The following is a 113926-nucleotide window of genomic DNA, read 5'->3' as shown; positions in this document are numbered from 1 at the left end:
CCGGTTGGAGCGAGCACCGAGGACTGCGCGTTGCGGATGCCGTGCTCGTGGCCGAGTTCGTGCGCCTCGTTCCACGCCTGCTGGGCGGCCGCGAGCAGATCGGCCGGCACCTTGTCCGCGTCGATGTCGTGGGCGGCATCGCGATGCTTGCCGATTACCCGCAGGGTGCCCTCGCGATCGTCGGCGAAGCCCTCGAACGGACCCTGCACGGCCGCGAGCTCGGCGCTCGTGCGGTAGGCGTGCCCGGTCATCAGCGCGGTGACCGCGCCCGCCCAAGCGCGGCCCTCCTCGGAGTCGTAGGGGATGCCCTGGCTCATGAGCAGCCCGCCGAGGTTCGCGTAGCCGAGGCCGAGCTGGCGGAAGCGGTGCGCGTTCTCCTCGATCTTCTCGGTCGGGTAGCTCGAGTTCCCGACAATGATCTCCTGCGCGGTGAACACGATCTCGACGGCGCGCTTGAACGCGTCAACGTCGAACGTCCCGTCGACCTCGAACTTGCGGAGGTTTAGACTCGCGAGGTTGCACGCCGAGTTGTCGAGGTGCATGTACTCGGAGCAATTGCGGACCGCGACACCATCAACGACGTAGCTGTGGTTGCGCGGCTCGGTGAGGTTGTAGGTCAGCTCCACACCATCGTGGGTGCGATCTTCGAGCCGCACCGTGCGGTCCGTGTCGTAGCGGCTGTAGGCCTCGACCACGTCGACTAGCCGCGCGTGCTTGCCCGGGAGGTCGAACCCGATCCCCCGCGCGTAGGCCTCTAGGGAGCGCCCGCTGATCCGCAGCTGGTAGGCCTGCTTGCTCGCGTAGATCGCCTCTGTCCCGTCCCGACGGACGTACGAAAGGCCCGACTGCTCCTCAGCACCCCTCGTCGCGTAGATGCGGCTCGATATCCCGTGGGCGGTGAGCAGCACCTGCACGTCGCGGAGAAGCTCGGGCGAGCTGGAGCCGAGGCTCACGTAGCGGTCGCCCTTCGTCTTCACGTCGACCACCGTTCCGTCCGCGTCGAACAGCCCACGCAAGAAGGCGGCCTGCGCATCCTCCGGCGCCTCGAAGACCGCCCATGGAACCCGCTTGTCCGCCGCGTGCGCGTCCGAGACGCCGAGCGCCTCGAAGAACTTCCGCAGCGGCCGGCGGGTCAACCGCAGTTGCTGCGTGCCGTTTTCCTGCATCGACGGAGTCGGGTGCTGGTCACCGTTCAGCCATGCGAGGAGTTCACGGTGGCGCGGGAGGTGATGCGTCTGCTCCTCCTCCCCGCCGTAGATCGTGGAGAGACAGTTCCCCGACACAGAGCCGTCGCCGGTGTGCCACCCGAGGTAGTGCGCGAGCTCGTCGCTCCACTTCTCGGGCAGGCGAAGCTCCTTCGCTCGATCTCCCTTCTCGCGGTAGGCCGCGAGGTCGGTCCGCACCGGCAGCGCTTGATCAGCCTGGGAAGCGGGGGTGGCGACATCGAGTGCGAGCACCCGGTCCTCAGGCGTCAGATCCTCGGCCGCCACGTAGCCGCGGTTCGTGGTCCAGATGCTGTGGTTCGGCGTGCAGCGGAGCTCCTGTCCGTTCGAGAATCGCAGCCGCACGATCGGGTTGCGGCCGGTGACCATGAACGCCTCGGGCGAGGTCAGCTCGACGCGGGTCGAGGGGGCCTCCGCATTCGTGGCATCGTGGGTGTACACCCCGAAGGTCTCACCCTGCTGCACCCGACGCGTCAGTTCTTCGAAGCGAACGAGGCCCTTATCGGTGTGCACGCGTGCCGAGCCGGGGAAGCAAGGGTTCGAGCCGTTGATCCGCCCCGCGTTCGGCGTGGTGTGCCAGTCGTTGATCGTGGTGTCGTACTGCACCCCTGGGTCTGCACACTCCCAGGCCGCCTGCGCGATCTGGTTGAGTAGGTCGCGCGCGCCGACGCGCTCGACCGCCTCCCGGCCGGTCACGGTCTTGAGCTCGAAGTCTCGGTTCTCCACCGCGGCCTGCATGAACTCGTCGGTGACGCGCACCGAGTTGTTCGCGTTCTGGTACTGGATGCTGCCGGTGTCCGCGCCGTCGAAGCCCATGTCGAAGCCGGCGGCGGCGAGGGCGGCAGCCTTCTGCTCCTCGTTGCGCTTGCACCAGATGAACTCCTCGACGTCGGGGTGGTCGACGTCGAGGATCACCATCTTCGCTGCGCGACGGGTCTTGCCGCCAGACTTGATCGTCCCGGCCGAAGCGTCGGCGCCGCGCATGAACGACACGGGCCCGCTCGCCTCGCCGCCGCCGCGCAGCTTCTCCTTGCTCGACCGGATCTTCGAGAGGTTCACCCCGCTGCCGGAACCACCCTTGAAGATGACGCCTTCCTCGTAGTACCAGTTGAGGATCGACGTCATCGTGTCCTCGACCGAGAGGATGAAGCACGCCGAGCACTGCGGCTTGTCCTCGGTGCCGCAGTTGAACCACACCGGGCTGTTGAACGCCGCCTTCTGGGTCACGAGCAGGTGCTTGAGCTCGTGGTTGAAGACCTCGGCCGAGCTCTCGTCCGCGAAGTAGCCGCCCTCGAGCCCCCACCGCGTGATGGTGTCGGCGACCCGGTCGATCATGTGCTTGACGCTGCGCTCGCGTTCCGGCGTGCCGAGGTGCCCCCGAAAGTACTTCTGGGCCACGATCGTGGTCGCGTTCATCGACCAGCTCGTCGGGAACTCCACGCCGCGCTGCTCGAACGCGACCTCGCCGGACTTCCAATCGCTGATGACGGCGTCGCGCAGCTCCCACTCGAGCTCGTCGTAGGGCTGGACGTCGTCGCGGGTGAAGAAGCGGCGGATGCGCAGCCCCGCGTCGTCCTCGGCGGTGCCGACCGCGGTGAGCGCCTCGTCGGTGGTCTGCATGTATGGCTCCTGGCTCGACGGCGAGGTCGGTTGGTGTCGTGCCCGGCTGGGTGTGTGGTGGCAAGCCCCCGAACCCCTGCACCACGAATCTCAGCCTTGTAATTCAGGACCCGTAACTCTGCTACAACGAGCTCGTCGGGTCAAGGACCGAATCCACGTCAGCCCCTAGATACGGAGGCCCCATGCACGTGGAGATACAATATGTTGTGGGCCCTGGGTGGCCGGGGAAGCGCACCGGCCGGTCGGACGCGTGACTGTACCGACGGAATCCGCCCGTTGGCACCGAATCGCCCGTCCACGGCTGTGGACGTACTTCAGGTTTTCCACAGATCCTGGGGACAAGCCTGGGGACCCACGGCGGACAGGACAGGTCGCGGTGTGGATCGCCCGCCCCTCGGTGGGGACACAACCGCAAGGTCTTGGGGAGCACGCGCTCGACCGTCCAGCGAGAATGCACAGGGACCGACCGACGAGGAGGGAGCGAGCGCGTGCGCTGCCCGTACTGCGCGACCGACGACGACCGCGTGATCGATTCGCGAGCGGCGGGCGAAGCGATCCGCCGCCGCCGAGCCTGCAACTCCTGCGGGCAACGGTTCAGCACGTACGAGCGCGTGGAGCAGACCCCTCTGCGGGTACGCAAGCGCTCCGGCGACGTCGAGGCATTCGACCGGGACAAGGTGGCGAAAGGCATCGCCCGCGCGACCACGAACCTGCCGCTCGAGCCCGGAGCCGTGCGACGCGCGGTCGCCCGGGTCGAGGGACGGCTACGCGACTCGGGGAGGCGGGAGGTCACGTCCGACGTCGTGGGCGGCGAGGTGCTCGCCGCCCTGCGCGAGCTCCACGACGTCGCGTACATGCGCTTCGCGAGCGTGTACAAGAGCTTCACCAGCCCCGAGGACTTCCATCGCGAACTGGCGAGCCTGTCCACCGACGACGAGCCGCCCGAGCCCGCCTCGACGCCATAGCCCGGTCCCCGCCGGCGCTGCTGACCGCACCTCCGGGGGATCGCGACCCATGCCCTGGCTCAGCCCTCGCCGGCTCCCGGCGGGACCCGCAGCGGCTGCCCGGCGCGAACCTCGGTCGGCTCGACCTCATTGTGCGCGGCGACCTCGCCCGCCCAGGCCTGCGGGTCGACCTCCGCTGGCGCGAGCTCCCACAGCGTCTCACCCTCACCGACGACCACGATCCCACCGTCGACCTCGCTCGCTCGCACACCCGCCGGGGCATCCGAGGGCGCTGGGGCGGCCTGCGCTTCAGCGAGCGCGGCCGGTGCCGCTCCCCCCTCGTCCCCCGCGGCGAACAGGCCCGCCCCCGTCCACCCAACGAGGCCGAGCATCCCCAGCGCCACGACCACCCCGATCCGACGACGAGCCAGCACCCGTCGCCCCATCGGGGTGGCGGCACGGTGCGGCGGGCCCCCACGCGCCGCCACACCGGCCGCCTCCTGTCCTGATCCGAACCCCTGTTCGATCACCATGTGGCCATGGTGCACGAACGTGCGTTCGATGTCAACAGGCGAGTCGAACAGATGTTTGTAATTCGCCTGGATGGTTGCTACCGTTCACGCCATCAAGAGGTCGTCATCCCACGATCCTTGTCGACGGACTCCGCAGCCCGAGAGGGCTCAGCCAGAAGGAGGGGCCGTGTCCACACCCACCGAACCTGCCGACGAGGTCCACTCCGGGGGGCTCACGCCACGTCAGCACGCGATCCTCACGTACATCCGCGACGCCGTGCGAGATCGCGGGTTTCCGCCGAGCGTGCGCGAAATCGGCGAGGCCGTCGGCCTGAGCTCGACCTCGAGCGTGCACAACCAGCTCGCGCAGTTGCAGCAGGCCGGCTACCTGCGCCGCGACCAGTCCCGCCCGCGGGCGATCGAGGTGCTCCCCCCGCCCGGGGAGGCCGCAGCAGAAGCCGCGCACGCCGAGGGCGCTCAGGCTGCCGAACTCGCCGGCGTCCGCCGGATCCCGTTGGTGGGCGAGATCGCTGCAGGCGCGCCGATCATCGCCGATGAGCACATCGAGCAGCAGGTCACGCTGCCCGAGGACCTCGTCGGCGAAGGCACGCTCTTCATGCTCCGCGTTCGAGGCGAGTCGATGGTGGACGACGGGATCCTGCCCGACGACCTGGTGGTGGTTCGCCAGCAGCCCACCGTGGAGCAGGGGGAGATGTGCGCGGCGCTGATCGACGGTGAGGCGACTGTGAAGCGGTTCCGGCGCGGCCGGGACGGCAGGCTGTGGCTCGACCCGTCGAACGAAGCCTTCGAGCCGATCCCGCTTGACCCGCAAGCGGACAACCAGATCCTCGGGCGCGTCGTCGCGGTCCTGCGTACCGTCTGACCGCCGGTGCCTGCCTGACGGTCGGCCCTGACGTCACCACGACTCCGGACATCGGTGATCCGGACAAGGTCCGAAGGTGTGGCGACCCGCCTGATCCGGGCACCTTCGTCACGCCGGCGTTCTTCGCGACGTTCCGCGTAGTCCCTGACTCGCGCCGGCTGCAGGAGGGTCAGCGATGACCATTGGCGGCAGTATCGGCCTGATCGTGCTCGGCGCGATCCTCGCGTTCGCCATCACGGCGGACATCCCTGGCGTGAACCTCGTCGCCGTGGGCTACATCCTCATCGTCGGCGGCGGCGCCGGGCTCGTGGCGGGGCTGTTCATGCGCAACCGCCGCCGGGTCGTCCGCGAACCCGGGCGGCAGACGGTGATCGAGGAGAGCGACGGGCCCTGAAGTCCTCCGGCGGTTTCCCGACGTCACAGGGGGTCGTCACTCCCCCCGCTCACCGGCCCAGGGATCGGCGAACGCGTATGGCCACAGCGCATCGGCGGTGACGCGGTCCGCATCGACCACCAGGTAGGTCCCTTCCGGGCGGTGCTCCTCCTTGCGCACCTCCCCCTCGCGGTGCGCTTGCGCCACGAGCTGCCCCTCGGCGTAAGGCACGAGGGCCTCGACCTCGCGGCGGGGCGTGGGCAACGCGGCGGCGACACGACCGAGCAGACGCTCGACGTTCTGCCCGGTCGCCGCCGACACGGCCACCGCATCGGGGAAGTCCCGGTGCAGTTCGCGCCGTTCCTCGGCGTCCAGCGCATCCACCTTGTTGAGGGCGAGGAGCGTGGGCATGTCCTGCGCGCCGATCTCCTCCAGCACCTCGTCGACGGCGGCGATCTGCACCTGGGCCTCCGGGTGGGACGCATCGACGACGTGGACCACCAGGTCCGCACGCAGCGTCTCCTCGAGGGTCGACTTGAACGCCTCGATGAGCTGCGTGGGCAACTTTCGGACGAACCCGACAGTGTCGGTCGCCACGACCTCCCGTCCGTCAGACAACGACACGCGACGCACGGTCGTGTCGAGGGTCGCGAACAGTTGATCGGCCACGTGCAGCTCGGCGCCCGACAGCGCGCGCAGCAACGTCGACTTGCCGGCGTTCGTGTAACCGACGAGGGCCACGACCGGGACCTGCTGGCGCTCGCGCTCAGCGCCCTTGAGGCGTCGGGTTCGCTCGAAGTCCTCGAGGTCACGCCGTAGTTTCGCGATCCGACGGTTCAGCTTCCGGCGGTCGACCTCCAGCTGCGTCTCACCCGGCCCCCGAGTGCCGATCCCGCCGCCGAGGCGCGACAGCGCGTGTCCCCAGCCGCGGAGCCGCGGCAGCAGATAGCTCAGCTGCGCGAGCTCGACCTGCGCCTTGCCCTCCCGGCTCGCGGCGTGCTGCGCGAAGATGTCGAGGATCACGATCGTGCGGTCGAGGACCTTGACGCCGAGTCGTTCCTCGAGGTTGCGCTGCTGCGCGGGCGACAGCTCGTCGTCGAAGACCACCGCGTCGGCGTCCGTCTCCGCCGCCAGCTCGCGAAGCTCCTCGATCTTGCCGCGGCCGATGAACGTGCCGCCGTCGGGATGGTCGCGGCGCTGCACGAGTCGCTCGGCCGCCTCGCCACCCGCGGTGTCGAGCAGCAACGCCAACTCGTCGAGCGCGCCGTCGACGTCGGCACGGTTCTGCTCCGGTGTCTGCACCGCAACGAGCACCGCGCGGTCGACCCGCCGGATGATCGCGACGCCCTCCTGGGGCGCATCGTCGCGCACACGCTGGGCCGCCGCGCGCCGCCGATCGGCGCGACGCAGTGGCGCCTGGGGCTCCTCGGTGCGGGTGGATCGCTTGTCGGTCACATCACTCCTGTCGTCGTCGGTTCGTCGGTCGGCGGCGCGTCCCCCGAAGGAGCCGGATCCCCCGTCGATTCGGCCTCGCCGGCACGCGCCTGCCCCCACCACGCCGGGTCGAGCTGGCCCGAGGCCACCTCCACCGCGGGCCCGGTGACCCACAGGGTGGGATCGTCGAGCCTCACGTCGAGCGTGCCGCCCGGCAGCGTCACGGTGACCTCGCGACCGACCAGCCCTCGCTGGTGCGCGGCCACGGCCATCGCGGAGGCCCCGGTGCCCGAGGCCAGGGTCTCGCCCACGCCTCGCTCCCAGATGCGCCCCGCGATGCGACCTCCCCCGAGCGGTGCGATGACCTCCACGTTCGTTCCCTGTCCGAAGTCGGTGTGGGTCTCGATCGCCGGGCCGAGCCGCGCGAGCGGGACGATGTCGACGTCCTCGACGACGAGCACCGCGTGCGGGTTGCCCATGGAGACCGTGACCGCTGAGAAGCGCGTCCCGCCGACGGTCAGCGGGTGGTCGTCGGCCAGCACCTCGGGCGCACCCATGTCGACGCGGAGCCGGTCGACCCGCCCGTCGGGATGACGGGAGACGACCGCGACCTCCTTCGTGCCGGCCCGGCTGCCGACCCTCACCCGGTCGAGGCCCGGCGCGCGGTCCACCACGTACTTCGCGACGCAGCGCACGCCGTTGCCGCACATCTCGGCCACGGAGCCGTCGGCGTTGCGGTAGTCCATGAACACGTCGGCCGACGGGTCCCCCGGCGACTCCTCCCCCGGCGCGAGCCGGATCGCCCCGTCGCCCCCCAACCCGAGGTGCCGGTCACACAACGCCCGCGTGAGGGCGGCCGTGAGCGCAAGCTCTCCCTGGGGGTCGGGCAGCAGCACGAAGTCGTTGCCGGTCCCGTGCGCCTTGACGAAGGCGAGGGCTGCGGATCCCGGCACTGGGGCGGTCATCGGTTCGGTAGTCGCTCCTTCGCGGCTCCGACGAGGGCTGCCGCGACGCGGTCGGATCTCCACTGTACCCGCGGGTCCGCGCGAAACCATCGTTGCTGGCGCGCGGCGAACCGCCGCGTCCGGACGCGGACGCGCTCGGCGGCCTCCTCGAGGCTCGCCTGCCCGGCCAGGTAGTCGAACACCTCGGCATAGCCGATCGCCTGGCGAGCGGTGCGCGACAGCGAGCGGCCGGCGAGCGCACGGCACTCCTCCACCAGCCCACCGGCCAGCATCCGTGCCACGCGTCGTTCGATGCGCTCGGCCAAGGTCGCGCGATCCATGTCGATTCCGACGACGTGAAGGTCGGACCGCGGCTCGTGGGGCAGGTCCCACGCGGTGCGGAACGCGCTGAACGGCCGTCCCGTGAGGCGGATCACCTCGAGCGCCCGCACGGTGCGGCGAAGGTTGCCGGGCTCGATGCGCGCGGCCGCCGCGGGGTCGAGGCGCGCGAGCTGCTCGTGGGCACCCTCGGGATCCGTCGCGTGCCGCGCGACGAGCGCGTCCCGCACGTCCGGGTCGGTTGGGGGGAACTCGAGCGGATCCACCACCGCCCGGAAGTAGAGCCCGGAGCCCCCGACGAGCAGCGGCAGGGCCCCACGTGCGCGAACCTCCGCGATCCGCTGGCGCGCCTGCCCCTGGAACCACTGGACGGTGCAGTCCTCCTCCGGCGCGAGCACGTCGACCATGTGGTGGGCGACTTCCGCGCGCGCCTCGGCCGGGGACTTCGCCGTGCCCACGTCCATCCCCCGGTAGACGGTGAAAGCGTCGACCGCGACGATCTCGACCGGGATCCCGGTGCGGTCGAGTTCGCGCGCCGCCGACAGCGCCGCCTCGGACTTGCCCGCGGCGGTCGGTCCGACGAGCGCGAGCATGACCGTCAGCCGACCGCGATCGCGTAGCCGAGGCCGCGCGGCGCCGCGTGACGCCGCAGGGACAACGACCGCCCGCTCGCGCCTGCGGCCGCGGCGGCCACCAGGGTCGAGGCCCATCCACGCGCCGCCACACGGCCGGCCTCCTGCGGGCCCAGCCGTGCGAGCCCGTCGATGTCGAAGTCGGCGAGCGCCGAGACGAGGCGGTCCTCCCACTCCTTCGCACCCTCGATCACGTGCCGCGGGGCGCGCTCGTCGAGGCCGGCGCTGCCTTCCCCCGCGGCCACGAGCCCGACTCGCCGGCCGAGATCCTCGGCCGCGGCGGCGAGCTCGGTGCCCACCTTCCGCAGCTCCGCGGCCTCGGCGGTCGAGTCGACCGCGACGGGCACGACGGGCCGCGCCGGCCGCAGCCGCAGCGCGAGCACCGCGAGATCCACCGGCAGCGGGCCCCGCAGACGCGGCAGCTCCGTCGCGGCCGCGATCGTCGCGACGGCGCGGGCGGGCACCGGAAGATCGCTCCCCACATCGGGCAGCCCGAGCGACCCCAGCCCCGCCCGCGCCGTCTGGTGCACCCCCGCCGGGAAGGGCGCGGTCGCGGCCAGCGGCGAGTCGGGCGCGGGCGTCGTGGCCGCCGGATCGGGTGCAGCCGCGACGAGCACGACGAGCTCCGCGTGCACCAGCTCCGCGAGGGCGCCGTCAGCCGCCTCCCCCACGGCGTCCATGCCCTCGGGTCGGACCGGGCTCACGCCCTCGACCAGCACCGGGGCGCTGGGCACGAGCGCGACGCCGACGAGCTCCCCCGAGCCCGAGCCGTCAGTCGCCCCGGTCGTCACCGCAGCGCGGTCGTCATGGGTCGCGGTCCGCCCACGGGCGCATCGCACGCCGCGTCGACGACCTCGCCGAGCAGATAGTTCGCACGGGCGGAATCGAGGCGCGCGGGGACGAGCTGGCCGGCGGCGAGCCCGGCGAGACCGCCCCCGTCCGGGCCGGGTACGTGCACGAGCCGGTTCGTGCGCGTGCGGCCCGAGAGCTTGGTGGGGTCCTTCTTGCTGGGCCCTTCGAGGAGCAACTCCTGGACCGTGCCGACCTGGCGCTCGTTCGCTTGCTCGCTCAAGTCCCGCGTGAGCCCCGCGAGCCGCTGATACCGCGCGTTGACTACGTCGGCGGGCAGGTGACCGTCCATCTCGGCCGCCGCGGTCCCCTGCCGGGGCGAGTACTCGAAGGTGAACGCGGCGTCGAAGGCCGCCTGCTCGACCACGGCGAGCGTGGACTCGAAGTCCTCCTCGGTCTCACCGGGGAAGCCGACGATGATGTCGGTCGAGATCGCCACACCGGGAATGGTCTCCCGAGCCTCGGCGACGAGGTCGAGGAAGCGCTGCGCCCGGTAGCTGCGCTGCATCCGCTTGAGGATGCGGTCGCTGCCCGACTGCAGCGGCAGGTGCAACTGCTCGCAGACGTTGTCGATGTCGCGCATCGCGGCGAACACGTCGCTTGTGAAGTCCTTGGGGTGCGGGCTCGTGAAGCGCACCCGCTCGAGGCCGTCGACCTCCCCGAGCGCGTACAAGAGCTCCGCGAACATCGTGCGGTTGCGTGGCCCGTCGCCGGGATCGGCGAACACGAGGTCGCGGCCGTAGGAGTTCACGTTCTGCCCGAGCAGGCTCACCTCCCGGACGCCGTCGGCGACGAGTTCCCGCACCTCGCTCACGATCTCGCCCAGCTTGCGGGACTTCTCCGGGCCCCGGAGCATCGGCACGATGCAGAACGTGCAGGTGTTGTTGCAGCCGATCGAGATCGAGACCCACGCGTGGTGCTCGACCTCGCGCCGAGCCGGCAGCGCGGACGGGAACATCTCGGTGTGCTCGAGGATCTCCACGACCGGCAGGTGGGTGGAGTCCGCCTGGCTGAGCAACTCCGGAAGACGTCCCATGTTGTGGGTGCCGTAGACCACGTCGACCCACGGAGCCTTCTCCGCGACCGCGTCCTGGTCCTTCTGCGCCAGACAGCCCCCGACGACGACGGTCTTCTCCGGGTCCGCCTGCTTGAGCGGCTTCACCTGCGACAGCTGGCCGTACAGCTTGTTGTCCGCGTTCTCGCGGACCGCACAGGTGTTGAAGAGCACAAGGTCCGCGGCGTCCATGTCCGCCGCGGGCCGGTAGCCCATCGTCTCGAGCACGCCGGCCGCGCGCTCGGAGTCGTGCTCGTTCATCTGGCACCCGAAGGTGCGGATGAAGTAGGTGGGAGCGCTCATTGGCCGGAGGATAGCGACGGCAGCCGGCTGCGCCCACGCCGCATTGTGGGATGGCGACGGCAGCCGGCTGCGCCCACGCCGCATCGTGGGATGGCGAACGGCAGCCGCTGGTCTCCCACGCCCCGTGGTGCGGCGCGACGGAGGGAACTACGATAGTATAACGAGCGTTCGATTTAAATTTTGGAGTTGGCTGCCATGGACGTGCTCGACCTCCTGCGGGACTGGGCCGCACAGGGCGCGCTGGGTTACCTGGCCGTCCTGATCGGGGCAGCCGTGCCGTGGGTCGAGCTTCTGGTTGTCGTGCCTCCCGCGATCCTGCTCGATCTCGACCCGACGCTCGTGGCGATCGTGGCGTTCGTCGGGAACTTCCTCCCGGTTCTCGGGCTGGTGGCGGGCTGGTCGGTGATCCTGCGCCGGCGGGAGGCGCGGGGTAAGGCGGCCCCGGGCAGCGCCGAGTCGGGCCGGTACGCCCGCGGCCGCCGCGTCGCCCGGCGTTACGGGGTTCCGGGGCTGGCACTGCTGGGACCCCTGCTCACGGGCATCCATCTCGCCGCGTTGATCGCCCTCGGGCTCGGCGCGTCGCGTCGGGAGGTCGTGATCTGGACGGCGGGGAGCCTGGCGCTCTGGGCAGCCGGCACTGCCTTGGCGACCGTGGGTGGCATGACGGCCGTAGGGGGTTAACCGTGCCGAAGATCGTCGACCACGAGGAGTACCGCGCCGAACTGCTCGCGGGCTCCGCGGAGCTGTTCGCGGATCGAGGGTTCGACGGGCTCACCACCCGGGAGGTCGCGGACGCGCTGGGCGTGTCGACCGGGACGATCTATCACTACTTCAGCGGCAAGCGGGACCTGTTCCTGCGGGTCGTGGAGCACATGACCGAACGGCTGACCGTCGTGCTCACAGCCGACCTCGAACAGGCCGAGGGGCCGGTGGCGCGGTTCGACGCACTGCTCGCCAACGCGGCGGCCCACGAGGACTGGCTCGCCCGCTACAACCGCATCTGCCTCGACCACCTGCGGGAGCGCAGCGACGACGGCACCGAGGTCATGGTCGCGACGATGGATCGCGCGGTATCGCAGCTTGCCGATGCGCTCGACCTCGCCTCGGGCGAAGCTCGTTTCCTCGTGATCACGGTCTTCGGGATCATCACCCAGCGAGATCTCGACGGGGGCGCGACCAGCTTCGATGAACAGGCTGCCCAGCTTCGCCGCTGGCTGACCGCTACCAACCACTGACCCCTGGCCGCTGCGGGCCATCGACCGGAGCCCGCCGGTCGAGGGCCGACCGTGATCACAGGTCACTCCACCCGCCGGGCGCGGATCTCGTGCACCTCCAAGCCGAGGTCGGAGTAGGACTGTAGCCCCCGCACCACGCCGGAGTGATCGCCGATCACGCCGGGCTCGCCGTCCTCGTACTCCCAGTACGCGTCCCACTCCTGGAGCACTCCGACCGTCAGGTCTGCAACGTCGTTGTAGGCGTGCGTCAGCTCACCGTCGGGCCACGGTCCGTCCTCGGCCTCCACCGGACCGTCCACGGACCCGTCCCCCCAGTCGACGCTGACCTCGCGCGGAACGGGGGTGACGTGGAAGGTGCCCAGCAACTCGCCGAACGAGATGGCCTCGTAATCCACCTCGATGCCCGTCTCCAAGTAGGCGGGCAGGCCGGTCACCGCCATTCCCGGCTCGATGTTCGGATCGGGCTCGGGCATGGGCACCGAGCCCGCCAACTCGGCGAAGTGCGCCTCCAGTTCCGCTGTCACCTGTTCGTGCTCACAACGCCCATCCACCATGTCCGGCCACCAGCTGTCCCCGGCATCCTCGCGATCGAGGGACTCCTCCTCGATCTCGTCAACGGAGCTCGTCCCGCCGAACTCCTCCCGCGCGCCTTCGAAAACGTGCACGACCACGTCCCAGCAGAGTTCCTCGCCCCCGTCGTCGTCCGTGTCTTCCGCCTGGACGATGAACTCGAGTCCGACATCCTCCGGATCGGGAAGCCCTTCGTCGATGACCTCCTCGATCTCCGCACCTTCGTGCTCTGCTTCGACGTGGCCATGAACCTGAGATTGGTCGTCTCCCCGTTCCACATGCGGGTCGGCATCGCTTTGAGCACCCACGACTGCCGAAGGGAAGGTCACCAGCAATACACCGAACGTCAACAGGAGTGACCCTACGCGCCGTACGGCAAGGATCGTCACCGCAGAACCTCCTCCTCGCATGGAGCGCGAAGATCCTGCTCCTCGACTGGTTCAGCGTCCACCGTCACGGTCGCGTCCCACTGAACCCAAGGCGTCGGATTATATTGCGAGCTAACGCGCCCTGGGTCGCGCGGAACGAGCGTGGTGTAGACGGGCCGCTGAACTCCACTGTAACCGTCAGCAAAGAAAGGACTTTCATCAATGATGAACTCAACGTGGACGCAATCAGGCCAATAGTCCTCGATCGCCCTATCGATTCCGATTACATCTGCCGGTCTGGGCTCATCTGAGAGTCCCCTTTCCTCTCGTTCCGCGAAATCGACAGGGCCAAGCAGGGCCTCCCTGCGGCGACTAGCCTCTTCTTCTGTGTACATCCAGTCCAGGTACTTTGTGTTCTCCTCGGTCCACTCGCCATCCTCGAGCACTCGGTTGAGGCTCTCGGAGTCGATTTCCTCCAGCTTCTGGTAGGACTCCACAAGGTGGTCCTCATCGAACTCGTCGGGGCGGGCGAACTCCCCCGTGGTGAGTTCCTCGTCATCGGCGGGGTCCGCCTCGTCATCCGCGGCGTTGTCCTCCGCCTCCTCATCGGAGTCGTTGGGGTCCTCTGGGGAGGGGTCGGTCGTATCCTCCTCCGCGGAGGTCGGGGCGGGATCAGCGTCCCCCTCGCTATCCGGAGGCTCCGCACTCTCCACCTCGGGCTCGTCGGACGTGCAGGAAGCCGCCACCATCAGCAACGCCCCGAACAGGGCCATCAAGAACGTTCGCCCAGGCATAGCTGTCCAACCCTTGCGAGCACATTCCGCTGATCTGAGGGCGTTGGAAGCTACCGGCGCTTCGGGGGGATCGCAATGCCTTCTGTGCGGGCGGTGGACAGACCCTGGAGGCTCAAGGTCAGCGGGGGGTCGGTGCCCGCGTGAAGGCGCTCCTGGCTCTGGTCGCGGGGTGGAACGGAACCACCGGCGAAGTCAAGGGCGACTGCCCTACTTGGCGGTCCCGCGCACGCGGAACTCGCGGATCACCGTCACGTTGATCTGCCCCGGGTAGCGCGCCTCGGCCTCGAGCTTGCGGGTGATCTCGGAGGTCAACGACCTCGCCTGCGTATCATCGATCGCGTCCGGCGCGACCATGACACGCACCTCACGGCCCGACTGGAGCGCATGGACCTCGCGGACACCATCGAACGACTGGCAGATGTCCTCGATCGAGTTGAGCCGACTGACGTACTGCTCCCACGCCTGGCGACGAGCCCCCGGCCGGGCAGCGGACGCGGCGTCAGCGGCCTGCACGAGGGCGGCCTCGACGGTCTGGGGCTCGACCTCGTCGTGGTGGGCCGCGATCGCGTGACAGACCGGCTCGGACTCACCCACGCGCCTCGAGAGCTCAGCACCGACGGCCGCATGGCTTCCCTCGACCTTGTGCGTGAGGGCCTTGCCGATGTCGTGCAATAGGGCCGCGCGCCGCGCGACGGTGCCGTCCCGACCGAGCTCCTCGGCCATCACTCCCGCGATCAGCGCGCACTCGATGCTGTGCAGGCGCACGTTCTGCCCGTAGCTGCTGCGGAACTCCAACTCGCCGAGGAGCCGAACGAGTTCGTCCGGCACGTCATCCTCGACCCGCGCCTCCCTGATCGCCTCCTCGCCCGCGGCGAGCACGAACTTCTGCACGTCGTCCGCCGCCTTCTCGAAGGCGTTCTCGATGCTCGCGGGCTGGATGCGCCCATCCTCCACCAACGCCTCGAGCGTCCGCCGCGCGATCTCGCGGCGCACCCCGTCGAAGCTCGACAGCGTCACGACCCCCGGGCTGTCGTCGACGATCACGTCGACGCCGGTCACCTGCTGGAACGCGCGAATGTTGCGACCATCCCGCCCGATGATCCGACCCTTCATGTCCTCGTCGGGCAGGCTGACCGTGCTCGTCGCCACCGCAGCGGTCGACGACGAGGCCACGCGCTGCACGGCGGTCGCGAGGATCTCCTGCCCGCGTCGACCCGCCTCCTGGCGGGTGCGTTGCTCCACGTCACGGACGAGCTCCCGCGCATCGGCACGGGCTTGTGCCTCGACCTCCTCGATGAGGTCCTGGCGCGCCTCGTCAGCGGTGTAGTCGGCGAGCTCCTCGAGCCGCTTTCGCACGGTGACCCGCTCGTCCTCGAGGTCGGCCTGAGCCGCCGCGAGGGTCCGCTCGCGTTCGAGCAGATTGGCCTCCCGGAGCTCGAGGGTCGAGGCCTTCGTCTCGAGGGTCTCCTCGCGTTGGAGCAAGCGCTGCTCTCGCTGGTCGAGGCCCCCGTGCTCACGGGCTTTACGACGGCGCGCCAACGCGCGATCGACCGTCAGCACGACGATCGCCGTGGCCAGCGCGACGACCGTGGCCAATGCCCACGCCGTCGCGGTGGCCTCCATGCGCGCCTCCTTCATTCGGCGCGTGCGCATGTGCGCCCGAGCCCACTCGCGCTGACCGGCGGGGGTTGAATGCCTCGGCCGCGCCGCGAGCCCGGAACTCTGCGGCAAACGCGCTGGTCATGGGCAGGATACGGCGGCCGAGATGAAAGCGTCAACGGCGCAGAACGAGAACTCGGCGGAACGAAAAATCCTATCTCAATCGTACGATCGAATTCGTCACCGGCATTGCAACCGGCACGTGGGCGGGATGCTGTGCAGATACGGGCATGCGTCCGCCCAGATGGGTCCCGGCACCGATCCGCCCGGACGAGACCTCACTGGGCGCGGCTGGCCAGATCGCGTGCAACCGTGCGCACCGGCTGCGCGTCCCGCTCGACCCGGGCGAGCAGCAGCGCCCCCTCAAGCGAGGCGACGACGGTGGTGCGTCATACTCGCCGGCTCGGGCGACCGGTCGACAGCGGCTCGGGCAGTAGCTCGACGGGGGTGACGATGACGGACGCGTCGGTGGTGCCCACACCGCACCCGATCAAGGCGGCAGACGGGCGCGAGCTCGCCGCCCACACCTACCCAGGCGAGGGCGACGACGTCGTGGTCATCGCCGGTGCGACGGGGGTCCCCCAGCGCTTCTATCGCGACTTCGCGCTGGCGATCGTCGAGCGCGGAGCGACGACGATCACGTTCGACTACCGCGGGACGGGCGCGTCGCGCAACGGACCTCCACGGTCGGAGCGGGCGACGATGCGCGACTGGGGGCAGCTCGACATCGAGGGGGTACTGCGCCACGCCAGCGAGCACACGGACGGCCGCGTGCTCTGGGTGGGACAGAGCGCCGGCGCCGCGTTCCTGCCGCTCGCGGACTCGCGGAGGCTGCCCGCGCGCATCCTCACCGTCTCCGCCATGTCCGGCTACTGGGGCGACATGGCGAAGGGGCAGCGCTGGCGGCTCGCGCTCGGCTGGTACACCTACTTCCCGCTGGTGGCGGCGCTCTGCGGCTACGCGCCCTCATGGGCGTGGGGCGGCGACGATCTGCCCCGTGGTGTGCTCGCCGAGTGGGGCCGCTGGTGCCGCGATCCCGACTTCATCTTCGGCGACGCGACCCTCGACACGAGCGGATTCGCCGAGATCACGGCGCCGGTGCTCGCCGTCCGTGCCGCCGACGACGGCTGGGCGACACCAGCGACGCATGCGGCACTGCACGATCGACTCATCGCCGCAACCGTCGAGACCCGGGTCGTGGAGCCCGACGAGGTCGACGCGGACCGGATCGGCCACATCCACCTGCTGCACCGCTCGGTCGGGAGGCCGGTCTGGCCCGAGCTCCTCGACTGGCTGCTGGCGGCGTGACCGGCCCACCTCATGGCCCTGCCTGCACCGGCCGACACGCAGGCAGACGCGCCTTGCCGTCGCTCGCCCGGCCTCTGCTCAGTCCCAGTCCCGGTCCAGGCCACTGACTCGGATGGCGACCCGCTGCGCCAGCGCGGGCGGGTACCCGCGCCGCTGCAGGAACCCCGCGAGTCGGCGCGCGGCTCGGTCGGGCTCGATCCGAGCCTCGAAGCGCGCAGCACGCTCGCGCGCGAGATCCTCGGCCACGGATTCCTCGTCCCGATCCTCCAGCGTCGCGAGGGCCTCGTCGACGAGATGGTCGGGCACGCGGCGGCGCAGCAACTCCTGACGCAGCCGCAAGGCGCCGTACCCGCGGCCCTGGCCGCGGTCCCGGACCCAGGCCCGCGCGAAGGCACGGTCATCGGTCGCGCCGAGCGAACGGGCCTGGGCCAGGGCCTCCTGGACGACTTCCGATGCGACGCCGCGTTCCGCGAGCTTGTCCCGCAGCTCGGCCTCCGTCTGGGGTCGCTGGCGTGTGCTGCGGAGCACGAATGCCACGGCGTCCCCGACCTGGTCGGGCGCGGTACCGGTCTCGGGGGTCGAGCCCGAGGCCACGTCGGGTCGAGAGGCGGTGGTCGGGTCGTTCACTGCCGGGTCTACTCGTTGATGAGCGATGGGCTGCCGTCCGCGTCGACCTCGGCGTCGCCGGGTGGATCTGCCTTCTGGGTCCTGCTGGCCTTCGTGCCCTTGCCCCCCTTGGGGCCCTTGGTGGATCCCTCGGCTTGCGAATCGCCCCCGGCCGTACCGCTCTCGGTGGACTCAGCGGACTCGACGCCACCAGCGGATCCCTCGACGTCGCCGCTCGCCTCACCCCCGGTCACGTCGGTGGGCACGAGCCCGAGATGTTCGGTGACCTTCTTGGTGATCTCGGCTGCGACGTCGGTGTGCTCCTTCAGGAACTTGCGGGCGTTCTCGCGGCCCTGCCCGAGTTGCTCGCCGTCGTAGGTGTACCAGGCGCCCGCCTTCTTGATGATCCCGTTGTCGACCCCCACGTCGATGATGGCGCCCTCCTTGGAGATCCCCTCACCGAAGAGGATGTCGAACTCGGCCTGGCGGAACGGCGCGGAGACCTTGTTCTTCGCGACCTTGACGCGGATGCGGTTGCCCACGAAGTCGTTGCCGTCCTTCAACGACTCGATGCGCCGGACGTCGAGCCGCACCGAGGAATAGAACTTGAGCGCACGGCCGCCCGGGGTCGTCTCGGGACTCCCGAACATGACCCCCACCTTCTCGCGGATCTGGTTGATGAAGACCGCGGCGGTGCTCGACTTCTGCAGCGTGCCGGCGAGCTTGCGCAAGGCCTGGCTCATGAGACGGGCCTGCAACCCGACGTGGCTGTCGCCCATCTCACCCTCGATCTCGGCACGAGGGGTGAGAGCGGCGACCGAGTCGACGACGACGACGTCGACCGCCCCCGAGCGGACGAGCATGTCCGCGATCTCGAGGGCCTGCTCCCCGGTGTCCGGCTGGCTCACCAGCAGAGCCTCCACGTCGACCCCGAGTGCTCGGGCGTACTTGGGATCGAGCGCGTGCTCGGCGTCGATGAAGGCGGCGATCCCGCCGGCCTGCTGCGCCTCGGCCACGATGTGCAGCGCGACGGTGGTCTTCCCGCTGCTCTCGGGTCCGTAGATCTCCGTGACGCGGCCTCGCGGGATTCCGCCGATGCCGAGCGCGAGATCGAGGCTCAGCGCGCCCGTGGGGATGGAGGCCACCTGGACCTTGGCTTCCTCGCCCATGCGCATGATCGCGCCCTTGCCGTACTGCTTTTCGATCTGGCCGATGGCCATATCGAGGGCTTTGTCGCGCTCCACGCTCGCTCCTTCTGGGTGATGGGTTGCGGCGCGGGGAAGCAGTCGCCGACTCGCTCACAAGCTGTGCGCCACACGGTACCTAGGAGGTACGACAATCCCGCGGATCCGGGTGCCGCCCCTGTGGATCCGAAGTGTAGCGAATACGTGTTCGACATCGATGGCAGGGCCCGCTCGCGGCTCGACCCGCCCCGCCACCGTCAGGCGGGACCGGCCAGCGGGGACCGCGATCGAGTCACGTAGCGACCCCCGCCTCGACCGCGCTCGGAGCGCACCACGTGCACGGCCTCCAGCGTCCAGCGGGTCGTCGGTCCCGCGAACCCGTCGGTGATCCCGGACGGCAGCCGACCGCGCCGGGGCGGGCGGGCAACGGTCAGGTGCGCATGAAAGGGCTTGTCGTCGAAGCCCACCCCACGGGCCGTCAATCGGGAGCGCACGTCGGCGGCGAGCGCATCCAGCTCCGACGAGGCCACGATCCCGGCCCACAGCACGCCCCGACCGAAACGCCCGAGCGAGCCGTCCAACGCCACGGTCATCGGTGGGTGCACCCCCGCGGCCTCCTCGACCGCGAGATCGGCGGCCGCCGCGGTGTCGGGATCGACCTCGCCGAGGAACGCGAGCGTGAGGTGCCATCGTTCGCGGGCGATCCAGGTCAGTCGGGAGTGCTCGCGGCGCAGGGGCGCGAGCGCCTCGTCCAGGTCCCGGGCGGCCTCCTCCCCCACGAGCACGCCGACGAACAGTCGCTCGGTCCCACCCCGCTCGGCCCCGGCCCGCTCGGCCCCACCCCGCTCGGCCCCGGCCCGCTCGGCGCCTGGCGACCGGCCCGCGTCGGCGGCGCGCGCATCCCCCGCGCTCATCCGCGAACCCGCACCCGTCTCGTCGGTCATCCTGGATAGGTGGTCGATTCCGCCGTTCCGGACCCCGACGGCCCCGCGGGCGCCGGACCCGAGCCCTCATCGGGCATCGCCTCGGCGAGCCGGCGACGGACGTAGTCGAGCGCCGCGCTGGTCGCGAAGTCGAGGATGGTGTCACGTCCGCCGGCGGGCAGCCGGACGGTGCGGCTGCGCTGCTGCGCGTCGAGTCCGGAGGGGTCGGGCAGCACGACCGCGAGGTGCACCGTCCCGACCTCCGCCCCCTGCTGGGGCTCCGGCCCGGCGACACCGACGAGGCCGAGGCCGACGTCGGTCTCGAGCCGGTCCCGTGCTCCGGCCGCGAGCGCGATCGCCGCCTCCTGGCTCGCGGGGCCGTGCCGGTCGAGCAGGTCACGCGACACCCCGAGGAGCGACGGCTTCGCGTCCGTGGCATACGCGGTCACGCCGCCGCGGAACCACTGACTCGCGCCGGGGACGTGCACCAGCCGGCCGCCGACGCTGCCACCCGTGAGCGACTCGCCCACCGCCAGCGTCCAGCCGAGGTGGCCGAGCTGACGCGCGATCGCGTGCTCGGCGCCCTCGTCGTCGAGGCCGGCGAAGCCCGCTCCCAGACGGTCGACGAGCTCGTCCACAACCGGGTCGATGAGGGCGAGGGCCTGCTCGCGAGTCTCCGCCCGTCCGGTCACGCGCACGCGCGTCTCGCCCTTGGAGGCCAGGAACGCGATCGTGGGGTTGCCCTGGGCGTCCAGACGGTCGACCAGATCCGCGCAGCGCTCGGCGACCTGGGACTCGCCCATCCCGGCGGTGCGGACGAGTCGGCTCACCGTGGCCCACGCACCCGTCTGGGCCGCCAACGTGGGAACGAGCTCGCGCTCGACGAGCGTGCGCATCTCCCACGGGACCCCCGGCAGGCACCAGATCGTGGCACCGGAGCACTCGACCGCGAACCCGGCCGCGGTGCCGGCCGGCGCGAGGATCCGGCTCCCACTGGGAAGATCGGCCTGGCGGAGGTTGTTCTCGGTCATCTCCCGTCCGCGGTCCGCGAAGTATCGCTCCAGGTAGGAGACGAGCTGCTCGTCCCGCTCGAGCGGCACCCCGGCGAGCTCGGCGACGATGTCACGCGTCCGATCGTCCTGCGTCGGCCCGAGGCCACCGGTCACCACGACGACCTCGGCGCGCCCGCAGGACTCCACGAGCACCGCCCGCAGGCGCTCGTCGTTGTCGCCCACGGTCACGTGCCGGTGGACGTTGACGCCGATCTCGTTGAGCCGGGCGCTGATCCAGGCCGAGTTCGTGTCGACCCCGTCGCCGAGCAGGAGCTCGCTGCCGACCGCGACGATCTCGGCGCGCATGGTCCCCGCCCCGCCGCTCAGGCGCTCACCTCGCAGTCCGCGAGATCGGTCGAGCACGTCACGTCGATCGGCATCCCGGGCTCGCCGACCTCCCCCAGGTCCTCGCCGTTGAGCTCCAGTTGGACCGCGCCGGGGTTGCCGATGCGCATGACGACCTCGTCGCCGCGGTAGGTCTCGGAGAAGCCCTCGGACAGGGTGCCCTCCTCGACGTTCTCGCCGTCCACGACGATGCGCACCCAGGACTGCCCGCCGTTGATGGCGAACCCGAGCACGATCTCCTCGGAGGGGCCGGGCTCGTCGTCCTCCTCCTCCTCCTCCTCGTCGTCGTTCCCCTCCTCGTTCTCCTCGTCATCGCCGTCTTCGTCGTCGTTCGCCTGGTCCTCGTCCTCGTCGTCGTCCTCGTCCTCGTCGTCGTCCTCGTCCTCGTCGTTCCCCTCGTCCTCGCCGTTGCCGGCGACCGCGTCCTCGTCGTCCTCGACCGGGTCGGGCACGGGAGCGTCGGCGGTTTCCTCGTCATCGGGCGCGAAGAGGCTGATCAGCGCCAGACCGCCGACGAGGAGGATCGCGACGGCCACGACGAGTGCCGCCAGGGGACGACGAGCCTGCGGAGGCGACTCGACCGGCTCGTGGCTCAGTTCCTCGATCGGCGCCGGCGCGGCGTACTGCTGCCGGTAGGCCTCGACGAGGGGCTGGGGGTCGATGCCGAGGAACCGGGCATAGCTGCGGAGGAACCCCTTGACGTAGACCTCACCGCCGAGGTTGTCGAACTCCTCGCGTTCGAGTGCGCTGAGATGGGTCTCCCGGATGCGGGTCTCGGCCGCAGCGTCCGCGAGCGTGACTCCGGACCGCTCACGGGCGCTGCGCAACGTCTCGCCGATGCCCGACTCCATCGGGACACCCTTCCTACGGTCATGCGACGTCGGTTCGCGTCACCACACCCGCGAACGGGCGCGCGATCCGCCTCAAGTATAGGTCGTGCAGCGTCGACCCCAACCAGAGCGGACAAGCACACCCTAGGTCCGTCGCGCAGAGACCGTGCACCCAGCGCACGGCATCGGGTGGCGCCAGGGTCCTCCGGTACGATCCGACCGGGAAGCTCCCCCGCCTCGGGGCCCCCGCAGCCGGTAGCCCGGACCATCTGCGGACTAGTCACTTCGAGTCAAACGCGACGTGAGCCTGGAGCATCTGGGGTAACATGCCGATCACTCCCAGTAACCAGTCCCAACGCCGATAACGACCCCGAGGTGCCGCCATGCGAGGGACTCACGCCCCATCCACCGGTCGGAGGGTGCTCGCCGGCCTCGTCGCCCTCGCTGCGCTGATCGCGCTGACCCTTCCGGTCGGCGCCCCGGCGCACGCGGGCGGAGCAGGACCCCACGACGCCGGCGCGACCGAATGGATCGTGCCCGCGAGCGCGGACCTTCCTGGCGATGCCGAGGTCGTGACCCCGCTCCTCGTCGCCGACGCGCTCCTGATCCGCAGTTCCGAGCGCCCCGAGGGTGGCGTGGCCGCCGACACACCCCTGTCGTGGCAGACCGCGGACGATCCCTCGGGCGGCGAGTACGTCGCCCCCGACAGTGACGAGACGAGCTCCAGCGAGGGCGCGACCACGCACACCACCGGTCTGGAAGGCCCTCACGAGGCCCTCGAGACCATCGGGGCGACCGAAGCCTGGGACACGCAGACCGGCGGGGACGGGCTGGTGGCCCTGATCGACACCGGCGTGGCCGACATCGAGGCCCTGGAGGGATCGATCGCGGGCGAGGTCGATTTCACCGACAGCGGCGGCGGCGACGGCTACGGGCACGGCACCTTCATGGCGTCGCTCATCGCGGCGAGCGGGAACTCGATGCCCGGCATCGCGCCGGACACGGGGATCCTGTCCCTGAAGGTCGGCGACCAGGATGGCGACACCGACCTCGGAACGGTCCTCGCCGCCCTCGAGTGGTTGCACGGCCCCGGCCGTGACCTGGGGATCCGCGTGGGATCGCTGGCCCTCGGCGTGGACCCGGACAACGCCGCCGGGCAGCTGCTCGACATCGCGACCCAGCGCCTCGGCGCCAACGGGGTCCTGCTCGTCACGGCGTCGGGGAACGACGGCCCGGACAATCTCTCCTCGCCGGCGACGAGCCCCGGCACGCTCGCGGTCGGCGCCTCCGACGGGGAGGAGTTCTCCGGGAGCGGACACAACCGCGTGGGAGACGAGGCCCCCCGGATCTACGCCCCCGGCGTCGAGGTGATCAGCCATCACGACCCGGAGTCGATCCTCGGCGTGAACGCGCGGAATCAGGCGGAGGAGGAAGACAACGACGGCGGCATCGCGCGCCTGGAGCAAGGGCTGCTGCGAGGCAGCGGCACCTCGATCTCGACCGCGCTGGTCGCCGGGACCGCGGCCCTCGCCTCCGCGGAGAACCCCGGGCTCGACGGGCTGGAGCTCACCGAGGCGCTGCTGGACGGCAGCAACGAGAGCGACGGGCAGCGGATCGTCGACGCCCCCGGGGTCCTCGCCGCCGTCGACGGCATCGAGGGCGAGCGCCCCGAGGAGCTGCAGGAGCCGCTGCCCGGACCCCCGAACCTCCCGGACCCGCCCGGGCCACCGGACCTTCCGGGGCCGCCCGATCGGCCCGGCCCGCCCGGGCAGCAGGGCGACCACGGGCACGGCAACGCCGCCGGGCACAACGGGGTCGACCATGCCCGCGACCGGGCCGACCAAGCCCGCACGGACGGTCAGGACCGCGCCGACCAGGCCCGCGAGCAGGCCAGGGACCGCGCCAACGAGGCGCGCGACCGTGCCGACGAGGCCCGCGACCAGGCCCGGGGCCGGGCCGGCGAGGTCCGCGACCGCGCGGTCCGCCGGGCCCTGGGGCTCCTGCCGATGCCGGCGACCGCCCAGTGGGAACCCGCCGAGTGGAGCGACGGAGGCTGGAAGGCCGACGGTTGGGCCGCGGCGCGCTGGGACGACCCCCCCGAGTGGCGGCACCCCGCCGTGACCTGGGACATCCTGAGCTGGCGAGCCGAGGACTGGCAGGGCGGCGTCTGGACCGCGGCCGACTGGCACGCGAGCGTCTGGACCGCCGACGACTGGGCGCAGCTGCGCTACAGCGACGCCTGGGACATCCTCAGCTGGCGCGGCGACGACTGGGACATCCTCAGCTGGCGCAGTGAGGACTGGGACATCCTCAGCTGGAGGGAACTCGAGACCGAGATCCTGAGCTGGCGGAGCGACGATTGGGATATCCTGAGCTGGCGCGCCGATTCCTGGAACCTCATCGTCGACGAGTGAGCATGGCGTGACCGGCATCCGTGAGGCGCTCCGGGAGCTACCACGCTCAGCGCAGCGCCTCATCTGGCTGGTCACCGCCGCCGCGGTCGCGCTCTGCGCGGCCGCGATCGCCCTGGCCCCGGCCGCGATGTCGCCGGTACCGGTCGTGGCCATCGCGGCCTCGATGGTCCTGGGCGAGCGGTTCGGTCTCGACATCGACAGTCGCAACGACAACACGATCCGCTTCGCGCTCGCGGACACCGCGGTGTTCGCGGCACTCGCGTTCACCGCCCCGGGCAACGTGGCGCTGGGCGCGCTCCTCGGCATCCTCATCGCCCAGCTCCTCGAGCGGACGGAGCCGATCAAGGTCCTGTTCAACTGCGCGCAGTACACCGTCTGCGCGAGCCTGGCCGCGATCACGCTGTTCTCGATCGCCGACGACCCGCTGCGGCTCGACTCGCGAACGGTCCTCGGCTTCGCGCTGGCGGTGGCCCTGTTCATCGTCGCGAACAGCGTCCTCATCGCGCTGATCACGGGGTTCGTGACCCAGCGCAACCCGCTCCGTCTCGCGCAGCAGCTCGCACCCACCAGCGCGCTCGTCCCGGCCTGCAACGGGGCGTTCGCCGTCCTCGTCCTGGTGCTCTGGGTCAACGCGCCGTTCGCGCTCGCCGCGATGGCCGCGCCGCTCATCCTCCTCCACCTGGCCAGCCGAGCGCAGACCTCCGAGCAACGGCTGCGGAACCGATCTGATCTCCTCGTCGAGGTGGAACGCAATCTCGCCGAGGCTCGCGACCCGGTCGAGGTGAGCCGCCTCATCAGCGAGGGGGTGCGCACGACGCTCGGCCTGTCGGCGGCGCTGTGGCACGACGGTCGCTGGCGGGCCGGCGCACCGGAGGGCAGTGGCTCGTGCCCTGTCGACGGGGAGGCCGATCCCCAGCGGGGCACGCTGGCGGACTTCGGCCTCCTCGGCGAGGAGCGCGCCCTCGCGGTGCCCTTCGGTCCCGGCGTGCTCGTCGCGTGGGGCGAAGGCGCGGCCACCGCTGACGAGCTGCTGCCCTGGCTGGAGCGGTTCGCCCGCTCGGCACGCGTGCACCTGGACCGCGCCGCGGCCTCGATGGCGCTCGAGCAGGAACGCGCGACCCTCGAGGCGGTCGTTGGCGGGACCGCCGACGGGATCCTCGTGCTCGACGACGACGGGATCGTCCGGCTGTGGAACGACGCGATGGCGAGCCTCACGGGGACCACCGACGGCCGGCACCAACAGGTCCACGACGTCCTGGGGCCCGGCCCCTGGCAGGATCCGGGAGTGCACGACGTCATCCGCCCCAACACCAACACCGACGACGGGCGGATCTGGCGTGTCGCGATCGCGAGCGTCGACGACGCCGGGCTCGGCCGATTGTCGGTCGCGGTCGTGCACGACGTGACCGAGGAGCGCCGCGTCGCTCAGGCCAAGGACGACATGCTCGCGATCGTCAGCCACGAGCTGCGCACCCCGCTGACGCCCATCAAGGCGAGCGCGCAGCTCCTCTCCCAACGCGCCGACCGCCTGGACCAGCACCAGCGGCAGCGGCTGCTCGACCAGATCGAGAACCGCGCCGATCACCTGGGGCGCCTCGTCGAGGACCTCATCCTCGTTGCGCAACTCTCCTCGCAGGGCAGCGACCCACCGCGGGTCGTGCCGGCGACGGCCGACCTCGTGCAGGTCGTGCGCGGGGAGGTCGACCGGGCCCAGGAGTCGCTCCCCGAGCACGTCGTCGCGTACGAGGGACCGGAGTCCCTCCTCGGCACGACCGACGCGCTCCGACTGCAGCAGGTCCTCGCCAACCTGCTCGACAACGCGGGCAAGTTCAGCCCCACCGGGGGGACGATCTCCGTGCACGTGATCGAACGCGACGAGCACGTGGAGATCCGCGTGATCGACGAGGGCCCGGGAGTGCCGCTCGAGGACCGCGATCGCGTGTTCGAGCGGTTCGAGCGCCTCGAGGACCCGCTGCGGATGCGCACCAGCGGTGCCGGTCTCGGCCTCTTCATCGTGCGCGCGCTGGTGCGAGCGCTGGGCGGCGAGGTCACGATCGATGACGGCCCCACCGCAGGCACGGCCGCGACCGTGCAGCTCCCCCTCCTCGGGGTCACCACCGGACCGGTCGTCGTGGAGCCGCCCCCGCGCATCGCTCGACGCAGCGAGCAACACGACCGACGCTGAGACGACGTGCGAGGCTGGCGTCCCCGCTGCGCCGCGCGAGCGACGCGGCGTACCGCGTGACGTCGCCATCGTCCGGAGGACACGCGTGAGCACCCCCGACCCTCAGGCCGACCCCCAGACCCGTCCCCCGACCGCCACCGGACCTCTTGCCGGGCTGCGGATCCTCGAGCTCGCGGGCATCGGACCCGGGCCGTTCGCCGCGATGGTGCTCGCGGACGCCGGGGCGGAGGTGATCCGCATCGATCGTCCCGGGGAACCCCGGCCCGGGGCGAACAGCGACCCGCTCCTGCGCAGCCGGAGGTCGATCGCGATCGACCTCAAGGCGCCGGGGGCCGCCGAGCTGGTCGCGCGCCTCGCCACCCGCGCCGACGCCCTTATCGAGGGGTTCCGACCGGGTGTCGCCGAACGGCTGGGCGTCGGGCCCCGCGACCTGCATCCGGCGAACCCGGCGCTCGTCTACGGACGGATCACGGGATGGGGACAGACAGGCCCACGCGCGTCCCGGGCGGGTCACGATCTCGACTACATCGCGCTGGCCGGTGCCCTGCACCCCATCGGACCGCCGGACCACCCCCCTCCCCCGCCGCTGAACTACGTCGGGGACTTCGGCGGGGGCGGGTTCCTGCTGGCCTTCGGCGTGCTCGCCGCGATCCTCCGCGCCCGGGCGAGCGGGGAGGGCGAGGTCGTCGACGCGGCGATGATCGACGGGGCGGCCGCGCAGACGGCGATGCTGCACGGCATGCGCGCCGCCGGACTGTGGAGCGACCAGCGGGAGGCCAACCTCCTGGACGGTGCCGCCCCCTTCTACCGGACCTACGAGACCGCGGACGGGGAGTACATCGCCGTGGGCGCCCTGGAGCCACCGTTCTACGCGGAGCTGCTCGAGGCCCTCGATCTGGACCCGGAGCGTTGGCCCCAGCACGACCTCGCCCACTGGCCCGGGCAGCGACGCGAACTCGCGGAGATCTTCGGCAGCCGCACGCGCGCCCACTGGGAAGCCGTGTTCGCGGACCGGGACGCCTGCGTCGCCCCGGTGCTCGCTCCGGGCGAGGCTCCCGAGCACCCCCACCACCGGGAACGGCGGACCTTCGTCGACGTGGGCGGCGTCACCCAGCCCGCGCCCGCCCCGCGGTTCGCGGGCGCGGGCGAGGCGATCCCGGTACCGCCGAAGGTGCCCGGTGCCGACACCTTCGAGGTGCTGGCCGATGCCGGTCTCGGGACCGTCGAGCTCACCCGGCTTCACCACGCGGGGGTCGTCTGGACGCCGGACGAGGGGTGACCGCGCGCGTCACCACGCTCCTGCCCGGAGGTACAGGGGCGGCTGACCCCAGAGGTCGTTTCGAGCGACCCCAGCGGGCAATCGAGTGGCTCCCCGAGCGGGAGCCTTTTCGTGAGACACCACCCCCGTGTAAATCGCTGCGCGCGTTCGCAGCACGACCGCCCCGACGGGCGACCAACCCCCTGGCGTGCCCGGGCCCCTGTCGTCCCCTTGGCGGTCGCCGTCCTGGCAGTCGGGCTGCTGGCCTCGGCCGCGCAGTGGCACACGACCGCCGCCGATGCACACGAGGAGTCGGGCTTCGCCCACGGGGAGGCGCGCTCCAACGTCGAGGCCGCGCTGGAGCCACCCTCGTCGACGATGCGCGACCTCCCGGCACGGTCCCCCACGACAGCCGATGCCCACATCACCGCGGCGAACGACCCGGAGGTGCGAGAGGAGGAGGAGGAGGAGGAGGAACCGGAGCCCGCCGAGGACCCCGGTACCCCCGTCTCCAGCCCGCCGATCGACAACCTCGATCCCGACGAGCTCGTACGGGAGGCCGCCGCTCAGGCCGCGGAGCGCCGCGAGCCCGACGAGGACGATCCGCTCGAGGCAGCGCTCGCCGAGCGGGGTCGGGTGGTCGACGCGATCGAGACCGCCGCGGAGGCCCAGTCGACCGAGCCCGAGCTCGCGCTCGCGCTGGCCTGGCACGAGTCACGCTTCGATCCGCGCGCCGTCTCGCACGCGGGGGCGGTCGGCGTCCTGCAGGTCAAGCCCCGGACAGCGCAGGCGATGGCGGAGCACCTCGACGAGCCGCTCGATCCCACGGTCCCGATCGACAACGCCCACGCGGGGCTGGCGTTCCTGCAGAAGATGATCGACGACAAGGGCGGTCTGGCCGACGCCCTCGTCGCCTACAACCAGGGACCGGCGGCGCTGCGCGAGCACGGCGCCTACCCGCAGGCGGAGCAGTTCTCCACCGACGTCCGGGCGAGCCGCGATCAGCTGCGGGAGGTCGACTGGTGACGGACCCGGCCCGACCGACCGGCGCTAGCGTGCGACGTCGCGCAGCAGCGCGATGAGCCGGTGCGCGGCATCCGGTCGGGCCAGCGCGGCGCTGCAGGCCGCCATCTGGGTCCGGGTCTCCTCGTCCCCGAGGAGGTCGAGGATGACCCCCCCGAGCATGCCCGCCTGAGCCGCGTCGTTGCCGACCTTCACCGCCGCACCGTGCTCGACGAGGAAGTCCGCGTTCGCCTCCTGGTCGCTGAAGGGCCCGGGGACGACGATGGCCGGCAGTCCGACCGCGGGCAGCTCGGCCAGGGTGGACGCGCCGGCGCGGGACACGCACAGGTCGGCGGCCACCAGGGCATCGACGAGCTGATCCCCGAGGAACGCGTGCAGGTGGTACCGCTGCCCCAGTTCCTCGGGGAGCTCCGCGCTGCGCTTGGCGAGCTCCTCGTGGTCGAGTTGGCCGGCCACGTGGATGAACTGGCACCGCTCGAGGATGTCGGGCAGCACCCCGGTGACCCCGTAGTTGAGGGTGCGCGCCCCGAGGCTCCCCCCGTACAGCAGCAGAACCGGCAGGTCCCCGTGCAGCCCCAGACGGGCGCGGGCCTCCTCACGGCTCGTTCCGAGCAACGCCGGCCGGACCGGGTACCCCGTCACCGTCGCCTTGCGCGCGGGCAGGAACCGGGTGGCGTCCTCGAACGAGGCGGCGATACGGGTCGCGAACCGACTCTGCAGGCGCACCGCGACCCCGGGCACCACGTCCGGGAGGAAGACGACGACGGGCCGGAAGAGCAGCCGACCGGCGATCGCGACCGGCACGCTCGCGTACCCGCCGGTGGTGAGCACCGCGTCGGGCCGCTGCCGCACCACCACGGCCAGGGCGACCACCACCCCGACGAGCAGCTTCGCGATGCCTGCCGCGGTGACCAGCGGCGACTTCCCCCGCAGCGCGCCGGCGGGCACCGCGCGGTAGGGCAGCCCACGACCCGCGATGATGTCGCGCTCCATGCCACCGGGCGTCCCGACCCACACCACATCCGGTAACGGACCAGCGCTCGCCTCGTCCGCCTCCTCCCACGCCGACAGCATCGCGAGCGCGGGATAGACGTGCCCGGCGGTGCCGCCGCCGGACACGAGCAGCTTCATCGGCCCCTCGGATCGTGGCCGACGCCTCCGCCTCACGCGTCGCCCCCCGTCCATCCACGCGAGGAGGCACCGCCCGGCTCGTCCTGCGCATCGGGCGGGTCGGTCGGATGGCGGCCCTCGTGGGCTCCGTCCGCCGATTCCGCACCCGTCTGGTCGGCGTCGCCGGCGCCATCGACCGGCTCGGAGGTGGAGGCCGCGCTCCCGGCGTCGCGGGACTCGGAGCCGCGCCCCTCGAGCTCGTCGACGGTCATGAGCACCTCGCGGGCCTTCGAGCCCTTGGAGGGGCCCACGACCCCGAGCTCCTCGAGCTCGTCCATGATCCGGCCGGCCCGCGCGAACCCAACCTTGAGCTTGCGCTGCAGCATCGACGTCGAGCCGAGCCCCGAGCGCACGACGAGCTCCATCGCCTTGCGGGTGAGGTCGTTGTCGCTGGCCTCCCCCTCGGTGAGGTCGGCCATCTCGGCGTCCTCGCCGGTGCGGATGATGCCCTCGACGTGCTGGGGACGGTGCTGGTCGGCGCAGGCGTGCACGACCTCCTCGATCTCGGGCTCGCTCACGAACGCGCCCTGGATGCGGTGCGGCTTCGACGCGTTCGCGGGCTTGAAGAGCATGTCGCCGTGCCCGACCAGCTTCTCGGCCCCCGCCTGGTCGAGGATCGTGCGGCTGTCGGCCTGCGTCGCCATCGCGAGCGCCGCGCGGGACGGGACGTTCGCCTTGATGAGCCCAGTGATGACGTCGACCGACGGGCGCTGCGTCGCGATCACGAGGTGGATGCCCACCGCGCGCGCCTTCTGGGCGAGGCGCACGATGTGGCTCTCGACGTCTCGGGGCGCGACCATCATGAGGTCGGCGAGCTCGTCGATCACGAACAGCAGGTAGGGCATCGGCTCCCAGGCGCTGCCCTCGCCGGCGGCCGCCGAGGCGCCGGCGGCCGCGTCGGGATTGCCGGCTTCCGCCGCGCCCTCCGGATCGGGGGTGCCGGCGCCCCACACCCCACCGTCGGCGCGGTCGCGCTCGCGGGCCCGACCCGACGGCTCGCGCACCGTGCCGTCGCGCACCGCGCGGTTGTACTGGTCGATGTTGCGGTAGCCGAGGAGCGCGAGCCGCTCGTAGCGGCGCTCCATCTCGTCCACGGTCCAGCCGAGCGCCTCGGTCGCGCGCTTGGGGTCGGTGACCACGGGGGTGAGCAGGTGCGGTGCGCCCTCGTAGTGGTTGAGCTCGACCTGCTTGGGGTCCACGAGGATCATGCGCGCCTCGGTGGGGGCGGCGCGCATGAGCACGCTCGTGACGATCCCGTTCATCGTCACCGACTTCCCCGAGCCGGTGGCCCCGGCGATCAGGATGTGGGGCATCTGCGCGAGGTTGACGAGCACCGGGTTGCCGGCGATGTCGACGCCGAACCCGACCGACAGCGGGTGGTGCTGGGCCTCGGCCTCGGGACTACGCAACACGTCGCCCAGGGTGATCAGGCCCCGCTCGCGGTTGGGCACCTCGATCCCGATCGCGCTCTTGCCGGGGATGGGCGCGACGATGCGGATCTCGGGGGTCGCCAGTGCGTAGGCGATGTCGTCGGCGAGCTTGGTCACCGCGCCCACGCGCACGCCCTCGCCGAGCTCGAGCTCGAACCGGGTGATCGTCGGGCCGCTCGAGATGCGCGCGACGTGGGCGGTGACCTTGAACTGCGCGAGGGTGTTCTCGAGGGCGGCCGTCATCTCGTCACGCTCACGCTTGCCGCCGCTCGCGGCCCGACCGGTGCGCAACCGGGCGAGGTCCGGCAGACGATAGTCCGCGGCTTCCGGTGGGGGCCCGATCCGCGTCGCGAGCCCGGAATCGGCCTCTCCACTCGCCGCGGCCCCGTCGGGCTTCTTATCGGGTTCGTGGAGAGCCAACTCGCTCTGCAGCAGCTTCGTGTCGGAGGCGGGTTCGTCCTCCGGGTCGGCGGAGGTCGGCCGACCGGCCTCGCGCGGGGCGGTCTCGGCCTCAGCGGCCTCGGCGACCTCGGGAGTGGCGGTCTCCTCGTCGGGATCGTCCACCTCCGCCTGCGCGTCCAGCAGCGGCGGCCCGGAGCGCCGACGCAGCCGGTCACGCCACGTCCTGCCTCGAGCGGGATCGGCATCGACCCGTGTCGTGGCGGCCTCGTCCCCTGTCTCGCTCCCGTCGCCCTCGGGCACGTCGGCGCCATCGGCGTGCAACGCCTCCCGCTCGCGGCGCTCCGCGCGGCGGGCGCGGCGCTCGGCGATCCACGCGCCGGCGTTGCGGACCAGCCGGCGGGGGGGCGTGGCGGTCGTGATGAGCAGCCCGAGCACCGTGATCGGCAGCAGCAGCACGACCGTGCCTCCGGTCGCGGCGACACGTGAGAGGGGGACCGCAACGGTCGCCCCGAGCCAACCCGCCGCGGCGTGCAGCTCGCGGGTCGGGGCGTCCCAGACGGGAGCGCCCTGCGCCAGGTGCCACAGGCCACTCACGCCCAGGGTGACCAGCGAGAGCCCGATCACGATCCGCGGGGTTCCCGGCCGCGGGTCGCGCAGCAGCGCGAGGCCCCCCGCGGCGAGCGCGACGGGCGCGGCGAAGCCGAGCACACCGAACAGACCGCGGAACAGCAGGTCGAGGAAGTCCCCCACCACGCCCGCGGCCTGGGCGTAGATCCCCAGCGCGCTCAGGGCCGCGAGCACGAGCAGCGCGATCGCCCACGCGTCACGCAGGTAGTCACGAGCCCGTGCGGGCTCCTGCCCCTCATCGGGAGCCTCGGGCCGACGGGCGGCGGTCTGCGCGTCCGAGGCGTCGCCCCGCCCCTTCGCCTGCTTCTTGCTGCCGCCCTTGGCGCCGGCCGCGGGGCCACCGGTGCCCTGCTTGCCGGTCGACCGCTTGTCGGTGGAGCGCTTGCCGGTGGTGCTCCCGTCCCCAGCCGAGCGCGCACGCCCGCCCGCACCCGCGCGGTCGCGCGTGCGGGCCTCCTGGCGGCGCTTGCGCTCGCTCGTGGTGGCCATCTCGTCTCCTAACCGGCAGGACCGGGGTCGGGGAGGACGGGGACCGGGACGGACAGGACCGGCGCGGGGCCGGCACATGGCTCGGGCGTCAGACCTCGACGATCTCGGCGTGGATGACCGGGCGCCGCCCGACCTCGTCGCGCCAGAAGCGCGCCAACGTCTGGACCGCCAAGCGCCGGAGCTGGGCCGGGTCACCCGCGTGGTCGGCTCGCTCGAGTTCCTCGCCGACCTGGCGCGAGGCCTTCTCGAGCAGGGTGGACTGCTCGGGCTCGTAGATGATGCCCGTCTGCGTGACGGCGGGCTCGCCGACGATCTGCGACTGCTCGTCGACGACGACGACCGCGACGCACACGCCCTCGCTCGACAGCTGCTCGCGGTGGCGGAGCACGGCGTTGCCGACGTCGCCGACACCGAGACCGTCCACGAACACTCGTCCGGCGCGGAACGGTTCGCCGCGCCGCAACCGACCGTCCTCGAGCACGATCCGCTCGCCGTCGCTCACGACGAAGACCTGGTCGTCCGGGGTCCCGCACTCCCGCGCGATCTCGGCGTGGCGCACGAGGTGGCGGTACTCCCCGTGGACCGGCACGAAGCCGTCGGCGCGAACGACGTTGTGGAAGAACTTCAGCTCGTCCCCCGCCGCGTGCCCGGAGACGTGCACCGGGGCGATGCCCTTGTGCACGACCTGGGCGCCCTGCCGGAACAGGCCGTTGATGGACTTGTAGATCGCGCTCTCGTTGCCGGGGATCACGCTCGACGCCATCACGACCGTGTCGCCGACCTCGAGTTGCACCTGCTTGTGGCGTCCGGCGGCCATGAGCGACAGCGCCGCGAACGGCTCCCCCTGGCTGCCGGTGCAGATGATCGCGACCTCGTCACGCGGGCGCTCGGGAACGGCCGCCATGTCGATGATCTGGTCGTCGTCGTAGTTCAGGTAGCCGAGCTCCCGGGCGATCGGCATGTTGCGCACCATCGAGCGGCCGACGAAGCAGACCTTGCGGCCGGCGTCGGTGGCTGCGTCGATCGCCTGCTGCACCCGATGCACGTGGCTCGCGAACGTCGTGCAGATGATCCGGCCGGTGGCCTGGGCGAAGACCTGGTGCATGGTCGCGCCGACGCTGCGCTCGCTCGGCACGAAACCCGGGCTGTCCGCGTTCGTGGAGTCGGCGAGCAGCAGGGAGACCCCCTCGTCGCCGATCGCGGCCAGATGCGGGATGTCGGTGGTGCGCCCGTCGATCGGCGTCTGGTCGAGCTTGAAGTCCCCCGAGTGCAGGATCGTCCCGTGTGGCGTGTGCACCGCGGTCGCGAGCCCGTCGGGGATCGAGTGGCTCACACCGACGAACTCGAGGTCGAACGGGCCGGAGTCGATGCGGTCGCCCGGCTCGACCTCTCGCAGATCCGCACGCACGTCGGGGTGCTCGGTCAGTTTCGCCTCGATCAGCCCCAGGGTGAGGCGCGTCCCGTAGACCGGCAGGTCGGGGAAGTCGCGCAGGAAGAACGGCAGCGCGCCCATGTGGTCCTCGTGGCCGTGGGTGATCACGGCCGCGTGGACGTCGTCGGACCGTTTGATGAGCTCCGACCAGTCCGGGAGGATGAGATCGACCCCGAAGTGCTCCGCATCGGGGAAGATCAACCCGACGTCGATCAGCAGGATCTTGCCGTCGACCTCGACGGCGGCCATGTTCGCGCCGATCTCGCCGAGACCCCCGTAGAAGCTGACGGTGACGGGCGGTGACTCGGTAGCCATCAGTGGTGCACCTGTACGTCGAGAGCGTCGAGCGCCGTGGCGACCTGCGCCGCGACCGTAGCGTCCGCGTCGGCGAGCGGGCCGCGCACGGGTCCGCTCGGCAGGCCGAGATGTCGCAGGGCCGCCTTCAGCGGCACCGGGTTCGAGTCCGCGAACAAGGCCGTGTACAGCTCGAGCAGCCGGTGATGGACCGCCCGGGCCGCCGCGGGATCGGTCGGGAAGTGCTCGATCATCGCCGCGAGATCGCGTCCGACCACGTGGCCGGCCACCGAGACGACGCCGACGCCGCCCGCGGCGAGCACCGTGAGCAGGCTGTGATCGTCGCCGGCGTAGACGACGAAGCGCTCGGGGGTGTCGCGGACCAGCCGGGCGGTCTTCACGGGATTGCCGACCGCGTCCTTCACCCCGACCACGTTCGGGCACCGTTCGGCGACCGCGCGGATGGTGTCGACGGACAGCTCGACGGCGGTCCGTCCCGGGATGTCGTAGAGCAGCACCGGCAGGTCGGTCGCGCACGCGGCACGGTCGAAGTGTTCGGCGAGCCCGCGCTGCGAGGGCTTGTTGTAGTACGGGCTCACGAGCAGCACGCCGTCCACGCCGAGCTCGGTGGCCTCGCGAACGAGCGTCTCGGTCGCCGCACTGTCGTTCTTGCCGCAGCCGGCGATGACCTGCGCCCGGTCGCCCACCACGTCGATCACGGCGCGGAAGAGGTCGAGCGTCTCGCTGTGGGTGAGGGTGGGTGACTCGCCCGTGGTGCCGGCGACGACGAGCCCGTCGGCACCCTGTTCGTCGACCAGGTAGGCCGCGAGTCGTCGTGCGCCATCGAGGTCGAGGGCGCCATCGGCCGCGAACGGGGTCGCCATCGCGGTGATGAGGCGACCCAGCGGAGGATCGGAGCTGGAGTCAAGTGAGGACATCGCCATCCGAGTCTACCGACCCGCGAGCAGCAGGCCGGTCAGGCGGGCCCGAAACCGTGGGCGCTCGCACCGCCCCGTCGGTCTCCGCGCGGCTCCCGGCCTCCTCACGGCTCTGCGCGGCCTGCGGAGCCAGACGAAAGGCCACGAGGAAGCGCGCACCCCCGTCCTTGGGGCGTTGGTGACGGACCTCGGCGCCCAGCTCCTCGCACAGCTCGCGCACCAGCGAGAGGCCGATCTTGCCGTCCCCCGCGGCCGCGAACGGGTCGACGTCGTCCCCCACCCCGGGGCCGTCGTCGGTGACCGCGAGCACGCAGCGCCAGGTCCGGACGCGTGCGGCGACGTGCACTCGCGTGCCGGCCGACGTGTGGTCGGCGACGTTCTCGAGGAGGTTGAAGACGATCCGCCGGGCGCCTCGCGCGTCACCGATGACCTTCGTCGGGGGCACGTCCACGGTGACGCGGTGCTCGTGGAGCCGCTCCGCCAGCGCGTCGAGACAGTCCGCGACGACGCGATCGAGCGCGATCGGCTCGGGACGCGAGTCCCGCAGGCGGTCGAGCTCCGCCGCATCGGCGACCTCCTCGACGCCCGCCCCCACCTCGGCGAGCCCGACCCGCAGTCGTGCGGCTAGCTGGGTGCGCTCGTCCTCGTCGACCGGGGCGGTGAGCTGATCCGCGAGCTGCTCCAGGCGACCGACGCGTGCGTACACGTCCTCGGCGGCCATCCCGACGTAGCGGCGACGGCGGCGTCCCTGCGCCCGCCAGTCGTCGGCCTCGGCGCCCGCGATCACGATCAGCTCGTGCAACCGCCCGCCGTACGTGGCGGCGAGGTAGCCGACGCTCACGAGCCCGGCGCAGCTCGCGACGAGGATCGGCCAGCGCGCCCCGAGGTCGGGGCGGTGGAAGAACGCCGGGGTCACGCCGACCTGCTCGAGGCCCAGCAGGCCGAACCCCAGGGCCACTGCCAGCGTGGTGAACCCCACCGCCGACAGGGGGCCCAGCAGCAGCCCGGCGCTCACGATCACGATCGCCTGGAGCATCACGAGTCCGGAGCCCGTGCCCCCGAAGAACGCGACCGCCCCGGCCAACACGAGCGCGTCGGCGACGAGCGAGGTGGCGAGCAGCGAGCGTGGATACCGCAGCGAACGCGCGAAGTACACGGCCGTGACGATCGCGAGGATCGGGACCCCCAGCGCCAACGGCCACACCGCCGTGCCGTAGAGCGTCCACAACACCGCGACCGCGACGATCCAGGCCGCGCCGCCGACGGCACGCACGTACCCGAAGCGGCGCAGCAGCACGTCGTCGGGCGCCCGCAGGCGCCAGTCGGTCGGCCGGGCCGCCCAGCCCGACGTCGCGGCCATTCGCATCCTCGCTCGCTCGCACGGCCGCGGCCCGTCCGTGAGCCGCTGTGGTGATGGTAACCGTGCGCCGGCGGGACCACGCGATGACCCCCGCCCGGCCCTGTGGCGACCGATCCGCCGAGCCACGGGGAGAAGACGCCGGGTCCGGCCCACCCGGCGGGCTAACGGGCGCCGAACCGAGGCGGGGCTCGGTGGCTTTGGCGCGTCGCTTCGGCGGCGGCCTCGGCGCGGCTGCGCAACCCGAGCTTCCGCAGGACGCGGGCAACGTGCTGTTCAGCGGTCCGCCGGCTGATGTAGAGCCGTTCAGCAATGTCAGGGTTGGACAGCCCCTCGCCGAGCAGCGTGAACACCTCCTGCTCGCGGTGGGTGAGGATCTCGAGGCTCCGCGGCCCGCGGCGCGCGACCGCGACGCCCAGCTCCCGCAGCAGGTCGGAAGCGGCGGCGGCGTCGCGGCTTGCGCCGACGCCCTCGAGGACATCGAGCGCGGTGCGGGCCTCGTCGGCGGCCAACTCGGGCAAGTGCGAGCGCAGCAGTGAGGCCAACCGCAGACGGGTACGGGCAGCCTCCACGGGCATGCCGAGCCGGCCGAAGGTCGCGAGCGCCTCCTCGAGGTGGCGACGGGCCTCTTCCGGCGAGACCTCCGCGAGCGCCTGCCCTTGCAGCCTCGCGCCGCGGGCGACGGCGAGATCGCAGCCGAGGGAGGCACCGCGCTCGGCGAGGGCGCGGCCACGGTCCTGCGCCTCGTCGACCCTCCCCCCGACCCGGGCGGCCTCGCCCAACAACTCGAGGAACCCCAGCGCCTCGAGGGAGTCGCCGACCTCGCCCACGCAGCGGCGCAGGAGCGCCTCGGCGGTGCTGGCCCGCCCGTGGGCGAGGTGAAGGCCGGCGAGCACCGGGACGGCGGCGGACTGGTCCTCGAGGCCCTCGACGAGCCGCCCGGCCTCCTCGAGACGGCCCTGCGCCAGCCGCAGCTCGGCGAGGGTCGCGAGCCCCTCCGCCCGCAGCGCCGGCAGGGCGCCCTCGGACGCGCGCAGGACAGTGTGCAACTCCTCCTCGGCCCGATCCCAGTCGCCGGTGGCGAAGAGCACCGCCGCGTAGAGGACACGGCACTGGACGTAGAGGAACGGGCACCCGTACCGGCGAGTGAAACGGTCGGTGGCCCGGACCCACTGCACCGCGCGTTCGAACTCGGCGCAGGTCGTGCACGCGATGATCGTCGTGCAACTGGTGAACACGACCGTGTCGCGGTGACGGCCCTCGCCGGCGAGCGCCCCGGCCATGGCCTCGTCGAGGTAGCCCACCCCCTCGGTCACGCGCCCCTGGCCGACGAGGGCTCCGCCGACCCCCGCCAGCGCGCACAGCTCCATGTCGGCGTCGGCCCGTGCCCGTGCGAGCTCGTGGGCCTCGCGAGCGAGCGCCTCGCCCTCGGCCGCGTCGGCGTCGTAGGCCTCCATCAGCCGCACCCAGCCGTGCCACTCCTCGAGGCCGTGCTCGTCGACCAAGCGGCGCGCCCGCGCCAGCCAGCCCCGAGCCGCCGCGGGGTTGCCGAGGGTGGCGAGGTGGTTCTTGCACAGCCACAGCGCGACGTCCACCGCCCGCTCCGGGTTCCCCTCGTGGCGGAAGGCCACGTAGCCTCGCTCTCGATAGGCCATCCCCTCGTGGTTCTCGCCCAACCACCACAGCGCCTCGCCGTAGCCCGCCAGCGCCTCCGGGGTCTCGGCCCGCTCCAGCGCAGCCCCGAACGCGTCAACGGCCGCAGTCCAGTCCCCCGCCGCGAGCGCACGCTCGCCCCGGGCGACCGCGGTGTCCGCCTCCCCCGACATGGCTTGATTCTACGAGGAACCGCCGGCATGGAGATTGCGTACCGGGATCCGTGACCTCACGGACGTCTCCGAGCGCGGACCTCGCGCACCATGCGTTCGGTCGCTGACCGCGACGGACCGACCCGGAGAGGAGCGATCCGCCATGGGCGAGGCACCGACGTTCGATCCAGTGAGCTTCAAGGACGGCATCCGACAGGAGTGGCGCGACGCGGCACCCGGCTGGCGCGACTGGCTCGGGACGATGGAGACCGACGACGGCAGCGGCGCGCTCAGCCGCCTGCTCGTGGACCACGCCCGCCTCGAGCCCGGCGCGACGGTGCTCGACCTCGGCGCGGGCTACGGCGAGCCCGGACTGACCGCGGCACCTGCGGTGGCCCCCGGTGGCCGGATCCTGCTGCAGGACATCGCCGGCGACATGCTGGCCACCGCGCGGGAGCGGGCCGCGCAGGCCGACCTCGGCGACGTCGCCGTCCAGTTCTTCCAGGGTGACGCCGAGGAGCTCGAGCTCGGCGCCGCCAGCGTCGACGCGATCCTCAGCCGCTCGGCGATCCAATACCTCGTCGAGCCGGCCGGGACGCTGGCAAGGCTGCGTCGCTACTGCACGCCGGGAGCGCGGCTGTCGGCCAGTGTGTGGGGGCCGCCGGATCGCGTCGGCTTTGCCGCCTGCCTGCCGGTGATCCTCGACGTGCTCGACCTCGAGCCGCCGCCACGGGGCCGCCCCGGGCCCTTCGCGCTCGGCGACCCGCAGCGACTGGCGTCAGTGGCCGCCGACGCCGGCTTCGCCGAGATCGAGACCGGGACCGTCGTCGCCGTGTGGGAGTTCGCCACCCGGGAGGCGTGCACGCGGTTCATCCGCGACGTGGCACCACCGGTCACCGCGCTCGTCGACGATCAGCCGTCCGACGTGCAGGAGCAGGTGTGGCGGCGGGTGACCGAGGAGGCCTGGGAGCCGTTCGTCGCCGCCGACGGCCGCATCCACCTGCCCAACGAGGCGCTCTGGATCGCCGCCACGAACCCGCGCTGACCCCCACGGGGACGTCAGGGCTCGCCGATGTCCTCGTGCCAGACGTCGGGCCGTTCGTCGATGAACCGAGCCATCAACGCCCGGCACTCCTCGTCATCGACGACGACGACCTCGACCCCCCGTGCGCGCAGCAGGTCCTCGGCGCCGAGGAACGTGCGGTGCTCGCCCACCACGACCCGCGGGATGCCGTACAACAACATCGCGCCCGCGCACATATCACACGGCGAGAGGGTCGTGTACATCGTCGCCCGACGATACGCGTCCGCGCGCAGCCGCCCGGCTCGCTCGAGCGCATCGGTCTCGCCGTGGCGGATCACGCTGCCCTCCTGCACCCGCCGGTTCCGGCCGGAGCCGGCGACTCGCCCGTCGACGGCGAGCACCGCCCCGATCGGCACGCCACCCTCGTCGTGGCCCTTGCGCGCCTCGGCGAGTGCGACGGCGAGCAGCGAGTGGTCGGCTTCGGTGGCCTCGCCCCGGTCGTGCGTCCCCGTCACGACTCACCCTCCTCCGACGAGCCCGTCACCTGATGGGTCTGCGGTGCCCCAAGTGCCCGGAACGCCGCGGACGCGACCGGTACACCGACCGCGGCGACGACGATGCCGAACAGCGGCGGAATGCCGACATCGAGCGTGTTGCCGAGCCACGCCGCGCCGGTGCCCGCGAGATAGGCGATCAGGCCGTCCCACCGGATCATGCGGAAGGCCGTGTCGGCGATGTCGGGCAGCCTGCCCCGCGCGTTGAACAGGAAGTCGCCGATGATGACGCCACCCAGCGGAGGGATGAACACCCCGAGCAGGATGAGGAAGTCCTCGAGGCGGTCCCAGATACCGGTGAGCGCGAGAACGAGCGCGATCGCGACCCCGATGATCACGAAGGGCCGTTTCGAGCGCACCCCGAACGCTTCCGCACCGGCCACCCCGAACGCGTACGCCGCGTTGTCGTTCGTGGTCCACAGATTCATCGCGAGCAGGGCCACCGCGGCCCCGACGAGGCCGAGTTGCAGCAGGACGTCGACGAAGTCGGGCTCCCCGAACGCGATCGCCCCGACCGCCCCGAAGAACAGCATGAGCAGGTTCGCCGCGAAGAACGCGGCCACCGCGGCGGTGAAGCCGTGCCACGGCGCCCGCGCGAAGCGGCTCCAGTTCGGCGTGTTCGTGCCCCCCGAAGCGAACGTGCCCACGACGATCGTCAGCGCGGTGCCGAGCGTCATGGTCTCGACGGGTTCGACGGCGGCGAGCCCCTCCCAGCCACCGGCCTCGCCGAGGGCCTCGGCGAGCACCCAGAACGCGAGGATGAACATCAACGGCACGCTGATCGCCGAGATGAGCTGGATGCCCTTGTAGCCGAAGTAAGCGGAGAGCCCCATCAACGCCGCACCGATGATCATCATCAGCCAGTCGAGCTCGGGGATCCCGAACGCCTCGGCGGTGATCAGGCCGAAGAAGGCGACCGTGATGGCGAACCATCCGACCTGCGTGCCGCCGAGCATTAGGTCGCCCCACTTGGCTCCGACCCTTCCGAGGGCATGACGACACAGCAGCACGGCAGTCAGACCGGACTTCGCGCCGATCCAGGCCAGCACCGCGACGTAGCCGCCGAGGATGACGCTCCCGAGCAACACGACGCCGAGGAAATCGCCCAGCGTGAACGCGGCCCCGACCTGCGCCCCGGCCAGCATGGTCGGGGTGAAGAACGTGAACCCGAGCAGCACGACGAGCAGCGACAGGAAACCCCGGCGGGCGCTACCGGGCACCTCGGTCAACGGATAGTCGGGGTCGACGACCCCTTTGCTTCGGATGTCCTGGTGGGCTTCGTCCGCCATCCCCCATCCTCCCGTCGAGTGTCGTGGACCACGACGACGGCACCGATCGCGATCGGCCGTGGGGGTCCCGACCGCGATCGGCCGTGGGGACCGTCGTCGCAGTGCCCCGTCAGCGTCAATGTCGCGACCCCTCGAGGAAAGGGGCAAATCGTCGTTTCATAGGCGTTAACCGTTGACAGTTCGAACGGTCTCGGGTGTGCTCGGCGCGTGCTCACGCTCGAGGAGTTCCTCGCTCGCCCCCCGATCCGCCGCTCCGCCCCCGAGGTCGTCGCGGGCCGCGTGGCCGACGCCGGGCCGGTCGAATGGATCCACACCTCGGAGATCGCCGACATCGGTCCGCTGCTGCAGGGGGCGAGGTCCTGCTCACCACGGGTCTCGGCCTGCGCGGGTCGGACGCGGCCGGCCTACGCCGCTACGCGCACGAGATCGTCGACCACGGCGGGGTGGCGCTGTGCATCGAGCTCGGACGCACGTTCCGTCGCATCCCCGACGAGCTGATCGAGGTCGCCGACGCCCGGGGGCTCGTGGTCGTCGCGCTGCACCGGGTCGTGCCGTTCGTCGACGTGACCCGCGACGTGCACGCGCGGATCGTGGACCGGCGCGTCGCCTCGCTGCACCGCCGCGAGCACTACGCGGCCCGACTCGACGACGTCCTCCTCAACGGACGGGGGCCCGCGGCGGTCGTGCGCGAAGTGGCCGCCCTCGCGGAGACGAACGCGTGGTTCATCGGCGTCGACGGGCGCGTCGTGACCGGCACGAGCGACGCACCACAGGGAGGCCGTGCGGAGCGCGCGGTGCTCGTACAGGGCACACCGGTCGGCAGCCTGACCGTGGCCAGCCCGCCGACTCCGGAGGTGACCGACCTGCTGGAGCGTGGCGCGACAGCGCTCGGCATCGCGCTGACCCGCACGGGCGAGGCACCGATGGGCGGGAACGACGCGGCGCGCGCCGCACTCGCCGACCTCGTCCGCGGCTTCGCGAGTGGGGCGGGCGAGACCGCCGCCCGGCTCTCGCTCCTCGGCGCACCCACCCGGCCGGTGCGCGCCTACTTTGGAATCGCGCTCGTGGTGACCGCGCCCGAGCGCGCCGAGGCCGCCGAGCGAGCGCTCCGCGACCTCGCTCGCGAGGCGTTCCCCTGGAGCGTGACCGGCACGGTGGACCAGTTGCTCTGCGGAGTCGTCGGGGTGACCGACCCGACACCGGACCGATTGCGCAAACGCCTCGAGGACCTCCTCGCCGCGTTGCCCGAGCGTGCGGACCCGACGGGACGGCACGGGGACCCCCTGATGCGCGCGCTCTCGGTGGGCCCGGGCGTGGGTGATCTCGATGCCGCGGACACCACCCTCGGCGAGGCCGTGGAGATCGCCGGCTTGGCCGCCCACCTGTCGCTGGGCGAGCGGATCGTGCTCGCCGAGGACGCCGCGCTCGTCCGGTTGCTGGTTCGCTTCGCCGAGGACCCGGCCCTCGAGGACTTCGTCGACGCGCGCATCGGCGCGCTGCTGGACCACGACGCCGCGCGTGGCTCGAGGGACCTCGAGACGCTGGAGGCCTACGTCGAGACGCGCGGCTCCAAGACGGCCACCGCGCAGCGGCTGGGGGTCCGACGCCAGACCGTGTACCAGCGCCTCGAGCGCATCGAGCAACTGCTCGGCGGCAGCCTCGACGAACCGAACCGATGGCTCGCGGTCTCCCTGGCGCTGCTCGCGCGGGCGGTGCGGACGGCCGGCCCCGTGCGGGGCGCGGCTGCTCCCCCCGGGTCGCCGCGCGCGAGGTGACGCGCGATCGCGCTCACGTCGCCCTGGCGCTGGCGCCCGTCCGCTCCCGCGTCAGCGCGCGACGAGGGTCAACGCCCCGGTGCCGTAGTCGCCGACGGTCACGCGGTAGTCGACCCGACCGGCGGGGTGCAGCACGACCTGAGCGATGTCACCGGGCACCTCACCGGGCACGGGCAGCAGCTCGCGCAGCACGACGTGCGGGGTGGAGGGGCTGTTGAGCAGCTTCGCGAGGACGTTGACCACCTCGTGGAAGAACTCGTGCAACTCCTCGTCGAGTTCGGCGGCGGAGGCGATCCGCGCGGCCTCACGCGCCTCGGCGACCGGCACCATGCCGATCGCGGCGCCGGCGCCGGCCGCGAAGGGCAACGAAGCCACGGCGACGGCCGCCGCCCCGCCCTGGTCGAACCGGTACGCCGCCAGCAACGACGGCACCTCGGACAGCTCGAAGGCCGCGCCCTCGTCGACCCGCACGGGCTGGCCGAGCAGATCACCTAGAAGATCGCGCACCGAGGCGCGCGGTGGCAGGGGCACCGTGGTGCCCCGCTGAGCGAGCATGGCCATCGCCGACACCGGGGATCCGATCCCCGACGCTACGCGGCGGCGAGTGCGCTCTCGAGCGCCTCGGCGGTGAAGGGCTTGCTCACGAGGAAGCCGGCTCCCGCGCTGATCGCCCGGTCGTACATCTCCGGCGTCGACTCGCTCGTGACGAACCCGAACGTCTTGGGGGCGGCGCCCCGCTCCTTGAGGACCTCGAGCAGTTCGATCCCGGTCATCTCCGGCATGTTCCAGTCCGAGAGCACGATGTCCGGCTGCTCGGACTCCACGACGTCGAGCGCCTCGCGGCCGTTCGTGGCCTCGACGAGGGCCGCGCCCCCGTAAGCCTGGGTCGACTGCAGCGCGCGCTGCACGATCTTGCGCATCGCCTTGCTGTCGTCGACGATCAGAATCTTCATCGCGTTCCTCCGTGAGCACTCTTCGACGTGGCCCTGACGACGTTTCGTCGCCAGTCGACCGTCGGACACGCTGCTGAAGCTGCGTGGGCATGACCCCTGACCCGGTCCACCGCTAGTCCGCGACGGCGACGTTCACGACGCACAGCCCGGCGCTTCCCGTCAGGCACACGCGCTCGAGCTCGTGGGTGCCCGGCTGCGTGACCCGGTAGCCGATCCCCTCGGTGACCGTGGGCAGCGACAGGTCGCACCCCGGGCCGAGCAGGCTCTTCACGTTCCCCCCACCACGTTCGTGAGCTCGCCGATCCCGTCGTGCAGGTCCTCATCGGTGACGTCCTCGGGCAGCTCCTGCAGCATGAGGCCCGTGGCCTGCAGCGCGAGAGCGCGGTCGAGCGTGATGACGACCGCGGCCTGCCAGGCCCCGGTGATGTGGACACCACCGGCCACGACAGGGGCCGAGGCGGAGTGCTCGCTCGCGTCAGGGGCGACCTCGAGACCGAGGCCCAGCGACCCTTGGAACACCTCGTGCATGATCTCGCGTAGATCGAGTACCGTCACTGTCACTTCGTGCACCCCTGTCCGGTTCCGGTGGCGCTCTTCAGCTGGTAGCAGATCGTCTGGCCGTGCTGGACCCGGTCGAAGGCGGGGTCGACGTTGAGGGTCGTCTCGGGCGCGCCCAGGAACAGGAACCCGTCGGGCTGCAGGGTCTGCCGGCAACGCGCGAGGATCTCCCGCTTGGTCCCGTGGTCGAAGTAGATGAGGACGTTGCGAAGGAGCAGCACGTCCACCGGCGGCATCCTCGGCCAGGGTTGGATGAGGTTGACGGCGCGGAACTCCACCATGCGACGGATCTCGTCGGAGATCTGCCATTCCGCGCCCTCGCGCTGGAAGTACTTCGCCAGGTAGCGCGCCGGCAGGCCCCGGTTCACCTCGAGCTGCGAGAACCGCCCGGCGGCAGCGCGGCCGAGCATCTCCGCGCTGATGTCGCTCGCCACGATCCGCACGTTCCAGCTGGCGAGCTGCGGGAACTTCTCGCGCAGCAGCATCGCCACGCTGTAGGGCTCCTGGCCGCTGGAGCACGCCGCGGACCAGAACACGAGCTGCCGGCGCGCCGCGCGACGCTGCATGAGCTCGGGGATGACGCGCTCCTCGAGGCTCGTGAACGGATGCACGTCGCGGAAGAACGACGTCTCGTTGGTGGTCATCGCCTCGACGACCTCGTCGCGCAGGCGCGGAGAGCCGCGGCGCAGCTGCTGGACGAGGCGGTCGATCGTCTGCAGGCCGTGTCGACGGGCCACCGGGGCGAGGCGGGACTCCACGAGGTAGCTCTTGCCGGGTTCGACGACGATGGCGGCCTCGTCGCGGACCAGTGTGCGTACGTAGTCGAAGTCAGCCGGTGCGAGGCTCATCGTGCCGCCTCGGCGGCCGCGCGACCGGCACCGGCGCGAACCCGACGCACGACGGAGTCGACGAGTCCGGTCACTGGCAGTTGCTCCTCGGCGAGCCCGGCCTGGGTGACCGCCCCCGGCATCCCCCACACCACGCTCGACGCCTTGTCCTGCGCGAGGACGCTGCCGCCGGCCTCGACGATGCGTTCCGATCCGCGCAGGCCGTCCTGTCCCATGCCCGTCAGGACGAGCCCGAGGACCCGGCCGTCACAGGCCTCCACGGCGCTGCGGAACAGGACGTCTGCCGACGGGCGGCAGGAGTTCTCCGGCGGCCCGATGTTGATGCCGAGCCGCAGCCCACCGGCGTCCCGGCGCACGAGCAGGTGACGGTCGCCCGGGGCGATCCACACCTGGCCGCCTTGCACGGGCGCGCCGTCGCTCCCCTCCGCCACCGTGAGGGGCGAGCGGGCGTCGAGGCGCTGCGCGAGCAGTTGGGTGAACACCGGCGGCATGTGCTGGACGATCACCATCGGGACGCCCAGGTCGCCGGGCAGGTGGGGCACGAACTCGGCCAGCACGTTCGGACCCCCCGTCGACACACCGACGACGATCAGGTCGATCCGTCCGCTGCCGCTCCGGGACGCGGCCGGCCGTGCCCGCGCCGCCGGGCTCAGACGTGTCGGTGGCGCGGGGCGGACGTCGTCCGCCCCGGTGAGGGCCCGGACCTTGGGGATCAACTCGGCCTTGACCGCCGCGATCGCCTGGCTGACCCCGCCGACGTTCGCGGGCTTGGTGACGTAGTCGTTCGCTCCCCGCATGAGCGCGTCGAGCGTCACCCGCGCGCCCCGATCCGTGAGCGTCGAGAACATCACCACCGGAAGCTCGGGATGCGACTCACGCAACGCCGAGAGCGCCTCCAGGCCGTTCATGTCGGGCATCTCGACGTCGAGGGTCACCAGGTCGGGCGCGAGCTGGTCGACCTTCGCCAGCGCGATGCGACCGTTCGGTGCCGTGCCGCACACCTCCAGGCCGTCGTCAGCGGCGATCACTTCGGTGACCAGCTTGCGTACGACGACCGAGTCGTCGACGACCAGGACCCGTTTCCGCGCCATCAAGAAGCCTCCCCCACGACGCCGAGCAGCGCGAGCTTGTCGGCGATCACGTCCTTCGTGAACGGTTTCATCGCGTACTCGTCCGCCCCCGCGTCGAGCGCCTCGACCAGACGCTCGACCTCGGCCTCGGTGGTCACCATCAGGATCCGACAGTGCTCATGGGCGGTGTCGGCGCGGAGCTCGCGCACGAGTTCGAGACCGTCCATCCGCGGCATGTTCCAATCGACGAGCGCGACCTCGGGCGCCCCGTCGCGGGCGACGTCCTCCATCGCCTCCACCCCGTCGCTCGCCTCGCGCACCGTGAACCCGAGATCGTCGAGCATCCTCGCGAGGATCCGACGGGTGGTGCGCGAGTCGTCGACCACCAACGCGCGCCGGCTGCCGTGCGCGCTCATGAGCGCGCGGGCTCCGGCAGCGACACCGCCCGATCGGTGGCGAGCACGAGTAGCAGATGCCCGTCCAGCTTGTGACAACCCTGGATCAGGTCCCTCGCGACGCCGTCGAGCGTCTCGGGCGGCGTCTCGAAGCTGTCCGCCTCCACGTCGACCACCTCGCCGATGGAGTCGACCAGCAGCGACAGTGGCCCGTCGTCGGTCATCACGACGACGTTCATCGGCCACTGGCCCTCGGGACGTGGCGGCAGCTGCAGCCGTGCGCGCAGGTCCAGTGCGGTGACGATCTGCCCCCGAAGGTTGATGAGCCCCCGCACCACCTCCGAGGAGAGCGGGACCCGGCTCATGTCCTGGTAGCGGATCACCTCCTGGACGCGCTCGACCTCTATCCCGAAGGTGAAACCGTCCAACCGAAACGTGCAGTACTGGGTCACCATCGCCTCCTGTCCCTTCTTCAGGTCGATTCCCGGGGCCGCCGCGGCCATCTCAGACCGCCACGGGGGATCGGTCGTCGAGCGCCCCCGAGCTCGCGACGAGGGAGCCGATGTCGACGACATCGGTGACTCGGTCGTGGATGACGGTCGTGCCCAGGAGCGCGCCGTGCTCGCGCCCGCCGTCGATGTCGACGCGCTGGTCGGCGATGTCGAGGATCTGCCCGACGAGCAGTCCCACGCTGCGGCCACCGCGCGTGTGCACCACGACGTTGAGCGGGCCGTCACCGGCGGATTCGAAGCCGTAGCCGAGCAGCTCGCCGAGGCGGAGCAGCGGCATGATCTCGCCGCGGTACTGCACGACCTCCTGGTGGCCGCTGCGTTCGATCGCGTCGGCGGTGAACTCCTCGAGCCGATTGACCTCGGACAACGGCACCGCCGCCCGACGGTCGTCGCCGAGGGCGACGAGCAGCAGGGTCTGGCTCCCGGCTTCGACGGCCGCGACATCGTCGAGGTCCCGCAGCAACCCACGCTCGCGCGCCTCGCTCACGACCTGGCTGCGATGAGCGAGGCCGAGCACGTCGAGGATCAGCGCGACCTTGCCGTCGCCCATGATCGTCGCGCCGGCGAAGAGCGGGATCTGCTTGAGCTGCTGGCCGAGGGGCTTGACGACGATCTCCTCGGTGTCGCTGATCTCGTCGACGACCAGCCCGAACTCCGTGTCGTCGGCCTGCAGCACGACGATGTTCAGCACCTCGTCGTCGCGGTGGGCGCTGGGGTCCTTGTCGCCGAGTTGCTCGTCGAGGTGCACGATCGGCAGGAGTCGGCCGCGCAGCCGGTGGACCGGGGCGCCGTGGATGTACTCGATGCCCTGGCGAGCCGCCTCCCCTTCGAGCCGCACGAGCTCGAGCAGGCTGATCTGCGGGATCGCGAACCGGTCGCCCGCCGCGCCGATCACCAGCGCGGGGATGATCGCGAGGGTCAGGGGGATCTTGACCTTGAAGGTCGTGCCCTCCCCCAGCTCGCTCGCGATGTCGACGGTCCCGCCGATCTTCTCGATGTTGCTCTTCACGACGTCCATCCCGACGCCGCGGCCGGAGACGTTCGTGACCTGCTCGGCGGTCGAGAAGCCGGGGTGGAAGACGAGCGCGACGGCCTCACGCTCGCTCATCCCCGAGGCCTGGTCACGCGTGATGATGCCCTTGTCGACGGCCTTGTTCGCGATCTTCTCGGGATCGATGCCCCCGCCGTCGTCGGAGATCTCGATGTTGACCTGCCCGCCCTCGTGGAAGGCGCGCAGGTGCAAACGACCCTCGGCGGGCTTGCCGGCCCGCTCACGATCCTCCGGCGTCTCGATGCCGTGGTCGACCGAGTTGCGGACCAGGTGGGTGAGCGGGTCCTTGATCGCCTCGATGATCGTCTTGTCGAGCTCGGTCTCCTTGCCCTCCATCTCGACACGCACCTGCTTGCCGCACTCGAGGGCGAGGTCGCGGACGACTCGGGGGAAGCGGTTCCAGACGTTGCCGATCGGCTGCATCCGGGTCTTCATGACCCCTTCCTGCAACTCGGTCGTCACGAGGTTCAGCCGCTGGCTCGCCCCGGTGAGGTCACCCTCCTGGCCGTCGCCGGCGAGCTGCACGATCTGGTTGCGCGCGAGCACCAGCTCCCCGACGAGGTTCATGAGGTCGTCGAGCAGGCTCACGTCGACGCGGATCGAGCTGTCGGCCACCGAGCCGCCGCGCTGTTCGAGCACCTCCGGCGCCTCGGACGTCTCGCTGGTCTCGGTGGCCGAGGGTGCGAGGTCAACGGAGGCCTCGTCGTGGGCCTCCGCGGACCGGTCGGCGACGGGGGCTGCCGGTGCGGGCTCGAGGCCCTCGACGACCCCCCGGTCGCCGGCCTGCAGCGCGACGAGGACATTGACGAGCTCGACGTAGTCGTCGTTGCCTTCGGCGCCGCTGCGTTCGATCTCCCCCAGCAGCTCCCGGATCGCATCGACGGTGCGCAGGAGCGCCGTGGCGATCTCCTCGTCGACGGCCATCTCGCCGTCGCGGAGCTTGCCGAGAAGGTTCTCACCCGAGTGAGCGACCGACTCGAGGATCGCGAACCCGAGGAACCCGCACGTGCCCTTGATCGTGTGCAGGTCCCGGAAGATCCGTTCCAGTGCCTGGGCGTCGGCGGGGTCGTTCTCGAGCGCCAGAAGGTCCCGGTCCAGCCGGTCGAGGCTCTCGTGGCTCTCCACGAGGAACTCACCGACGACTTCGTCGATCTCGCTCATCACATCGCTCCGTCAACGAGGGGCGCTCAGGTCTGACGGGTTCGATTTCGATCCCCCGCCTCGGAGTGCTCCGTCGGCGGAACGGCCCGCCGGTTCAGTGGTCGGACGGAACCGATGCGGATCAGCGGCCGCGGCCGGACACGGCGGTCTCGGCATCCGCGTCCCCGCCACGGGCGGCTGACCCCTCCTCGGTCGACCCTGCCCCCTCGCGGTCGCCCCGGCTTCGACGCGCGGCCCTCCCGGCCCGACGCGACGGGTCGGCGGGCCGACCGTCCTGGGCGGACGGGCCGCGGGCGGGGGCAGTGGTGGTGTGGCCGTTCGCCTCGACCCGCCCGGCGAGGCCGCGAACGACGGCCCCGACGAGCCGCCCCACCAGGACCACCGCGACGAGCGTGGCCAGCCCCCGAATCGCGGCCGTGGGCGGCGAGATGCCACCCGTGATCAGCAGCCACGCGGTGGGCGCGAGCCCGATGAGCCCGAGCGCCCCGATCATTCGGCGGAGGGGACCCACGTCCATCAGCGACCCTCACCGGTCGCCTCGACCGCCGCGACCGTGGGCTGGTCGATCGGCTCGGCGGCGGCCGGGCCGGCATCGGCGGTCTCGCCGGTCCCGGTCTCGGCGAGCTCACGGATCGTGAACGCGACGTCGATGGCCGACGCGCGGCGTGGCGCCTTCGTCCGATCCCGGCAGTAGCCCAGGACGAGCCCGTGCTCGGCAGCGAGCTCCAGGGCGATCGGCAGGTCCTCCGGGCGCGACCAGCTGACGGCGAGCGGTTCGTCGAGGAGGAGGGGCTCCCACTGGTCGGGACGCCCTCCCACCACGAGATGCAGCCAGCGCCGGCCGCGGTACCAGGCCAGCCATCCCCGCTCCCGCGCGCCACCGGCCGTGGCGAACGAGCCGTCGGGGGCCGGTCCGGGCGACTTCACGAGCGGCAATCCCAGGGCGGGGGCGAGGTCGCCGGCGCGGGGCCCCACGAGCGCGACCTCACCACGGGGCAGCGGGCGGCACAACGTCGAGACCGCCGCGGCGACGGCCTGGAAGTTGCCCAGATCGTCGGTGGGGTCCACGAGCGGCTCGAGAAGGCGCGTCGGCAACCCGAGCCCGGCCAGGTGCTCGGCGTCCCAGCGGACCCGCCGCTCCGGGCCAGCAACCGCCGGAGGCTCCCACGATGGGGGCGGCACCTCGGTGCCGCGCCGTGCGGCGCGAGCCGGGCGGCTCGGCGCGACTCCCTCGGTCTGCAAGGCTCCACCGCTCGTGGCGGTGGGCTTGGCCGGCTCGACCGGCTCGGCAGGCTCGGCGGGCTCGGCGGGCTCGGCGGGCTCGGCGGGCTTGGCCGGCTCGACCGGCTCGGCGGGGCTGCGCACCTGCTCGGTGTCCGAGAGCTCCTCGGGCCCGCCTTGCCCGGTATCGGTCGGGTGCTGCGCAGCAGGCTCGAGAGCCTCGCGGAGCCCGCACGTCGGCGCCTGCATCGGTTCCGACCGCAACCGCGGGCCAGCCCCGCGTTCGCTGTGCGACCCGGTCGTCAAGGCCTCGGCGCCGCGGAGCGCCTGCGCGGGTACCGGATCGGCCGCCTCGACACCAAGGGGCGCCTGTACGGATGCTGGGTCCGCCGCCTCCGGCTGGAGAGCCTCGGCGAGGGTCGTCTCGGACGCCACGCTCGCAACGTGCTCCGGTGGCGAGTCCGGTGTCCCGGCGGCCGCGTAGGAGGCCGCATAGGCCGCGCGACCGTGCTGCGAGCGCAGACTGCCCGCGGCCCCTCCGTCGGAAGCGGCCTCGGCGGGGCCATCGGTCTCGTCTCCACCGGTGTCGGGAGCCTCCGCCGGCGACGCCGCGGCAAGGGGCGACTCGCTGGTCCCCTCCGACGCCACCTCCTCGTCCGACGCCACCTCCTCCTCGGGTGCGCCATCGAGCTCCCGCTGCAGCGCGCTCGCGAAGAAGCGCTCGCGCTCGCCCTCGTGCTCGCTCAACTCGGACAGCAGGCGCTGGACCGCCGGGTTGTGTCGGGCGCCGTCGCTGGGCGACCAATCTCCCGACTCCTCGCGCGGCGATGTGGGCGCAGCGGCGGCCGACGCGTCGGGCTGTCCAGCGCCGGTCGCCTCCCCCTCGGCGGGCGTCGGCGCACCGTCGTGCGGCGTCCCCGAAGGCTGCTGCCGCTGCACGCGCAACTGCACGAGCTCCCGTGCGAAGAAGCCGGCGATGCCCCCGCGGAGCACCTTGCTCGCACCCACGATGTCGGCGTCGGGACCGAAGCGCTGGGCCACCGCCTCGAGCGCCTCCTGAGGGGTCCGTCCCTCGACCGTGACCAGGTCGGGGACGGGATTGGGCTCACGACGACGGGACATGGGCATCTCCGATCACACCGATTTGAGTGAGCTCGAACGACGAGGGCAGCTCGGGGTACGCGAGGACGGGCAGATCGACGCCGCCGGCGGCGAGCGTGCGACGGAGCGGACCCCGGATCCCCTGGGAGCAGACGATCGCGACGGGGCGGTCCTCGTGCTCCGCGGCGCCCTGGGCGTGCCGGGCGCCCTCGAGCAGCGCCTGCTGGCGCTGCGGGTCGACCGCCAGATGGGCGGTGCCGTCGACCTCCCGGACCTGCTCGTGCAGCGCCGCCTCGAATCCGGGATCCAGGGTCGCGACCGCGAGCCGCCGGTCGGGCGCGACGCGCGCGGCCACCTGCGCCCCGATGGCGGTCCGCGCCGCGCCGACGAGCTGCTCGACCGACTGGGTCTCCCGACCCTTCGTGCTGACGGCCTCGACGATCCGAGCGATGTCCCGAACCGGGATCCGCTCGGCGAGCAGGCCACGCAGCACCGCGTGCAGCTGGGCGTAGGTGAGTTGGTCGGTCCCGACCTCGCCGGCCAGGAGGGGCTCGTCGCTGCGCAGGCTCTCGATGAGCATCTGCACCTGCTGGCGGCTCAGCAGGTCCGCGGCGCTGGCGCGCACCACCTCGGCCAAGTGGGTGACGAGCACCGCCGACCGGTCGACGACGGTCGCGCCGGTCGCCGACGCCGAGGACCGAGCCCCCGAGGGGATCCAGTAGGCCTGCAGACCGAAGACGGGCTCGGTGGTCTCCTCCCCCGAGAGGCTGCGCAGCTCGGTGCCGTCGCCCGCCGGCAGCGCCAGCGCCCGGTCCTGCGGGGCGGTGCCGCGTGCGACCTCCACGCCGTGCAGGTGGATCGAGTAGGTGGATTGGGGCAGCGACACGTCGTCGCGGGTGCGCACGAACGGCATCACCACACCGAGCTCCATCGCGATCTGCTGCCGGAGGCTGCGCACGCGCTCGAGCAGGTCGCCGCCTCGGTCTGCGTCGATGAGGTCGAGGATGTCGTAGGACAGGTGCAACTCGAGCGGCTCGACGCGCATCCGCCCGATCAACGCCTCGGGGTCGTCGGAGTCCCCCTCGACCTTGGCTTGACCCGAGGAGCCCTTCGACTCCCCGGACGACGCGTCGTCGGCGCCCTCCGCCGAACCGTCTCGTGCCCGCGTGGACAACAGGTAGAGCCCACCCGCGATCGCGAAGAACGGGACCAGCGGGAGACCGGGCAGCATCCCGATGAGGGCGACGGCGGCCGCGCCGATACGCAGCGCGCGGCGGTTGCCGAACACCTGGATGCCGAGCGCCGGCCCCAGGTCGTCGCCCCGGCGGATGCGGGTGACGAGCAGCCCGGTGGCCAGCGACATGAGCAGCGCCGGGATCTGGCTGACGAGGCCGTCACCCACGGTGAGCAGGCTGTAGGTGCTGATCGCCTCCTCGAAGCCCATGCCCATCTGGGCCATGCCGATCGCGAAGCCACCGACCAGGTTGATCGCGACGATCACGATGCCCGCGATCGCGTCGCCCTTGACGAACTTGCTCGCACCGTCCATCGCGCCGAAGAAGTCGGCCTCCTGGCTGATGCGCTCGCGGCGGGATTGCGCCTCCTTCTCGTCGATCAGGCCGGCCGACAGGTCGGCGTCGATCGCCATCTGCTTCCCGGGCATCGCGTCGAGGGTGAACCGCGCCGCCACCTCGGCCACGCGGCCGGCACCCGACGTGATCACGACGAACTGCACGATGACGATGATCAGGAACACCACGAGCCCGACGATCACCGAGCCGCCCACCACGAACGAGCCGAACGTGTCCACGACCTGACCCGCGTACCCGTCCAGCAGGATCAGCCGCGTCGTCGAGACGTTCAACGCGAGCCTGATCAGCGTCGCCATGAGCAAGAGCGACGGGAAGACGCTGAAGTCGAGGCTGTCGCGCAGCGTGATGACCGCGAGGATCACGAGGATCCCCAACGTCAGGTTGGCCGCGAGCAGCACGTCGATGCCGACCGCGGGGATCGGCACCACCATCATCAGCACGGCGGCGATGACGACGAGCGGCACCAGCGCCCGGGCGAGCTTCGGGCCGGCCGAGAGGCCTCCCGCCGGATCCTTCACGGAGTTGCTCATCGGCCGGCCCCCGCGGTCGCGCGACGCCCCGTGCGCCGGTAGGCGAGTGCCAGCACGACCGCGACCGCTTCGTAGAGCGCGGCGGGGACGAGCTGACCCACCTTGCACTTGCGGTACAGCGTCTGCGCGAGCGGTTTGTCCTCGGTCACGGTCACCCCGTGGCGGTAGGCGATGGTTCGGATCTTCTCGGCGAGGTGGTCGGCACCCTTCGCGACGACCCGCGGCGCCGCCTCGTCGGGCGAGTAGCGCAGGGCGACGGCGAGGTGCGTGGGGTTGGTGACGACGACGTCGGCCTTCGGCACGTCAGCGAGCATCCGGTTGCGCGACAGCTCGCGCATGCGCTGGCGACGCGACTGCTTGATCTGCGGGTCACCCTCGGTCTGCTTGTGCTCCTGCTTGATCTCGTGCTTCGACATCTTGAGCTTCTTCTCGGTCGTGTGGCGCTGCCAGAGGTAGTCGGCGAGCGCCACGACCACCGCGAGCGCGAACGCGCGCATCAGCAGCGTCCACGCCTCGTCCGACAGGGCGCTGAGGCCGCTGCCGAGGCCGCGGCCCTGCCCCATGGACTCGGTCCAGGCCGTCAGCGGCCCGGCGGCGAGCGCGAACAGCAAGCCGAGCTTCGTGGTCGCCCGGATCAGTTCCCAACCCGCGCGCTTGGGCTTGAGCTTCTCGAGCCCCTTGCGCGGGTCGAGCTTGTCGAGCTTCGGTTTCGCGGCCTTCGGGGTGATGCGGAACCCGACCTGGCTCGCACCCGCGAGGACGCCGAAGAACGCCGCGATCCCCGCGATCGGCAGGATCGCGGTGGTCGCGATGCGCCAGAAGAAGTCGAGGATCTGACCGCTCGGGAGCTCGGTGCCGTCGGTGGAGATCCAGAGGGCCGCGGACGTCTCACGCAGCGTCTCGAACGCGCCGGGCACGATCATGACCACGGCCAGCACGGCCGCGAGCAGGCTGGTGGCGGCGCCGACCTCCTGGCTGCGCGCGACCTGCCCCTCCTCGCGCGCCTTGTTGCGTCGGCGCGGAGTGGGCTTCTCGGTCTTCTCGCCCTGCTCCTGCTTGGCCACGGATCACTCCACCGGTCCGGAGGCAGCGTCGGGGTCGCCGACGATGCACGGCCGGTCCGTGGCCGCTACCGCCCCGATCCATGGGGCGTCTTGTTGGGTGTCGGCCGCAGAGGGACACGCTTGAGTGGACTGCTAGAGGCGATCGCCTTCGGCGATCCGCGCAACACGGCCGCCCTGCTAGAGGCGATCGCCTTCGGCGATCGGCGCAACACGGCCGCCCTGCTAGAGGCGATCGCCTTCGGCGATCGGCGCAACACGGCCGCCTTGAAGCGGCCCATTCACGGCATGAAGGCGCGGATGCCGACCTCGAAGAGCTCCTCCATCCGGTCCATGACGCCGCCCATCACCTCGGGGAACAGCATGATCGAGGTCGACACCAGCACCAACGCGACCAGCAGCTTGGCGGGGAGGCCGAGCAGGAAGACATTGGTCTGCGGGCTGAAGCGCGAGGCGAGCCCCATCGTGATCTCGACCAGGAACAGCGCGGCCGCCACCGGCAGGATGAGCTCAGCCGCACCGAGCATCATCGCTTCCAGCGTCTGCACCGCGGTCTCGGTGATGAGGCCCGCATTCAGCGAGATCTCGCCGTGCACCGGGATCACTTCGAACGTGAAGCCGAGACCGCGCACCAGGAGTTCGAGACCGCCCGCCACCGCGAACAGCGCGATCGCCGTCATGTTGAACAACCGCGTGTACATGCCGGCGCGCTCCTCCATCGCCTGGTCGAAGAGCACGGCGGCGAACAGGCCGGACAGGACGTCGAGGAACGCGGCGCTCGTGAAGAAGATCTGGAAGATGATGCTCGTGAGCCATCCCAGCGCGACCCCGATGCCGGCGTTGACGACCGCCGCACCGAAGAGCCCGACGAGGCTGAGCGCCCCCTCGTAGGGCTCGGCCAGCAACAGGCCCACCGCGAGTCCCATGGCCATGCGGCCGGAGATCGGCATGAGCATGCCCATGGGCATCGAGACCAGCGCGAATGCGGTGACCCGCGTCATCGCGAGTACGAGACCCGCCGACTGGGCGGGGTCGAGCGCGATCTGCAGGGTCTCCATCGAGGACGCTGTCCGCGACTAAGTCAACGACGGGATGTCGGTCCAGAGCTGGGTCACCCAGTTGACCAATTCGCGGATCATCCACGAGCCCAACAGCACGATCACCAGCGCCACGCCGATGAGCTTGGGCACGAAGGTGAGCGTCATCTCCTGGATCTGTGTGACCGTCTGGATGAGCGAGACGACCACGCCCACGCCGAGCGCGACCGCCAGCAGCGGCCCGGCCAGCACCAGCCCGATGCGCAGCGCACCGGTCACGATCTCGAGCACCTGCGCGTCGGTCATCGGGCATCTCCCCCCACGGCTTCGTCGAACATCGGACACACGTCCCCGGTGGGTCGCCAAACGCTCATGTCACGACCCCGTTGACGGAGTTGACGAGCGACCCGACCAACAGCACCCAGCCGTCGACGAGGATGAAGAGCAGCAGCTTGATGGGCAGCGAGATGAACACCGGCGGCAGCATGACCATGCCGAGGGACATCAGGGTCGCGGCGACCACCAGGTCGATGATCAGGAACGGCACGAAGATCACGAACCCGATGATGAAGGCGGTGCGCAGCTCGCTGACCACGAAGGCCGGCACGATCGTCGTCGGGCCGAGTTCCTCGGGCGAGTCCGGCGGCTCCTCACCGGAGAGCTCGACGAACAGCTCCAGATCGGACTCCTCGACCTGGTCGAGCATGAAGCCGCGCAACGGCTCGAAACCCGCCTCGAAGGCCTCCTGCTGTCCCATCTCACCCTCGAGGAGCGGCTGGATCGCCTCCTCGTTGATCTCGGTGAAGATCGGCCCCATCACGAACAACGACAGGAACAGGGCGAGCCCGACCAGCACCTGCGCGGGCGGCACCGTCTGCACGGCGAGCGCCTGCTTCGTCAGCCCCAACACGATGATGAAGCGCGTAAACGTCGTCATGAGGAGCAGCAGCCCCGGCGCGACCGACCCGAGAGTCAGCAGCAGGATGATGACGACCGTGCGGCTCAGCGCGGGATCCTCGGACTCGACCCCGAAGATGATGTCGGGAACGTCGGGCACGACGGCTTCGTCCAGGTCGGTGTCCGGCGGCTCCTCGTCCGGGGTGGTCGGGATCGGCGGCTCGGACGGCTCCGGTTGCTCGGGCTGCGGCTGCGCGAAACCGGGGGCGGCCAGCACCGCGACCAGGCCGGCCGCGATCAGCACGACGAGGGCCAGGCGCCACAGGGCCCGGCCGGCACCCGGGGGGGTGCGCGCAGCTACGGGCTCAGGGACGACTCGCACGGATCGGCCTCTCCACGTGGGTGCGGACCGTCATCGCCCGCAACCGGTCGACGAGCCCTTGCGGCTCACCGTCCGTGCGGGAGATCGGCGTTCCAGCGCCCATCCGTGGGCGATCCGATCCGAGGTGACCCGCGAGCAGGTCACCAAGGGGTTGGCGGCGCGTCGCGCCGTCGGGGCGACCCGCGTCCTGCGGGTCGAGGGTCGGGTCAAGAGGGGGGTGGCTTCCGGCCACCCGGGAGTCCGGGGCGCCCGAGGTCGACATCGGGGAACCGTGCGCACCGAGCAGTGTCGAGAGGTCGTCGGCGGTCGCTCCGGGTGCTGCGAGCACCGCCGGGGAGTCCGGTGCCTTCGGCGCCTCCTGCGCCGCTGCATCAACGGTCTCCTGGCCCTCCAGCTCGGCGAGCAGCGACACCCCGTGCTCGCTGGCGCCGACGAGGAACCGACGAGAGCCGAGCTCGACCACGGCGACGCTCGCACCCCGCGTGAGCCCAGTGCGCGCGAGCACCTTGATGCCCGCGCCCGCCTGCACGGCTCCCCGTCGCGCCCACCGACGCAGCAGCAGCAGCGCACCGACGATCAACGCGAGCGACGGCAGCAGTCGGCTCGCGACCTCGACCGCCTCGGTCATTGAGGGCCGCCCCCGACCAGCTCGGTGATGCGCACGCCGAGCTCGTCGTCGACGACGACGACGTCTCCACGCGCGACGACGCTGCCGTTGACGAGCACGTCCACGGGCGCTCCCGCGGCACGGTCCAGCTCGAGGACGCTGCCCTCGCTGAGCTGCAGCAGATCGCGCACGCGCATGCGAACACGACCGAGCTCCACGGTCACCTCGAGGTTCACGTCCGCGAGCATGGCGGTGTCGCGACGCTGACCGGCATTCGTGCCAGCCCCGAGGTCGGGATACTCGGCCGGGGCCACGTCCGTCTGCTCCGCACTCATGCTTGCTCCTGCTCGTCGTCGCTGCGGTCGGTGCGTCGCTCGCGGCGAGCGCGCCGGCGGGCACGCGCGGCCTCGCGGTCCTCATCGCTCCCGGACCCGTCGGCGGCCTCGTCCCGTTCCGTGCCCGCCGATCCACGGCGGCGCGCGGGGCGCTCGCCGGTCTCGGTCGAGCCATCCCCGTTGCGCCGCGCCGCCTCCAGCGGCGCGCCGTCGGGCCCCGATCCGGTCGACGCGGTCTCGTCCGTGCCCTGTCCGTGGGTCTCGCGCATCCCTGGCTTGGCACCAGCCGCGTCACGATCGGCAGCGGCACCCATCGCCGGGTCGGAGGCGCCGGCATTCAGCGCCAGCTGCTCGCCGGACAAGGGCATGCGCGGCGGGGTCCATTCGCTGACCTGAAACGCGAGCCGACGCCCGCGCTTGCCGAGGTGGCCGAGCAGGACCTCGGCATCACCGGCGAGGCCTCGCGCCGGCTGCCCCAACCGATGGTCGAGGCGCAGGACGTCCCCCACGGCGAGCCGTTCGAGGTCGCCCGCGGGCACCATCGAGTCGGTGAGGCGCACCGACAGGTCGACATCGACGTCGTCGAGCCGCCCGAGCAGCAACGCACGGCTCGCGGCGGGATCGGACTCGAACGCGCCCGGTCCCCCCATCGTCTGGCGTGAGAGCTCCTCGAGGATCGGCTTCAGCGTGAGCGCCGGATAGCACACCGAGAGCAGGCCCTCGGTGTCGATCCCCTGGGAGATGGACACGCGGAACGAGAGGACGAACACCATGTCGCTGGGCGCGGCGATCTGCACGTGCTGGGGGTTGTAGTCCAGCGAGAACAGCTCGGCCGAGTCGGTCACCTCCGACAGGGCGACCGTCAACGCGGACGTCGCTCCGTCGAGCAGGTCGCGCACGAGCGCGCCCTCGAGGTCGGTCGGCCGACGCTGCAACTCCGTGCGCCCGTCGGACAATGCACCCTGGCCACCGAGGAGCCGGTCGACCATCATCAGCGCGAGCTGGGTGTTGACCTCCAGGAGCGCCCCGCCCGGCAGCGGCGGCAGGCCCACCGCCCCCAGCACGTTCGGGTACGGCATCGAGCGGATGTAGTCGTCGTAGGGCACCTGGTCCACGGCCAGCGGGTCGACCGACACGATCGCGCGCAGCGCGCTGCCCCACGCGGTGGCGAGCCGTCGCGTGAACAGCTCGTGAGCCACCTCGAGGCTGCGGGCGTCCTCACGGCTGATGAGGCTCGGCCGCCGAAAATCGTAGGGGGCGACCCCTTCGGGCTCGGCCTGCTCGGACGCGCGGGAGGCGTCCCCGAGATCTGCCAGCACGACCTGCGGACCTCCGGTCGGTTAGATGAAAGCGTGCGTTCCACACCTCCTTCTCGACCGGAGGTCGCCGAGCTATAGCAACTCGGACCTACTGAATGATCAGCTCGGTCAACGCGACCCGAACGACCTCCCCCTCGTCGTAGATCTCGTGGGCCCGGTCGGTGAGACGGTCCCGCAGCTGCGCGACCCCCTCCTCGCTGGTCAGCTCCTCGGGGGTCATCGCGGCGAGCTCGTCGAGCGCGGCGTCCTGCATCAGCGGGAACCGTCCCTCGACCTCGGCCGCCTCGCGCCCCTCCTCGAGCACGAGGGCGATGCCCACCCGCGCGAACCGCAGGTCCCCGCCGGCGAGGTTCGCGGTCATCTCGGCGACCTCGACGACCTCGCCCTCCTCGGGCTCCTCGGACTCCTCGGACTCCTCCGCCGCGGCCTCGTCATCGCCCGAACGCAGCACGGTCCAGTAGGCCGCAGCGCCGGTCACCGCGAGCACCAGCAACACGACGAGCACGATCCGCAGGATCCGTCTCGCTCGGCTCGGTCCACCCTGCTCCGGCCCCTCGTCGGGCTCCTGCGCCTGCTGTTGGCGCATCTCCTGGACCGTCCTGGCCATTGTCGTCTCCCCCTCCTTGGTGTCGTCCCACCGCCGCCGACCCTGGCAGCGGCCCGGGCCCTCGGGCCCGTTAGTCCGCGCTCTGCGCGACGACGAGAATGTCGACGCGGCGGTTCAGTGCCTGGTTCTCCTCGCTGTCGTTCGGCACGCGCGGCCGGTGCTCGCCGTAACCGGCGGCCCCGAGTCGCTCCTCGCCGATCTCGTAGTCCTCGAAGAGGACCGAGAGCACCGCGACCGCACGGTCGGTCGAGAGGTTCCAGTTCGAGTAGTCCGTGCGCGCGATCAGCTGATCGTCGGTGTGTCCTTCGACGAGCACGTCGTTCGGGGCGCCCTCCAGCGGCGTGGCGATCGCGTCGATCACCTCGAGACCCTCGTCCTTGATGTCGGTGGACAGGACGTCGAAGAGCACGTCGTCGGCCGAGATGGACATGACGAGCCCCCGTTCGGTGAGCCGGAAGTCCGCGACGTCCGGGTACCCGGCCTCGGCGAGCGACTCCTCGACGATCTGCCGGACCTCGCGCAGCTGATCGAGATCGCGGTCCACCTCGGCCTGGCTGGCGGCCTGTTCGGCGTCGATCTCGTCGACGCCCTCGTCCTCGTTCTCCTCGCCGCCCTCGAGGTCCTCCTCCTCGTCCTCGTCGGCGTCCCCCTCGGAGGGGTCGACCGGGAGGTTCTCGGTGATGCGGATCGCCTCCTCCAGCGGGTCGCTGGGCGCATCGACGTCGCCGACGATCGAGTCGCCCGCGTCGAGGACCCCCTCGCTGGTGGCGGGATTGCCGAAGGGCACCTCCAGGCCGCGGATGAACGCTTCGAACTCGATGACGTCGATCTCGCTCATCGCGTAGAGGATCACGAAGAAGGCGAGCAGCAGCGTCATCGCGTCCGCGTAGGTCTGCAGCCAGCGGTTGCCGTCCCCGACCCGCTGGCGCCGCTGCCTCGGGGTCGTCCGAGGAGACATCAGGCGGCCTCCTCCGCCGCGGCAGTGCGCGCCGGCCGGTTCGCGCGCTCCTGGTAGCCGATCCGCCGCTCGGGCGGCAGGTAGGTCTCGAGGCGCTCGACGAGCAACCGCGGACTGATGCCCCCTTGCAGCGCGATGATGCCGTCCAGGGCGGCCTCGCGGGTGCGGATCTCCGCTTCGCTGAGCCGCTGCAGCCGGGTCGCGAACGGGATGAACACGACGTTGGCGAGCATCACGCCGTAGAGGGTGGTGAGCAGCGCGAGGGCCATGCCCACCCCGAGCTGCTCGGGGTTCGTGAGGTTCTGGAGCATGTTGATCAGGCCGATGACCGTGCCGACCATCCCGAACGTCGGCGCGTAGCCACCGAGCGCCTGGAAGAAGCCGATGTTCGCCGTGTGCCGTTGCTCGACCGCCGAGATGTCGATCTCCACCATCTCGCGGACGGCCTCGGCGTCGAGCCCGTCCACGACCAGCTGCAGCGCTTGCCGGATGCTGGGGTCCTCGACCTCGTCGAGGCGGGCCTCCAGGGCGAGCATCCCCTCGCGCCGCGCGACGTCGGCCATCGCCGCCAGCTGTGTGACGGTCGCGTCGAGGTCGGAGGGCTGCTGCTTGAGTCCCGACTTCATGATCGTCGGGATCTTGCGGAGCTCGGTCGGACGGTAGGCCATCACGCCAGCGCCCAGCGTGGCGAAGAACACCAGCACGAAGCTCGACATCGACAGCAGCACCGACAGCGCGTTGCCGTCGATCACCATGGCGATCCCGATCGCGACGAAGATCAGCGCGATACCGCCGATGAAGAGAGCCATTGCGCTACGCCTCGTCGCCCGTAAGCACGGTCAGATTGCGGGTCGTGCGAGCAGCAGGGGTCCCGCGGTGCTCGTCAGCGGCCCGCAGCACGGCGGCGCGGAACGCGATGACGGCCTCGACGACCTCATCGGGGGTCTCGCGGACGTGTGCCGAGCGGCCGTCGACGAGCCGGACGATCGTGTCCGGCGCGGACTCGACCATTGCGATCAGATCCGCGTTGATGACGAAGGGCTCGCCCTTCAGGCGATGCACGACGATCACGCGGCACCTCCCTGTGCGCGCTGGGACATTCCCTGTCACGGTCCGTGTCGGCGATGGCGACTGTGAGTTAACGATCGGAGGTCTCACGGGCCTTGCCAGCGGCGCTCGCATGAGCGCGTCCCCCGCCCGGAGGACGGGGGACGCGCGCGCCGGACCGCGGTCGGGCTCCGCCCGGAGTCAGCGCTTGAGGTTCACGAGCTCCTGGAGCAGCTCGTCGCTGGTGGTGATGGTCCGCGAGTTCGCCTGGAACCCGCGCTGGGCGGTGATGAGCTTGGTGAACTCGTCGGCGAGGTCGACGTTGCCCATCTCGAGCACCCCGCCCTCGAGCGCTCCGCGGCCGTCCTCGCCCGGAGCGCCGACCGCCATGTCGCCCTCGGCGCCGGTCGGGCGGAACAGCGAGCCCCCGTCGCGCTCGAGCCCCCCGGGGTTGGTGAAGTCCGCGGTGGCGATGGTGCCGATGATCTCCTCGTCCCCGTCGCCGTCGCGACCCGAGATGACCCCGTTGCGCTGCACGGAGACGTCCCGCAGCTCACTGAGGGTATCCGGGTCGATCGTGATGGCTTCCAGGTCTTCGCCGTCGATGTCGCCCTCGCCGCTGGCCCCCATGACGGTGTTGCCGTTGCGGTCGACGAGGTTGCCGGCCCCGTCGAAGTCGAAGATGCCGGCGCGGGTGTACGCCTCGCCCTCGTCGGTGTCGACGACGAAGAAGCCCTCGCCGTCGATCGCGACGTCGGTGGCCCGGCCGGTCATCTCGAACGAGCCCTGCCCGAAGTTCGTGTCGACCGACGCCAGGTTCGCCCCGAGGCCGATCTGCAGCGGGTTCACCCCGCCCTCTCCGCCGCCGTCGAGCTCCTCGCCCGTGGTCGCGCCGCGCTGGGTCTGGTACAGGGCATCCTGGAACGTCGCGCGCTCGGACTTGAACCCGTGCGTGTTGACGTTCGAGATGTTGTTGCCGACGACGTCCATCATCTCCTGGTGACTGCGCAGGCCGCTGACGCCGGCGAACATCGAGCGAAGCATGGTGCTCCCTTTCCTTTGAGCCTTCTGGGCAGGTGGTCGGGTGGATCCGGTGGGTCAGGTCGTGCAGGTCGGTCGGGTCGAGCGGGTCGTGGGTGGGGCGGCTCACGCGTCGAGCGGCTCGTCGGCCTCGTCGGACTCGTCGGACTCGACGACGTCATCGCCCTCGGGGTCCGCGACGTCATCGCCCTCCTCGGGCTCCTCGGGCGGCTCCGCCGGCGGCGGCGTCGCGTCGACCGCTCGGACCTCCATCACGTACTGCAACGGCACTTCGCCGTCGGCCATCCGCAGCATCGGTCCCTGATCGGTGTAACGGACGGCTTCGACCATCCCGGTGACCGTCCCCTCGCCCGGGATCTCGGCGGTCACGTCGTGGCCGATCATGTCGTTGGCCATCTGCGTCTGGCCCATGCCCAGCAACTGCTGCTGGGACTCGGTCACCTTCTGCAGCGCCTCGACCTGCGTGAACATCGCGGTCTGCTGGAGCATCTGGGTGTGGTCGGCGGGCTCCATCGGGTCCTGGTAGCGCATCTGCGCGACGAGGAGCTGCAGGAATGCCTCGTCGTCGAGATCGCCCAGCGAGTTGGAGGAGGCGTTCTGGCCCGCTCCACCCGGCCCGGCGGCACCTCCCGCGGTGATTCCGGCGGCCGCGCCTCCGGTGGGGTCGATTGGCATGAGCATGCTCCTCGTGTTCGTGTGGTCGGTCTGGTTGATTCGGGTCGGTGAAGCGCGTTAGAGGCGCACGCCGGTCGGTTGGGTGCGCCATTGCCCAGCGGTCCGTGCCGGCCTGTTCGCCGGCCGGCGGTCGTCCCGGGCGTCCTCGGGATCACGGGGATCGGCCCCGTCGCCGTCCCGCGCGCCGGCCCGGCCCCCGGAGCCGTCGAGGTCACCGCTGTCGAGGTCGAGCCCTCGCGCCGCCAACGCCTCCTGCAGCTGCCGCCACCAGAGGTCACTGGCCGTCTGGCCTTCGCCGATCACGGCAACCCGGACGGCGTTCTCGCCCCGCATCGAGACGGTCAGGCGCATGTCGCCGACCTCGACGGTCATCCGACGAGGGGGGCCGCGATCCTCGAGCTGCTCGGCGATCTCCGCGACCCTGGCCGCGAGGCTGCTGGGTTCGGCCCGTGCGGCGGAGCTCGCCCGGGTCGCCGACTCCGTTCCGCCCCCGGCCGCGCGCAGGTCCGTCGCGAACTGTCCGGCGCGGGACGTGTCGCCGCGGTTGCCCTCGACCCGCTCGGTCGCTCCGCGATTGCCGTCGACCTGGCCGCCCTCGGCCCGCGACCCCGACGCCCGGCGGGCGGTCGACAGGCGTGCTGCCCGCTCCTCGGCCTGCTCGCCCTCACCCTCGGCGTCTGACTGGGCCGAGGCGCCGCCCCTCGCAGCGTCGGCCGCGCGTCCCTCGCGTGCGTCGGTGTCGCCGCGTGCACGGTCACTTTCGGCCTCACTGCGGTCGCCGCCGCCACGTCGCGATTCCTCGCCTCGGCCCGGACGCGACAGTTGCTCGCCGTCCTCGTCCTCGGCGTCAGCGTTGTCGGTCTGGTTGTCGGCCCCGCCACTGCGCTCCGACCCGGCACCTCGGCGGGCACCGTCGGCGGCGCCGCGCTCGCCGTCGGCCTCATCGCCGCCGCGCTCGCCGTTCCGTGTCGCCAGGGCCGAGGCCCGGGCGAGCAGGTCCTGCACCGATGACGCGTCGCCGTCCCGCAGCAGGGCCACGACCTCGTCGCGCTCCCCGTCGGCCAGGGCTCGGCGCAGCGCGTCGACATCGACGCCGAGCTCCGCCAGTACGTCGCGGAGCTCCTGCTGCTCGGCCAGGGCGTCCGCGAGCGCCGCGAGATCCTCGGGCTCGAGCAGCTCGGCGGCCGACCCGCCGTGCGAGGCCTCGAGCGCAGCGAGCAGCGCGGCGGCCTCCTCGGGGTCCAACGCCTCGCCGAGCGCGTCGAGCGCCGCGCGCAAGTCGTCGACGTCGACGGCGTCGCCCAGCGCCTCGATCAGCGCGTCGAGGTCGGCGTCGCCATCAGCATCGGCCTCCTCCTGAGCACCGGCGATCGACAACGCGAGCGGCCGCAGGCCCAGGGCGACGAGCCCGAGACCCTCTCCACCCGTCTCGCCCTCGCCCGACTCGTCCTCGCGCTCGTCGCGCGCGTCGCCAAGCACGTCGTCGAGGAGCGACTCGAAGTCGTCGCTCGACCGGTCAGCGGCCGGCACGGAGGTCCGGGGACCCGATGGCACGCTTGCTGCGGGGATCGGCATCATCGACATCACCTATAGCTGCGCATAGCGGTCGGTCACCGTGCGGACGTAGTTCTGGGTCTCGGTGATGTTGGGGATCCCACCGGCCTGCTGGACGCGGTGAGGGCCGGCGTTGTAGGCGGCGAGCGCCTCCTCGACCGAGCCGAAGCGGTCGAGCTGTTCGCGCAGGTACTGAGCACCTCCGCGCAGGTTGTCGACCGGGTCGCGCGGATCGACGCCGAGCGCGTCGGCCGTCCCGGGCATGAGTTGGGCGAGCCCGATCGCGCCGGCGTGGCTGACGGCATCCGCCCGGAATCCGGATTCGGCCTCGACCAGCGCTGCGAGCAGACGGTCGTCGATACCGGCCTCCGCCGCGGCCGCCGAGATCTCCGGAGCCCACTCCCGCGCGCTCTCCCCGAAGGCCGAGACCCAGGTCGGCTGGCCCCCCTCGGCACCGGCGAGGCCTGAACGGACGCGCTCGAGCAGGACATCGGCCGCGCCGGACCCGCCCAGGGACGGGGCCGTCGGTCCCTGACCCAGGATGGGGGCGTCGGGATCGAGCCACGCGGGCAGGCCCGCACTGTGCACCATCTGGGCTCCCGGGCCGGCGTCCGCCAGCGTGACCCCGCGTGGGCCGTTGCGGTTGCTCGACCCGGCGCCGTCGACCGAGCGCCCGGCCACCGCCACGTCACCGTCGCCCGAGCGCCCGGCCACCGCCACGTCACCGTCGCCCGAGCGCCCGGCCATCGCCACGTCACCGTCGCCCGAGCGCCCCGCCACCGTCAGCTCGTCGTCGCCCCGCTGGCCGTCCCCGCCAGCATCCGCGCCATCGCCCGCGACATCACCCTCGGCGCCGGCTTCGGCGGCCTCGGCGCGCTCGACCTCACCGGCCCGCTCGGCCTCGAGCGCGGCCTCGAACGCCGCCCCGAACGCGGCGGGCGCCACGAAGCGCTCCTTGATGGCGCTCATCCGAGCGTTGACGTCGGAGACCCCACCCGACGACATGCCCGGCATCCCCCCGGGGGGCGTGGGCATGCCCCCGGCCAGACCGATTCCCGAGATCACCGGCGTCCCTCCTGCTCGTCACGCACGCGGCGAGCGAGCGCGAGTTCGTCGAGCGCCCGGGCCGCCGCTCGGGCGGCCTCCTGCGCGGCTTCCTCTTCCTTGCGCTCGGCGGCGCGTTCGACGCTCTTGTGCGCCGTCGACGCGTACGACCATGCGCGGGCGACCTCGATGCGTCGCTGCTCCGCGAGCTCCTCGCTCGCGAGCGCGTCCCGCACGAGCTCGTGCGCGCCGAGCCCCTGTAGCTGCAGCGCGCGCAGCCGGTCGGCAGTCAGCTCGGGCGGGGGCAGGGGGCGGTCCCGGTAGATCGCCTCGGCGCGGCGACGGGCCTCCGCCTGGCGCTCGACCTCGGACTGCTCCTGGACCAGGCGTGCCAGCGCCCGGCGCTCCAGCAGCGCTCGGACCCGCTCGACGGTACGTAGCCGGCTCATGCCGTCCGTCCTTGCTCAGGCTCGGCGGGTGCCGTGAAGCGGGCGGCGAGCTCCGCCAGCAGCGCCCACGTGTCGTCGTACGGGGCGGGCTCGTGGATCCCCTGGCGCAGGAAGTCCACGAGGTCCGGCTCGATGGCGAGCCCGCGGTCGGCACGCGGGTTGCTGCCGGGCTGGTACGCACCGACCTCGACGAGGTCGCGGACCTCGGCGGCGGCCGCGAGCGCGGCGCGCGCGTTCGTCGCCGCCTCGTGCTGCTCGGCGGTGCGCACGGCGTCCGCGAGGCGCGAGAGGCTCGCGAGCGGGTCGACCGCCGGATAGCGGCCCCGCTGGGCCAGCGCGCGGTCCAGGACGACGTGGCCGTCCAGGATCGAGCGGGCGGCGTCGGCGATCGGGTCGTTGTGGTCGTCGCCGTCGACCAGCACCGTGTAGAAGCCGGTCACGGTGCCGTGGCGGCGCGGCCCGGCGCGTTCCAGCAGCCGCGGCAGCATCGTGAAGACCGACGGCGTGTAACCGCGGGCGGTCGGCGGCTCGCCGGCGGCCAGTCCCACCTCGCGCTGGGCGGTCGCCAACCGGGTGAGGCTGTCGAGGCAGAGGAGCACGTCCGCACCATCGTCGGCGAACGACTCGGCGATGCGCGTCGCGATCTGGCTCGCACGCAGCCGCAACAGGGGTGCCTCGTCGCTGGTCGACACGACGACCACCGAGCGGGCGAGCCCGTCCGGGCCGAGCTCGTCCTCGACAAACTCGCGGACCTCACGCCCGCGCTCCCCCACGAGCGCGACGACGTTGCGGTCGGCGGACGTGCCGCGGACCATCATCGAGAGCAGGGTCGACTTCCCGACACCCGAGCCCGCGAACACGCCGACCCGTTGCCCGCGGCCGACGGTGCAGAGCGCGTCGAGCACCCGCACCCCGGTCGGGAGCGGCTCGTCGATGCGCTGCCGCTCCAGCGGCGACGGGGGCGACGCCTGCAGCGGCACCTGCGCCAGCGAACCCCCCTGCGCCAGCGAACCCTCCCGCGCCAGCGAACCCTCCCGCGCCAGCGAACCCCCCTGCGTCAGTGGGCCCTTGCCGTCGATCGGACGGCCGAGACCGTCGATGACCCGTCCGAGCAGCGCGTCGCCGACCGGCGCGGTCGCTGCGGCGTTGCCGGCGCTCACGCGGTCCCCGCGCGCGAGGCCCTCGGGGTCGCCGAGCACGAGCGCCCGCGCGCCCTCGCTCGCCAGCGCGACCACCTCGGCCTCGCGGTCACCGCCCGCCGAGTGCACGGTGACGGCGTCACCGACGGCCAGGCGCAGGCCGCGCAGCTCGACCTCGTGGCCGGCGACGCGTGCGACCGCCCCGCTGACGTGGTAGCCGGGCTCGGCCGGGGTCAGCAGCGAGCTCACGGGGCCTCCTCCGGTTCTGGCGAGGCCTGGTCGGTCCCGGTCGGGGCCTCCACCGGAGCTGGCGAGGCCTCGTCGGCGGCGGTGTGGGCATCTTGGCTGCCCGCAGCCTGCGGTTCCGTCCGCACCGCGGAAGCAGCCGCGAGGGTGTGGCCATCTGCGGCGGCTGAGTCCTGCGGTTGTGTCCACACCGGCGGTGACGCGGGATCCGATGGGCGTTCCGGGGACGCCTGCACCGTCTCTCCGGCGAGCTCCGCCACGTCCGGGGGCCCGTCGAGCCCGAGGGCCTCGCACACCAGCGCCCACCCCGCCTCACGGGTCAGCTCGGCCCGGGCCCAGCGGCCCGCGAACACGGCCTCGCCCAGCCCGAGCGACCGGTCCTCCACCACCTCGACGGACTCGCCCACGAGCCCGTCGCGCAGCGTTGCCGCGTCGTCGGGGTGCGCCCGCAGACTGATCGGCCGATCGTCCAGCCGCTCCAGCGCCTGCCGGCAGCGGACCAACAGGCCCTGCCCACCGTCGTGCGGTTCGTGACCGAGCACGAGCGCGGCGATCCGCGCGGCGAGCTCGGCGTCAGCGGCAGCCTGCTGCCGGCGCAGTTCGCCGACCTCGGCGAGCGCGCCCTCCACCGCCGCCTCGACGGCCCGGGCGGCCCGACCGGTGGCCTTCTGCGCGGCCTCGGTGGCCTCCTCGACCGCGGCGCGCCGCCCGGCGGCCTCGCCACGCGCGTACGCGTCGTCGACCGCCTCCTCGATCAGTTCGCGCGTGAGCGCGTCCAGTGAGGGGTCGGGAGCCGCGAGCGACCGCGGCGCGTGGCCGAACGTGGGATCGGCGAGGCGCCTACTCAACGAACTCCCCCTCCCCACGCTGGATCACGATCTGGCCCTCTTCCTCGAGCTGGCGGATCTTCTGCACGATCTCGGTCTGCGCCTCCTCGACCTCCTTGACCCGGACGGGGCCGAGCAGCTCCAGCTCCTCCTCGAGGGTGGCGCGGGCGCGCTCCGAGAGGTTGCGCAGGATCACGTCCTTGACCTCGTCCGCGACGCCCTTCATCGCCACCGCGACCTTCTGCATGTCGACCTGGCGCAGGACCTCCTGCACCGCGCGGTCGTCGAGGGTCGTGACGTCCTCGAAGACGAACATGAGCTGGCGGACCTGCTCGGCGAGCTCGGGGTCGCGCTCCTCGAGGCCGGTGAGGATCGACTGCTCGGTCCCGCGGTCGGACTGGTTGAGCATCCCCGCGAGTTCCTGCACGCCGCCCCGCTCGCTGTCCTGGCGCCGCGCGAAGTCGCCGAGCCGTTGCTTGAGGGTCGCCTCGACCCGCTTGATCACCTCGGGGCTGGTCCGGTCGATCAACGCGACCCGCAGCGCGACCTCACGCTGGGTCTCGCTGTCCAACTCGGCGAGGATGCGCGCGCTGAACTTCGGGGGGAGGTGGCTGGTGACGAGCGCGATCGTCTGCGGGTGCTCGTCGCGCAGCTGCTGCAGGATCTCGTCCGGTGCGTGCTGACGCAGGAAGTAGAACGGGGAGGTCTGCACGGTCGCGAGTACCCGGTCGACGATCTCGTCGCCTCGCTCGCCACGGAACTTCCGCAGCATTTCGCGAGCGTGCGCCTCCCCACCGGACACCAGGTGCCCGTGCGCGAGCGCCTCCGACTGGAACTCCTCGAGGATCGGGCGCAGCTCCGCGGGGCTCAGGTCGCCGAGCGTCGCGACCTCGTAGGCCACCTGCTCGACCTCCTCCTCGGTCATGTGCTGCAGCACCTGGGCCGACACCTCGGGCCCGACCGACAGCAGGACCGCCGCGGCCTTCTGGCTCCGGCTGAACTCGCGCACGGACACGTCGTCCGACCGGCGGGCGAGCGCCGTGGACTGGCTGCGCTGGAGCACGTCGGCGGTCACGCCCGATCACCGCTCTTGTCGGCCAGCCAACCGCGCAGCAGCGTGGCGATCTCCTCGGGCTGGCTCGACACCAGGTCGGTGACCTCCTGCTTGAGGTGGTCGCCCTGCGGGGCCAGTTCCTCGGGCTGCCGGGCGGGCGCGGTCAGCGCCGGCTCGGGCGCAGGCTGCGGTTCCGGCAGCTCGAGCGTCTCGGTCGCCTCGACCTCCTCCACGGTCACCTGGCGGCGCCGCGTCATGAGGAACAAGGCGATCGCGACGATCAGCAGGACCAGGCCGCCGAGGATCTGGGGGACGATGCCGAACAGGTCGACACCCTCCTCTTCGGCGATCTCCTCCTCGGGCTCCTCGATCGGCACCGTGGACACCGCCACCTCGTCGCCGCGCTCGGCGTCGAGGCCCAGGGCCGCGCCCACGAGCTCCTCGACCTCCGCGACCGGCGGCACCTCGGCGCCGGTCAGCGTCCCGTCGTCCATCACGATCGCGACCGAGAGCCCCTCGATCCCTCCGGGCGCGGACTCGGTACGCATGATCTCTCGGTCGACGCCGAACTCGCGCAACTCGTCGGTGCGGTCGTAGTCGCTCTCGCCGCCCTCGGCATCGGGCCCACCATCCACGCCCACCGGCCCGCCCGGGATCAGCCCGGTGCCGGTGAAGACCTCCTCGGAGAGCTGTTCGCGCAGTTCGACCTGGCTCTCGGGGTCGTAGATGTAGGTCTCGGTCTCCTGCTCGTCGAAGTTCATGTCGCTGCGCACGACGACGGAGGCCGGGCTCCCGCCGGTGGCCTGGCTCAGCAGGCCCTCGACCTCGCCGGCGAGCACTTGCTCGAACTCCTGCTGCTGGCGGAGGTTGCGGTTGCCCGCCGACCCGACCCCGCCGGTCTCGCCGGGAGTGTGCAGCACCGCGCCGGTCTGGTCGGCGACGGTGATGTGCTCGAGCTCGAGGCCCTCGACCGCGCTCGCGACCACGTAGGCGACCCCGTCGACCCGGTCGTCGGCCAGCTCCCGGTTCGTCGTCAGCACGACCGAGGCCTCGACCGGGTCCTCCCGCTCGGTGAACACCGAGTCCTCGGGGGTTACCAGGTGCACGTTCGCGTCGTCGATCCCGTCCATCGCGGACAACGTCCGCGACAGCTCGCCCTCGAGCGCCCGCTGGTAGTCCACCTGCTGGCGGAACTCGCTGACCGACAGGCCCTGCTCCTCGAGGACCTCGTAGCCCTCGGGAGAGGTCTGCCCGGCGACGCCCTCGCCCGCGAGGCGCGCCCGCACGTCGTAGAGGTCCTCCCGGGGCACGAGCACCGTCGTGCCGCCGCCCTCCAGCTCGTAGGGGACGCCATCGGCCTCGAGCTGGTCGACGACCTGACCGACCTCGTCGCCCTCGAGTCCCGAGTAGAGGACCGAGTAGTCGGGCGTCGTGACCCACACCCCGAACGCGGCGATCGCGATTCCGAGCACGCCGAGCGCGGCGATGATGCCGATGCGGTGAGCGACCGGCAGCGCCCGGACGAACCCGGTGATGCCTTCGCGGAGCTGTTCCAAGGCTCAGACCTCGCGTGGTGGGGATGGTGGACGCCCGTCGCTAGACGGGGAGCTGCATGATCTCGTGGTAGGCCTCGAGGGCCTTGTTGCGCGTCTGCACGAGCAACTCGGTCCCGATCTCGGACTTGCTCGTCGCGATCATCAGGTCGTGGATCTGGCTGTCGCCGCCGGTCGCGATGTCGGTCGCGACGGCGTCCGCGCCCTGCTCGAGCGCGCTGACCTCCTCGAGGCCCTGCTGGAACATGTCGGCGAAGTCGTTGCCGACGCCCGCGGGCGCGTCCGGCTGCTGGGCCGCGGCCGCAGCGGTGACGCCGGTGGCCTCGCCGGGCGGTGGGATGGGTGGGATCGCGGACACGGGTTCCTCCTGAGGGATTCGGCGAGTCGCCGGCTACTGCTGGCCGATCCGCAACGCGGACTCGTAGGCCTCGCGGGCGGTGTCGATCGTGCGGGCACTGGCCTGGTAGCCGCGCTGGGCCTGCATCATGTCGCTCATCTGGCCCGCCATATCGACCACCGGCTGGGCGACGAAGCCGTCCTCGTCGGCCTGGGGGTGCTGCGGCTCGTAGGTCTCGACCGGGTCACGCTGGTCCTCGATGACACCCGCCAGGTGCACCCCGCTGCCGGTGTCGACGATCTCGTCGGTGAGGCTCTCGGCCACCGCCAACCGCTGGCGGAAGGGCTCCTCCTCGGGACCGCGCACCGTGTTCGTGTTGGCCAGGTTGTGCCCGATCTGGTCCATCCAGTGCTGGCTGAACCCGAGACCGGTGCGGCCGACGTCCATCGCTCCGAAAGTCGCCATCGTGGGCTCCTCTAGCCGTTGATGGCGGTCCGCATGATGCCCGCCTTGTAGTTGTAGGCGTTCACCATCGCGTCCCGCTGGAGGTTGTCCTTCATCATTCCGACCATCTCGTCCTCGAGGCTGGCCGTGTTCCAGGACCCGTCGGGCATCTGTGGCGAGGCCTCGCGGACCGGGTCCGGGGCCGCCTCGGGCGAGCCGCGCTGCAGTGCCGACTGCAGGCTCGACTCGAAGTCGACGCGCTCCGCGCGAAAGCCCGGCGTGTTGATGTTCGACACGTTGTGGGAGCGCACGTCCGCGCGTTCACTGAGGCCCTGCAGCGCGTACTGCGCGGCGCTCATCGCTTCGTCGTGGATCTCCATTGCCGCCTCCGGTCGGGTATCGGGGAACACGAAAAGAGGAGGAGTCGGGCGCGCGTACGTCGCGCGTCCGGGCTCCTCCGTGGCCCCTGAAGTTTCGTCCCTGTATGCGGTTGTCGGTGGCTCGTCGGCGGGTACAGCGAGTAGCTAAGGGATTCTTCGAGATCGGATTCCGCCCGATTTGCCGTGCGGCCCCGGTCGGAACACGAGTCGGGCGGTGACGCCCCGTGAGGAGACCGAGCGGTTCCTCAGGCTCCCTGGCCCTCGTCGGCGGACTGCGCCAGGTACTGCCTGGCGGCGTGCCGCCGCTGACCGAGCTCGTCGAGCTCGCTGCGCGTAGCCTCCATGGAGCGGCGCAGGCGGGTCTGGAGCCGCTCGGAGCGGTCGATCAGTTCTTGCCCGGCCGCGCGCTCCGAGGGCCCGGGCTCGCCCTCGGGGACGGTCATCGGCAGTTCCGCGAGCGCCTCGGCCGCGTCCTCCCACCGTTCGGAGGCCAGGCGGGTCTCGACCTCGTCGAGCACGTCGCGGAACGTCGCGAGAGCCTCGTCCCACGACCCCGGCTGCCGCTCGCTCTGCGGCGTGCGGTCGATCGGCGCGACCGGATCGACCCGGTCCGCCTCGTCGCGGCTAACCTGCTCGAGCCGCATCTAACCCGCCGCGCTCGTGAGCCGTGACGTAGCCGCTTCCCAGGCGTCCCGAAGCTCCTCGATCACGAACGCGATGTCGTCGAGGCTCGACAGGTCCTTCGAGATGTTCGCCTTGATCGCCTCGTCGCGGCACCACTGGTAGAGGGACGCGAGGTTGCTCGCGATCTGCCCGCCCCGCTCGCGGTCGAGCGTGATCGTGAGCTCCATGAGGATGTCCTGGGTCCGCACGAGCTCGCGGTGGATCGTCTCGAGGTCGCCCTCCGGCTCGGCGTTCTGAGCCCGAAGTATCCCCGTGAGGATCCGGTCGTAGAGCATCGTGACGAGCGCCTGGGGACTGGAGGTCTCGACCGCCTGAGTCTGGTAGGGATTCGCGCCGTTGCGGCCCGGGGTACCGGGTGTCTGGGATCCGTACATCGCTGGCAACCTGTCGGCAGGTGGGGCGGTGACCTGAGCGAGCCGTCCTACATCCCCGTTCCACCGCCGCTGTTCATCGCCTGCATGAGGCCCTGCTGTTGCTGCTGCAGGCGCGCGATCGACTGCTCCATGCTCCCGAACTGGCGCATGAGCGTGCGCTCGCGCATCTCGAGGCGGTCCTCGAACCGCAGGATCCGATCCTCGATGCGCTGGATCTGGCCCTCGATGCGGTCGCGGGTGCGCTCGACCTGGCCGCCCCGCCCCTCGTATCCGTCGATCGTCCGGCTGAGGCGCCCGCCGAGTCCGTCCTCGACGTGGATCGCGCCCGCCTCCAGCTGTCCCCCGGCGTCGGCGATCTCGTCAGGGGTGGCCGTCACGGTCACGCGCACCCCTTGGGCTTCCTCGCTTCCCCGGAGCGTGCGGCCGGAGCCGGTCGCCTCCTCCCCGCCGATGGTCCCCTCGACGTCGAGCCCGTCCGTGTACGCGTAGCCGCCGTCGAAGAAGTCCTCGACGTCGCCGGTGAGCTCGAAGTCGCCGGCCGACCCCCAGCGCTCGGAGCGCACCACGAGATCGCCGTCCTCGTCGTGCGCGCGCAGCGTGTCCATGCCCGCCGCCTGCAGGGCCTCGTTGACCGTCTCGCGGGCCTCCTCCAGGCTCGCCCCCGCGGCGACGGTCACGTCGGCGGAGGCCGAACCCCGGGTGATCGTGAAGGTGGCCTCCGCGTCGGGAGATGCGTAGGCGCCGGCGGCCTCGGCCTGGGTCGCCGCCTGGGTCACCTCGACGTCGTAGTCGCCCGCATCGGCCGACGACGTCGCGTAGGCGTTGCCGAGCCCGGTCGCGTCCTCGCTCGCCGCGGCGCTGCGGCTGAGCAACCCGACCGTGCCCTCGAAGTCCTCGTCGAGTCTGTCCCGCAGCGCACCCTCGTCGAACTCGATGTCCCCGTTGCGTGTCAGTTCGATCCCGAGATCGGAGGCGGGCACGACCCCGTCGCCGCCCGGGACCGGGATCCCGCTGCCCACCGCGCTGCGCAGGCGGTTGCTGATCGACCGCAGGGTGGAGTCGCCGGAGAGGACGCCGCGCTCCTCCGCGTCCTCGGCGGTCCGACCGAGCTCGCCGGCCATCTCGAGCATGCCGTTCATGGCCTCGACCATGCCGGCGACGCGGTCGACGACCTCATCGTGGTCCTGCTCGACGTCGATGGTGATCGTCCGGCCCGGGTCCGCCTGGTGCAGGTCGAGCTCCACGCCCTCGATCAGGTCGTCGATGGTGTTCGAGCTGCGCTCGATCGTCACCCCGCCGTACTCGAGGACCGCGTTGTGCGCCTCCTCGGTGCGCTCGAAGCCCGGATCGCCGGCGTCGTCGGCGAACGGGTCGTCGGGCTCGGGCATGCCGACCGGGGTCTCCTCGACGGTGATCTCACCCGCGTCGCCGGTCTCGTGGCTCGTGACGACCAGCCGCATCTCGTCGCCGGCGGTCTGGATGACCGCGGCGTCGACCCCGATGCCCTCGTCGTTGATGAGGTCGGCGAGCTCCCGCATGCTCGTGCCGTCCTCCACGTCGATGTCGTGGGTCTCGCCGCCGACGTTCACCGCGAACGTGCCGGCCTCGAGGATCCCCTCGTCGGGGTTGGTGAACCCGGCGCTCGCGATCTGGCTCTCGGTCGCGAGCTGCTCGACGCTCACGCGGTGCCGGCCCGCCGAGGGGCTCCCGGTGACGCTCGCCTCGAGGACGCCCTCGTCGCTGGAGCTGGCCGCGAACTGTTCCCCCAGCGAGTCGCTCCCGGCGATCGCGTCGATCGCCTCCTCGAGCCCGGAGAGCTTCGCGGCGACCTGCGCCCACGCCTCGTCCTGCTCCTCCTGTTCGGCCCGGTCGGCCTGGAGCCGCTGGATCGGCTGGCGCTCGAGCTCCATGAGCTGGTCGATGACCTGGTTCGTCTCGAAGCCCGAAACGGCTCCGCCGATGCTGAACGCGGGTGACATGTGCGCTCCCTGAGTCGCGGTGCGGACATCTCTTGGACGGCTCGGCCAGCGATGAGCACTGACCCTGGAGGATTCGTCGGCTGCCACGGCGAGCGATCAAGCGACCGCCCGAAAGGCGTGGGACCCCCGCACGAGGCGGGGGTCCCACGGTGACTCGGATGAACCGAACGGCCTCTTACTGCAGGAGCGAGAGGACCGACTGCGGCACCTGGTTGGCCTGCGCGAGCATCGCGGTGCCCGACTGCTGCAGGACCTGGTGACGGGTGAAGTCCACCATCTCCGAGGCCATGTCCGCGTCGCGGATCCGCGACTCGGACGCCTGCAGGTTCTCGGTGGTGACCGAGAGGTTCGCGATGGTGTGATCCAGACGGTTCTGGCGCGCACCGAGTTCGGACCGCTGCGCGGACACGTCGCCGATAGCGTCATCCAGCGCGGCGATTGCCGCACCGGCGTTCTCGGCCACATCCAGGTCGTCGACGCCGAGCGTGGAAGCGTCCATCTGGCCGATGCTGAGCGTGAGATTCTCACCCTCGTTGGCGCCGACCTGGAGCAGTGCCTCCTCGCCCTGCTCCCCCCTGACTGTCCCGAAGTCCCCCACCGAGCCGCCGAACTCCACCTCGAAGGTCTGTCCGCTTTCCAGCCCTTCCGCGGTCACGTCCACGACCACGTCACCGTCACTGTTGACTGACGCGGCAGCCGAGAAGGTCACGTCGTTATCCCCGACACCGTTCAACTGATCTTCGATGTTGCCCGCGAGAGTTTCCAGGGCGTCCGTGTCGAGATTCCCATCCCCATCCTCGGGGACGTCGAAGGTCACGCCGGCCTCCTCCACTTCGCCCCCCAGGGAGAGGGTTACTTCGCCGTCCTCCCCGGCAATATTGGTGTCCGCATCAATCGCGTCGCTGGTGCCGGTCACCTCGTCTTGCAGACCGAACGTCCCGTCCAGCAGATTCTGGCCGCTGAACGCGGTGGTCTCCGAGATCCGGTCGATCTCCTCGGCGAGCTGGTCGATCTCGGCCTGGATGGCGTCGCGGGACTCGGTGTCGGTCGTGGCGGTGTTCTCAGCCTGGACCGACAGGTCACGCATGCGCTGCAGCATGTCGTGCACCTCGCTCAGCGCGCCCTCCGCGGTCTGGACGACGCTGATGCCGTCCTGCGAGTTGCGCTGGGCCTGCTGCAGCCCGCCGACCTCGCTGCGCAGCTGCTCGCTGATGGAGAGCCCCGCCGCGTCGTCGGCGGCACGGTTGATCCGGAACCCGCTCGAGAGCTTCTCGAGGGTGCCGGCCATGTCGTTCTGCGTCTGGCTCAGGTTCCGCTGAGCGTTGAACGCCATGATGTTCTGATTGATTTGCATCGGGGTCTACCTCCGTGTTGTCCCCTTGGCGGCGCTCCGGCCCTCGTTCTGGCCGGGACCGGTCGACTTCCGTATCGACAAGACAACCGTCGGCCGGGGGCCGCCACGCCTTAAGGAGCCGGCCGAATTCGATGTCTGCTTCCGGGGAGACGAGGGGAACGAGGGCACGACGACGAGGACGAGGGCGACGCGGACATCCCCTGGTCCAGCGACCACCTCGGCAACGACGAGGAGTTGAACGACTTCGCCGCTGCCTGCGAGGACGGCGAGTGGACGGCGTGTGACCAGCTGTACCTCGATGCCCCGTCCTCATCGCCGTACCAGGAGTACGGCGACACGTGTGCCGGTCGGCAACCCCCGGATTCGGGGACGTGGTGCGAGGACGGGGATTTCTGAGCGGCGCCGAGCCGCGTTCACGAAGAACCGGAACATAAGTTTCAGGGTTTCTGTACACAAGAATATCTGAAATGGTTGCGAAGGTCCTCTAAGTCGGCTATAGTTCCGAACATGAGTTCGGAGTCGGCTGCGGGAGCAGGCTCTCCCGGCGGAGGGACGAATCGGGGGCGTGAAGCGTCCTCGGCCGAGCTGCTCGCGGTGGTCGAGGACGCACTGCAGCAGCTGCAGGCCATGCCGCTCTCGGCGGCCGAGTCCGACGAGGCGCTGCTGAGGTCGGTCGAACGACTCGTTCGGTGCGAGCGGATGGCGGCCGCGGAACGGCTCCGCCGCCTCGGGGCCATCGACGAACGGCAGGCGCACCGGACCGAGGGGACGAGTTCGGCCGCGCGCTGGCTCGCGGAGCGCGTGGCCATCACGAGGAGCGAGGCCCAGAAGCAGCTGCGCACGGCCTCCCGACTCGAACACCTCCCGGGCGTCGCCGCGTCGTTCGCGAACGGGGAGGTATCGGAGGACCACGTGCACTACGCGGCACGGACCTACGACGAGATGGCCCAGCGCGTGGCCCGGGGCGAGGACGAACTGGAGCTGTTCGGTTCAGGCGGCACGTCGGACGAGCCTTCCGGAGGGCAGCCCGCAGCGGGAGACGGGGACCGCAGCACGGGAGGCAACGGGAGCAGCACACCCGAGGACGGCGACCAGAAGGATGGAGACGACGGCCGCGCCGGCGGGGAAGACGGGGACGCGTCCGCCGACGCTGGCTCAGGGGAGGCTGGCTCACGGGACGCTGGCTCAGGGGAGACTGGCTCAGGCGGGGACAGCGCGCCGGCAACGCCGGACACCGACCCGAACCATGACGGCGCCCCGGGGCCTGGCGGCACCGGACCCGACGGGGGCGACCGGTCGGGGAATGGCGACGCCGGCTCCGGAACGGACGGCTCCGGGGGATCGAGGGACGGGCAGGACGCCGACAGCGGGTCCCGCGACGCCGACGACAGAGCTCGGGACGGGTTGCCCGACCACGTCGCCCGGCGCCTTGACGCCCAACGCCGACTCGGGGAGGCACTCGATCGTCACGCCCAGCGGGCTGCCGAGGGCACCGACCGGGCCGCGTTCCGGCGTGCACTGGACGACTGGCGCCGAGAGCACGACCCCGAGTTCCTCGCCCGCAAGGAACGTCGCGCCTTCGCACGTCGACGGTTCTGGATCGCGAACGAGCAGGACGAGGACGGCCTCGTCGCCTTCGGGGGGAAGGCGGAGCCTCACGGGCTCGCGTACCTGCGGGCAGCGATCGATGCGCTGTCACGCCCCGGGCAGACAGCCGGGGGCATCGAAGACGGTGGTGAGGCACCCGCGTCGCCCGGGTCCACGGACACGGGGAACGCGTCGAGCGGGACGGGCGCGACGGCCGGGAACGGCACGACGTCCGAGCCGGGGGCGACGGGCTCCGAGGACACGACGGGAACCGACGGCGCGACGGAGCGAACGCGCAACGGGGGCCGTCGCGACCGCGCCTCGCGTCAGCAGCGCCAGTACGACGCCCTCGTCACGCTCGCCCGGCTCGCGCTGCAAGCCGACGAGCCGCCGCGCCAGACCCAGGCGAGCGCGCACGTCCTGCTCGTCACGAACCCCGAGGCCTTGCACGGCCACGCCGACGCGGAGCCCAGTTGGCTGGACGGGGTGGGGGCCGTGTCCTCGGAGACCGCGCGGCTCATCTGCTGCGACGCGCGCTTCTCGGCGGTGACGGAGCGCAATGGTGAGGTCCTCGACGCAGGGAGGTCCCGCCGCGATCCCAGCCAGCGTCAAGTCGACGCGGTCGTCGCGCGCGACCGAGCATGCGTCGGCTGCGGCACCCGCGTCGCGCTCTGCCAGGTCCATCACGCGCAGTGGTGGCGGCGCGATCAGGGGCGCACGGACGTCGACAATCTGTGCCTGCTCTGCTGGGAGTGCCACTGGCACGTCCACCATCACGGTTGGACCGTCGCCCGCAAGCCCGATGGACGCTTCGTGGTGCACCGGCCGTTCCGAAGCCGCCCCGCGGACCCGACGGCCGACAGTGATGCAGGGTCGGGCACTGCTCGGCGGAGACCGAGCCACACCCCAACCGACTATACGACCGTCCCTCCCGCTCCGGAAAGCCGGCAGCCGTCGGATCACTCCCAGCCGTCGAACGGTTACGGACGACGACACAGGACCATCCCGCGGGAACCGTCCGAAGCATGGGACCTCGCGGTCGGTCGATCGCCACCCACGTAGGAGCGATTGCTGGCCGGGGGACGTGAGAGCGAGGTCGGGAAGCTCAGCTTACCCCGAAACGGATCCAGTCGGCGACCGCGGACGCAATGAGCTGCACCGCGATCGCCGCCAGCAAGAACCCCAGCAGCCGGGAGACCAGCTCGATGCCGTTCTCCTTGAGGACGCGCTCGATGATGCCGGAGAACCGCATACCCAGGAAGACGATCGCATGAACCGCCAGCAACGCCAGCGCCACCGAGATGAGTTGCCCGCCGGTGGAACTCTGCGAGACGTACAACATGGTCGCGGCGATCGCGCCCGGGCCCGCGAGCAACGGGGTGCCGAGCGGCACCAGCGCCACGTTCCTCCCCTTCGCCACCTCGGCGCCAGGATCATCGGGTGCGGGGCGCAGCAACTCGAGGGCGACGAGGATGAGGAGCAGTCCACCAGCGACCTGCAGCGCCTCGAAGCTGATGCCGAGCAGTGCGATGAGCTGCTCGCCGACCAGTGCGAACAACGCGATCACCCCGGCGGCGACGCCGGTCGCCTGCCAAGCCGCCCGGCGCTTCTGCGCCCGGTCGAGGCCCCGTGTCAGTGCCAAGAAGACCGGAACGTTGCCGACCGGATCCATGATCACCGTCACCGTGACGAACGCCTGCGCGAACAGGGTCGCGTCGAGTTGCAGGTCGGTGAGGTCCATTCGGCTCGGCTCGTGTCGAGGTCAGGGGCGCGTCCGGCGCGTCCGGCCGAGAAAGGGCCGACCGACGCACGGCACAAGAGTGCGGGCCGCCGAGGTCCCGCCCTCCGTCACGGCCTGTCTCAGAGCAGACGGCCACTCCAGAGCGTGAGCCCTCACATGGACTCAGGGGCTCCGGTTTGGGCCCCCGGCACCCGTCGCCGTGATCGGCGAGAGGTACCTGAGCGGACCCATTACTGCGGTAAGGAGCCTCCGAGCGGTCGTATGGAGGGCGGGGCCTCGGCGACCCGCAGCGCACACCCTAGCGCCTCCAGCCCCATTCGCGGGAGTGACCGACGGCGTCAATCTCCGTCGGGCAGTGCCAGGCGACGGGCCGCGTCGACCCCGTCAGTCCCCGTCGGGCAGTCCCAGGCGATGGGCCGCGTCGACCGCGGCAGTGCGGTTGGGCACCCCGAGCCGGTCGTAGACCTCCTGGCAGTGAGCCTTCACCGTGCGTTCGGTCACCCCGAGCTTCTGGGCGATCTGCGGGTTGGTGAGGCCCTGGCGAAGATAACGCAACACCTCCGCCTGCCGTGGCGAGAGGACGGGGATCTCCTCCTCTTCGATCTCCTCGGGCCGAGGCATCTCCATCGCCTCGGTGGAGTCCTCGCGCGCGAGTTGCGAACCCCGATCCTCGAACCGGGTCTCGACACCCCCGAAGATCACGACGTCGCCGTGTCGCAACGCGCGCGACGTCGTCAACGGCTCCCCGTTGACGAACGTCCCGTTCGTGGAGCCCAAGTCCTCCAGCAACACCGCACCCTTCTGGCGCTGCACGCGAGCGTGCGTGAGGCTCACGTGCGACTCCGGCAGGACGATGTCGCTCGCATCCCGACGGCCGATGACCTTCTCGTCATCGTCAACCACCAGCGTCTTGCCCTTGAGATCACCCTCGCTCGTCACGACGAACGTGGGCTGCGGGGTCAGTCGCTTCGCAGGTCCTACCACGGCGTGCTCCCCTCCGTCCGAAGCGCATCGACCGGGCGGTCGGCGGCCCGATCCCGTAACGCATACAGGACCCGCACCGACGTGGCGGCGCTGCCGATCCTCTCGTCCTCGTACCTGCCATGGAAGTCGCTCGACCCGGTCACGAGCAGCCCCCTCGCCACGGCGGCAGCTTGCCAACGGCGCCGCGCAACCTCCTCGTGTGCGACATGATCGGCCTCGACACCGCTGAGCCCGGCGACGGTCAGTCGATCCAACAGGTCGAGCGACAATCCCGGCGAACCAGCCGACGGCTGCCCTCGGGACGATCCCTCGGATCCCACCGGTGCCACATCGGCGGGCGACCGCGAACCAGCGCCCTCCCAGGGCCGAACGAGGACGTCGTCATCCGAGGGATCCTCGGGCACCGGCTCAGCGCGGTCGAGACCGGGATGCGCGAGGACCGCGACGCCGCCGGCCCCCCGGATCAGCGCCACGGCGTCCTCCGGCGTGACCGCGTGCTTGTCGACGTAAGCGGGCTGCCCCTCGGCGAGCCACCGGTCGAAGGCCTGCTGCGTATCGGCCACCGCCCCGACCGCGACCAAGGCCTCGGCCACGTGCGGCCGGCCGATGGGCGCGTCGGCGGCGAACTCCCGCACCTGCGCGAAGGTCAGCTCGATCCCGTGGGAGTGCAACAGCTCGACCATCCGCTCGGCCCGAGCCTCGCGCTCTCCCCGCAGACGCGCGCACTCGCCAGCCAACGCAGGATCCTCGGCGTCCACGAAGTAGCCGAGGATGTGCACCGAGCGACCGCCGGCCTGCGGATCCTCCGCGGACAGCTCGATCCCGGGCACGAACTCGAGCCCGAGCTCGTGGCACGCGCGTTCGGCCTCCGGCCAGCCGGCAGCCGTGTCGTGATCGGTGACCGCGACGCCGGACAGCCCCGCCTGCCACGCCAGCCGCGCATTCTCCGAAGGGCGGGTCCGCCCGTCAGAGTGGATCGTGTGCGTGTGCAGGTCGAACATGTGCCCGGCACGTTACCGCAAGGGGCCCGTCGTGGGGCCCCTCCCCGGGGGAAAATCGGACCCGCCGGGCAGCGCCCCAACGGGGTACGCCCCCTGGCCCATCGGTCAGGACCCCCTGCCATGCTCGACCCGCTATCACCGAGGAGAGGCCCGACTCGTGCCAGAGCCCACCCACAACGACCCCCCACGGCCCGAGGTCGCGGTCGGAGGTGTCGCGATCGACCGGCAGCGGCTCTTGCTCGTGCAGCGCGGGCGTGGAGTGGCCACCGGTCGCTGGTCGCTGCCCGGCGGGCGGCTCGACCCCGGCGAGTCGCTGGCCCAGGGCGTCGCTCGAGAGCTGCACGAGGAGACCGGCCTCGCGGTGCGGGTCCTCGGGCTCTGCGGGCTCGCGGAACGGCGCGGACCCAGCTACCACTACGTGATCCTGAACCACTGGGTCGTCGCGGAGGAACCCGACGCGGCCGCAGCCGGCGACGACGCCGACGCGGTGGAGTGGGTCGACCGCGCCGGTCTCGAGCGCTACGAGCTCGTGCCGCGGTTGCGGGAGTTCTTGCGCAGCCACGCGGTGCTGGACCGCCTACGTTGACCCAACATCCGCCGACCCGAGGCCCTCGGGGGGCTCGGCCTCCGCGCGAGTCGCCCGCCACACGCCGGCCAGCAGCAACGGCGCGCCGGCGACGACGAGCCACCCCGGCACCTCGCCGAAGATCAACAGCGCGAGGACCCCCGCCCCGACGGGCTCGGCCAGGACGGCCACCGACACCACAACCGGAGGGACCCGCGACAGCAAGGCGTTGAAGACGGTATGGCCGAGCAACTGCGGGCCCACAACGATCGCGACGATCGCCCACCAGGTGGCCGCCGTGTACGGATCGCCCGTACCCGCGAACGGCTCGACGCCGCCGACACGCAGCCCCCCGAGGCCGAGGCTCGCGCCGGTGAGCAGGCTTGCGGGCAGCAGCACCACCGCCGCGACCCCGTAGACCGCGCTCGCGTAGGCGGAGACGGGCAGCCGCACACGCGCCGACCGGCCGATGAGCAGGTATCCCGCGATGGCGGCCGCGCTGGCGAACGCCATCACGTCGCCCATCACCCGCGACGCTCCCGGCGCGACGGGCTCGGCGAGGAGACCGTCCAGCCCGACGACCAGCGCCCCCGCGAGCGCGATGGCGATCCCCTGCCAGCCACGTCGGCCCGGCGGCTCCCGCAGGAACACCGCTTGCCCGATCCCGACGAACAGCGGCGACATCACCGCGAACAGCGTCGCGCTCGCCACCGTCGTGTGGTCGAGCGACCCGATGAACAACGCGAAGTGGACCGCCAGAAGCACGCCGCTCGCCGCCAGCTGAGCGACCTGCCGACGGTCCAGTCGGGGCAGCCGCGACCACGCCAGCGCCGCCGCCGGCGCCAAGGCCACGGCTCCCAGCGCGGCCCGCCAGAACGCCACCGCCAAGGCGGGAGCGTCGGCCAAGCGGATCAGGATCGCGCTCGTCGACACCGCGATGATCCCGACGACCAGCCCGATCGGCACGACCGCAGCGGGCAGGAAGGCCGCGAGCGGACGCCGACGGGCGCCGCCCACAGGCCGTGAGCCACCGGGGTGCTCGGGTCCGGAGCACGACCCCCCGGAGCGATCAGGTCCCGGCCGTGGGTCCCCGGTGCTCATCGCCTCGCCCCCGACCGGTGCGGAGACCCGACGCTCGGGCGAAAGCGCCGCACGACGTGCCGACCCCCGGCGCTCACGGCGCGACCCACCTGCTCACGACGCGACCCGCCTGGCCGAGCCCCGGCGACCCGAGCGTCGACGGCGCCACCACCACACGACCAGCCCGGCGAGCACGAGCCCGCCGACGCTGCCGCCGATCGCCCAGACCAGCTCGGGCGGCGGCCACGGCTGCGGCATGTCCCCCGTGACGTGGACCGCGACCGACTCCCCGGCGGGGACCTCCCATCGGGCCGTGCCCCCGGCGACCTCGTCGGCCCCGGGCGCCTCGCGGACCTCGCCGGGCAGCGCCACCTCCACCGCGTAGTCGACGTGCGCATCCAGCAGCACCGCGGCCTCGTCCACCGAGAGACCGAGCTCGTCCACCCGCTCGGTCGGCGCGAGCGACGCGTCCGCCGTCACCTCGACCTGCTCCTCGGTGATCGCGACCGCCGGGGCGCGCAGCGGGACCAGCTCGGCAGCTGCCAGCGCGTCGACGAACGCGGCCGCCTCGGTGGTCAGTTCCTCGGCGCTGTCGCCCTCGGTCCGGACGGTGAGGCCGCCGGCCTCCCGCTCCACCCGCCAACCGGCCTCCTCCGCGGCCTCGGCGACCTCGTCGAGCGGGTCGAGTCCCGCGCCCTCGGCGAGATCACGCAACGCCTCGTCGGTGCCGAGCTCCAGGGCGAGCTCGCCTCCTCCGTCCGCACCCACGGCGATGCGCAGCTCGGCATCGAGGGCACAGCCGCCGGCGAGCAGGAGGACGCACCCGACGACTGCGGCGAGGCCGATCCGACGGGCGCGGGCAATCGGTGGCGAAGTGATCAAGACGCGCCCGAGCCTACCGACGGGAGGCACGTGACGAATGACACGAACACCCACGCAGCCATCCCCTCGAGCCGACCGAACGAACGCGGGTCACAAGGGCGGGATCGTCGACGCCTCGGCGAGATCCTGCTCCACGCGGGTGTCATCGAGGACGGCGAGCTCGAGCAGGCGCTGGCGGAGCGTGCCACCGGCGACCGTCGCGAGCGGCTGGGAACGGTGATCGTCCGCCTCGGCCTCGCGACCGAGGAGGAGATCGCGTCCGCGCTCGCAGCGCAGCTCAACCTGGAGTTCGCCTCGGAAGTGCCTGCGGACGCACACACCGGCGTCGACGGCGTCCCCCGGGAGGTGACCCAGCGCCACAGCGTCCTTCCGCTGCGCTGGGAGGGCGAGACGCTCGTGGTCATGACGAGCGATCCGACCGACGTGATCGCGCTGGACGACCTCGCCACGAGCACCGGCGCGCGGGAGGTGCGCCCCGTCATCGCGACCCCCGCCGTCGCCGAGGAAGCCCGCCGCCGCAACGCGATGCTGGACACGGCGAGCGACTTCGACGAGTTCGAGGAGACCACTCCCCCCACCCAGGAGGAGGCCGATCAGGTCGCCGACGCGTCGGCCCACGACGCACCGATCGTGCGCCTCGGCGACCAGGTCCTCTCCGAGGCCGTGCGGGCGGGCGCGAGCGATGTGCACGTCGAGCCCGACGGCACCGGCGCGAACGTGCGGATCCGCGTCGACGGGGTCCTGCGCCCGGTGACGCACGTGAACGCGGCCTCGGCGGCGCCGCTGATCTCCCGGCTCAAGTTGCTGGCGGGCATGGACATCGCCGAGCGCCGACTCCCCCAGGACGGGCGCTGGCAGGCCCGCGTCGACCGCGAGCCGATCGACGTGCGGGCCTCCGCGATGCCCACGATGCACGGCGAGACGCTCGTGCTCCGGCTCCTGCGTCAGGGCGACGAGCAGCTCCAGCTCGACGACCTCGGCCTCGATCGCGCCTACCGGGCGCTCGTCGACAGCGCGATCGAGTCGCCCCAGGGTCTCGTCCTCGTCACCGGCCCCACGGGGTCGGGCAAGACGTCGACGCTGTACGCGTTCCTGCGTGAGATCGCGCGCGAGACCCACAACGTGATCACGCTCGAGGACCCGATCGAGTACCGGCTCGGCGGGGTGAACCAGACCCAGATCAATCCCAAGGCCGGCCTCACGTTCGCGAAGTCCTTGCGCAGCGTGCTGCGGCAGGACCCCGACGTGGTGATGCTCGGCGAGATCCGCGACGGGGAGACCGCCGAGCTGTCGTTGCAGGCCGCGCTCACCGGTCACCTCGTCCTCTCGACCCTGCACACGAACGACGCACCCGGTGCCGTGTCGCGCCTGCGCGACCTCGGCGTGCCGAGCTTCCTCGTATCGAGCGCTCTGACCCTCGTCGTCGCCCAACGGCTGGTGCGGCGGGTCTGCGCCCACTGCGCGCGTCCCGCCGAGCCCGATCCCGGCCTGCTGGAGACGCTGCGGATCAACGAGGCACAGCTGCGCGACGCGCGCCTGCGGCGTGGCGCCGGATGCGGCCAGTGTGGCTGGAGCGGCTACCGCGGGCGCGTCGGGCTGTTCGAGATGATGCCGGTCACCACCGCGGTGCGGGAGTTGATCGCCAACGAAGGATCCGAGACCGCCATCCGCGAGCAAGCGCGGCTCGCCGGCCTGAGAACCGTTCGCGAGCACGGCGTGGAACTGGCCGCCGCGGGCGTCACGACCCTGGAGGAGGTCCTCCGCGTCGCTCCCAGCGGTACGGGCGACGGCGACGGCACCTGCCCGGGATGTGCACAGCGCGTGGAGCCGGACTTCGCCTGGTGCCCGTGGTGCAGCACCGACCTCCGCCCGTTGCGCTGCGACGCGTGCGAGCGGGAGCTGCACCCCGCGTGGAAGGTGTGCCCCTCGTGTGGCGAGTCGTGCGGTGGCGCCCACGAGGTCCCTCACGCGGCCCCGGGAGACAGCTCGTTGTCCGCCGTGAACTCACGAGCTGCGAGCTCTCTCGCGCCGGCCGGCGCTGCCGTGGCGCAGGAACGGGCCGACGGGGAGGAACGAGTCGACGGGGAGGAACGAGTCGACCGAGGGGAACGGATGGACCACGAGCCCACCGCGCCCCCAGCGGTCGTGACCGCCCGAGCGGATCGCGAATCGGCGATTCAGGATCCCGGTTTCCCGCACGAGCGACCCGACCAGGCCGCAGACCCCGACGACGACGCAGACCCCGACGCGGCCGCAGACCCCGACGACGACGCAGACCGCGCGGACGACAGGTCGACCGCCGACGGCGAGACCGCGGCAGGCAACGGGGCGGCCGACGGCGAGACCGCGGCAGGCAACGGGGCGGCCGACGGCGAGAGCTGGACGCGTCGCAGAGCTCGCCACGTGGAGGCCGCCGAGCGGTTGCTGGCCGAACTCGGCGCCTCCCCCGGCTCCGGCTGAATCTCACGAAACCCACCGGTACGATCCGGCTTCCGCCCGTAGCCGAAAGGATCTCCCGGTGGCGAACCAAGACGAGGTGCGCCGCGCCGTCGCCGAGCTACACGATCCGCTGCTCGACCGCCCGCTCGGGGAGCTCGCGATGGTCGACGGTGTCCGCCTCGACGATGGGCGGGCGATCATCGACGTGCGGCTCCCGGTCGTCGGCTACCCGGCAGCAGAGGTCCTGCGCTCAAGGGTCGTCGAGGCGGCCGCCGCGGTCCCGGGGGTCGACAGCGCCGAGGTCGCCTGGGACGTCATGAGCGAGGAGGAGACGGCCGCGGTCGTTTCGCAGGTCCGCCCCCAGGCGGGCAGCTCGGGTCAACAAGGGGGCGAGCCGCACATCCCCTTCAACGATCTCGACAGCGACACGAAGGTCTTCGCCGTCGCCAGCGGCAAGGGCGGGGTGGGCAAGTCCTCGCTCACGACGAACCTCGCGGTCGCCCTGGCCGAGCGCGGTCAGCGCGTCGGGATCCTCGACGCCGACATCTGGGGGTACTCGATTCCCCGGATGCTCGGGGTCGAGGGCAAGCCGATCGCACTGCAGGACATGGTCCTGCCGCTGATGGGTCACGGGGTGAAGGTGATCTCGATCGGCTTCTTCCTCGACGAGGAGAAGCCCGTGATCTGGCGGGGACCGATGCTGCACCGCGCACTGCAGCAGTTCCTCGCGGACGTCTTCTGGGGCGAGCTCGACTTCCTGCTCTGCGACCTACCACCCGGCACCGGCGACATCGCGATCAGCCTCGCGCAGATGCTGCCGAACGCGGACATGCTCGTGGTCACCACACCGCAGCAGGCCGCGCAGCGCGTCGCGCTGCGTGCGGGGCAGACGACCGCGCAAACCGGCATGCGAGTCGCGGGGGTGGTGGAGAATATGGCCACCTTCGTCGCGCCCGACACCGGCACCGAGTACGCGATCTTCGGGGAAGGTGGCGGCGCGCTGCTCGCCACCGAACTGGGCACCGACCTGCTGGGGAGCATCCCGATCGACCCGCGGCTCCGCGAGGGCGCCGACGACGGCCGTCCGCTCGTGCTGAGCGACCCCGAAGCGCCGGCGTCGCAGCGCATCAGCGAGATCGCGGACGGCCTCGTGAAGAAGAAGTCGTCCCTGGTCGGCAAGAGCCTGCCGCTGCAGTTCTAGGCGCGGCGCCAGCGCCCTGGCGGCACGAGGCGCCACAACCCCGCGAGCGCGATCCCGATTCCCGCGCCGCCGAGCACGTCGCTGGCGTAGTGCACCCCCACGTCGACCCGCGAGGCCGCGACGTAGCCGGCCACCCCCCGGAGCGCGACCCGACCGAGCGGGTGGACCTCGTCGGCCAGTACCTCCGCCACGGCGGCGGCGACCGCCGCGTGCCCGGACGGGAACGAGGAGCCGGTGGGTGGCCGAATCAAGCGCCGGACACCGTCAGCCTCGTAGGGGCGCTTCCGACGCACGAACCGCTTCGTGCGCTGCCCGACCACCCACGCGAGCAGGCCGATCCCGGCCACGTCGCCCGCGGCCTCCCGCCGCCCGAGCCAGGCGAGCGTCGCCGACGCGCCACCCACCGCGTAGAGCGATCCGAGGTCGGTGGTGGCAACCACCCACCGGTCGGCCCGCCGGCCCGGTCGGCGCCGAGCGCGCAGGGCGTCGCCGAGGCGCACATCGAGACGCTGAGCGGATCGCAGCCCCAGCGATCTCCACGCGACGGCGGTGACCGCGGCCCCGACGAGCACCCTCCCGGCCGCTCGGCGCGACCGCCGCTCCGGAGCGATGTGCACGCGGGCTCAGGTCGCGTCGGGATCGTAGGGCGGCGGCTCGTCGTCGGGCACCCGCGAGCGCGAGCTGCCGGTGTCCGATCCGGTCAGCGCCGCACGGTCGAGCTCTTGCCGGGCGTCATCGACATCCCCCTGCAGCTCCTGAGCCGCGTCCCGTAGCTCGTCGATGCCCGCGTCCCGGCGCAGCTGATCGATCTCGCTGGCCTTGCGCAGATCATCCAGCGTCTCCCGGGCCTCGCGCCTCACCCGACCGATCGTCTGCGCCGTGGTCCGAGCCATCTGCGGGAGCTTGTCGGGACCGAAGATGAGCAGGGCCAACAGCGCGAGGGTGCCGATCTCCCACGGGCTCATCGTTCGGACACCTCAGTCCTCGAACTCGTCGTCCGGGAGATCCTCCGGCCCTTCGAGCTCGGGGTCGGTCGAACCCAGCTCGTCGTCGCCGGGGCGTTCCGCCAGCACGACCTCGACCGTCTCCTCCTCCCCGTCACGCAGTAAGTGCACCTCGACCGCCTCACCGACTTCGTACTCGAGCACGCTGGTCACGAGCTCCTCCATCGCGAGGATGGTGTCGTCGCCCAGACCCACGACCACGTCGCCCGACTGGAGCCCGGCCTCGGCGGCCGGAGTGTCGGGGACGATCTCGCTGATCTCCGCTCCCCCGTCGATGCCGAGCTCCTCGGCCTCGCTGACGGACAGGGTCGCGCCCTCGATGCCGATGAACGGGTGCGTGACCCGCCCCTCGGCGATGAGTTCGTCGGCCACATCGACGACGGTGTCCACCGGGATCGCGAAGCCGACACCCGCGTTCGCCGGCTGTCCGGATGTCAGGATGGCTGAGTTGATGCCGATGAGCTGGCCGTGCCGGTCCACGAGGGGACCGCCCGAGTTCCCCGGGTTGATCGGTGCGTCCGTCTGGATCACCTGCGGCAGCGTCAGGGGGGCACCGCCGGGCCCCCGCACATCGATTCCGCGATCGAGCGCACTGATCACGCCGCTGGTGACCGATCCCTCGAGCCCGAACGGGCTGCCGACCGCCACCGCCGGCTGTCCCACCCGCAACGCCGACTGGTCGCCGATGCCGATGACGGTGAGGTCGTCGCGGTCGACCTGGATGACCGCGAGATCGTTCAAGCGGTCGGTGCCGACGACCTCGGCCTCCTCCCGCGAACCGTCGGCGAACACGACGGTGAGGTCGTCGGCCGGCTCCACGACGTGGTTGTTCGTGATGATGTGGCCCTCGCCCCCGTAGATGACCCCGGAACCGTTGCCGCTCGGGTCGTCGGGCCCACGGTCGGGCTGCTGGTCGGCCTCCTCGCCGTCGATGTCGACCCTGACGACGGCGGGCAGCACGGCCTCGGCCACGTCGGCGATCCGGTCGGAATCGGCGTCGTCACCCTCGCCGGGCGGCGGCTCCACGGTGGTCTGCGGAACGGGCGCGGGCGTCTCGCCGCCGAGTCCGATCGTATCCCCGGCGGTGGCCGCGACGGCGAGCACGAGGCCGCCACCCACCAGCGCCCCGACACAGCTCGCGGCGACCACGCCGGTCACGGTCGCCGCTCGGGAACGCCTCCGTGAGACCGCGGGGATCGCCGGATACACCTCGTCGGCCGGCGTGCGCCTTGCTGCGCCTCTCATCGTGTCTCCATCAACACCCTGGACACCCCGAACAACGACTCAATGGCTGGACCGGGCGGGGCCACTCGAGCGGGCTGCACCCGACGGCGTCCACGTGGCGGGTTCGTGTCGACAGTTCGCGGGTTTCGTGCCGACAGTGTGCCGCTCCCCGCGCGTGAACGCTCTGCCGCTCGCCCGGCGTGAACGCTCAGTGCTGGCCCGCCGTGAACGCTCAGTGTTGGCCCGGCGTGAACGCTCAGGGCTCGCCCGCCCCGACGGGCGCCGCATCGTCGGCCTCGAGCTCGTCGACCTGCACCGGTTCGACCGTCGCGGGCTCGACCTCCGAACGTTCGGGCGACCGCAGGATCGTCCCTGTCGCACTGACCGAGCGGACGCCCGCGGCACGCAGGAGTTCGACGTCCCCGTGGGGCTCCTGTCGGGTCTCCATGAGGTCGGCAGGCATATCCCGGTCACCACCGACGACGAGGTGCTGCTCGACGACCGCCCCGGCAACGACCGCCGCCACCAGCGCTGCGGCGACGACCCCTGCGTGCACCCGATGGCTGCGGTGGAGCTCGGCCCGCTCGCCCGCGGCCGCTGCGTTGCGCAGGACCTCGGGTGGGACCTGCCGCGGGGGCAGGCTGCGCAGCGTGTCGCGAACGGCGCGGAGACCTTCGAGGCAGGCGCGACAGTCGCCGCAGTTCCGGACGTGTGCGTCGAGCCGTTGCGCGGTCGACGAGGCGACCGCGCCGTCGAGCCGGGCGGAGAGCTGCTCCTCGCTGGGGCACCGGTCACGCATCCGGCGATCCCTCCCCCGAACCAGCCGACGCTGAACCAGCCGACGCGCCGGCAGCCGGCTCTTCGGACGACTGCGGCCCGGACGCCTCCAGGTGCTCGCGCAGACGCCGGCGCCCGCGGTGGATCCGCGAGCGCACGGTGCCGACCGGCCATCCGGTCACACGACTGATCTCCTCGTAGGCGAGGCCCTCGATGTCGCAGAGAACGACCGCCAGCCGCCATTCGGGAGGCAGCGCCGCGAGCCCGCTCTCGAGCCGCGCCTCGAGCGTGCGGCGCTCGACCACGTCGGCAGGTCCCGGCTCGCCACTCGGAGTGGCCTCGCCCCCGTCCTCGCCGAAGGCCTGCATGCGTACCCGCTGCCGTCGGCGCACCCGATCGAGGAAGAGGTTCTTCGCGATCTTGTAGAGCCAACCGTCGAACGCGCCCGGGCGGTAGCGATGCAGGTTCCGGTACACCCGCACGAACACGTCCTGAGCGAGGTCCGCCGCCTCGTCCGCATCGCCGGTGAGGTGGTAGGCCATCCGGTACACCCGCGGCCCGTAGGTCTCGGCGACCTCGTCCCAGCTCGGTCGCGGGTCCTCGCGGACGGACGGCTCGGCGAGCGCCGCGGTACCGGGCTCGACCGCCCCGGACGCCCCCGACGCGGGGTCCGGCGCCTCCTCCTGGCCGCTCATCGCCACGCTCCTCCGAATTGGCGGCGACCGCCGATTTCCTCCAGCATACGCGCGCCCCGTGGGCACCGCCTCGAGCGGCCCGGAGGGCGGGTCCCTCCCCTGGCTGCTCGCCTGTACGGGCGACGAGCGACAGCACCGCGATGTAGAGTCTGCCGCCCCGTGACGGGCGCTGACACGGCGCGACGATCACCGCTAATCCAAGGGGGTGTGGGTGCAGATCGAGGAGCGGCTACGCGGTTGGCTGCGCGGCTTCACCGGTGGGGAGACCGAGCCGTTGCGCGCGGCCCGCGCCCGCAGCGAGGAGGCGGACATCCCCGCCGTGCCGCTCGAGGTCGGCACCTTCCTGCGGTTCCTCGCAGGCGTCCACCCGGCGCGAGGCATGGTCGAGATCGGGTCCGGCGGCGGTTACAGCGGGCTGTGGCTGCTGGCCGGGGCCAGCCCCACCGCGGTCCTCACCACGATCGAGGCCGAGCCCGACCACCAGGAGCTCGCCCGCCGCGCCTACGCCGAGGCCGGCGTGACCGCCCGTGTCCGCTCGATCCTCGGCCCCGCCCTGCAGGTGCTGCCACGCTTGGCGGACCGGAACTACGACCTGGTCTTCCTCGACGCCCTCGAGAGCGAGTACCCCGACTACCTCGCTCACGCGCGCCGCCTGCTCCGGCCCGGAGGGCTCATCGTGGCCGACAACGTCCTCTGGGAGGGGCGGGTCGCGGATCCAGCCGCCGAGGAACCCGAGACGCTGGGGCTACGAGCACTCGTGGACGAGATACGTGATGATCCGGCGCTGCACGGGGAGATCCTCCCGTTGGGGGACGGCATCCTCGTCGCCGCCTACCACCCGGACACCGAGGACGATGCGGACGCCGCCGTCCCGCCGCGATGAGCCCGTGTCCTAGGAGTCCCTATGCGCATCTGGTGCCTGACCACGAGCCCCGACAACTTCGCGAGGACCGCAGAACTCGGCTGGACGGTGCAGGGGATCAAGTCCCGCCGCCAGCGCACCGCCGAGCAGATCCAGCCAGGCGACAAGGTCGTCTACTACATCACGAAGCACGTCGCGTTCGGCGCGACCGCCGAGGTCACGAGCGAGTACTTCGAGGACCACGAGCCGATCTGGGAGTCGAAGCCCGGCGAGGACTACCCCTGGCGGTTCCACATCAGCCCCGAGGTCGCGATCACCGACCCCGAGCGCTGGGTGCCCGCCGAGGACCTCTACGAGGAGCTCGAGTTCGTGAAGCGCTGGCCCGAGCAGAACTGGAAACTCGCCTTTCAAGGAAACATCCGGGAGTGGCCCGAGGCCGACTACAAGGTCGTCAAGGCGGCGCTCGAGGAGCAGGCCTCGTGACGTCCCCGTCCGGGACCTGAGCGGCTGCGAGCGCCCACATGCCGAACGAGCGTCGTCGCGTCCTAGGAATCCGCGGGGTGCTCGCCGCCGTGTTCGTGGCGATCTCGCTGGTCCCGGTCGTGCTGGGCGTGACGCTCCTCGGACAGCGGCTCGACCAGCAGGTCGCGGAGCGTGCCCAGGCCGAACTCGTCACCGCTGCGGACGCGATCGTCGTCGCGACCGACGCGAGGGCAACGCGCGTCGGCGATCTCACCTCCGACGCGGCGGAACTGCTCGTGGCCGAAGAGGGCGCCGAGGCGCTGGCCGATGCGGACGAACAGGCCCTGGGGGAGCTGATCGACGACCTCGCCGACGGCCGCGTGCCCGAGCGCGCTGACGTCCTCGTGGTCGTCGCCCCCGACGGTCGGCCGTTGGCCACCGCCGGTTCGCTGCCCGACACCACCGATGAGGAGCTCGCGGAGGCGGTGGTCGCGGGCGAGCAGGTGCCGGGCGTCTCGCACGCCAGCCGCGAGGTGCAGACCCGCGAGGACGACGAGTTGGAGACGCTCGGCTGGGTGGCCGCGGCGAACCCGGTCACCGCCACGGAGCTCACCACCGGCACCACCGTCGACTTCGGGTTGGTCCGCAACGACAGCGTCGTCGCGGCCACCGCCACCCCGCCCGCGTCGTTGCCGCCGCTCGGCGAGGTCGAGGAGACGAGCGCCAACGGCACGGCGGTGACGGCGACCACCGCGACCTCCACGGAGGGCACGCTGGTGATCTGGAGCCAGCGACCCACCACCGGGGGGCTCCTGGCGCCCTTGACGGCGGTGGCGGCCCCGGTGGCCCTCTTGGCCCTGGTGCTGGCCTGGCTGTTGGCCGGGCAGCTGACGCGACCACTGGCGACCGCCGCCGCAGCAGCGCGCGACGTGGCGGACGGCGACCTCGAAAGACGAGCGCCCGACGATCGCGGGCCAGCCGAGGTGCGCGAGCTCTCCGCCGCCCTCAACCAGATGGCGACGCAGCTATCGCAGCGGCTCACCGAGGTCCAGGAGTCGCGCGACGCGCTCGCCGCCTCCCTTGACCGGGTCGGGCAGAGCCTCGCGGCACGCCTGGACCTGTCGCACGTACTGGACGTCATCGCGTCCTCGGCCGAAGAGGCCCTCGCAGCGGACCGTGCGGAGGTCCTGCTCGTGGAGGACGGCGAGCTTCGCCCGTACACACATGGGTTCACTCCCGACGTGGACCTCGCCGGGCCGCTGCGGCGCCTCGCCGAGCACGTCTACGCGACGGGACGGCCCTCCCGGCTACCGGACCCGCAGGACGAGATCCACAGCGACGCCAGTGACGGCGCGGCGCTGTGCGTCCCCCTCCGTCGGCACGGCGGGGTCCGCGGCACGCTGACCGTCTGGCGTCTCGATGCCTCGCAGCCGTACGACGACCGCGACGTCGCGATCCTTCGGAGCTTCAGCTCCCACGCCTCGGTTGCGCTGGACCACGTCGACCGACACGCGGAGGCGCAGCGTCAAGCAGCCACTGATGGGCTGACCGGGTTGGCGAACATTCGCACCCTCCGCGACACGCTGTCGCGGGAGTGCAGCGCCGCCGACCGCCACGGCCGCGAACTCAGCGTACTGACCGTCGACCTCGACCATTTCAAGCACGTCAACGATGTGTGGGGGCACGACGCGGGCGACACCGTGCTCGTCGAGGTCGCTCGACGCTTGTCGGACTCCTGCCGCACGTCGGATCTGGTCGCGCGAGCCGGCGGCGAGGAGTTCATCGTCCTGCTGCCCGAGACCGACACGGCGGGCGCACAGGTGATCGGTGAACGGGTCCGGCAGTCGGTGTCAGCGACCCCGGTTCGGGTGCGCGGGGGGAACAACGATCCCGACGGCCAACTCGAGCTGTCCGTCACCTGCTCGGTGGGTATCGCGACCCGGGACCCGCAGGAGCCGTCCGACGACCTGCTGCGCCGAGCCGACCAGGCCCTCTACGACGCGAAGCGGCGGGGGCGCGACCGGGTGATCACGGCCACGCCCCCGCCGGTGGGCGAAGGGACGGGTGAAAGGCCGACGACGGGACCTGACGCCTAGCCCTCCGGCTCGTCGACGCTCCTACTCGCCGTCGGCGTCCGCGTCGTCATCGTCCTCGTCCGTGCCCTTCTCGTCCTCGGACTCGCGGGCGGCGTCGTCCTCGTTGCCGTTGTTCCCGTCGTCCTGTGCGTTGTCGCCCTCGCCGTTTCCGTCGCCGTCGTCGCTCGACTCGTCGCCGTCCTCGTCCTGGTCGTCCTTGCCGTCCTCGGGTCCGTCGCCGTACCCGTCCTCGGACCCGTCGCCATCGCCGTCCTCGTCCGAGCCATCCTCGTCCGAGCCGTCCTCCTCATCGGAGCCGTCCTCGTCCGAGCCGTCCTCGTCCGAGCCGTCGCCGTCCTCGTCCGAGCCATCCTCGTCCGAGCCGTCCTCCTCATCGGAGCCCTCCTCGTCCGAGCCATCCTCCTCATCGGAGCCGTCCTCGTCCGAGCCATCCTCGTCCGAGCCATCCTCGTCCGAGCCATCGCCGTCCTCGTCCGAGCCATCCTCGTCCGAGCCGTCCTCCTCATCGGAGCCGTCCTCGTCCGAGCCATCCTCGTCCGAGCCGTCCTCCTCATCGGAGCCGTCCTCGTCATCGGAGCCGTCCTCGTCCGAGCCATCGCCGTCCTCGTCCGAGCCATCCTCGTCCGAGCCGTCCTCCTCATCGGAGCCGTCCTCGTCCGAGCCTTCCTCGTCCGAGCCGTCGTCCTCGTCGTCCTTCCCGTCCTCGTCCGAGCCGTCCTCGTCGTCCTCGTCGTCCTTACCGGCCTCGTCCGAGCCGTCGTCGTCCTCCTCGGACCCGTCCTCGTCCGAGCTGTCGCCGTCCTCGTCCGAGCCGTCGTCGTCCTCGGGCTGCTCGGGGGTCCCGACGCCCTCTTCCCACCACTCGCGCCACTCGTCGTCGGTCTCGATGAGCTCGGTCACCCCGTGCTGCTCGTCCTCGTCGAGCTCGTCCCACCACTCGGGGGGCTCTTCGCCCTCGGGCAGAGGTGGGGTAGCGGCCGCGGCGGTCGAGGCATCCTCGTCGTCCGCGTTCTCGGCCTCCCGGCCGCTGTCCTCGTCCCCGCCTTCGTCGGAGGCTCCCGAGTCCGAGTCGCTGCCGCCGTCCGAACCACTGCCGCCGTCCGAGTCGCTGCCGCCGTCTGAGTCGCTGCCGCCGTCCGAACCGCCGCCGCCGTCCGAACCACCGCCGCCGTCCGAACCACTGCCGCCGTCCGAACCGCCGCCGCCGTCCGAACCACCGCCGCCGTCCGAACCACTGCCGCCGTCCGAGCCGCTGTCCTCCTCGGCGTCATCGGAGGAGCCGCCGTCCTCGGTGTCCTCGCGGTCACGTTCCGCCTGGGCGAGCTCCTCGCGCAGCGTCGCGGCGAGCTTCGAGGCATCATCACCGGTCGAGGCGGCCCCGAATGCCGGTGGCCGCGGGCCCTCGGGGGGCTCCACGACGACCGGGCCGGGCCCGTCCGGCGCACTCTCGCCCTCGCTGGCGTCGTCAGTGCCGGCGTCGTCAGTGCCGGCGTCGGCGCCGCCGTCGCCTGCACCGGAATCCGACGCGCCACCGCCCTGCGAGCCCGATCCCTGGGAGGCGTCGGCGATGTCGCCCGAGCCACCGCTGGCCCCGGCGGAGGCGGCGTCGGCGGTCGCCTCACCGGACGCGCCACCCCCATCGGAGGAACCGCTCGAATCCTGGGAGTCGCCTCCGTCCCCGGCGCTGGTGTCGTCGCCGGACGACTCGTCCATCACCGCGGGCCCTGCGGCATCCGCGTCGGGATCGGGCGGGATCAGGGCGAAGCCGTCCTCAGAGTTCGACCCTGCGTGGGTCGTGGGCTCGGGTCCCTCGTCCCCGAGGGGCGCCTGCGCGGCGTCGAGCTGTGGGGAGCCCACCATCTGCTCGACCCGGGCGGTCGGGAAGCTCAACAGGCCGCCGAACCCGCTGACCGCCACAACCATGGCAGTCACGAGCAGCAGCGACAGAGCAGCGGTCAGGAGCGGAGCGTTCAGCCGGATTCCCATGCCCGCGCTATCGGCACGCCGCTGCCCGGCCTTGACCCGCTCCTCCGAGATTCACGGTACGCAGTCAGCCCCCGCGAGGCTCGGTGAAACGACCCTTTCCCCGTACGCAGGCAGAACACAAACCACACGCCCCGGGAGCAGCCTTCAGAGGGTTTTCGAGCCACCTCATGATACTACGCAGAGTAACACGAGCGTGTCCGTCTGGCGCACGCTCCTCGTCGAAAGGTCGGCCCGACGGGTCAGAAGAACCGGAACTTCGTCGACAGCTCGGCGCTGAACGCCATGATCACCGCCAGGTACATCAACCCGGTCGCGGCCTGGATCGAGCGGCCGCCCTCGTGGGCCAACTTCAGCACGAACGCGGCGATGAGCGCGCAGACGAGCACGAGACCGCCGGCCAGCCAGAGCGAGAATCCGGGGACGGCCAGGAACGGGCTGAACCCGGCGAGCGGTGGCGCCGGGTTGAGCGAGCTCAGACCCGCCGCCGCAGCTCCCGCCACGACCCCGGCGGCGTACCAACGGGCGCTGCGGATCATGTAGCGGTTGGTGAGCCGGCGTTCGAACAGGTACCAGTGCCCCAGCAGCAGGCCGAGCAGGGTCGAACCGAGGAACAGCGCACCGAGCCCGGCCTCGGTGACCGCGAGGAGGATGCGGTCCCCCCGGCTCGCAGCGGTGATCCCGAGCGCAGCGGCCGCTCCGAGCGTCGCGACATACCCGAGGAGGCGACTGACGGCGTTCTCGCCCGTGATGAGCGCGCCCTGCCAGAGGGTCAGCACGCCCGCGCTCGCGAGCAAGGCACCCGGTACCGCAGCCGCGAACCCGTCAGCCGCACCGACTCCGGAGGCCGCCTCGGCGACCCCGGCGCGTCCCGCCGCCCAGGCGCCCCAGGCGGCCAACGTGGCCGCAATGCCGGTCAGATGGATGAACGTTCGCCGGGTCGCGCCCCAGGCCCCGATGCCCCACAGGACCACCAGCGCACCCACGGCGGTCTGTGCCAGCAGCAGCGCGACCACCCCCAGGGGCCCGCTCACCGCGGCCTCCGGGAACGGTGGTCAGCGTCGAGCGCGCAGCCGACCTCGCAGGGACCGCGACGATCGCGGGCGGCGCAGCGGCCGCGGTGACCGGGGGCGGCGCAAGGGCCGCGGCGACCGCGGGCGGTGCGGCGATCGCGGGGACCGCGCTGCGTGAGTTCGAGCCGGGACAGCGCATCCATGCCCCCAGCGTCGCGTGACGGCTCGTCGGCCGCGAGGCGGTCGCGGGATCGGCCGGCGCGCACGGCCGGGAACGCCCCGCGAGCCGTCTCCCCTGCGGTGAGGGTCATGCGGCCTGGGTCTCGAGCCAGCGCAGCAGGGTGCGCACGCCCATGCCGGTGCCACCCTTGCCCTCGAGCTTGCCGTCGCCCTTCTCGTCGTACGCGGGCCCGGCGATGTCGAGGTGCGCCCAGGAACGCCCGGCGGTGAACTCCTTGAGGAACAGCCCGGCGACGATGGTGCCGGCCTCACGCCCCTTGCCGGTGTTCTTGAGGTCGGCGACGTCGCTGTCGAGGTGCTCGCGGTACTGCTCGGGCAGCGGCAGTCGCCACAGTCCCTCGTCGACCTGGTCGGCGGCCTGCTCGAGTGCGGCGAGCAGCTCGTCGTCCGAGCCCATGAGCCCGGCGATCTTGCCACCCAGCGCGACGAGCTGGGCACCCGTCAACGTCGCGATGTCGACCATCGCGTGGGGCTCCGACTCGGCGCCGTAGGCGAGCGCGTCGGCCATCACGAGCCGCCCCTCCGCGTCGGTGTTCATCACCTCGACGGTCTTGCCGCCCCGGTGGGTGAGCACGTCGGACACGCGGTAGGCGTCGCCGGAGACCATGTTCTCCGCCAGGGGCAGGAGTGCGGTGATCTTGACCTTCAACCCGAGGCGGGCCGCGGCGATCACCGTGGCGAGCGCGGTCGCGGCGCCGGCCATGTCCATCTTCATGGTCGCCATGCCGCTCGTCGGCTTCAGCGACACGCCGCCCGTGTCGAACGTGATGCCCTTGCCGACGAGAACGACGTGGCGGTTGGCGCCGCGCGGAGCGTGCGAGACCTCGACGAGCCGCGGCGGCTCGTCGGAGCCCTGCCCAACCCCGAGGATCCCCCCGAACCCACCTGCGATCAGCGCCTTCTCGTCGTGGATGGTCACCTTGCAGCCCGCGTCCTTGGCGAGCTGGCGGGCGTGCTCGGCGAACGCGGGCGGACGCTTGCCGGCCGGAGGCTCGTTGACGAGGTCGCGGGTGAGGCAGACCGCCTCGCTCGTCACCTCGCCCGCGCTGATGCCGTTCTTGATCTCGGCAGGCTTGAGCCCCTCCCCCGCGAGGACGACGACCTCGCCCAGGCCCGGTGCTTCGGGCGCTTTGGTGCGGTAGGTCGTGAACGCGTAGGAGCCGAGCGCGAACCCCTCGGTCACCGCCTGGGCGCGCGCGGCCGCGCCGACGTCGTCGCTCAACAGGTCACCGGGGACGACGACGGCGAGGTCCTCGTCCTTGGACGCTGCCCGCGCCGCGGCACCGCACGCCTTGCGGAGCGCACCGGCGTCGGGGGTCGAGCCGAGCCCGACGACGAGCGCCAACGGGGCCTTCGCCTTGCCACGGGTCGGGATCCGGGCGACGGCTCCCAGCTTCGCGTCGTAGTGCAGTGCCTCCAGCTCGCTGTCGAGGTTGACATCGAGCGCGCGCCCCAGCGCCTGCGCGTCGGTTCCGAGCTCGGGCTGGTCCTCGCCCTTGACGGCGAACACCACGACCGTGGCGACGACGGCGGCCTCGGGCGCCTGTTTGCGGAACGCGAACGTCGGCATGCTGGCTCCTCATCCGGTGACGACCGCGCAGTCTAGTCCGGCGGGAGCGGCGTGGCGCCGCGAGCGGGCCGTACCATGGCGACATGGTCGACCCGCACCCACCGGGGGAGCAGCCTCGGGCCGACGAGGCACCCGAGCCCGCCGCCACGCCCCCGACCCGGCCGGTGCTCGCGGACCTGCGCGACCACGTCGACTTCGCCGACGACGGCCCCGGAGGCCGGCGCGTGTTCACCACGGACGTGATGGCGCTCGACCTCGTATGCCTTCAACCTGGCCAGCACGTGGGAGCCCGCGAGTATCCGTCCGCCGACGTCGTCTACACCGTGCTCGGGGGCAGGGCCTGGGTCGTCACCCGCGACGCCGAGGTGACCCTCGAGCCGATGCACGCTCTGCTGGTTCCGGCGGGCGTGACCCACGGCTTGCGCAACGACGCCGCGGATCCCCTGCTCCTGCACGCGACCGCCAGCCCGCCCGAGGACCTGCCGCTGCTGGCCGAAGGACCCATCGCGCGTCCGGTGCACCGTGGCGAGCGACCGCGGGTCGGGCTCCTGGACCGTCTCCGCCGTGTCCTCGGCGGGCCGGGCTGACGAGCGACGACGCAGCTACCCGTCGTCGGGTTCGGGCACCGGCTCGCCCGGCTCGCTGGGCGCCTCGGGCGGGCTGTCATCACCCTGCCCCTCGCCGTCGGGGGCCTCCGGCGGTTCGTCCTGCTCGCGCGGGTCGGCCGGATCCGACGGGTCGGCTTGATCCGGGTCGGCTTGATCCGGGTCGGCTTGATCCGGGTCGGCTTGATCCGGGTCGGCTTGATCCGGGTCGGCTTGATCCGGGTCCGGGGGCCTGCCGCGATCGTCGGGGAGCGGGACGAGGTCGAACGAACCCGACAGCCTGCCGTCGGGCAGCTCGAGTCGGAGCCTGCCCGCGTAGCGGCGGAACTCCTCGACGACGTCGACGCGCAGGGTTCCGCCCTGCGCGCGGACACGGTCGTTGGCGCCGAGTTGGACGTCGATGACCGCGTGCTCGGTCACGTCGTCACACGTCGGCCCACGGCAGTCCGAAGCCGCGACGTCCAGCGTGTCCCCGACCTCGAGGACCTCGGGGTTCTCGATCGAGAGCACGAACACCTCGCCGCCCACGGCCCGACTGATCGCGCACACGTCGGTGCCGGGACCGAATCGGGGACTGCAGTCGCCGACCACGAGCTCGGGCGCGCCGTCGTTCACCGTCACACGGGCCCCGTCGACGTCGCCGGTGAGCTCGAGGCCGCTGCCAGCCTCCCGCGAGTCGTCCACCGCAGCGGTCCCGCACGCCGAGAGCACCACCAACGCGCCCAGGAGCACACCGAGCACCGCCACCTTGCGCACGTCGGCCACGGTACCGTCGAAACGCGGGAACGGGGTGCTTACTCCCCCTGGATTCTCGCGCCGACACAGGTGAACAGCGGACCCGCGCGGTAGAACGGCGGGTATGAGTGATCTCCCGATGCACGGCGTCAACCCGACCCACCTAGACCCGCCCCCGGAGGAGGCAACGGTCGCCCTCGAGCGGGCACGCACCGCCGACGACCCCCGCGCCGCCCTTCGGCGCGTGGTGGCCGTCCACCCGACGTTCCTCGCCGCATGGGCCGAGCTCGCCGAGAACGCGCTCGAAGAGGGCGATCCCGTCGCGGCGTACGCGTTCGCGCGCACCGGTCACCACCGCGGCCTCGACGCGCTCCGCAAGGCCGGTTGGAAGGGCCAGGGGCCGGTGCCGAGCGACCACGAGCCCAACGTCGGGTTCGTGCACAGCGTGGACGCACTGCGGCGCGCCGCTCGTCAGATCGGCGAGGAGGACGAGCGTCTCCGGTGCGAGCACTTCCTCGTCGAGCTCGACCCCGGTGGACGATTCGACCCGCGTCGGTAAAGGAGGCCCGGCGTGCTCTCGGCGCGCACCACGGTGATCGCGGTCCTCGCCGCCACCGACGAGGAGGCCGAACGGGCGGTGTCGACACTCGCCACGGCCCGCAACGTGCGGCGCATCGACGTGCCCGCCGACGAGGCCGACGCGTCCAGCAGTCCCGCCGGTGGCGCCGGGGAGGGCGCGGACCTCCCTGTGGTGAACACGAGCGACCCGGCGCACCGAACCGCGGCGGTGCTGGCCGAGGCCGCGCGAACCCGCGCGCCGTACGCGGTCCAGCGCCTCGACCCGCTCGAGGACGTGGCGTGGGCCTGGCGGCGCTTCTTCGATCGGCTCGGTGGACACGGCGAGCTCGAGGTGGCGGTCGCCGACACGCTGCGGCGCTGGCGGGCCGGAGCGCTCGAGCTGCCCGACTACTACCTGGCCGTCGAACCGGACACCTGGCCGCCGACCCTGCGGCACTGGGTACTGGGCATCCTGCACGGCACCGCACCCCACCGGGTCGTGCCGGTGTCCGCGCCGCCCGCCCCGCCGGTACTCGCACGACTCGACGCCGGTCGTTGGTGGCCACCGCTCGATCGGCTGCTATCCGGCCTGCGGGAACGCGCGCCCGAAACGTTGCAGGGTTCGGGGCGTCGCGGGGCGCACCTGCTCGATCCGGCCGGCCGTGCCCACCCACCGGCGGCCGAGTTCGCGGGCACGGGAGCCGCCCCCGACGCGCCCGAGGGCTCCGGGGGGTTCCCGACGTTGGACGACCTCGCGCGGCTGGAGGGAGGCGAGGATCTGGAGGAGGGCGAGGACGCGGACGATCAGTCGGGCTCCGACGGCCTCGACGAGTAGCCCGGGTTGGTCCGCATGGCTCGACCAGCAAGCCCTGAAGCCGTGAAGGGGGTGGTGCGCGTGGTCGTCGTCGTGCTGGCGATCGCCCTGGTGGTCATCGGTCTGGCCGCCGGGTTCCAGCGACGGCTGATCTACCTGCCGATGCCCGCGGACGTCCCGCCGGCCGACGAACGGCTCCCGGAAGCGGAGGAGGTGGTGCTCACGACCGAGGACGGCCTGGACCTCGGCGCCTGGTACCTCGCGCCCGACGAGCCCCGCGCGGCAGTGCTCGTCGCCAACGGCAACGCGGGACATCGCGGCCTGCGGGCCCCGTTGGCCGAGCGACTGGCCGCCGAGGACCTCGCGGTGCTCCTGTTCGACTATCGCGGCTACGGCGGCAACGAGGGATCACCCACCGAGGAGGGCCTCGCCCGCGACGTCCGGGCCGCCCATGACCACCTCGTCCACGAGCGGGGACACGATCCCGGCCGCGTCGTCGCGTTCGGTGAGAGCCTCGGGACCGGCGTCGTCACCGAACTCGCCACCGAGCGGGAGGTCGGCGCGCTCGTGTTGCGCTCGCCCTTCACGGATCTCGCCGCGGTCGGCCGCCAGCACTATCCGTTCCTGCCGGTGCGCACGCTCCTGCGGGACCGCTACCCCGTCGCGGAGCGCGTGGCGCGACTTGATGTCCCGGTCGCGGTGGCCTACGGCACCGACGACGGGATCGTACCGGCGGAGCTCAGCCGAGAGGTGGCCGGGGAGGCTCGCAACCTCGTCGGCCACCGGCCGATCGAGGGCGCGGACCACAACGACGCGGTACTGCTCGACGGCGACGAGGTGATCGCCGCGGTCCGCGACGCGGTCGATGCGCTCGACGGGTGACGCGCGACCCTCGACACGCTGAGGGCGGCACGCACCCGGGGACGGTGGGACACCCAGGGGCTCTCGCCGGAGCAGGAAACGGTGGGTGGGGAGCGGTGCGCGGTCGGCGGACGCGCCGCGCTGCGCCCGATCGACATGCTCATCTAAGCGCAAGATCCCGCCCCAGGTTGCAGACCCTCCTCGCCGTCAGCTTGCACCGGATCGACATGGTCGGTCTGTCGCGAGAGTTTGCTCGGAAACGACGAACACAATCGGCTGCAGCCCCCGGCCACCGCCCCGCGACACCGCCCGACCACCACCCACGACACCGCCCGATCACCGCCCACGACACCCCCGGCCACAACGCCCCGCGACACCGCCCGACCACAGTGATGCACGATGCGGCTTCACGCCGACGCGGCCCTGCTCTCCGAACCACCCATCGCCCGAAGGGCGTGGCCACCAGCGTGTCCGCTGCCGCCTTGTCGGCTAGCCTGCGCGGCGCCTGCGGGCCAGGCCGCCGCGACGCAGACCGAGCCGACGGCGTCGCGCGCCGCCCGCCCAGACCACACCAGCCAGAACGGAGCAACGGCGATGTTTCTCGAACTCAACGGCGTCACGCACCATTACTCCAGTCAGGGGCAGGGCCCACCGATCGTCCTCGTGCACGGGCTCGGCGGCGACCTCCACGTCTGGCACGGGGTCACCGAGGCGCTGGCCCTGCACCACCACGTCGTCTCGCTCGACCTGCGAGGGCACGGACGCAGCGACGCCGGCAAGGGGGCGTTCTCGGTCAAGACCTGGGCACAGGACGTGGAGGCCTTGATCTCCGCCCTGGAGCTGCCACCGGTCACGCTCGTGGGCCACTCACTCGGCTCACTGGTCGCGCAACACCTCGCGGTCAACAAGCCCGAGAGCGTCGACCACCTCGTGCTGCTCGGGGGGATCAGCTACTTCGAACCGCCGATGCAGCAGGCCTACAACGAACGCGCTGACAAGGTCGAGGCCGAGGGCATGGACTCGCTCGTCGACGACTGGGTGTCCGGCGCCCTGGCTTCCCGGACGCACGCGAAGTTGCCGCAGGTCACCGGGCTGCTGCGCAGCATGTTTCTGCGCAACGACCCCAAACAGTACGCGAAGTCGTGCCGGGCGCTCGCGAAGGCACCGAAGGTCGACCGATCGGCGATCGGGCAGCCGACGCTGCTGCTCGTCGGCGACCACGACCGGTCCACGCCCATCGCGATGACCGAGGAGCTGCACCGGGAGATCCCCGTCTCGGAGGTGCGGGTCGTCCCCACCGCATCGCACTGGGCGGCGCTCGAACAGCCCGACGGGATCGCCGCGCGCGTCCTTGAGTTCCTGACGTAGCGGCCACCGCTGCCGCGGCGTTGCCGACCATCCGATCGCTACCCGCAGCGTTGCCGACCATCCGACCGCTGCCCGCAGCGTTGCCGACCTCACCCGACCGCTGCCCGCAGCGTTGCCGACCTCACCCGACCGCTGCCCGCAGCGTTGCCGACCTCACCCGACCGCTGCCGGCCTAGCGACCGCCCGAGCCGGCATCCCCGAGCCCCCGGGCCACCGCCCGCCGATGGGTCCGGCGCGGCCGGGGTACCTTACGCACCGTCGGGGCGCGCCTGCTCGTGCTGCTGGTACCGGGCAACGAAGCACACGAGGAAGTCCTCGGCCGACACCCGCGCGTCCGGCACCACGCCCACTCGCGGACCGACCTCCGACGCGATCCGGCTCGCGAGGTCCGCGCGAGCCTGTGCCGTGAGTTGTTCCCGGCGCTCGAGGAAGGTGCGCGCCGCCCGGTAGTCCTCACCGGTCGCGCCAGTGGGGTCGAGCCGGTGCGCGAATCCCTCCAGGCCGGGGGGCACGTCGACGACCATGGCCCGCACCCGGCGACGCGCGGAGGGCGCCCGCACGACGACGGTCCCCGCCGCGTGGTCGCCGAGCCGCTGGCCCCGGCGTGAGAGCACGCTCACGATCACCGCAATCAGGCCGCTGGTCACCCGCAGTTCGACGAGTCCGATCGCGGCCCGGATCGCGGCGTGACGGAACCCGATCGGCGACCCTTCGACCGTCAGCACCTGCAGCCCGAGCATCGCCTTGCCGGGCGTACGGCCTCGCCACAGGCTCTCGAACGCGGTCGGATAGCCGAACAGCATGAGGAACACGAGGACGATCGCTGCGGTCGGGCCGAGCCATTCGGCGGCGCCCAGTGCCGGTCCGCCGAAGACCACCGCCAGCTGCGTTACCAGCATCAGGACACCCATGATGAGGAAGTCGACGATCGCGGCGATCCCACGCGTGGCGATCGTCGCGTCCGCGAACCCGAGCCGCACCGCCTCGGGGGTGACGACCTCGCCACCGACGCCGTCGGTGGGCAACGGGACACCCGCGGTCGCGCGCTGCGTGCTCGGATCACTCGCCACTGGTGTGGTCTCCTGCGTCGCTCGGCGATGGCCGTCCGGGCCCGGCAGCGCCCGCGCCCGTTCCGCATCTATCCTGCCATCATGACCATCGACGGGTTCATCCGTATGCACGAACACGAGTGGGAGGAGCTGCGCGACCTGCTGCGCCGCGCGAGCCGGGACGGGCGCTCGCTCTCACCCGACGAGCTCGAGCGCCTCACTGCCCTCTACCAACGCGTGGGCACGCACCTCTCCCTCGCGCGCGCCCGCTACGCCGACCCCGGATTGGTCACCGAGCTCTCGTCGCTCGTCGGGCAGGCGAGCTCGCTGCTGCACGGACGCCGCGTGGCGTCATGGCGGCAAGCCGCGCGCTTCTTCACCCAGACGGTCCCGGCCGCGCTGTGGCTGGCGCGACCGGCCATCGCCGTCTCGACCCTGCTGTTCGTCGTGCCCGCCGCCGCCTTCGGACTCTGGCTGACCCAGAGCCCGGAGGCGTTGCAGGCGTTCGCGCCCGAGGAGTTGCGCGAGATCTACGTCGAGGAGCAGTTCGCCGACTACTACACCGACCTGCCGTCGACGCAGTTCGGCGCGGTGGTCACGACGAACAACATCCAGGTCGCGATCGCCGCGTTCGGCGCCGGGGCGCTGCTCGCGCTCCCGAGCGCCTACGTGCTCGTGCTCAACGGGCTCAGCGTCGGCGGCGCATGGGGCATGATGGCGGCCGGCGGCGAACAACTGCAGTTCTGGACGCTGATCCTGCCGCACGGACTGCTGGAACTGACCGCGATCTTCGTGGCCGGCGGCGCGGGCATCCACCTCGGATGGGCGCTGATCGATCCGGGTGATCGGCCGCGCTCGGTCGCATTGCGCGAGGCCGGCCGGCGAGCGGTGAGCATCGTCATCGCCCTGATCGCCGCGTTCACGGTCGCCGGGCTCATCGAGGGGTTCGTGACGGGCGCCGAGTGGCCCGCCTGGGTACGGGTCGGAATCGGCGCGGTCGCGTGGCTCGCGTTCGTGCTGTACGCGGTGGTGCTCGGTCCCCGCGCGGCGAAGGCCGGTTTGACGGGCGCGATCGGCGAGGAGCCGATCGCGCCGCGGCGGCAGCGACCCGAACCCGCCGCATCCGTGCGTCCCGCCACCGCGGCTGGCTGACGCCCGGATGCGGCGAGCCCGGCACGCCGTCGCCGGAGACCGCGTTCATGGGCGCTGGCCGCATCAGAGACGGCCCGCCAGCTTCGTCCGGAGACCGCCTTCAGGGCGCTAGCCGCATCAGAGACGGCCCGCCAGCTTCGTGTCGAGATAGACATCGGCGAGGCGGGCGGCGAGTTCGTCGGGGGTCGCGTCGACGACCCGGGCACCGGCCCCGCGCAAACGCGCGGCACTGCGGCGGCGCTCGTCTATCGCGGCCGCAGCCGCCGCCTTGCGGTAGGCGCCGTCGGCGTCGTCGGGGCGCATCCGGGCCCACGTCGTCACCTCCGGATCGCGGATGCCGGCGACGACGACGAGGTGATCGCGAGCGACGAGGGGCAGTGCCGGCAGCAGGGTCGCCGCCATCGGCTCCTCCGCGAGTTCGGTGAGGACCACGAGGAGGGCACGCCGAGGAAATCGAGCCAGCGCCTCCACGAACGCCCCGCGATAGTCGCTCTCGTCGAGGACCGGATCAACCGTGTGCAACGCCGCGGCCACGCGCTGCAGTTGGTCGTTGTGGCCACGAGGGGGCAGCACCGCGCGAACCCGATCGGCGAACGCGACGAGGCCGACCGCGTCGCCGAGGCCAGTGGCGACCCGTGTGAGGGCCAATGCGCCGTCCATGGCGTGGTCGAGGCGGGGCACGGTCCACGGGTCGCCCCGGGAGAGCCGCGCCCGGCCGTCGGGCAGGGCGAGCTGACCGGCCATCGTCCGACCGCTGTCCACCAGCACGAGAACGGTCTGATTCCGCTCGGGGCGGAAGGTCCGCACGATCGGCTTGCCCACGCGGGCGGTCGCGGCCCAGTCGATGTGGCGGAACTCGTCGTCGCGGGTGTACTCCCGCAGCGCCTCGAACTCGGTGCCGGCGCCCGCGCCCTGCGCCAAACGCAGGCCCGTGCGCAGCTGCGCGGACCGCAGCTTCTGCTCGGCGACGTTGCGCGAACGCAGTGGCGGGTAGACGCGCAACTCCCCCGGGACGTGCTGGGTCGCCTGCCGGGCAGCGAGACCGAGCCGACCGTACACCCGCACGGTCAGTGGTCCCAGCTCGAACCGACCTCGCCGCTCGGGTCGGATGCGCGTCTCCATCCCTCCCCGGCCGTGCGGGGGGAGCTCGAAGCTGACCCGACGCCGACCGGCCCGCAGCGAGGGCTGCAGGGCGTCAGCGATCCCCGTGCGCACCCGGTGGCCGACGGGGTTGTGGACGCGCCAGACGATCCGGCCCTCCGCTTCGAGGGTCAGCACCGGAGGGAGCTCACGGCTCACCGAGAGTCTCGCCGGATCCGGAGCTCGCGCCGCGTCGATCACCGCGATGCCGACGAGCACCAGCGACAACCCCAACGGCGCGGGCCACCAGGTGAGCCAGGCGACGTCGGTGACCGCTCCCAACAGCGCGGCGAACGGAGCGAGCGCAACCGCGACGAATGCGAGGCGCGGAGTCGGGACCGGAACCGCGCGCAGGAACCGCTCCCAGCTCAGCGGGGCACCTCCGTTCGTTCCAGCACGCCCGCCAGCACTCCGTCGCTGGTGGCACCCTCCAGCTCCACCTCGGGGCGGAGCTGCAGCCGATGACGCAGCGTCGGAGTGGCGACGGCCTTGACGTCGTCGGGGGTGACGAACCCGCGGCCGGCGAGCAGCGCCCACGCCTTGGCGGCGTGCAGCAGCATCGTGGCGCCGCGGGTACTCACCCCGAGGATGACCTGCGGCGACTCGCGCGTGGCCCGGCACAGCTCCACCAGGTAGTCGCTGACCCGATCCTCGACCTCGATGGCCTGCACCGCGCGCCGCGCCTCGGTCAGGTCGGCCGGGCTCGCGACGCGACGGATGTCGGCGGTCGCGAGGTCGTGGGGATCGAGGCCTCGGTGGTGGCGGCGCACGATGTCGCGTTCCTGCTCGGCACTCGGGTAGCCGACGACGAGCTTGAGGAGGAAGCGGTCGAGTTGGGCCTCCGGCAGCGGGTAGGTCCCCTCGTACTCGATCGGGTTCTGCGTCGCGACGACCAGGAACGGGTCAGGCAGCGGTCGCGGGGCCCCCTCCACGGTGACCTGCCGTTCCTGCATCGCCTCCAACAGCGCGGACTGCGTCTTCGGGGGCGTGCGGTTGATCTCGTCCGCGAGCAGCAGGTTGGTGAAGGTCGGTCCGCTGCGGAACCGGAACTCCCCCGTCTCCTGGAAGAAGACCGTCTGCCCCGTGATGTCGCTCGGCATGAGGTCGGGGGTGAACTGCACCCGGGAGTTGTCAAGGTCGAGAGCGGCACCGAGGGCCTTGACGAGCAGGGTCTTGGCGGTGCCCGGCACTCCTTCGAGCAGCACGTGCCCGCGCACCAACAACGCCGTGAGGAGCCCGGTGACGACGCCTTCCTGGCCGACGACGATCTTGCTGACCTCGGCGCGCACCCGGTCGAGGACCTCCTGCGTTTGTCCTGGGTCGGGGGGACCGGAGGCATCCGGGTCGGGGGGACCGGAGGCATCCGGGTCGGGGGGACCGGAGGCATCCGGGTCGGGGAGACCGGAGGCTCGACCCGGTGCGCTCGGGTGGTCGTGCTCGTGCTCGGACACGGGGACCTCCTGTGGGGGTGATGGGGGTCGGAAGGGCGCTGGGGACGGCTGCCTACGTGAGGTGACTGGGGGACGGCTGCCTACGTGAGGGCGGGCGCGTGGCCTTCGACCGCGGCGCGCACGTCCTCGAGGTCGCGGGCCAGGCGCAGCAGTTCGGCGTCCTGTTCCGGTTCGGGCGCCACGAAGGCGCGTTCGGCCTGGTCGGGGTCGGCACCGGCGGCCACTGCGGCGGCGGCCAGTTCCCGGGGCGGGGCGTCGGGCGCGAGCCCGAGGCGCTGGCGCAGCTGCGTCGCGGTGTCCGCACGCAGACGCCGAGCCGCGTGTGCCGCGGAACCGCTGACCTGCAAGAGCTCACCGACGGCGACGACGAGCTCGGATCCGGGCAGATCGACCGGCTGGGGCTCGCTCACCGGTCTTCCGAGCCGGCGGGCTCGCCATCCGATGACGACGAGTGCTGCGACGACGACCTGTGCGAGCAGTGCCCACACCCAGCCCGGGACGAGCGGAAGAACCCCATCGATACCCATGCCCTCGCCTTCGAGCGCGAGCTCGCCCGGCGGCAGGACCGTGACCCGCGCCTCGTCCCCCGGCAACAGGATCGCGACGGCGAGCGCGGCGTGGTCGGCTCGGGTGAGCTGGGAGTTCACCAGCCATTCGGACGAGCCCACGCTGACGACACGGCCCTCTCCTTCCGGGCTCACGACGAGCCACGGGCCGCCGTCGACGGGGAAACAACCGACCTCGCCGTCGTCGGGCTCGAAGGGGAAGCCGCTGGCGCGGACCCCGCCGATCCCGTCGAAGGCCGCGACGGGACAGTCGGGGCTCGGCTGGAGCGTCACACCTCCGCCGGGGACGGCGACGTCGGTCTCCATCTCGGCGGCCAGCTCACTGCCGGGATCGGTGACGAGCAGGGTGGCACCGGCCTGCACCGCCCCCTCGAGCGCCTCGCGCTCGGCGCGCTCGAGGTCGTCGGCGAGGAGCAGGGCCGCGTCCACGTCGTCGGCGACCTCACGATCGACGTCGACGTCCGCGCCGAGCTCGTCGAGCACGTCGACGACCGCCTGCGTGCCCATCGGCCCGGTGGAGGTTGGCTGCAGGGGCTCCTCGTCGGCGTCGCGCGCCCCCCACCAGCCCGCCACCGCCAGGCCCACGACCAGCAGGACCCCGATGATCCACCCGCGCCGGCTCACGATGGGGCTCCCGTCCCGACGGTGCCGCGTGCCGCGGTCGTGGAGCCGAGCAGCGCTCGGATCTCGGCGTCGCGTGCCCGAACGTCCTCGACATCGTCCGGCCCGACCGGCTGGTGCCCGTACCAGGCGGCTTCGAAGGCGTCGGTGGCGGCCTCCAGGGGAGATGTGAACGCGGGGGCGTCCTCGGAGACTGCCGCGAGGTACTCGCGTGGGGTGCGTCCCGGTACCTCCTCGACGCGTTCGGCGGCGACGAGCTCGGCCAGCAGCGCCCGATAGTGGCACCTCAGGGCATCGCGCCATTCGCCGTCGTGTTCGTGCGCCTCGGCCAGGGAGCGCCAGGACGCGGCCGTTCGCCCTTCCAGCGTGTCGGCGCGTGCGCGCGTGCCGGTGGAGGCCCGCACGCGCCGCAGGGCGCGCACCAGCAGAACCACCGCCAACACGATGCCGCCGGCGAGCACGAGCAGACCCAACATCGCAGCGACGTCCCCGCCGGCCGCACGGTCGATCAGCTCGAGGAGCGCGTCGACGATCGTCCACCAGATCCGTTCGAGCAGCCCCGGCTGTGCGTCCGAGTACTCCGGCCGCGCCAGGACCTCGTCGGCGGTGTTCCGAGCCTCGTCGGACTCCCGCGACGGCTGAGGTAGGTCAGCCAGAGCCGCCTCCTCGCGGATCCCCTGATGGGCCGCCGCTCTCGCCCGGTGGGCGCCGGCCCCACCCCTGGCCCTGCTGACCGGGTGACGACCCGCTTCCCTGCTCACCGGACGGCGGCGCGTACCCCTGCTGACCGGACGGCGGGCCGTACCCCTGCTGACCGTGCGCACCCCAACCCCCGGCGGAACCGGGCTGTTCCCACCAGGGCCGAGGCGGCCCGCCACCGTAGGACGCCGCGAGATCGGTACCTTCGGTCCGTGCGCGCAGGTCGAGGTACACGAGGGTGAGGGCGACGGGCAGGAAGGGGGTCACCAGCACCTCGGTGACGGTCATCACGATCGCGCTCCCGGCCGCACCGGTGAACATGCCGACAAACTGGAGCGGGCTGAGCACGAGCGTCAACACCCAGTACAGGAGGACCAACAGCAACACGCGGCCGAGGGTGGGCCAGTAGCGGCGGCGCACGAGCTCCGACGAGCGACCGAGCGCGCTGAGCGGACCACGCCCCTCGAGCATGACGGCCGGCGTGACGATCGCGAACAGCACGTACAACGCCGCGAGGCCGAAGATGGCCGCCGGGACGAGCGGGATCAGCAGGAGGCCGCCCACGAGGCCACCCACTCCCACCAGGACCCCGAAGAACAGGACGAGGAGCAACCCGAGGATCAGACCGACCAGCGCGAGCAGGACGCGCGCGCCGACGAGCACGTGGAGTCTCCTCGCGGCCGCACCCAGCGCGGCTCCGATGCCGCCCGTGTCCTGACCGACCTGGTCACGTCCGATGAGGTACACGACAGCGCCCGCGATGAACGGGCTGATCACGATCGTCTGCACCAGGGCGAGCATGAACGTCGCGCCGAGCTCCGCGGGGCTCACGATCTGCGTGGGGTCCTGTCCGGGCTCCACGGGATCGGTGAACTCCTCCAGCGGCATCGCCCCCGGATCCACGCCGAGTCCGAAGTAGACGATGTTGAAGGGGATGAACACCACGGCGGCGACGCCGAACACCGTCTTCCAGTTCCGCAGGATGGTGCGCACGGTGCCGTCCAGCAGGTCGCCGACCGACATCGGCCGCGAACCACCCGCGCTCGGTGAACCGGGGGGCGCGGCGCCTCCGTGT

The 113926-nt window shown here is 71.9% G+C and carries 109 protein-coding genes and 1 pseudogene (1 of these 110 running past the window's edge); 27 read left to right on the top strand and 83 right to left on the bottom strand.

Annotated elements, in window-relative coordinates:
- Positions 1-2843 carry the 5' portion of an LAGLIDADG family homing endonuclease gene (locus ER308_RS18095; protein WP_131156287.1) on the bottom strand. 2452 nt of this gene lie to the left of the window's left edge, so 2843 of the gene's 5295 nt are visible here — the first part of the coding sequence; its start codon is at positions 2841-2843; the stop codon falls past the left edge of the window.
- 488 nt (positions 2844-3331) lie between these two features.
- On the opposite strand from ER308_RS18095, the gene nrdR reads away from it, so the two are divergent.
- Complete coding sequence (gene nrdR, locus ER308_RS18090; RefSeq protein ID WP_131156286.1) at positions 3332-3808, top strand: transcriptional regulator NrdR; 477 nt, start codon at positions 3332-3334, stop codon at positions 3806-3808.
- Positions 3809-3867: 59 nt separating this feature from the next.
- On the opposite strand, the gene ER308_RS18085 is transcribed toward nrdR, so the two are convergent.
- Positions 3868-4320, bottom strand: a complete 453-nt coding sequence (locus ER308_RS18085; protein ID WP_131156285.1) for a hypothetical protein — start codon at positions 4318-4320, stop codon at positions 3868-3870.
- 166 nt (positions 4321-4486) lie between these two features.
- On the opposite strand from ER308_RS18085, the gene lexA reads away from it, so the two are divergent.
- Positions 4487-5182 (top strand): transcriptional repressor LexA, encoded by a 696-nt coding sequence (gene lexA, locus ER308_RS18080; protein WP_240731846.1) that lies wholly within the window; start codon positions 4487-4489, stop codon positions 5180-5182.
- Positions 5183-5357: 175 nt separating this feature from the next.
- The gene (locus ER308_RS18075) at positions 5358-5576 is read left to right on the top strand and encodes a DUF6458 family protein (protein WP_131156283.1); all 219 of its coding nucleotides are present in this window, start codon (positions 5358-5360) and stop codon (positions 5574-5576) included.
- Between the two features lie 36 nt (positions 5577-5612).
- On the opposite strand, the gene hflX is transcribed toward ER308_RS18075, so the two are convergent.
- Genes hflX through miaB form a run of 5 tightly spaced genes read right to left on the bottom strand, consistent with a single transcriptional unit; the run spans position 5613 to position 11110 of the window.
- Positions 5613-7010, bottom strand: coding sequence for a GTPase HflX (hflX, locus tag ER308_RS18070; protein ID WP_165492229.1), 1398 nt, complete (start codon positions 7008-7010; stop codon positions 5613-5615).
- Positions 7007-7954, bottom strand: coding sequence for a diaminopimelate epimerase (gene dapF / locus ER308_RS18065; protein ID WP_131156281.1), 948 nt, complete (start codon positions 7952-7954; stop codon positions 7007-7009). Before dapF ends, hflX begins: the two co-directional genes overlap by 4 nt.
- The gene (miaA, locus tag ER308_RS18060) at positions 7951-8865 is read right to left on the bottom strand and encodes a tRNA (adenosine(37)-N6)-dimethylallyltransferase MiaA (protein WP_131156280.1); all 915 of its coding nucleotides are present in this window, start codon (positions 8863-8865) and stop codon (positions 7951-7953) included. Before miaA ends, dapF begins: the two co-directional genes overlap by 4 nt.
- Before the next feature lie 5 nt (positions 8866-8870).
- A complete protein-coding gene (locus ER308_RS18055) occupies positions 8871-9695 on the bottom strand; it encodes a class III extradiol ring-cleavage dioxygenase family protein (RefSeq protein WP_131156279.1) in 825 nt (274 codons plus the stop codon).
- The gene (gene miaB, locus ER308_RS18050) at positions 9692-11110 is read right to left on the bottom strand and encodes a tRNA (N6-isopentenyl adenosine(37)-C2)-methylthiotransferase MiaB (RefSeq protein ID WP_165492228.1); all 1419 of its coding nucleotides are present in this window, start codon (positions 11108-11110) and stop codon (positions 9692-9694) included. The genes ER308_RS18055 and miaB overlap by 4 nt, the downstream gene beginning before the upstream one ends.
- Positions 11111-11305: 195 nt before the next feature.
- Between miaB and ER308_RS18045 the strand changes: the two genes are divergently transcribed.
- Complete coding sequence (locus tag ER308_RS18045) at positions 11306-11791, top strand: small multi-drug export protein (protein ID WP_131157095.1); 486 nt, start codon at positions 11306-11308, stop codon at positions 11789-11791.
- 2 nt (positions 11792-11793) lie between these two features.
- Positions 11794-12345 carry a TetR/AcrR family transcriptional regulator gene (locus ER308_RS18040; RefSeq protein WP_165492227.1) on the top strand — a complete coding sequence of 184 codons (552 nt, stop codon included), beginning with the start codon at positions 11794-11796 and terminating at the stop codon, positions 12343-12345.
- A 62-nt stretch (positions 12346-12407) separates the two neighbouring features.
- On the opposite strand, the gene ER308_RS18035 is transcribed toward ER308_RS18040, so the two are convergent.
- The 4 genes and pseudogenes from ER308_RS18035 to ER308_RS23305 all read right to left on the bottom strand — a co-directional run.
- The gene (locus ER308_RS18035) at positions 12408-13223 is read right to left on the bottom strand and encodes a hypothetical protein (RefSeq protein ID WP_165492226.1); all 816 of its coding nucleotides are present in this window, start codon (positions 13221-13223) and stop codon (positions 12408-12410) included.
- A 77-nt stretch (positions 13224-13300) separates the two neighbouring features.
- Positions 13301-14056, bottom strand: a complete 756-nt coding sequence (locus tag ER308_RS18025; protein ID WP_131156274.1) for a hypothetical protein — start codon at positions 14054-14056, stop codon at positions 13301-13303.
- Positions 14057-14284: 228 nt separating this feature from the next.
- A complete protein-coding gene (rny, locus tag ER308_RS18020; RefSeq protein WP_131156273.1) occupies positions 14285-15700 on the bottom strand; it encodes a ribonuclease Y in 1416 nt (471 codons plus the stop codon).
- Between the two features lie 314 nt (positions 15701-16014).
- Positions 16015-16110, bottom strand: a pseudogene (locus ER308_RS23305) (hypothetical protein); the annotation flags it as partial.
- 79 nt (positions 16111-16189) lie between these two features.
- On the opposite strand from ER308_RS23305, the gene ER308_RS18015 reads away from it, so the two are divergent.
- The gene (locus ER308_RS18015; RefSeq protein ID WP_131156272.1) at positions 16190-17044 is read left to right on the top strand and encodes an alpha/beta hydrolase family protein; all 855 of its coding nucleotides are present in this window, start codon (positions 16190-16192) and stop codon (positions 17042-17044) included.
- 78 nt (positions 17045-17122) lie between these two features.
- Here the strand turns inward: ER308_RS18015 and ER308_RS18010 are convergent, their stop codons facing one another.
- The 5 genes from ER308_RS18010 to ER308_RS17990 all read right to left on the bottom strand — a co-directional run bounded on the left by ER308_RS18010 (position 17123) and on the right by ER308_RS17990 (position 22005).
- On the bottom strand, positions 17123-17671 hold the full coding sequence (locus ER308_RS18010) for a regulatory protein RecX (protein ID WP_165492225.1): 549 nt from the start codon (positions 17669-17671) through the stop codon (positions 17123-17125).
- A gap of 8 nt (positions 17672-17679) precedes the next feature.
- Positions 17680-18870: a recombinase RecA gene (gene recA / locus ER308_RS18005; RefSeq protein ID WP_131157094.1), complete on the bottom strand. Its 1191-nt coding sequence runs from the start codon at positions 18868-18870 to the stop codon at positions 17680-17682.
- Between the two features lie 221 nt (positions 18871-19091).
- The gene (gene thpR / locus ER308_RS18000; RefSeq protein ID WP_131156270.1) at positions 19092-19778 is read right to left on the bottom strand and encodes an RNA 2',3'-cyclic phosphodiesterase; all 687 of its coding nucleotides are present in this window, start codon (positions 19776-19778) and stop codon (positions 19092-19094) included.
- The gene (locus tag ER308_RS17995; protein WP_131156269.1) at positions 19775-21115 is read right to left on the bottom strand and encodes a competence/damage-inducible protein A; all 1341 of its coding nucleotides are present in this window, start codon (positions 21113-21115) and stop codon (positions 19775-19777) included. Before ER308_RS17995 ends, thpR begins: the two co-directional genes overlap by 4 nt.
- Positions 21116-21132: 17 nt before the next feature.
- A complete protein-coding gene (locus ER308_RS17990; protein ID WP_131156268.1) occupies positions 21133-22005 on the bottom strand; it encodes a helix-turn-helix domain-containing protein in 873 nt (290 codons plus the stop codon).
- A 362-nt stretch (positions 22006-22367) separates the two neighbouring features.
- Here ER308_RS17990 and ER308_RS22870 point away from each other — a divergent pair, with 362 nt between their 5' ends.
- From ER308_RS22870 to ER308_RS17970, 4 genes are all read left to right on the top strand, one after another.
- Positions 22368-24398: a S8 family serine peptidase gene (locus tag ER308_RS22870; protein ID WP_131156267.1), complete on the top strand. Its 2031-nt coding sequence runs from the start codon at positions 22368-22370 to the stop codon at positions 24396-24398.
- 7 nt (positions 24399-24405) lie between these two features.
- Positions 24406-26583, top strand: coding sequence for a sensor histidine kinase (locus ER308_RS17980; RefSeq protein WP_131156266.1), 2178 nt, complete (start codon positions 24406-24408; stop codon positions 26581-26583).
- An 85-nt stretch (positions 26584-26668) separates the two neighbouring features.
- The gene (locus ER308_RS17975) at positions 26669-27862 is read left to right on the top strand and encodes a CaiB/BaiF CoA transferase family protein (RefSeq protein WP_165491685.1); all 1194 of its coding nucleotides are present in this window, start codon (positions 26669-26671) and stop codon (positions 27860-27862) included.
- 210 nt (positions 27863-28072) lie between these two features.
- Positions 28073-28867: a lytic transglycosylase domain-containing protein gene (locus ER308_RS17970; protein ID WP_131156264.1), complete on the top strand. Its 795-nt coding sequence runs from the start codon at positions 28073-28075 to the stop codon at positions 28865-28867.
- A gap of 24 nt (positions 28868-28891) precedes the next feature.
- On the opposite strand, the gene ER308_RS17965 is transcribed toward ER308_RS17970, so the two are convergent.
- The 6 genes from ER308_RS17965 to ER308_RS17940 form a co-directional block, all read right to left on the bottom strand.
- Positions 28892-29995, bottom strand: a complete 1104-nt coding sequence (locus tag ER308_RS17965) for a UDP-N-acetylglucosamine--N-acetylmuramyl-(pentapeptide) pyrophosphoryl-undecaprenol N-acetylglucosamine transferase (RefSeq protein WP_131156263.1) — start codon at positions 29993-29995, stop codon at positions 28892-28894.
- A gap of 32 nt (positions 29996-30027) precedes the next feature.
- Positions 30028-32982, bottom strand: coding sequence for an FtsK/SpoIIIE family DNA translocase (locus ER308_RS17960; RefSeq protein WP_165492224.1), 2955 nt, complete (start codon positions 32980-32982; stop codon positions 30028-30030).
- Between the two features lie 88 nt (positions 32983-33070).
- Positions 33071-34729, bottom strand: coding sequence for a ribonuclease J (locus ER308_RS17955; RefSeq protein ID WP_131156261.1), 1659 nt, complete (start codon positions 34727-34729; stop codon positions 33071-33073).
- A complete protein-coding gene (gene dapA, locus ER308_RS17950; RefSeq protein WP_131156260.1) occupies positions 34729-35646 on the bottom strand; it encodes a 4-hydroxy-tetrahydrodipicolinate synthase in 918 nt (305 codons plus the stop codon). Before dapA ends, ER308_RS17955 begins: the two co-directional genes overlap by 1 nt.
- Positions 35633-37006: an MFS domain-containing histidine kinase gene (locus ER308_RS17945; RefSeq protein ID WP_165492223.1), complete on the bottom strand. Its 1374-nt coding sequence runs from the start codon at positions 37004-37006 to the stop codon at positions 35633-35635. The genes dapA and ER308_RS17945 overlap by 14 nt, the downstream gene beginning before the upstream one ends.
- Positions 37007-37167: 161 nt before the next feature.
- The gene (locus ER308_RS17940; RefSeq protein ID WP_131156258.1) at positions 37168-38829 is read right to left on the bottom strand and encodes a LuxR family transcriptional regulator; all 1662 of its coding nucleotides are present in this window, start codon (positions 38827-38829) and stop codon (positions 37168-37170) included.
- Between the two features lie 142 nt (positions 38830-38971).
- On the opposite strand from ER308_RS17940, the gene ER308_RS17935 reads away from it, so the two are divergent.
- The gene (locus ER308_RS17935; RefSeq protein ID WP_131156257.1) at positions 38972-39853 is read left to right on the top strand and encodes a class I SAM-dependent methyltransferase; all 882 of its coding nucleotides are present in this window, start codon (positions 38972-38974) and stop codon (positions 39851-39853) included.
- Between the two features lie 14 nt (positions 39854-39867).
- Here the strand turns inward: ER308_RS17935 and ER308_RS17930 are convergent, their stop codons facing one another.
- Together ER308_RS17930 and codB are read right to left on the bottom strand one after the other, a co-directional pair.
- A complete protein-coding gene (locus ER308_RS17930; RefSeq protein ID WP_205745711.1) occupies positions 39868-40347 on the bottom strand; it encodes a nucleoside deaminase in 480 nt (159 codons plus the stop codon).
- Positions 40344-41675 carry a cytosine permease gene (gene codB / locus ER308_RS17925; protein ID WP_131156256.1) on the bottom strand — a complete coding sequence of 444 codons (1332 nt, stop codon included), beginning with the start codon at positions 41673-41675 and terminating at the stop codon, positions 40344-40346. The genes ER308_RS17930 and codB overlap by 4 nt, the downstream gene beginning before the upstream one ends.
- Before the next feature lie 302 nt (positions 41676-41977).
- Here codB and ER308_RS17920 point away from each other — a divergent pair, with 302 nt between their 5' ends.
- Positions 41978-43450 (top strand): PucR family transcriptional regulator, encoded by a 1473-nt coding sequence (locus ER308_RS17920; protein ID WP_131156255.1) that lies wholly within the window; start codon positions 41978-41980, stop codon positions 43448-43450.
- Between the two features lie 51 nt (positions 43451-43501).
- Here the strand turns inward: ER308_RS17920 and ER308_RS17915 are convergent, their stop codons facing one another.
- The 39 genes from ER308_RS17915 to ER308_RS17730 all read right to left on the bottom strand — a co-directional run bounded on the left by ER308_RS17915 (position 43502) and on the right by ER308_RS17730 (position 77826).
- The gene (locus ER308_RS17915) at positions 43502-44011 is read right to left on the bottom strand and encodes a hypothetical protein (protein WP_131156254.1); all 510 of its coding nucleotides are present in this window, start codon (positions 44009-44011) and stop codon (positions 43502-43504) included.
- Positions 44012-44040: 29 nt separating this feature from the next.
- A complete protein-coding gene (locus ER308_RS17910) occupies positions 44041-44403 on the bottom strand; it encodes a response regulator (RefSeq protein WP_131156253.1) in 363 nt (120 codons plus the stop codon).
- Positions 44404-44515: 112 nt separating this feature from the next.
- Positions 44516-44674, bottom strand: coding sequence for a hypothetical protein (locus ER308_RS21820; RefSeq protein WP_165492222.1), 159 nt, complete (start codon positions 44672-44674; stop codon positions 44516-44518).
- Complete coding sequence (locus ER308_RS17905) at positions 44671-44964, bottom strand: chemotaxis protein CheX (RefSeq protein WP_131156252.1); 294 nt, start codon at positions 44962-44964, stop codon at positions 44671-44673. Before ER308_RS17905 ends, ER308_RS21820 begins: the two co-directional genes overlap by 4 nt.
- Positions 44961-45809: a CheR family methyltransferase gene (locus ER308_RS17900; protein ID WP_131156251.1), complete on the bottom strand. Its 849-nt coding sequence runs from the start codon at positions 45807-45809 to the stop codon at positions 44961-44963. Before ER308_RS17900 ends, ER308_RS17905 begins: the two co-directional genes overlap by 4 nt.
- On the bottom strand, positions 45806-46900 hold the full coding sequence (gene cheB, locus ER308_RS17895; protein WP_131156250.1) for a chemotaxis-specific protein-glutamate methyltransferase CheB: 1095 nt from the start codon (positions 46898-46900) through the stop codon (positions 45806-45808). The genes ER308_RS17900 and cheB overlap by 4 nt, the downstream gene beginning before the upstream one ends.
- A complete protein-coding gene (locus tag ER308_RS17890) occupies positions 46900-47295 on the bottom strand; it encodes a response regulator (RefSeq protein ID WP_131156249.1) in 396 nt (131 codons plus the stop codon). Before ER308_RS17890 ends, cheB begins: the two co-directional genes overlap by 1 nt.
- Entirely contained in the window at positions 47292-47777 is a 486-nt protein-coding gene (locus tag ER308_RS17885) for a chemotaxis protein CheW (RefSeq protein ID WP_205745710.1), read from the bottom strand. The genes ER308_RS17890 and ER308_RS17885 overlap by 4 nt, the downstream gene beginning before the upstream one ends.
- Before the next feature lies 1 nt (position 47778).
- Positions 47779-49998 (bottom strand): chemotaxis protein CheW, encoded by a 2220-nt coding sequence (locus ER308_RS17880; protein ID WP_131156248.1) that lies wholly within the window; start codon positions 49996-49998, stop codon positions 47779-47781.
- Between the two features lie 121 nt (positions 49999-50119).
- Complete coding sequence (locus tag ER308_RS17875; RefSeq protein WP_131156247.1) at positions 50120-50515, bottom strand: hypothetical protein; 396 nt, start codon at positions 50513-50515, stop codon at positions 50120-50122.
- Positions 50515-52341: a hypothetical protein gene (locus ER308_RS17870; protein WP_131156246.1), complete on the bottom strand. Its 1827-nt coding sequence runs from the start codon at positions 52339-52341 to the stop codon at positions 50515-50517. The genes ER308_RS17875 and ER308_RS17870 overlap by 1 nt, the downstream gene beginning before the upstream one ends.
- Positions 52325-54442, bottom strand: coding sequence for a flagellar biosynthesis protein FlhA (locus ER308_RS17865; RefSeq protein ID WP_131156245.1), 2118 nt, complete (start codon positions 54440-54442; stop codon positions 52325-52327). The genes ER308_RS17870 and ER308_RS17865 overlap by 17 nt, the downstream gene beginning before the upstream one ends.
- Positions 54439-55506 carry an EscU/YscU/HrcU family type III secretion system export apparatus switch protein gene (locus ER308_RS17860; RefSeq protein ID WP_131156244.1) on the bottom strand — a complete coding sequence of 356 codons (1068 nt, stop codon included), beginning with the start codon at positions 55504-55506 and terminating at the stop codon, positions 54439-54441. The genes ER308_RS17865 and ER308_RS17860 overlap by 4 nt, the downstream gene beginning before the upstream one ends.
- A 278-nt stretch (positions 55507-55784) precedes the next feature.
- Positions 55785-56561, bottom strand: coding sequence for a flagellar biosynthetic protein FliR (locus ER308_RS17855; protein WP_131156243.1), 777 nt, complete (start codon positions 56559-56561; stop codon positions 55785-55787).
- 18 nt (positions 56562-56579) lie between these two features.
- Entirely contained in the window at positions 56580-56846 is a 267-nt protein-coding gene (gene fliQ / locus ER308_RS17850; protein WP_131156242.1) for a flagellar biosynthesis protein FliQ, read from the bottom strand.
- Between the two features lie 64 nt (positions 56847-56910).
- Positions 56911-57819 (bottom strand): flagellar type III secretion system pore protein FliP, encoded by a 909-nt coding sequence (gene fliP / locus ER308_RS17845; protein WP_205745709.1) that lies wholly within the window; start codon positions 57817-57819, stop codon positions 56911-56913.
- Positions 57803-58447, bottom strand: coding sequence for a flagellar biosynthetic protein FliO (locus ER308_RS17840; protein ID WP_131156241.1), 645 nt, complete (start codon positions 58445-58447; stop codon positions 57803-57805). The genes fliP and ER308_RS17840 overlap by 17 nt, the downstream gene beginning before the upstream one ends.
- Positions 58444-58761 (bottom strand): flagellar motor switch protein FliN, encoded by a 318-nt coding sequence (gene fliN / locus ER308_RS17835; RefSeq protein WP_131156240.1) that lies wholly within the window; start codon positions 58759-58761, stop codon positions 58444-58446. The genes ER308_RS17840 and fliN overlap by 4 nt, the downstream gene beginning before the upstream one ends.
- Positions 58758-60080, bottom strand: a complete 1323-nt coding sequence (locus ER308_RS17830) for a flagellar motor switch protein FliM (protein ID WP_131156239.1) — start codon at positions 60078-60080, stop codon at positions 58758-58760. Before ER308_RS17830 ends, fliN begins: the two co-directional genes overlap by 4 nt.
- Positions 60081-60168: 88 nt before the next feature.
- Entirely contained in the window at positions 60169-60687 is a 519-nt protein-coding gene (locus tag ER308_RS17825; protein WP_131156238.1) for a flagellar basal body-associated FliL family protein, read from the bottom strand.
- A gap of 70 nt (positions 60688-60757) precedes the next feature.
- Positions 60758-61645: an OmpA/MotB family protein gene (locus tag ER308_RS17820; protein WP_131156237.1), complete on the bottom strand. Its 888-nt coding sequence runs from the start codon at positions 61643-61645 to the stop codon at positions 60758-60760.
- A complete protein-coding gene (locus ER308_RS17815) occupies positions 61645-62454 on the bottom strand; it encodes a motility protein A (protein WP_131156236.1) in 810 nt (269 codons plus the stop codon). The genes ER308_RS17820 and ER308_RS17815 overlap by 1 nt, the downstream gene beginning before the upstream one ends.
- A gap of 4 nt (positions 62455-62458) precedes the next feature.
- Entirely contained in the window at positions 62459-62716 is a 258-nt protein-coding gene (locus ER308_RS17810) for a flagellar FlbD family protein (protein ID WP_131156235.1), read from the bottom strand.
- A gap of 177 nt (positions 62717-62893) precedes the next feature.
- A complete protein-coding gene (gene flgF / locus ER308_RS17805) occupies positions 62894-63724 on the bottom strand; it encodes a flagellar basal-body rod protein FlgF (protein WP_205745708.1) in 831 nt (276 codons plus the stop codon).
- Positions 63725-63838: 114 nt separating this feature from the next.
- On the bottom strand, positions 63839-64408 hold the full coding sequence (locus tag ER308_RS17800) for a flagellar hook assembly protein FlgD (RefSeq protein ID WP_165492221.1): 570 nt from the start codon (positions 64406-64408) through the stop codon (positions 63839-63841).
- 57 nt (positions 64409-64465) lie between these two features.
- Entirely contained in the window at positions 64466-65986 is a 1521-nt protein-coding gene (locus ER308_RS17795; RefSeq protein WP_131156232.1) for a hypothetical protein, read from the bottom strand.
- Positions 65987-65995: 9 nt separating this feature from the next.
- On the bottom strand, positions 65996-67027 hold the full coding sequence (locus ER308_RS22125; protein ID WP_205745707.1) for a lytic transglycosylase domain-containing protein: 1032 nt from the start codon (positions 67025-67027) through the stop codon (positions 65996-65998).
- A complete protein-coding gene (locus ER308_RS17785; protein ID WP_131156231.1) occupies positions 67024-67455 on the bottom strand; it encodes a hypothetical protein in 432 nt (143 codons plus the stop codon). The genes ER308_RS22125 and ER308_RS17785 overlap by 4 nt, the downstream gene beginning before the upstream one ends.
- Complete coding sequence (locus tag ER308_RS17780; RefSeq protein WP_131156230.1) at positions 67452-68843, bottom strand: FliI/YscN family ATPase; 1392 nt, start codon at positions 68841-68843, stop codon at positions 67452-67454. Before ER308_RS17780 ends, ER308_RS17785 begins: the two co-directional genes overlap by 4 nt.
- The gene (locus tag ER308_RS17775; RefSeq protein ID WP_131156229.1) at positions 68840-69688 is read right to left on the bottom strand and encodes a FliH/SctL family protein; all 849 of its coding nucleotides are present in this window, start codon (positions 69686-69688) and stop codon (positions 68840-68842) included. The genes ER308_RS17780 and ER308_RS17775 overlap by 4 nt, the downstream gene beginning before the upstream one ends.
- A complete protein-coding gene (fliG, locus tag ER308_RS17770) occupies positions 69681-70742 on the bottom strand; it encodes a flagellar motor switch protein FliG (protein ID WP_131156228.1) in 1062 nt (353 codons plus the stop codon). Before fliG ends, ER308_RS17775 begins: the two co-directional genes overlap by 8 nt.
- On the bottom strand, positions 70739-72277 hold the full coding sequence (gene fliF / locus ER308_RS17765) for a flagellar basal-body MS-ring/collar protein FliF (RefSeq protein ID WP_131156227.1): 1539 nt from the start codon (positions 72275-72277) through the stop codon (positions 70739-70741). Before fliF ends, fliG begins: the two co-directional genes overlap by 4 nt.
- Positions 72278-72317: 40 nt before the next feature.
- A complete protein-coding gene (gene fliE, locus ER308_RS17760) occupies positions 72318-72632 on the bottom strand; it encodes a flagellar hook-basal body complex protein FliE (protein WP_165492220.1) in 315 nt (104 codons plus the stop codon).
- Positions 72633-72665: 33 nt separating this feature from the next.
- Positions 72666-73076, bottom strand: a complete 411-nt coding sequence (gene flgC, locus ER308_RS17755) for a flagellar basal body rod protein FlgC (protein WP_131156225.1) — start codon at positions 73074-73076, stop codon at positions 72666-72668.
- Between the two features lie 11 nt (positions 73077-73087).
- The gene (locus ER308_RS17750; protein WP_131156224.1) at positions 73088-73435 is read right to left on the bottom strand and encodes a flagellar basal body rod protein FlgB; all 348 of its coding nucleotides are present in this window, start codon (positions 73433-73435) and stop codon (positions 73088-73090) included.
- Between the two features lie 245 nt (positions 73436-73680).
- Positions 73681-74079 (bottom strand): hypothetical protein, encoded by a 399-nt coding sequence (locus ER308_RS17745; RefSeq protein WP_131156223.1) that lies wholly within the window; start codon positions 74077-74079, stop codon positions 73681-73683.
- Positions 74080-74493, bottom strand: a complete 414-nt coding sequence (gene fliS, locus ER308_RS17740) for a flagellar export chaperone FliS (protein ID WP_131156222.1) — start codon at positions 74491-74493, stop codon at positions 74080-74082. It abuts the gene before it with no gap.
- A 47-nt stretch (positions 74494-74540) separates the two neighbouring features.
- Positions 74541-76472, bottom strand: coding sequence for a flagellar filament capping protein FliD (gene fliD / locus ER308_RS17735; protein WP_131156221.1), 1932 nt, complete (start codon positions 76470-76472; stop codon positions 74541-74543).
- 175 nt (positions 76473-76647) lie between these two features.
- Positions 76648-77826, bottom strand: coding sequence for a flagellin N-terminal helical domain-containing protein (locus tag ER308_RS17730; RefSeq protein ID WP_131156220.1), 1179 nt, complete (start codon positions 77824-77826; stop codon positions 76648-76650).
- A 234-nt stretch (positions 77827-78060) separates the two neighbouring features.
- Here ER308_RS17730 and ER308_RS21815 point away from each other — a divergent pair, with 234 nt between their 5' ends.
- Both ER308_RS21815 and ER308_RS17725 read left to right on the top strand, forming a co-directional pair.
- Complete coding sequence (locus ER308_RS21815) at positions 78061-78222, top strand: hypothetical protein (protein WP_165492219.1); 162 nt, start codon at positions 78061-78063, stop codon at positions 78220-78222.
- A 111-nt stretch (positions 78223-78333) separates the two neighbouring features.
- Entirely contained in the window at positions 78334-80475 is a 2142-nt protein-coding gene (locus ER308_RS17725) for a DUF222 domain-containing protein (protein ID WP_131156219.1), read from the top strand.
- Positions 80476-80518: 43 nt separating this feature from the next.
- Here the strand turns inward: ER308_RS17725 and ER308_RS17720 are convergent, their stop codons facing one another.
- From ER308_RS17720 to ER308_RS17710, 3 genes are all read right to left on the bottom strand, one after another.
- The gene (locus ER308_RS17720; RefSeq protein ID WP_131156218.1) at positions 80519-81154 is read right to left on the bottom strand and encodes a MarC family protein; all 636 of its coding nucleotides are present in this window, start codon (positions 81152-81154) and stop codon (positions 80519-80521) included.
- A 384-nt stretch (positions 81155-81538) separates the two neighbouring features.
- A complete protein-coding gene (locus ER308_RS17715; protein WP_131156217.1) occupies positions 81539-82138 on the bottom strand; it encodes an FHA domain-containing protein in 600 nt (199 codons plus the stop codon).
- Entirely contained in the window at positions 82132-83139 is a 1008-nt protein-coding gene (locus ER308_RS17710; RefSeq protein WP_131156216.1) for a PHP domain-containing protein, read from the bottom strand. Before ER308_RS17710 ends, ER308_RS17715 begins: the two co-directional genes overlap by 7 nt.
- A gap of 157 nt (positions 83140-83296) precedes the next feature.
- Between ER308_RS17710 and ER308_RS17705 the strand changes: the two genes are divergently transcribed.
- A complete protein-coding gene (locus ER308_RS17705) occupies positions 83297-83725 on the top strand; it encodes an NUDIX domain-containing protein (RefSeq protein WP_205745706.1) in 429 nt (142 codons plus the stop codon).
- Here the strand turns inward: ER308_RS17705 and ER308_RS17700 are convergent.
- Together ER308_RS17700 and ER308_RS21810 are read right to left on the bottom strand one after the other, a co-directional pair.
- On the bottom strand, positions 83717-84721 hold the full coding sequence (locus ER308_RS17700; RefSeq protein WP_165492218.1) for a DMT family transporter: 1005 nt from the start codon (positions 84719-84721) through the stop codon (positions 83717-83719). The genes ER308_RS17705 and ER308_RS17700 overlap by 9 nt on opposite strands.
- A gap of 177 nt (positions 84722-84898) precedes the next feature.
- Complete coding sequence (locus ER308_RS21810; protein WP_165492217.1) at positions 84899-85666, bottom strand: hypothetical protein; 768 nt, start codon at positions 85664-85666, stop codon at positions 84899-84901.
- Between the two features lie 30 nt (positions 85667-85696).
- Between ER308_RS21810 and ER308_RS17690 the strand changes: the two genes are divergently transcribed.
- Positions 85697-88126: an ATPase, T2SS/T4P/T4SS family gene (locus tag ER308_RS17690; RefSeq protein ID WP_165492216.1), complete on the top strand. Its 2430-nt coding sequence runs from the start codon at positions 85697-85699 to the stop codon at positions 88124-88126.
- 58 nt (positions 88127-88184) lie between these two features.
- Positions 88185-89306, top strand: a complete 1122-nt coding sequence (locus ER308_RS17685; protein ID WP_131156211.1) for an Mrp/NBP35 family ATP-binding protein — start codon at positions 88185-88187, stop codon at positions 89304-89306.
- Here the strand turns inward: ER308_RS17685 and ER308_RS17680 are convergent.
- The 5 genes from ER308_RS17680 to ER308_RS17660 form a co-directional block, all read right to left on the bottom strand.
- A complete protein-coding gene (locus tag ER308_RS17680; protein ID WP_205745705.1) occupies positions 89303-89923 on the bottom strand; it encodes a phosphatase PAP2 family protein in 621 nt (206 codons plus the stop codon). The genes ER308_RS17685 and ER308_RS17680 overlap by 4 nt on opposite strands.
- Positions 89924-89929: 6 nt before the next feature.
- On the bottom strand, positions 89930-90271 hold the full coding sequence (locus tag ER308_RS17675) for a Sec-independent protein translocase subunit TatA/TatB (RefSeq protein ID WP_131156210.1): 342 nt from the start codon (positions 90269-90271) through the stop codon (positions 89930-89932).
- 12 nt (positions 90272-90283) lie between these two features.
- Positions 90284-91555: a S1C family serine protease gene (locus tag ER308_RS17670; protein ID WP_131156209.1), complete on the bottom strand. Its 1272-nt coding sequence runs from the start codon at positions 91553-91555 to the stop codon at positions 90284-90286.
- 235 nt (positions 91556-91790) lie between these two features.
- A complete protein-coding gene (locus ER308_RS17665; protein ID WP_131156208.1) occupies positions 91791-92333 on the bottom strand; it encodes an anti-sigma factor family protein in 543 nt (180 codons plus the stop codon).
- Entirely contained in the window at positions 92326-93006 is a 681-nt protein-coding gene (locus ER308_RS17660; protein WP_131156207.1) for a sigma-70 family RNA polymerase sigma factor, read from the bottom strand. Before ER308_RS17660 ends, ER308_RS17665 begins: the two co-directional genes overlap by 8 nt.
- A gap of 211 nt (positions 93007-93217) precedes the next feature.
- Between ER308_RS17660 and ER308_RS17655 the strand changes: the two genes are divergently transcribed.
- The 3 genes from ER308_RS17655 (at position 93218) to ER308_RS17645 (ending at position 96426) form a co-directional block, all read left to right on the top strand.
- Positions 93218-93889, top strand: coding sequence for an O-methyltransferase (locus ER308_RS17655; RefSeq protein WP_205745704.1), 672 nt, complete (start codon positions 93218-93220; stop codon positions 93887-93889).
- A gap of 21 nt (positions 93890-93910) precedes the next feature.
- Positions 93911-94351, top strand: coding sequence for an EVE domain-containing protein (locus ER308_RS17650; protein WP_131156206.1), 441 nt, complete (start codon positions 93911-93913; stop codon positions 94349-94351).
- A 77-nt stretch (positions 94352-94428) separates the two neighbouring features.
- Complete coding sequence (locus ER308_RS17645; RefSeq protein ID WP_131156205.1) at positions 94429-96426, top strand: GGDEF domain-containing protein; 1998 nt, start codon at positions 94429-94431, stop codon at positions 96424-96426.
- 21 nt (positions 96427-96447) lie between these two features.
- On the opposite strand, the gene ER308_RS21805 is transcribed toward ER308_RS17645, so the two are convergent.
- Positions 96448-98412 carry a hypothetical protein gene (locus tag ER308_RS21805; RefSeq protein ID WP_165492215.1) on the bottom strand — a complete coding sequence of 655 codons (1965 nt, stop codon included), beginning with the start codon at positions 98410-98412 and terminating at the stop codon, positions 96448-96450.
- Positions 98413-98651: 239 nt separating this feature from the next.
- A complete protein-coding gene (locus ER308_RS17635) occupies positions 98652-99443 on the bottom strand; it encodes a hypothetical protein (RefSeq protein WP_131156204.1) in 792 nt (263 codons plus the stop codon).
- A gap of 17 nt (positions 99444-99460) precedes the next feature.
- Between ER308_RS17635 and ER308_RS17630 the strand changes: the two genes are divergently transcribed.
- Complete coding sequence (locus tag ER308_RS17630) at positions 99461-99643, top strand: hypothetical protein (RefSeq protein ID WP_131156203.1); 183 nt, start codon at positions 99461-99463, stop codon at positions 99641-99643.
- 86 nt (positions 99644-99729) lie between these two features.
- On the opposite strand, the gene ER308_RS17625 is transcribed toward ER308_RS17630, so the two are convergent.
- On the bottom strand, positions 99730-101232 hold the full coding sequence (locus ER308_RS17625) for a leucyl aminopeptidase (protein ID WP_131156202.1): 1503 nt from the start codon (positions 101230-101232) through the stop codon (positions 99730-99732).
- An 83-nt stretch (positions 101233-101315) separates the two neighbouring features.
- Between ER308_RS17625 and ER308_RS17620 the strand changes: the two genes are divergently transcribed.
- Positions 101316-101819: a cupin domain-containing protein gene (locus ER308_RS17620; protein WP_131156201.1), complete on the top strand. Its 504-nt coding sequence runs from the start codon at positions 101316-101318 to the stop codon at positions 101817-101819.
- 15 nt (positions 101820-101834) lie between these two features.
- Here ER308_RS17620 and ER308_RS17615 read toward each other — a convergent pair whose 3' ends face one another.
- Positions 101835-102593, bottom strand: coding sequence for a hypothetical protein (locus tag ER308_RS17615; RefSeq protein ID WP_131156200.1), 759 nt, complete (start codon positions 102591-102593; stop codon positions 101835-101837).
- Positions 102594-102696: 103 nt separating this feature from the next.
- Here ER308_RS17615 and ER308_RS17610 point away from each other — a divergent pair, with 103 nt between their 5' ends.
- The 4 genes from ER308_RS17610 to ER308_RS17595 all read left to right on the top strand — a co-directional run bounded on the left by ER308_RS17610 (position 102697) and on the right by ER308_RS17595 (position 106173).
- Positions 102697-103131 carry a DUF3151 domain-containing protein gene (locus ER308_RS17610; RefSeq protein WP_131156199.1) on the top strand — a complete coding sequence of 145 codons (435 nt, stop codon included), beginning with the start codon at positions 102697-102699 and terminating at the stop codon, positions 103129-103131.
- 12 nt (positions 103132-103143) lie between these two features.
- Positions 103144-103965, top strand: coding sequence for a hypothetical protein (locus ER308_RS17605; RefSeq protein WP_131156198.1), 822 nt, complete (start codon positions 103144-103146; stop codon positions 103963-103965).
- 15 nt (positions 103966-103980) lie between these two features.
- Entirely contained in the window at positions 103981-104826 is an 846-nt protein-coding gene (locus tag ER308_RS17600; protein ID WP_205745703.1) for an alpha/beta hydrolase, read from the top strand.
- Positions 104827-105399: 573 nt separating this feature from the next.
- Complete coding sequence (locus ER308_RS17595) at positions 105400-106173, top strand: alpha/beta fold hydrolase (RefSeq protein WP_165492214.1); 774 nt, start codon at positions 105400-105402, stop codon at positions 106171-106173.
- A 248-nt stretch (positions 106174-106421) separates the two neighbouring features.
- Here the strand turns inward: ER308_RS17595 and ER308_RS17590 are convergent, their stop codons facing one another.
- Positions 106422-107243: an RDD family protein gene (locus ER308_RS17590; protein ID WP_165492213.1), complete on the bottom strand. Its 822-nt coding sequence runs from the start codon at positions 107241-107243 to the stop codon at positions 106422-106424.
- An 81-nt stretch (positions 107244-107324) separates the two neighbouring features.
- Here ER308_RS17590 and ER308_RS17585 point away from each other — a divergent pair, with 81 nt between their 5' ends.
- The gene (locus ER308_RS17585) at positions 107325-108374 is read left to right on the top strand and encodes a stage II sporulation protein M (RefSeq protein WP_165492212.1); all 1050 of its coding nucleotides are present in this window, start codon (positions 107325-107327) and stop codon (positions 108372-108374) included.
- Between the two features lie 117 nt (positions 108375-108491).
- Here the strand turns inward: ER308_RS17585 and ER308_RS17580 are convergent, their stop codons facing one another.
- The 5 genes from ER308_RS17580 to ER308_RS17560 all read right to left on the bottom strand — a co-directional run bounded on the left by ER308_RS17580 (position 108492) and on the right by ER308_RS17560 (position 113874).
- Positions 108492-109796 carry a DUF58 domain-containing protein gene (locus ER308_RS17580; RefSeq protein WP_131156194.1) on the bottom strand — a complete coding sequence of 435 codons (1305 nt, stop codon included), beginning with the start codon at positions 109794-109796 and terminating at the stop codon, positions 108492-108494.
- 86 nt (positions 109797-109882) lie between these two features.
- Positions 109883-110803 carry an AAA family ATPase gene (locus ER308_RS17575; RefSeq protein WP_420826260.1) on the bottom strand — a complete coding sequence of 307 codons (921 nt, stop codon included), beginning with the start codon at positions 110801-110803 and terminating at the stop codon, positions 109883-109885.
- 242 nt (positions 110804-111045) lie between these two features.
- Positions 111046-112155, bottom strand: a complete 1110-nt coding sequence (locus tag ER308_RS17570) for a DUF4350 domain-containing protein (RefSeq protein ID WP_131156192.1) — start codon at positions 112153-112155, stop codon at positions 111046-111048.
- Positions 112152-112628: a DUF4129 domain-containing protein gene (locus tag ER308_RS17565; protein ID WP_131156191.1), complete on the bottom strand. Its 477-nt coding sequence runs from the start codon at positions 112626-112628 to the stop codon at positions 112152-112154. Before ER308_RS17565 ends, ER308_RS17570 begins: the two co-directional genes overlap by 4 nt.
- 172 nt (positions 112629-112800) lie before the next feature.
- Positions 112801-113874: a hypothetical protein gene (locus tag ER308_RS17560; protein WP_131156190.1), complete on the bottom strand. Its 1074-nt coding sequence runs from the start codon at positions 113872-113874 to the stop codon at positions 112801-112803.
- Positions 113875-113926 lie beyond the last annotated feature (52 nt).

The sequence above is a fragment of the Egibacter rhizosphaerae genome (assembly GCF_004322855.1).
Lineage (GTDB): Bacteria > Actinomycetota > Nitriliruptoria > Euzebyales > Egibacteraceae > Egibacter > Egibacter rhizosphaerae.
The sequence above is the reverse complement of the archived record's forward strand: the minus strand, read 5'-3'. Positions and strand labels throughout refer to the sequence as shown.

What these genes read in the sequence shown, in the direction of transcription:
- ER308_RS18085 (WP_131156285.1), bottom strand. Translation starts at nt 4,320, where the DNA reads ATGGTGATCGAACAGGGGTTCGGATCAGGACAGGAGGCGGCCGGTGTG.
- ER308_RS18075 (WP_131156283.1), top strand. Translation starts at nt 5,358, where the DNA reads ATGACCATTGGCGGCAGTATCGGCCTGATCGTGCTCGGCGCGATCCTC.
- dapF (WP_131156281.1), bottom strand. Translation starts at nt 7,954, where the DNA reads ATGACCGCCCCAGTGCCGGGATCCGCAGCCCTCGCCTTCGTCAAGGCG.
- miaA (WP_131156280.1), bottom strand. Translation starts at nt 8,865, where the DNA reads ATGCTCGCGCTCGTCGGACCGACCGCCGCGGGCAAGTCCGAGGCGGCG.
- miaB (WP_165492228.1), bottom strand. Translation starts at nt 11,110, where the DNA reads ATGAGCGCTCCCACCTACTTCATCCGCACCTTCGGGTGCCAGATGAAC.
- ER308_RS18045 (WP_131157095.1), top strand. Translation starts at nt 11,306, where the DNA reads ATGGACGTGCTCGACCTCCTGCGGGACTGGGCCGCACAGGGCGCGCTG.
- ER308_RS18025 (WP_131156274.1), bottom strand. Translation starts at nt 14,056, where the DNA reads ATGGCCCTGTTCGGGGCGTTGCTGATGGTGGCGGCTTCCTGCACGTCC.
- rny (WP_131156273.1), bottom strand. Translation starts at nt 15,700, where the DNA reads ATGGAGGCCACCGCGACGGCGTGGGCATTGGCCACGGTCGTCGCGCTG.
- ER308_RS18015 (WP_131156272.1), top strand. Translation starts at nt 16,190, where the DNA reads ATGACGGACGCGTCGGTGGTGCCCACACCGCACCCGATCAAGGCGGCA.
- recA (WP_131157094.1), bottom strand. Translation starts at nt 18,870, where the DNA reads ATGGCCATCGGCCAGATCGAAAAGCAGTACGGCAAGGGCGCGATCATG.
- thpR (WP_131156270.1), bottom strand. Translation starts at nt 19,778, where the DNA reads ATGACCGACGAGACGGGTGCGGGTTCGCGGATGAGCGCGGGGGATGCG.
- ER308_RS17995 (WP_131156269.1), bottom strand. Translation starts at nt 21,115, where the DNA reads ATGCGCGCCGAGATCGTCGCGGTCGGCAGCGAGCTCCTGCTCGGCGAC.
- ER308_RS17990 (WP_131156268.1), bottom strand. Translation starts at nt 22,005, where the DNA reads ATGGAGTCGGGCATCGGCGAGACGTTGCGCAGCGCCCGTGAGCGGTCC.
- ER308_RS22870 (WP_131156267.1), top strand. Translation starts at nt 22,368, where the DNA reads ATGCGAGGGACTCACGCCCCATCCACCGGTCGGAGGGTGCTCGCCGGC.
- ER308_RS17965 (WP_131156263.1), bottom strand. Translation starts at nt 29,995, where the DNA reads ATGAAGCTGCTCGTGTCCGGCGGCGGCACCGCCGGGCACGTCTATCCC.
- ER308_RS17960 (WP_165492224.1), bottom strand. Translation starts at nt 32,982, where the DNA reads ATGGCCACCACGAGCGAGCGCAAGCGCCGCCAGGAGGCCCGCACGCGC.
- ER308_RS17955 (WP_131156261.1), bottom strand. Translation starts at nt 34,729, where the DNA reads ATGGCTACCGAGTCACCGCCCGTCACCGTCAGCTTCTACGGGGGTCTC.
- dapA (WP_131156260.1), bottom strand. Translation starts at nt 35,646, where the DNA reads ATGTCCTCACTTGACTCCAGCTCCGATCCTCCGCTGGGTCGCCTCATC.
- ER308_RS17945 (WP_165492223.1), bottom strand. Translation starts at nt 37,006, where the DNA reads ATGGCCGCGACGTCGGGCTGGGCGGCCCGGCCGACCGACTGGCGCCTG.
- ER308_RS17940 (WP_131156258.1), bottom strand. Translation starts at nt 38,829, where the DNA reads ATGTCGGGGGAGGCGGACACCGCGGTCGCCCGGGGCGAGCGTGCGCTC.
- ER308_RS17935 (WP_131156257.1), top strand. Translation starts at nt 38,972, where the DNA reads ATGGGCGAGGCACCGACGTTCGATCCAGTGAGCTTCAAGGACGGCATC.
- codB (WP_131156256.1), bottom strand. Translation starts at nt 41,675, where the DNA reads ATGGCGGACGAAGCCCACCAGGACATCCGAAGCAAAGGGGTCGTCGAC.
- ER308_RS17920 (WP_131156255.1), top strand. Translation starts at nt 41,978, where the DNA reads ATGGATCCACACCTCGGAGATCGCCGACATCGGTCCGCTGCTGCAGGG.
- ER308_RS17915 (WP_131156254.1), bottom strand. Translation starts at nt 44,011, where the DNA reads ATGGCCATGCTCGCTCAGCGGGGCACCACGGTGCCCCTGCCACCGCGC.
- ER308_RS17910 (WP_131156253.1), bottom strand. Translation starts at nt 44,403, where the DNA reads ATGAAGATTCTGATCGTCGACGACAGCAAGGCGATGCGCAAGATCGTG.
- ER308_RS17900 (WP_131156251.1), bottom strand. Translation starts at nt 45,809, where the DNA reads ATGAGCCTCGCACCGGCTGACTTCGACTACGTACGCACACTGGTCCGC.
- cheB (WP_131156250.1), bottom strand. Translation starts at nt 46,900, where the DNA reads ATGGCGCGGAAACGGGTCCTGGTCGTCGACGACTCGGTCGTCGTACGC.
- ER308_RS17890 (WP_131156249.1), bottom strand. Translation starts at nt 47,295, where the DNA reads ATGAGCGCGCACGGCAGCCGGCGCGCGTTGGTGGTCGACGACTCGCGC.
- ER308_RS17885 (WP_205745710.1), bottom strand. Translation starts at nt 47,777, where the DNA reads ATGGCCGCGGCGGCCCCGGGAATCGACCTGAAGAAGGGACAGGAGGCG.
- ER308_RS17880 (WP_131156248.1), bottom strand. Translation starts at nt 49,998, where the DNA reads ATGAGCGAGATCGACGAAGTCGTCGGTGAGTTCCTCGTGGAGAGCCAC.
- ER308_RS17875 (WP_131156247.1), bottom strand. Translation starts at nt 50,515, where the DNA reads ATGGACGTGGGTCCCCTCCGCCGAATGATCGGGGCGCTCGGGCTCATC.
- ER308_RS17870 (WP_131156246.1), bottom strand. Translation starts at nt 52,341, where the DNA reads ATGTCCCGTCGTCGTGAGCCCAATCCCGTCCCCGACCTGGTCACGGTC.
- ER308_RS17865 (WP_131156245.1), bottom strand. Translation starts at nt 54,442, where the DNA reads ATGAGCAACTCCGTGAAGGATCCGGCGGGAGGCCTCTCGGCCGGCCCG.
- ER308_RS17855 (WP_131156243.1), bottom strand. Translation starts at nt 56,561, where the DNA reads ATGGAGACCCTGCAGATCGCGCTCGACCCCGCCCAGTCGGCGGGTCTC.
- fliQ (WP_131156242.1), bottom strand. Translation starts at nt 56,846, where the DNA reads ATGACCGACGCGCAGGTGCTCGAGATCGTGACCGGTGCGCTGCGCATC.
- ER308_RS17840 (WP_131156241.1), bottom strand. Translation starts at nt 58,447, where the DNA reads ATGACCGAGGCGGTCGAGGTCGCGAGCCGACTGCTGCCGTCGCTCGCG.
- fliN (WP_131156240.1), bottom strand. Translation starts at nt 58,761, where the DNA reads ATGAGTGCGGAGCAGACGGACGTGGCCCCGGCCGAGTATCCCGACCTC.
- ER308_RS17825 (WP_131156238.1), bottom strand. Translation starts at nt 60,687, where the DNA reads ATGGCCAGGACGGTCCAGGAGATGCGCCAACAGCAGGCGCAGGAGCCC.
- ER308_RS17820 (WP_131156237.1), bottom strand. Translation starts at nt 61,645, where the DNA reads ATGTCTCCTCGGACGACCCCGAGGCAGCGGCGCCAGCGGGTCGGGGAC.
- ER308_RS17815 (WP_131156236.1), bottom strand. Translation starts at nt 62,454, where the DNA reads ATGGCTCTCTTCATCGGCGGTATCGCGCTGATCTTCGTCGCGATCGGG.
- flgF (WP_205745708.1), bottom strand. Translation starts at nt 63,724, where the DNA reads ATGTTCGCCGGCGTCAGCGGCCTGCGCAGTCACCAGGAGATGATGGAC.
- ER308_RS17800 (WP_165492221.1), bottom strand. Translation starts at nt 64,408, where the DNA reads ATGCCAATCGACCCCACCGGAGGCGCGGCCGCCGGAATCACCGCGGGA.
- ER308_RS17795 (WP_131156232.1), bottom strand. Translation starts at nt 65,986, where the DNA reads ATGATGCCGATCCCCGCAGCAAGCGTGCCATCGGGTCCCCGGACCTCC.
- ER308_RS17785 (WP_131156231.1), bottom strand. Translation starts at nt 67,455, where the DNA reads ATGAGCCGGCTACGTACCGTCGAGCGGGTCCGAGCGCTGCTGGAGCGC.
- flgC (WP_131156225.1), bottom strand. Translation starts at nt 73,076, where the DNA reads ATGGCGACTTTCGGAGCGATGGACGTCGGCCGCACCGGTCTCGGGTTC.
- ER308_RS17750 (WP_131156224.1), bottom strand. Translation starts at nt 73,435, where the DNA reads ATGGAGATCCACGACGAAGCGATGAGCGCCGCGCAGTACGCGCTGCAG.
- ER308_RS17745 (WP_131156223.1), bottom strand. Translation starts at nt 74,079, where the DNA reads ATGCGGCTCGAGCAGGTTAGCCGCGACGAGGCGGACCGGGTCGATCCG.
- fliS (WP_131156222.1), bottom strand. Translation starts at nt 74,493, where the DNA reads ATGTACGGATCCCAGACACCCGGTACCCCGGGCCGCAACGGCGCGAAT.
- fliD (WP_131156221.1), bottom strand. Translation starts at nt 76,472, where the DNA reads ATGTCACCCGCGTTCAGCATCGGCGGAGCCGTTTCGGGCTTCGAGACG.
- ER308_RS17730 (WP_131156220.1), bottom strand. Translation starts at nt 77,826, where the DNA reads ATGCAAATCAATCAGAACATCATGGCGTTCAACGCTCAGCGGAACCTG.
- ER308_RS17725 (WP_131156219.1), top strand. Translation starts at nt 78,334, where the DNA reads ATGAGTTCGGAGTCGGCTGCGGGAGCAGGCTCTCCCGGCGGAGGGACG.
- ER308_RS17720 (WP_131156218.1), bottom strand. Translation starts at nt 81,154, where the DNA reads ATGGACCTCACCGACCTGCAACTCGACGCGACCCTGTTCGCGCAGGCG.
- ER308_RS17710 (WP_131156216.1), bottom strand. Translation starts at nt 83,139, where the DNA reads ATGTTCGACCTGCACACGCACACGATCCACTCTGACGGGCGGACCCGC.
- ER308_RS17675 (WP_131156210.1), bottom strand. Translation starts at nt 90,271, where the DNA reads ATGAGCCCGTGGGAGATCGGCACCCTCGCGCTGTTGGCCCTGCTCATC.
- ER308_RS17670 (WP_131156209.1), bottom strand. Translation starts at nt 91,555, where the DNA reads ATGAGAGGCGCAGCAAGGCGCACGCCGGCCGACGAGGTGTATCCGGCG.
- ER308_RS17665 (WP_131156208.1), bottom strand. Translation starts at nt 92,333, where the DNA reads ATGCGTGACCGGTGCCCCAGCGAGGAGCAGCTCTCCGCCCGGCTCGAC.
- ER308_RS17660 (WP_131156207.1), bottom strand. Translation starts at nt 93,006, where the DNA reads ATGAGCGGCCAGGAGGAGGCGCCGGACCCCGCGTCGGGGGCGTCCGGG.
- ER308_RS17650 (WP_131156206.1), top strand. Translation starts at nt 93,911, where the DNA reads ATGCGCATCTGGTGCCTGACCACGAGCCCCGACAACTTCGCGAGGACC.
- ER308_RS21805 (WP_165492215.1), bottom strand. Translation starts at nt 98,412, where the DNA reads ATGGGAATCCGGCTGAACGCTCCGCTCCTGACCGCTGCTCTGTCGCTG.
- ER308_RS17625 (WP_131156202.1), bottom strand. Translation starts at nt 101,232, where the DNA reads ATGCCGACGTTCGCGTTCCGCAAACAGGCGCCCGAGGCCGCCGTCGTC.
- ER308_RS17620 (WP_131156201.1), top strand. Translation starts at nt 101,316, where the DNA reads ATGGTCGACCCGCACCCACCGGGGGAGCAGCCTCGGGCCGACGAGGCA.
- ER308_RS17610 (WP_131156199.1), top strand. Translation starts at nt 102,697, where the DNA reads ATGAGTGATCTCCCGATGCACGGCGTCAACCCGACCCACCTAGACCCG.
- ER308_RS17600 (WP_205745703.1), top strand. Translation starts at nt 103,981, where the DNA reads ATGGCTCGACCAGCAAGCCCTGAAGCCGTGAAGGGGGTGGTGCGCGTG.
- ER308_RS17595 (WP_165492214.1), top strand. Translation starts at nt 105,400, where the DNA reads ATGTTTCTCGAACTCAACGGCGTCACGCACCATTACTCCAGTCAGGGG.
- ER308_RS17585 (WP_165492212.1), top strand. Translation starts at nt 107,325, where the DNA reads ATGACCATCGACGGGTTCATCCGTATGCACGAACACGAGTGGGAGGAG.
- ER308_RS17565 (WP_131156191.1), bottom strand. Translation starts at nt 112,628, where the DNA reads ATGTTGGGTCTGCTCGTGCTCGCCGGCGGCATCGTGTTGGCGGTGGTT.
- ER308_RS17560 (WP_131156190.1), bottom strand. Translation starts at nt 113,874, where the DNA reads ATGTCGGTCGGCGACCTGCTGGACGGCACCGTGCGCACCATCCTGCGG.